Source organism: Flavobacterium psychrotolerans (genome assembly GCF_003097635.1).
Classification (GTDB): domain Bacteria; phylum Bacteroidota; class Bacteroidia; order Flavobacteriales; family Flavobacteriaceae; genus Flavobacterium; species Flavobacterium psychrotolerans.
The window spans coordinates 57672-173014 of the sequence record NZ_QCZI01000005.1 but is presented as its reverse complement, the minus strand read 5'-3'; the positions used below and the strand labels follow the sequence as shown (position 1 = coordinate 173014).

The 115343-nt window shown below is 34.3% G+C and carries 111 protein-coding genes, 1 tRNA gene, 1 other RNA gene and 1 pseudogene (1 of these 114 only partly in view); 75 read left to right on the top strand and 39 right to left on the bottom strand.

What is annotated here, in order from left to right; translation table 11 throughout:
* Window positions 1-599 precede the first annotated feature (599 nt).
* Window positions 600-2513 (top strand): DUF294 nucleotidyltransferase-like domain-containing protein, encoded by a 1914-nt coding sequence (locus DB895_RS05845; protein WP_116724426.1) that lies wholly within the window; start codon window positions 600-602, stop codon window positions 2511-2513.
* Window position 2514: 1 nt separating this feature from the next.
* Entirely contained in the window at window positions 2515-3111 is a 597-nt protein-coding gene (locus DB895_RS05840; RefSeq protein ID WP_116724425.1) for a 3'-5' exonuclease, read from the top strand.
* On the opposite strand, the gene DB895_RS05835 is transcribed toward DB895_RS05840, so the two are convergent.
* The 9 genes from DB895_RS05835 to DB895_RS05795 form a co-directional block, all read right to left on the bottom strand.
* Window positions 3108-3587 carry a 4'-phosphopantetheinyl transferase family protein gene (locus tag DB895_RS05835; protein WP_116724424.1) on the bottom strand — a complete coding sequence of 160 codons (480 nt, stop codon included), beginning with the start codon at window positions 3585-3587 and terminating at the stop codon, window positions 3108-3110. The genes DB895_RS05840 and DB895_RS05835 overlap by 4 nt on opposite strands.
* Window positions 3584-3841, bottom strand: coding sequence for a phosphopantetheine-binding protein (locus tag DB895_RS05830; protein WP_116724423.1), 258 nt, complete (start codon window positions 3839-3841; stop codon window positions 3584-3586). The genes DB895_RS05835 and DB895_RS05830 overlap by 4 nt, the downstream gene beginning before the upstream one ends.
* A 5-nt stretch (window positions 3842-3846) precedes the next feature.
* Window positions 3847-5118 (bottom strand): beta-ketoacyl-[acyl-carrier-protein] synthase family protein, encoded by a 1272-nt coding sequence (locus DB895_RS05825; RefSeq protein WP_116724422.1) that lies wholly within the window; start codon window positions 5116-5118, stop codon window positions 3847-3849.
* 34 nt (window positions 5119-5152) lie between these two features.
* Complete coding sequence (locus DB895_RS05820; protein WP_116724421.1) at window positions 5153-5581, bottom strand: 3-hydroxyacyl-ACP dehydratase FabZ family protein; 429 nt, start codon at window positions 5579-5581, stop codon at window positions 5153-5155.
* Window positions 5582-5583: 2 nt separating this feature from the next.
* Window positions 5584-6636: a type III polyketide synthase gene (locus DB895_RS05815; protein ID WP_116724463.1), complete on the bottom strand. Its 1053-nt coding sequence runs from the start codon at window positions 6634-6636 to the stop codon at window positions 5584-5586.
* The gene (locus tag DB895_RS05810) at window positions 6633-7346 is read right to left on the bottom strand and encodes a methyltransferase domain-containing protein (RefSeq protein ID WP_116724420.1); all 714 of its coding nucleotides are present in this window, start codon (window positions 7344-7346) and stop codon (window positions 6633-6635) included. The genes DB895_RS05815 and DB895_RS05810 overlap by 4 nt, the downstream gene beginning before the upstream one ends.
* A complete protein-coding gene (locus DB895_RS05805) occupies window positions 7347-8477 on the bottom strand; it encodes an NAD(P)/FAD-dependent oxidoreductase (protein WP_116724419.1) in 1131 nt (376 codons plus the stop codon).
* A 326-nt stretch (window positions 8478-8803) separates the two neighbouring features.
* On the bottom strand, window positions 8804-11584 hold the full coding sequence (locus tag DB895_RS05800) for an alpha-amylase family glycosyl hydrolase (protein WP_116724418.1): 2781 nt from the start codon (window positions 11582-11584) through the stop codon (window positions 8804-8806).
* A 256-nt stretch (window positions 11585-11840) separates the two neighbouring features.
* Window positions 11841-14474, bottom strand: a complete 2634-nt coding sequence (locus DB895_RS05795; RefSeq protein ID WP_116724462.1) for a valine--tRNA ligase — start codon at window positions 14472-14474, stop codon at window positions 11841-11843.
* 378 nt (window positions 14475-14852) lie between these two features.
* On the opposite strand from DB895_RS05795, the gene DB895_RS05790 reads away from it, so the two are divergent.
* Window positions 14853-15290: a DUF1573 domain-containing protein gene (locus DB895_RS05790; protein WP_116724417.1), complete on the top strand. Its 438-nt coding sequence runs from the start codon at window positions 14853-14855 to the stop codon at window positions 15288-15290.
* Between the two features lie 35 nt (window positions 15291-15325).
* On the opposite strand, the gene DB895_RS05785 is transcribed toward DB895_RS05790, so the two are convergent.
* Window positions 15326-16654 carry an aspartyl protease family protein gene (locus tag DB895_RS05785; protein WP_116724416.1) on the bottom strand — a complete coding sequence of 443 codons (1329 nt, stop codon included), beginning with the start codon at window positions 16652-16654 and terminating at the stop codon, window positions 15326-15328.
* Window positions 16655-16782: 128 nt separating this feature from the next.
* Here DB895_RS05785 and DB895_RS05780 point away from each other — a divergent pair, with 128 nt between their 5' ends.
* Window positions 16783-17976 carry a pyridoxal phosphate-dependent aminotransferase gene (locus DB895_RS05780; RefSeq protein WP_116724415.1) on the top strand — a complete coding sequence of 398 codons (1194 nt, stop codon included), beginning with the start codon at window positions 16783-16785 and terminating at the stop codon, window positions 17974-17976.
* A gap of 86 nt (window positions 17977-18062) precedes the next feature.
* Here the strand turns inward: DB895_RS05780 and DB895_RS05775 are convergent, their stop codons facing one another.
* From DB895_RS05775 to DB895_RS05755, 5 genes are all read right to left on the bottom strand, one after another.
* Window positions 18063-18953 carry a Ppx/GppA phosphatase family protein gene (locus tag DB895_RS05775; RefSeq protein ID WP_116724414.1) on the bottom strand — a complete coding sequence of 297 codons (891 nt, stop codon included), beginning with the start codon at window positions 18951-18953 and terminating at the stop codon, window positions 18063-18065.
* Window positions 18954-18968: 15 nt separating this feature from the next.
* Window positions 18969-21098: a polyphosphate kinase 1 gene (gene ppk1 / locus DB895_RS05770; protein ID WP_116724413.1), complete on the bottom strand. Its 2130-nt coding sequence runs from the start codon at window positions 21096-21098 to the stop codon at window positions 18969-18971.
* 4 nt (window positions 21099-21102) lie between these two features.
* Window positions 21103-21588 (bottom strand): SixA phosphatase family protein, encoded by a 486-nt coding sequence (locus DB895_RS05765; protein WP_116724412.1) that lies wholly within the window; start codon window positions 21586-21588, stop codon window positions 21103-21105.
* 530 nt (window positions 21589-22118) lie between these two features.
* The gene (locus DB895_RS05760; RefSeq protein WP_116724411.1) at window positions 22119-23024 is read right to left on the bottom strand and encodes a TIGR01777 family oxidoreductase; all 906 of its coding nucleotides are present in this window, start codon (window positions 23022-23024) and stop codon (window positions 22119-22121) included.
* A gap of 81 nt (window positions 23025-23105) precedes the next feature.
* A complete protein-coding gene (locus DB895_RS05755; RefSeq protein ID WP_116724410.1) occupies window positions 23106-23558 on the bottom strand; it encodes a DUF4442 domain-containing protein in 453 nt (150 codons plus the stop codon).
* Window positions 23559-23848: 290 nt separating this feature from the next.
* Here DB895_RS05755 and DB895_RS05750 point away from each other — a divergent pair, with 290 nt between their 5' ends.
* The 13 genes from DB895_RS05750 to DB895_RS05690 all read left to right on the top strand — a co-directional run bounded on the left by DB895_RS05750 (window position 23849) and on the right by DB895_RS05690 (window position 34432).
* Complete coding sequence (locus tag DB895_RS05750) at window positions 23849-24304, top strand: DUF4870 domain-containing protein (protein ID WP_116724409.1); 456 nt, start codon at window positions 23849-23851, stop codon at window positions 24302-24304.
* 49 nt (window positions 24305-24353) lie between these two features.
* The gene (locus DB895_RS05745) at window positions 24354-24683 is read left to right on the top strand and encodes a PadR family transcriptional regulator (protein ID WP_116724408.1); all 330 of its coding nucleotides are present in this window, start codon (window positions 24354-24356) and stop codon (window positions 24681-24683) included.
* A gap of 5 nt (window positions 24684-24688) precedes the next feature.
* Window positions 24689-26392, top strand: coding sequence for a PspC domain-containing protein (locus DB895_RS05740; protein WP_116724407.1), 1704 nt, complete (start codon window positions 24689-24691; stop codon window positions 26390-26392).
* A gap of 2 nt (window positions 26393-26394) precedes the next feature.
* Window positions 26395-27123, top strand: a complete 729-nt coding sequence (locus tag DB895_RS05735; protein WP_116724406.1) for a head GIN domain-containing protein — start codon at window positions 26395-26397, stop codon at window positions 27121-27123.
* Window positions 27124-27290: 167 nt separating this feature from the next.
* Window positions 27291-28973: a Na/Pi cotransporter family protein gene (locus tag DB895_RS05730; protein ID WP_116724405.1), complete on the top strand. Its 1683-nt coding sequence runs from the start codon at window positions 27291-27293 to the stop codon at window positions 28971-28973.
* Between the two features lie 151 nt (window positions 28974-29124).
* On the top strand, window positions 29125-30396 hold the full coding sequence (locus DB895_RS05725; protein ID WP_116724404.1) for an NRAMP family divalent metal transporter: 1272 nt from the start codon (window positions 29125-29127) through the stop codon (window positions 30394-30396).
* A gap of 115 nt (window positions 30397-30511) precedes the next feature.
* Entirely contained in the window at window positions 30512-31399 is an 888-nt protein-coding gene (locus tag DB895_RS05720; RefSeq protein ID WP_116724403.1) for a carbon-nitrogen hydrolase, read from the top strand.
* 2 nt (window positions 31400-31401) lie between these two features.
* Entirely contained in the window at window positions 31402-32442 is a 1041-nt protein-coding gene (locus DB895_RS05715) for an agmatine deiminase family protein (RefSeq protein ID WP_116724402.1), read from the top strand.
* Between the two features lie 94 nt (window positions 32443-32536).
* The gene (locus DB895_RS05710; protein ID WP_116724401.1) at window positions 32537-32758 is read left to right on the top strand and encodes a hypothetical protein; all 222 of its coding nucleotides are present in this window, start codon (window positions 32537-32539) and stop codon (window positions 32756-32758) included.
* 22 nt (window positions 32759-32780) lie between these two features.
* The gene (locus DB895_RS05705; protein ID WP_116724400.1) at window positions 32781-32924 is read left to right on the top strand and encodes an SsrA-binding protein; all 144 of its coding nucleotides are present in this window, start codon (window positions 32781-32783) and stop codon (window positions 32922-32924) included.
* Window positions 32925-33008: 84 nt separating this feature from the next.
* Window positions 33009-33082, top strand: a tRNA-Arg gene (locus DB895_RS05700).
* Between the two features lie 206 nt (window positions 33083-33288).
* On the top strand, window positions 33289-33858 hold the full coding sequence (locus DB895_RS05695) for a pentapeptide repeat-containing protein (protein WP_116724399.1): 570 nt from the start codon (window positions 33289-33291) through the stop codon (window positions 33856-33858).
* A 106-nt stretch (window positions 33859-33964) separates the two neighbouring features.
* The gene (locus tag DB895_RS05690) at window positions 33965-34432 is read left to right on the top strand and encodes a hypothetical protein (protein WP_116724398.1); all 468 of its coding nucleotides are present in this window, start codon (window positions 33965-33967) and stop codon (window positions 34430-34432) included.
* A 226-nt stretch (window positions 34433-34658) separates the two neighbouring features.
* Here the strand turns inward: DB895_RS05690 and DB895_RS05685 are convergent, their stop codons facing one another.
* The 6 genes from DB895_RS05685 to DB895_RS05660 all read right to left on the bottom strand — a co-directional run bounded on the left by DB895_RS05685 (window position 34659) and on the right by DB895_RS05660 (window position 42459).
* Complete coding sequence (locus DB895_RS05685) at window positions 34659-35837, bottom strand: L-lactate MFS transporter (RefSeq protein WP_116724397.1); 1179 nt, start codon at window positions 35835-35837, stop codon at window positions 34659-34661.
* Between the two features lie 23 nt (window positions 35838-35860).
* Entirely contained in the window at window positions 35861-36637 is a 777-nt protein-coding gene (gene pflA, locus DB895_RS05680) for a pyruvate formate-lyase-activating protein (RefSeq protein ID WP_116724396.1), read from the bottom strand.
* A 97-nt stretch (window positions 36638-36734) separates the two neighbouring features.
* A complete protein-coding gene (gene pflB / locus DB895_RS05675) occupies window positions 36735-38984 on the bottom strand; it encodes a formate C-acetyltransferase (RefSeq protein WP_116724395.1) in 2250 nt (749 codons plus the stop codon).
* Between the two features lie 447 nt (window positions 38985-39431).
* A complete protein-coding gene (locus DB895_RS05670; RefSeq protein WP_116724394.1) occupies window positions 39432-40106 on the bottom strand; it encodes an ABC transporter ATP-binding protein in 675 nt (224 codons plus the stop codon).
* 2 nt (window positions 40107-40108) lie between these two features.
* The gene (locus DB895_RS05665; RefSeq protein ID WP_116724461.1) at window positions 40109-41365 is read right to left on the bottom strand and encodes an ABC transporter permease; all 1257 of its coding nucleotides are present in this window, start codon (window positions 41363-41365) and stop codon (window positions 40109-40111) included.
* Window positions 41365-42459: an efflux RND transporter periplasmic adaptor subunit gene (locus tag DB895_RS05660; RefSeq protein ID WP_116724393.1), complete on the bottom strand. Its 1095-nt coding sequence runs from the start codon at window positions 42457-42459 to the stop codon at window positions 41365-41367. The genes DB895_RS05665 and DB895_RS05660 overlap by 1 nt, the downstream gene beginning before the upstream one ends.
* Before the next feature lie 627 nt (window positions 42460-43086).
* Here DB895_RS05660 and DB895_RS05655 point away from each other — a divergent pair.
* A complete protein-coding gene (locus tag DB895_RS05655; RefSeq protein ID WP_116724392.1) occupies window positions 43087-43428 on the top strand; it encodes a DUF4907 domain-containing protein in 342 nt (113 codons plus the stop codon).
* 12 nt (window positions 43429-43440) lie between these two features.
* A complete protein-coding gene (locus tag DB895_RS05650; RefSeq protein WP_116724391.1) occupies window positions 43441-45171 on the top strand; it encodes a T9SS type A sorting domain-containing protein in 1731 nt (576 codons plus the stop codon).
* A gap of 122 nt (window positions 45172-45293) precedes the next feature.
* Here DB895_RS05650 and DB895_RS05645 read toward each other — a convergent pair whose 3' ends face one another.
* The 3 genes from DB895_RS05645 to glyA all read right to left on the bottom strand — a co-directional run bounded on the left by DB895_RS05645 (window position 45294) and on the right by glyA (window position 47766).
* Window positions 45294-45791 (bottom strand): GNAT family N-acetyltransferase, encoded by a 498-nt coding sequence (locus DB895_RS05645; RefSeq protein WP_116724390.1) that lies wholly within the window; start codon window positions 45789-45791, stop codon window positions 45294-45296.
* Window positions 45792-45803: 12 nt separating this feature from the next.
* The gene (gene miaE / locus DB895_RS05640; RefSeq protein ID WP_116724389.1) at window positions 45804-46397 is read right to left on the bottom strand and encodes a tRNA-(ms[2]io[6]A)-hydroxylase; all 594 of its coding nucleotides are present in this window, start codon (window positions 46395-46397) and stop codon (window positions 45804-45806) included.
* Between the two features lie 94 nt (window positions 46398-46491).
* The gene (gene glyA, locus DB895_RS05635; RefSeq protein WP_116724388.1) at window positions 46492-47766 is read right to left on the bottom strand and encodes a serine hydroxymethyltransferase; all 1275 of its coding nucleotides are present in this window, start codon (window positions 47764-47766) and stop codon (window positions 46492-46494) included.
* A 1225-nt stretch (window positions 47767-48991) separates the two neighbouring features.
* Here glyA and DB895_RS05630 point away from each other — a divergent pair.
* The 6 genes from DB895_RS05630 (at window position 48992) to DB895_RS05605 (ending at window position 53815) form a co-directional block, all read left to right on the top strand.
* Complete coding sequence (locus DB895_RS05630) at window positions 48992-50857, top strand: T9SS type A sorting domain-containing protein (protein WP_133242646.1); 1866 nt, start codon at window positions 48992-48994, stop codon at window positions 50855-50857.
* Between the two features lie 206 nt (window positions 50858-51063).
* Entirely contained in the window at window positions 51064-51756 is a 693-nt protein-coding gene (locus DB895_RS05625) for a DUF6498-containing protein (RefSeq protein ID WP_116724386.1), read from the top strand.
* A gap of 44 nt (window positions 51757-51800) precedes the next feature.
* Window positions 51801-52352, top strand: a complete 552-nt coding sequence (locus tag DB895_RS05620; RefSeq protein ID WP_116724385.1) for a WG repeat-containing protein — start codon at window positions 51801-51803, stop codon at window positions 52350-52352.
* A complete protein-coding gene (locus DB895_RS05615; protein WP_116724384.1) occupies window positions 52330-52803 on the top strand; it encodes a DUF3592 domain-containing protein in 474 nt (157 codons plus the stop codon). Before DB895_RS05620 ends, DB895_RS05615 begins: the two co-directional genes overlap by 23 nt.
* 128 nt (window positions 52804-52931) lie before the next feature.
* Window positions 52932-53294: a hypothetical protein gene (locus DB895_RS05610; protein WP_116724383.1), complete on the top strand. Its 363-nt coding sequence runs from the start codon at window positions 52932-52934 to the stop codon at window positions 53292-53294.
* A 65-nt stretch (window positions 53295-53359) separates the two neighbouring features.
* Window positions 53360-53815: a hypothetical protein gene (locus DB895_RS05605; protein WP_116724382.1), complete on the top strand. Its 456-nt coding sequence runs from the start codon at window positions 53360-53362 to the stop codon at window positions 53813-53815.
* Window positions 53816-53846: 31 nt separating this feature from the next.
* Here DB895_RS05605 and DB895_RS05600 read toward each other — a convergent pair.
* Window positions 53847-53972 (bottom strand): annotated as a pseudogene (locus DB895_RS05600) (hypothetical protein); the annotation flags it as partial.
* 110 nt (window positions 53973-54082) lie between these two features.
* Here DB895_RS05600 and fahA point away from each other — a divergent pair.
* From fahA to DB895_RS14445, 26 genes are all read left to right on the top strand, one after another.
* Window positions 54083-55366 (top strand): fumarylacetoacetase, encoded by a 1284-nt coding sequence (gene fahA / locus DB895_RS05595; RefSeq protein WP_116724380.1) that lies wholly within the window; start codon window positions 54083-54085, stop codon window positions 55364-55366.
* Between the two features lie 238 nt (window positions 55367-55604).
* Window positions 55605-56786, top strand: coding sequence for a hypothetical protein (locus DB895_RS05590; RefSeq protein ID WP_116724379.1), 1182 nt, complete (start codon window positions 55605-55607; stop codon window positions 56784-56786).
* 453 nt (window positions 56787-57239) lie between these two features.
* A complete protein-coding gene (locus tag DB895_RS05585; RefSeq protein WP_116724378.1) occupies window positions 57240-57857 on the top strand; it encodes a GNAT family N-acetyltransferase in 618 nt (205 codons plus the stop codon).
* A 96-nt stretch (window positions 57858-57953) separates the two neighbouring features.
* Window positions 57954-59147, top strand: coding sequence for an argininosuccinate synthase (locus tag DB895_RS05580; protein WP_116724377.1), 1194 nt, complete (start codon window positions 57954-57956; stop codon window positions 59145-59147).
* Window positions 59140-60117 (top strand): N-acetyl-gamma-glutamyl-phosphate reductase, encoded by a 978-nt coding sequence (argC, locus tag DB895_RS05575; RefSeq protein WP_116724376.1) that lies wholly within the window; start codon window positions 59140-59142, stop codon window positions 60115-60117. The genes DB895_RS05580 and argC overlap by 8 nt, the downstream gene beginning before the upstream one ends.
* Before the next feature lie 122 nt (window positions 60118-60239).
* Window positions 60240-61376, top strand: coding sequence for an aspartate aminotransferase family protein (locus DB895_RS05570; RefSeq protein WP_116724375.1), 1137 nt, complete (start codon window positions 60240-60242; stop codon window positions 61374-61376).
* A gap of 31 nt (window positions 61377-61407) precedes the next feature.
* Window positions 61408-62604, top strand: a complete 1197-nt coding sequence (locus DB895_RS05565) for a glutamate-5-semialdehyde dehydrogenase (RefSeq protein WP_116724374.1) — start codon at window positions 61408-61410, stop codon at window positions 62602-62604.
* Window positions 62588-63358 carry a glutamate 5-kinase gene (gene proB, locus DB895_RS05560; RefSeq protein ID WP_116724373.1) on the top strand — a complete coding sequence of 257 codons (771 nt, stop codon included), beginning with the start codon at window positions 62588-62590 and terminating at the stop codon, window positions 63356-63358. The genes DB895_RS05565 and proB overlap by 17 nt, the downstream gene beginning before the upstream one ends.
* A 2-nt stretch (window positions 63359-63360) precedes the next feature.
* A complete protein-coding gene (locus DB895_RS05555; protein ID WP_116724460.1) occupies window positions 63361-64347 on the top strand; it encodes an N-acetylornithine carbamoyltransferase in 987 nt (328 codons plus the stop codon).
* A 5-nt stretch (window positions 64348-64352) separates the two neighbouring features.
* Window positions 64353-65156 (top strand): acetylglutamate kinase, encoded by an 804-nt coding sequence (argB, locus tag DB895_RS05550; RefSeq protein ID WP_116724372.1) that lies wholly within the window; start codon window positions 64353-64355, stop codon window positions 65154-65156.
* A gap of 99 nt (window positions 65157-65255) precedes the next feature.
* A complete protein-coding gene (locus tag DB895_RS05545; protein WP_116724371.1) occupies window positions 65256-66329 on the top strand; it encodes a M20 family metallo-hydrolase in 1074 nt (357 codons plus the stop codon).
* A 142-nt stretch (window positions 66330-66471) separates the two neighbouring features.
* Window positions 66472-67752 carry an argininosuccinate lyase gene (gene argH / locus DB895_RS05540; protein ID WP_116724370.1) on the top strand — a complete coding sequence of 427 codons (1281 nt, stop codon included), beginning with the start codon at window positions 66472-66474 and terminating at the stop codon, window positions 67750-67752.
* Between the two features lie 123 nt (window positions 67753-67875).
* A complete protein-coding gene (locus DB895_RS05535; RefSeq protein WP_116724369.1) occupies window positions 67876-68853 on the top strand; it encodes a DUF2157 domain-containing protein in 978 nt (325 codons plus the stop codon).
* The gene (locus DB895_RS05530; RefSeq protein ID WP_116724368.1) at window positions 68850-70019 is read left to right on the top strand and encodes a hypothetical protein; all 1170 of its coding nucleotides are present in this window, start codon (window positions 68850-68852) and stop codon (window positions 70017-70019) included. The genes DB895_RS05535 and DB895_RS05530 overlap by 4 nt, the downstream gene beginning before the upstream one ends.
* A gap of 222 nt (window positions 70020-70241) precedes the next feature.
* Complete coding sequence (gene folE / locus DB895_RS05525; RefSeq protein WP_116724367.1) at window positions 70242-70913, top strand: GTP cyclohydrolase I FolE; 672 nt, start codon at window positions 70242-70244, stop codon at window positions 70911-70913.
* Window positions 70914-70964: 51 nt separating this feature from the next.
* Complete coding sequence (gene cysS / locus DB895_RS05520) at window positions 70965-72443, top strand: cysteine--tRNA ligase (RefSeq protein ID WP_116724366.1); 1479 nt, start codon at window positions 70965-70967, stop codon at window positions 72441-72443.
* 2 nt (window positions 72444-72445) lie between these two features.
* Window positions 72446-72697, top strand: coding sequence for a membrane protein insertion efficiency factor YidD (yidD, locus tag DB895_RS05515; protein ID WP_116724365.1), 252 nt, complete (start codon window positions 72446-72448; stop codon window positions 72695-72697).
* A gap of 64 nt (window positions 72698-72761) precedes the next feature.
* Window positions 72762-73688, top strand: coding sequence for a prolipoprotein diacylglyceryl transferase (gene lgt / locus DB895_RS05510; protein ID WP_116724364.1), 927 nt, complete (start codon window positions 72762-72764; stop codon window positions 73686-73688).
* 372 nt (window positions 73689-74060) lie between these two features.
* Window positions 74061-76154 carry an LTA synthase family protein gene (locus tag DB895_RS05505; protein WP_116724363.1) on the top strand — a complete coding sequence of 698 codons (2094 nt, stop codon included), beginning with the start codon at window positions 74061-74063 and terminating at the stop codon, window positions 76152-76154.
* A gap of 5 nt (window positions 76155-76159) precedes the next feature.
* Window positions 76160-76891: a YoaK family protein gene (locus DB895_RS05500; RefSeq protein ID WP_116724362.1), complete on the top strand. Its 732-nt coding sequence runs from the start codon at window positions 76160-76162 to the stop codon at window positions 76889-76891.
* A gap of 183 nt (window positions 76892-77074) precedes the next feature.
* Complete coding sequence (locus DB895_RS05495) at window positions 77075-77983, top strand: pentapeptide repeat-containing protein (RefSeq protein ID WP_116724361.1); 909 nt, start codon at window positions 77075-77077, stop codon at window positions 77981-77983.
* A complete protein-coding gene (locus DB895_RS05490) occupies window positions 77980-78885 on the top strand; it encodes a hypothetical protein (RefSeq protein ID WP_116724360.1) in 906 nt (301 codons plus the stop codon). Before DB895_RS05495 ends, DB895_RS05490 begins: the two co-directional genes overlap by 4 nt.
* Before the next feature lie 207 nt (window positions 78886-79092).
* Window positions 79093-79653, top strand: coding sequence for a TetR/AcrR family transcriptional regulator (locus tag DB895_RS05485; RefSeq protein ID WP_116724359.1), 561 nt, complete (start codon window positions 79093-79095; stop codon window positions 79651-79653).
* A gap of 64 nt (window positions 79654-79717) precedes the next feature.
* The gene (locus DB895_RS05480) at window positions 79718-80638 is read left to right on the top strand and encodes an SDR family oxidoreductase (RefSeq protein ID WP_116724358.1); all 921 of its coding nucleotides are present in this window, start codon (window positions 79718-79720) and stop codon (window positions 80636-80638) included.
* Window positions 80639-80640: 2 nt separating this feature from the next.
* Window positions 80641-81150 carry a hypothetical protein gene (locus DB895_RS05475; RefSeq protein ID WP_116724357.1) on the top strand — a complete coding sequence of 170 codons (510 nt, stop codon included), beginning with the start codon at window positions 80641-80643 and terminating at the stop codon, window positions 81148-81150.
* Between the two features lie 35 nt (window positions 81151-81185).
* Window positions 81186-81629 carry a hypothetical protein gene (locus tag DB895_RS14445; RefSeq protein WP_243694633.1) on the top strand — a complete coding sequence of 148 codons (444 nt, stop codon included), beginning with the start codon at window positions 81186-81188 and terminating at the stop codon, window positions 81627-81629.
* Here DB895_RS14445 and DB895_RS05465 read toward each other — a convergent pair.
* Genes DB895_RS05465 through fabG form a run of 3 tightly spaced genes read right to left on the bottom strand, consistent with a single transcriptional unit; the run spans window position 81626 to window position 84627 of the window.
* On the bottom strand, window positions 81626-83653 hold the full coding sequence (locus tag DB895_RS05465) for a hypothetical protein (protein ID WP_116724355.1): 2028 nt from the start codon (window positions 83651-83653) through the stop codon (window positions 81626-81628). The two genes, DB895_RS14445 and DB895_RS05465, sit on opposite strands and share 4 nt — an antisense overlap.
* Before the next feature lie 9 nt (window positions 83654-83662).
* Window positions 83663-83872 (bottom strand): GldL-related protein, encoded by a 210-nt coding sequence (locus DB895_RS14365; protein WP_208012137.1) that lies wholly within the window; start codon window positions 83870-83872, stop codon window positions 83663-83665.
* 8 nt (window positions 83873-83880) lie between these two features.
* On the bottom strand, window positions 83881-84627 hold the full coding sequence (fabG, locus tag DB895_RS05455; RefSeq protein ID WP_116724354.1) for a 3-oxoacyl-[acyl-carrier-protein] reductase: 747 nt from the start codon (window positions 84625-84627) through the stop codon (window positions 83881-83883).
* Between the two features lie 144 nt (window positions 84628-84771).
* Here fabG and DB895_RS05450 point away from each other — a divergent pair, with 144 nt between their 5' ends.
* From DB895_RS05450 to DB895_RS05415, 8 genes are all read left to right on the top strand, one after another.
* A complete protein-coding gene (locus DB895_RS05450) occupies window positions 84772-85317 on the top strand; it encodes an RNA polymerase sigma factor (protein ID WP_116724353.1) in 546 nt (181 codons plus the stop codon).
* A gap of 20 nt (window positions 85318-85337) precedes the next feature.
* Window positions 85338-85604, top strand: a complete 267-nt coding sequence (locus DB895_RS05445; RefSeq protein WP_116724352.1) for a hypothetical protein — start codon at window positions 85338-85340, stop codon at window positions 85602-85604.
* Between the two features lie 3 nt (window positions 85605-85607).
* Window positions 85608-86075, top strand: coding sequence for a periplasmic heavy metal sensor (locus DB895_RS05440; RefSeq protein ID WP_116724351.1), 468 nt, complete (start codon window positions 85608-85610; stop codon window positions 86073-86075).
* The gene (locus tag DB895_RS05435) at window positions 86068-86772 is read left to right on the top strand and encodes an MbnP family protein (protein ID WP_116724350.1); all 705 of its coding nucleotides are present in this window, start codon (window positions 86068-86070) and stop codon (window positions 86770-86772) included. The genes DB895_RS05440 and DB895_RS05435 overlap by 8 nt, the downstream gene beginning before the upstream one ends.
* The gene (locus DB895_RS05430) at window positions 86769-87779 is read left to right on the top strand and encodes a cytochrome-c peroxidase (RefSeq protein WP_208012135.1); all 1011 of its coding nucleotides are present in this window, start codon (window positions 86769-86771) and stop codon (window positions 87777-87779) included. The genes DB895_RS05435 and DB895_RS05430 overlap by 4 nt, the downstream gene beginning before the upstream one ends.
* Before the next feature lie 73 nt (window positions 87780-87852).
* A complete protein-coding gene (locus tag DB895_RS05425) occupies window positions 87853-89208 on the top strand; it encodes a YHYH protein (protein ID WP_116724459.1) in 1356 nt (451 codons plus the stop codon).
* A gap of 392 nt (window positions 89209-89600) precedes the next feature.
* Window positions 89601-90269, top strand: a complete 669-nt coding sequence (locus tag DB895_RS05420; RefSeq protein ID WP_116724348.1) for a spermidine synthase — start codon at window positions 89601-89603, stop codon at window positions 90267-90269.
* An 83-nt stretch (window positions 90270-90352) separates the two neighbouring features.
* Window positions 90353-91084 (top strand): potassium channel family protein, encoded by a 732-nt coding sequence (locus DB895_RS05415; protein ID WP_243694632.1) that lies wholly within the window; start codon window positions 90353-90355, stop codon window positions 91082-91084.
* On the opposite strand, the gene kdsB is transcribed toward DB895_RS05415, so the two are convergent.
* The 6 genes from kdsB to DB895_RS05385 form a co-directional block, all read right to left on the bottom strand.
* Window positions 91076-91801, bottom strand: a complete 726-nt coding sequence (gene kdsB / locus DB895_RS05410; RefSeq protein ID WP_116724347.1) for a 3-deoxy-manno-octulosonate cytidylyltransferase — start codon at window positions 91799-91801, stop codon at window positions 91076-91078. The two genes, DB895_RS05415 and kdsB, sit on opposite strands and share 9 nt — an antisense overlap.
* A 43-nt stretch (window positions 91802-91844) precedes the next feature.
* Window positions 91845-92648, bottom strand: a complete 804-nt coding sequence (locus DB895_RS05405; RefSeq protein WP_116724346.1) for a KilA-N domain-containing protein — start codon at window positions 92646-92648, stop codon at window positions 91845-91847.
* A gap of 67 nt (window positions 92649-92715) precedes the next feature.
* The gene (locus DB895_RS14505) at window positions 92716-92847 is read right to left on the bottom strand and encodes a hypothetical protein (protein WP_262497399.1); all 132 of its coding nucleotides are present in this window, start codon (window positions 92845-92847) and stop codon (window positions 92716-92718) included.
* Between the two features lie 28 nt (window positions 92848-92875).
* The gene (locus DB895_RS05395) at window positions 92876-93814 is read right to left on the bottom strand and encodes a DUF5655 domain-containing protein (RefSeq protein ID WP_116724345.1); all 939 of its coding nucleotides are present in this window, start codon (window positions 93812-93814) and stop codon (window positions 92876-92878) included.
* Window positions 93815-93871: 57 nt separating this feature from the next.
* Window positions 93872-94702, bottom strand: a complete 831-nt coding sequence (ygiD, locus tag DB895_RS05390; RefSeq protein ID WP_116724344.1) for a 4,5-DOPA-extradiol-dioxygenase — start codon at window positions 94700-94702, stop codon at window positions 93872-93874.
* Window positions 94703-94820: 118 nt separating this feature from the next.
* Entirely contained in the window at window positions 94821-95699 is an 879-nt protein-coding gene (locus DB895_RS05385) for an SDR family oxidoreductase (protein ID WP_116724343.1), read from the bottom strand.
* Between the two features lie 118 nt (window positions 95700-95817).
* Between DB895_RS05385 and DB895_RS05380 the strand changes: the two genes are divergently transcribed.
* Window positions 95818-96180, top strand: coding sequence for a winged helix-turn-helix transcriptional regulator (locus tag DB895_RS05380; protein ID WP_116724342.1), 363 nt, complete (start codon window positions 95818-95820; stop codon window positions 96178-96180).
* Here DB895_RS05380 and DB895_RS05375 read toward each other — a convergent pair.
* Both DB895_RS05375 and DB895_RS05370 read right to left on the bottom strand, forming a co-directional pair.
* Window positions 96177-97601: an ATP-dependent DNA helicase gene (locus DB895_RS05375; RefSeq protein WP_116724341.1), complete on the bottom strand. Its 1425-nt coding sequence runs from the start codon at window positions 97599-97601 to the stop codon at window positions 96177-96179. The genes DB895_RS05380 and DB895_RS05375 overlap by 4 nt on opposite strands.
* A gap of 87 nt (window positions 97602-97688) precedes the next feature.
* A complete protein-coding gene (locus DB895_RS05370) occupies window positions 97689-99254 on the bottom strand; it encodes a T9SS type A sorting domain-containing protein (protein ID WP_116724340.1) in 1566 nt (521 codons plus the stop codon).
* Window positions 99255-99643: 389 nt separating this feature from the next.
* Between DB895_RS05370 and DB895_RS05365 the strand changes: the two genes are divergently transcribed.
* The 3 genes from DB895_RS05365 to DB895_RS05355 all read left to right on the top strand — a co-directional run bounded on the left by DB895_RS05365 (window position 99644) and on the right by DB895_RS05355 (window position 101925).
* A complete protein-coding gene (locus DB895_RS05365) occupies window positions 99644-100465 on the top strand; it encodes a DUF3822 family protein (RefSeq protein ID WP_116724339.1) in 822 nt (273 codons plus the stop codon).
* Entirely contained in the window at window positions 100462-101046 is a 585-nt protein-coding gene (locus DB895_RS05360; RefSeq protein WP_116724338.1) for an RsmD family RNA methyltransferase, read from the top strand. Before DB895_RS05365 ends, DB895_RS05360 begins: the two co-directional genes overlap by 4 nt.
* A gap of 72 nt (window positions 101047-101118) precedes the next feature.
* Window positions 101119-101925 (top strand): transglutaminase-like domain-containing protein, encoded by an 807-nt coding sequence (locus DB895_RS05355; RefSeq protein ID WP_116724337.1) that lies wholly within the window; start codon window positions 101119-101121, stop codon window positions 101923-101925.
* 114 nt (window positions 101926-102039) lie between these two features.
* On the opposite strand, the gene rnpB is transcribed toward DB895_RS05355, so the two are convergent.
* An RNA gene (gene rnpB / locus DB895_RS05350) (RNase P RNA component class A) lies at window positions 102040-102352 on the bottom strand.
* A 121-nt stretch (window positions 102353-102473) separates the two neighbouring features.
* Between rnpB and DB895_RS05345 the strand changes: the two genes are divergently transcribed.
* From DB895_RS05345 to DB895_RS14440, 4 genes are all read left to right on the top strand, one after another.
* Window positions 102474-102782: a hypothetical protein gene (locus DB895_RS05345; protein WP_116724336.1), complete on the top strand. Its 309-nt coding sequence runs from the start codon at window positions 102474-102476 to the stop codon at window positions 102780-102782.
* Window positions 102783-102861: 79 nt separating this feature from the next.
* A complete protein-coding gene (locus DB895_RS05340; RefSeq protein ID WP_116724335.1) occupies window positions 102862-103986 on the top strand; it encodes a class I SAM-dependent methyltransferase in 1125 nt (374 codons plus the stop codon).
* A 101-nt stretch (window positions 103987-104087) separates the two neighbouring features.
* Window positions 104088-105173, top strand: coding sequence for a DNA polymerase III subunit gamma/tau (gene dnaX, locus DB895_RS05335; protein ID WP_116724334.1), 1086 nt, complete (start codon window positions 104088-104090; stop codon window positions 105171-105173).
* A 35-nt stretch (window positions 105174-105208) separates the two neighbouring features.
* Window positions 105209-105793 (top strand): DNA polymerase III subunit gamma/tau, encoded by a 585-nt coding sequence (locus DB895_RS14440; protein WP_243694631.1) that lies wholly within the window; start codon window positions 105209-105211, stop codon window positions 105791-105793.
* A gap of 8 nt (window positions 105794-105801) precedes the next feature.
* Here DB895_RS14440 and DB895_RS05325 read toward each other — a convergent pair whose 3' ends face one another.
* Window positions 105802-106530 (bottom strand): biotin--[acetyl-CoA-carboxylase] ligase, encoded by a 729-nt coding sequence (locus DB895_RS05325; RefSeq protein WP_116724333.1) that lies wholly within the window; start codon window positions 106528-106530, stop codon window positions 105802-105804.
* A 95-nt stretch (window positions 106531-106625) separates the two neighbouring features.
* Here DB895_RS05325 and rsfS point away from each other — a divergent pair, with 95 nt between their 5' ends.
* The 8 genes from rsfS to DB895_RS05285 all read left to right on the top strand — a co-directional run bounded on the left by rsfS (window position 106626) and on the right by DB895_RS05285 (window position 113758).
* A complete protein-coding gene (gene rsfS, locus DB895_RS05320) occupies window positions 106626-106997 on the top strand; it encodes a ribosome silencing factor (RefSeq protein ID WP_116724332.1) in 372 nt (123 codons plus the stop codon).
* A gap of 14 nt (window positions 106998-107011) precedes the next feature.
* Window positions 107012-108946 carry an ATP-dependent zinc metalloprotease FtsH gene (gene ftsH, locus DB895_RS05315; RefSeq protein WP_116724331.1) on the top strand — a complete coding sequence of 645 codons (1935 nt, stop codon included), beginning with the start codon at window positions 107012-107014 and terminating at the stop codon, window positions 108944-108946.
* A 111-nt stretch (window positions 108947-109057) separates the two neighbouring features.
* Window positions 109058-109660, top strand: a complete 603-nt coding sequence (locus tag DB895_RS05310; RefSeq protein ID WP_116724330.1) for a lactate utilization protein B/C — start codon at window positions 109058-109060, stop codon at window positions 109658-109660.
* Window position 109661: 1 nt separating this feature from the next.
* Window positions 109662-110516 (top strand): phosphatidate cytidylyltransferase, encoded by an 855-nt coding sequence (locus tag DB895_RS05305; protein ID WP_116724329.1) that lies wholly within the window; start codon window positions 109662-109664, stop codon window positions 110514-110516.
* Window positions 110506-111159 carry a phosphatidylserine decarboxylase family protein gene (locus DB895_RS05300; protein WP_116724328.1) on the top strand — a complete coding sequence of 218 codons (654 nt, stop codon included), beginning with the start codon at window positions 110506-110508 and terminating at the stop codon, window positions 111157-111159. Before DB895_RS05305 ends, DB895_RS05300 begins: the two co-directional genes overlap by 11 nt.
* Window positions 111159-111428 carry an acyl-CoA-binding protein gene (locus DB895_RS05295; RefSeq protein ID WP_116724327.1) on the top strand — a complete coding sequence of 90 codons (270 nt, stop codon included), beginning with the start codon at window positions 111159-111161 and terminating at the stop codon, window positions 111426-111428. The genes DB895_RS05300 and DB895_RS05295 overlap by 1 nt, the downstream gene beginning before the upstream one ends.
* 296 nt (window positions 111429-111724) lie before the next feature.
* Window positions 111725-112900 (top strand): acetyl-CoA C-acyltransferase, encoded by a 1176-nt coding sequence (locus DB895_RS05290; protein WP_116724326.1) that lies wholly within the window; start codon window positions 111725-111727, stop codon window positions 112898-112900.
* A gap of 96 nt (window positions 112901-112996) precedes the next feature.
* A complete protein-coding gene (locus tag DB895_RS05285) occupies window positions 112997-113758 on the top strand; it encodes a C40 family peptidase (RefSeq protein WP_116724325.1) in 762 nt (253 codons plus the stop codon).
* Window positions 113759-113902: 144 nt separating this feature from the next.
* On the opposite strand, the gene DB895_RS05280 is transcribed toward DB895_RS05285, so the two are convergent.
* Window positions 113903-115343, bottom strand: the 3' portion of a protein-coding gene (locus tag DB895_RS05280) for a lipopolysaccharide biosynthesis protein (protein ID WP_116724324.1). Its footprint extends 29 nt past the window's final position; 1441 of the gene's 1470 nt are visible here — the last part of the coding sequence; its start codon lies beyond the right edge, outside the window; its stop codon occupies window positions 113903-113905.

Here is a 115343-nt window from a genome sequence, read left to right as displayed (position 1 = left end):
TTAACTAGCATTTTAATAGTTGGTTGTTGTTTTTTAATTTTTGCATTATTATTAATCTGTATTAACAAGAACACATTGCAAATTTAATTACTTAATAGTTATCGAACCTTATAAATAAACGTTAAAAAGTAACATTTTAACGATTAAGTGCATGATTTTCAATATTTTGTATGAAATCCCTGATTTTAAAAAAATGTATTGTAAGAATAATTCCAGTTAAATTATAGACATTATTTTAACATTATTAAGTATAATCATTTAATGCAGTAGTATTTATAAGAAAGTATTGACAAGACAAGAACTTGAAATTTTAAAATCTCGAATTAAAATGTATTTTGTTGATTTGCAGACGATTAATTTTGCGTGTTATTAGTATTTATATTGTTTGCGCAAAACTCTGTAAAACGGTTTATATTTGAACTATAATTTACATTATGTAAAATAGAATTTGTTTTTATTAATACTGGGAATTACATATATTTTCAAATAATATATCCTCAAACTTCAAATCATTTCCTATTTTTGCACCACTTATATAGTTTGGGTATTTTTAAAACCATTTTATTTCAGTAAATTTAAACTTTATCAATCATTGTGTTATGAATGCCATTGTAGAACGTATTGCTGATTTCTTAAAAAAATATCCACCATTTAATATTCTTTCATTTGAAGAATTAACAATTGTTGCTTTAAATATTAAGGTTATAAATTTGGAAAAAAACAAAACATTGTTTCAAATTGATGATGTTTTACACGATAGTTTTTATGTTGTTGCATCTGGAACCATCAATTTATCAGTGATTTCAGATGCCGAAGAAACTTTACTAAATAAGTGTGTTGAGGGTGATGTTTTTGGTTTACGTCCGTTTTTTGCCAAAAATAACTATATGATGACAGCCAAAGCTCGCGAAGAATGTATTGTATATACAATTCCTATAGCAACTTTCCGACCTTTTGTTGCTCAAAACGAGGAAGTATTAAATTTTCTTTTGGAAAGTTTTGCCAGCAATACCAGCAATCCAACCGATAGGGAAAATAAAGGAAAATTGCTTTCGGACAATGTGATTTTTTCTTCTCAACCATCAGAAATTCAGCATTTTCAGTCATTATCCTATAATAAAATGCCTTTAAAAGTGCCCCCTGCTTCAATAATAAAAGAAGTAGCGCAACTGATGACGGATAATCTTTTAGATAACGTTATTATTTTAGATCAAAATTTGCCTATAGGAATTGTTACTGATACTGACATGCGTTCTAAAATTGCAACGGGACGTTTTCCTATTACATCAACAATCGATACAATCATGTCCTCCCCTGTAATTACAGTGGTCGAAAATGTTTCATTAGCAGAAGCACAATTATTATTACTTAAGTATAATGTCAGCCATTTATGCGTTACACAGGACGGCTCAATCAAATCGGAAGTCAAAGGAATCATTACAGAGCATGATTTGGTTGTAGCACAAGCAAGTAATCCTGGTTTTTTGATAAAAGAAATCAAGCGTGCTCAAGATGCCAAAGAATTACAAAAAGTAAGAACAAAGTTATCTGACTTAATACAAACTTCAATTGCAAAAAACATCCCTCTTTTGCATATCATTAATATTGCAAGCGAAATTAATTTAGCCATTATAAAACGATCAGTAGAATTGGCCATTTTAGAATTAGGTTCACCTCCCGCAAGGTTTGCTTGGTTGAGCATTGGAAGTCAAGGAAGAAAAGAACAATTGTTGATTACTGACCAAGATAATATTTTAGTATTTGAGGATGTTGCCGCAGACAAATACCGTGATGTAAAAGATTATTTTATAAAACTAGCCAAAAAAACGGTTGGCACTTTACAAAAAGTAGGCTACGAACCATGTCCAAACGGCCACGTCGCCAGTAATTTACAATGGTGTAAATCATTGACAGAATGGACAAAACAATATACCAATTGGATTAATTCTCCAGGTGAAAACAGAAACGAAAATTGCAGTATATTCCTTGATTATGAAATTGCTTTCGGAGAACCAAAAATTGAAGAAATGCTAACGGATATCATTTTCAATAATGTAAAAAAGAATAAATTATTCTTTGATTATTTAGGAAATGATGCTTTGAGAAAACCTCCACCAATAAGTTTTTTCAAAAAGTTTAATGTTGAGGAAACCGGAATAAATAAAGATAAATTCGATATAAAAATTCGTGCCCTGATGCCGTTGATTGATGCCGCTCGATTATTCACATTGAGCCAAAACATACAAGGAATTAACAATACCTATATGCGATTCAAACAATTGGCTATGGTTGATTCGAAACATTCGGAGATTTATCTGAATTGTGCCGAAGCTTTCCTGACGTTATCTAAAATCAGAACTTTAGAAGGGTTAAAAAATGACAGTGATGGCCAGTATATAAACTTGGAAGATCTATCAAAAGTAGATAAAGAAAAACTTAAAAATGCATTGGCTCCCATGAAAGAATTGGAGGACCTAATTAAAGATACGTTTCAACTGACAAAATTTTCATAATATGTTAGAGTGGCTAAAAAATATCAATAAAGAACATCCCGAATTCTGGAAAAATTATCATTCCAAATTTGAAAAAAGATCCTCAAGGTATGTAATCTTAAGTACTCAAAACACGGGATTAAATCCTGATAAAGACGTGATATTATCGATTGGAGCAATTTCGGTAATCAACAACAGCATTATTGTTGGGGATAGTTTTGAAGTTATTCTTTTACAATATGTTTACTTACATGAAAATGGTCTTTCCAATGAATTTATTATTGAGAGTAAACAACCAAAATTAGGCGAGCGTGAAGCAATGCAGGCTTTTATTGATTTTATTGGGAATGCTGTTTTGGTGGGACATCGTATTAATTTAATTGTTGATTTCATTAATGTGGCATTGGAAAAAATGGATTGTGGAAAACTAAAAAATGAAGCTCTAGACATTGAAATTATGTACAGAAAACTAATGGATATCACCGATAAAGAATTCTCTATTGATGCTTTGTGTGATATTTTTAAAATTCGCAAAAGTGAGGAAAGCTCTTCTTCAGAAGATGCTTATAATACCGCATTGTTATTTTTAAAATTGAAATCAAGGTTGGGTTTGAATTAATTGTTTAGGGTTACAATTTGTTTATAAAGACCGTGATGGCTTATAGAAACTTGTTTTCCATTTGGAGCAATAAATGGAATTCCATTATATTTTTTTATTTTAGTATTATTATCCAATACCACCACCCTTTCAAAATCTTCCTCACAAACAAGAGCTATCGTTTGAATGTATTTTGAAGTAATTTTTGTTTTAGTAAAATAACAGTTCCCTTTGCAAATCACTTTCCCAATTTCATTTGTAATATCCTGACATTCTAGCTGCAAAGGAAAAAAGCCTCTGATTCCTGTTTGTCGATTGTAAATTTTATAGGCAGCTTCTTTTCTAGTCCATAAATTCCAAACCATAATTTCTGGATTTTCTGAATTTAAAATCAATACTTGCTCTTTTTCAGAGAATATTTTTTCAAAAAAACCTTTCCGTTTCCAGTTGCTTTCTTTTCTGGACAATGCCAAATCTACAATGTCATTTCCAATCATTCTTTTTCGGCTAGTTTGATTTCGATGATTTCCATAGCCGATTTTATATCCAACATTCGTTCCATAGATTGGTTGTCAATAACAAAATCAAACTTTTCTTCAATATCTAAAATAACATCAACCAAATTGGCCGAATTAATCCCTAAGTCATTGATGAAATCGGTGTTTTCAGTAAGATTATCAAATGCTTCTTGGTTTTTTACATATGGTTTTATGATATTTCTTAGTGTTTCAATTGATACTTCTTTTTTCATATTTTTTATTTGTATTTTTTAAAAATGACACATCCATTAACGTCCCCAAAACCAAAACTGGCTTTGGCAATAATATTTAATTCTTTTTCAATTCTTTGCCGCGGAATTCGGGATTCATCAATTTGATTCGTTATTTCGGAATGTATATCTTCACAATTAATATTTGGTGAGATAAATCCGTTATGCAATTGTAAAACTGAGGCTACACTTTCAATGCTACCGGCAGCTGTTAAACAATGTCCAACCATTGATTTTAAGGAATTTATATAAGGAAAATTAACTCCTTTTCTGCCTAAAGCTTCACTCCAATTTTGAATTTCCAAACCATCCTTAGAGGTTGCCGTCAAGTGGCCACTAATATAATCAATTTTATCTGATGATATCCCAGCATTTTTTATGGCACTTTTGATACATCTTTGAACAGCTATGGGATTTGGAGCCGTCATAGTCCCCACCCCCCTTTGACCTCCAGAATTCAAATTTCCACCTAAGACTTCGGCATATATTTTGGCACCACGAGCTAATGCCGTTTCTAAATTTTCTAATAATAATGCTCCTGCCCCACTTCCTGGAACAAATCCCGAAGCACTTGCAGACATTGGTCTTGATCCTTGTTCTGGAGCGTTATTGTGTTTAAATGTACAGACTCTCATAGCGTCAAATCCACCCCAAATATATGGGCCTGAATCGCTGGTACTTCCTGCCAAAATCCGTGTGGCTTGTCCGTTTTTTATTCTTTCATAAGCCATCAAAATACTTTCAGTTCCGGTTGTACAGGCAGATGAATTGGTCGTTACTTGGTTTCCCAATCCTAATTTCCCACCCAAGTATGCACTAACCCCACTATTCATAGTTTGGGCAACGGCGGTACTCCCTAATCTTCGAGTTTGAAAGGCATCAATTTTATAAATGCTTTCGCGAAATTTATCAATTCCAGATGTTCCTGTACCGAAAATTGTTCCGCTATTCCAATCTGGTTCTTCGCTTATTTCTATTGTTAATCCAGCATCTTTCCATGCATCCATTCCGGCAATTACACCATACAAAATACCTGATGAGTTAAAGTTTCGTAATTCAAGTTCGGAAAAATAATGTAAGGATAACTCCGTTGAAATTTCAGGTTTTCCGGCAATTTGACAGGAAAATTGTAATCGTTCTAATTCGGCATCGTGCTTAATCCCCGAAATGCCATTTTGGATTGCATTTGTAAATGCATCAAGCCCTACTCCATTCGGAGAGACAACGCCAAGACCGGTAATTACAACTCTTTTATTCATAGTGACTAAAATTAATCCTATTATTATAACTGTACTAACATATCATTCCCGAAATTATTCCGTTGCAAACTTCTTCTCCTTTTTCATTTGTCATAGTGACATTGCATTTCAATTTTCCAAATCGGAAATAGATTTTTTTTGAAATCACAGTCACTTTTTCATTTGGAAAAACCGGTTTTAAAAATTCTATTTCTATTGATGTTAAGGCCATTGAAGTACTTATAGTAAAAGTATCATTCATTAAAAATATCCCCAAACAAACAAGTCCAATTTGCGCCATAACTTCGGTTAAAATCACCCCGGGTGTAATAGGCATTGTTGTAAAATGTCCGTTGTAAAAATCCAATTTTTTGTCAAATGTAAACCTCCCTTCCACCCCATTTACATCTATATTGAGAATTTCATCCACAAATAGAAATGGTTTTGAATAAGGTAATTTTGATATGATTTCTTGGTGTGTCATTTTTAAAACTGTAATAGAACTCTTTGTGCCGAAAATCCAGGACCAAAACTTAACATCAATCCTATTTCCCCTTTTCGGGGCTGGTTGTCCATAATTCTCTCTAAAACATACAAGACTGTTACGCTTGACATGTTTCCATATAAACGCAATACTTCCCTTGTATCATCAATATTTTTTCCTAAATCAAAAAATAGATCTTCAACTGTTTGCACAATTTTTTTCCCTCCAGGATGAAAAATTAAATGGTCTATAGCTTCAATTTTTAGATTGTTTTTTTCTAAAAAAGGGTGTATAATTTTCGGAAAATGGGACGTAATTATATCAGGTACTTCAACATCCAAAATCATTTGCAATCCTGAGTTTGTGAGTTTAAAACCCATCATTTGAATTGCATCGTAAAAATGATACATCCCTTCATCTAAAATTTCTGGACCTTCATCCTCTTCATGCGAAGAAAGTAAAACACATGCAGCTCCATCACCAAATATAGCAGCACTTACGATATTCGCCATCGAAAAATCATCCAATTGAAACGTAGCCGTGGGGCTTTCTACGGCAATAACCGCAGCACGTTTCCCGGGATTGGCTAAAAGGAAATTTTTGGCATAAATAATTCCAGAAATCCCAGCCGCACACCCCATTTCAGTTACTGGCAGTCTAACGATATCCTTCCTCAACTTCAATTTATTTATCAAATACGCATCTAGTGACGGAATCATAATTCCGGTGCAACTTACGGTAATTATATAATCTAAATCTTTTGGGGTCCAATTGGCTTTCGTTAACGCTTTTTTAAGTACTTTTTCGCCCAAATCAATCACTTCTCGAATGTAAATATCGTTTCTTTCTTCAAATGAAGTTTTGGTAAAAACTTCAATCGGATCCATAATGGAATACCGTTTATCGACAATTGCCCCCTCAAAGATTTTCTTAACTTTTCGGATGAACCGCTCTTCTTGACCCAACAGCCAAGCATCCAAAAACGGAATAATTTCCGCTGTTATTTTCGAATATTTGGGTAGCTGTTTGGCTACTGTCTTTATTTTTACACTCATATATTTGAAATTATCCATTGGTAGCGAAATGCCCATTTCCATTGGATCTTATGTTTTACTAAATTCAATTTTTTTGAAAACAGCATCAACTCCCTTTTTTTGAAACCTCTTAAAATGGAAGTTAATCCATCTTTGCGAGACATCAAATTTAATTGAAAGACAAAACACAATGCCTGAAACAATCTATACGCAATTGCATTTCTATGCAAATCATTAATGACAATTCCTATGTTAGAATTTTTTTTAAAAATGGTCATTATAGTTACGATTTCATCGTCTTTAAAGTGATGTAAAGTCAACGTGCATAATGCAATATCATATTTTAATTTAGCAAAGGATTCATTAAAAATATTTTCACATCTATAACTAATATTTGGATATTGAAATGAAAGTTTACGGGCATAATTTATGGTGAAATTATTAGCGTCAATTCCAATTAATTCAAAAATTAAATTGTTTTTTTTGCTATATTCTGCTAATGACCGCAACATATCCCCATTACCACAACCGATATCAACAATCGTAAACGTTTTTAATGAGGGTTTATTTTTAATTAATTCTTGAACGCCGCGTAAAGTTAGTTGGTTTCCACCCAAAAGCTGATTGATTTTGGCAATTTTATCCAATGCATCGCGAAGGTTTTCCCCCTCAAGTGCAAAATCATCCATAATTTCAGGATTGCTCGTTCTATATTTTGTGTTAATGAACATTTATGTTTTAAGAATTATTGGTTTTCCGTGTGTTTGCTTAATGATAAATCGCATTAAAAGGGGGAATAGTATCAATATGCTCATAAATATTTCGGAAAGTTTGGACTTTTGTAGAATAGTGGATAAAAAGTTTCCTGTTTTTAGTCTTTTTCGGAAATTGAAATCCCATTCGTAAGTGTATTGATATTCTAATTCCTTTCTGGATTTTATTTCTTTATTGTAATACTTTTGCACTAATTCTGATACGATTTTCGCACTATGAATTGCCATAGCCATGCCATTTCCGCATAAAGGATGAATTAATCCAGCAGTATCGCCAATCATCAAGATATGATTTTCTACCGCTTGTTTTTTTTCGAATGAAATTTGGCTGATTGTCAATGGCTTTTCAAAAAACAAGGTGCAATTTTCAAATATGGATTTCAAAAAGGGATTTTGGAATACAACCTTATCTTGATAATCATCAATGGTTTTATATATCTGGAATGTTTTATAATCGGCTAAATAGCATATATTTATAATATCATTCTCCACTTTTGAAATACCGCAATAGCCACCAGTAAAATTATGTAATCCCACCATGTCATTGGGGAAATCCCCCAAATAATGGGCTTTAACGGCAAGCCAATGTGATTTTTTCAGGATGAATTTCCGATTCAATTTTAGGTCAATATTGGAACGTTTTCCGAAAGCTCCAACAACAATTTTAGATTTTAATATGGTATTCGAGGAGGTTCTAACGGTAAACTCATCATTTTCAAAAACGATATTTTCAACTGTTTCCTGAATGATTTCACAGCCGTTGGTAATGGCTTTTTTACACAAAAAATCATCTAATGCAAAACGACTAAGCCCAAAACCACCCAGAGGTAAAATGGTTTCGATTATTTTTCCCTTGGCCGTTGAGAATTGAAGTCGGGTAATTTTTGTAGGTTGCAAAGAAGTTATATTAATGTTTAGCCAATTGAGATAGGGCAACACTTCGTTAGAAATATATTCACCACAAACTTTGTGTTTTGGGAAACAATTTTTTTCTATGATTGTAACTGGAATTCCTATTTTTGATAAATGTATTGCGGCTGTCAAACCCGCCACACCCCCACCAATAATAATTACTTTGTCATTTCTCATAGTGTAGTAAATTTAAAGAAATGTTTCAATATTCTGTATATAATTAATTAATAATGTCGTAAAAAAATAATAGCTATTTTTTAATGGATGTTGAATCTATAAAGAAGTTTGACTCAAGCTAACCTAAAACAAAAATTTAAGTTTTTAAAAGTCGTACTGTAGTCCTCTTGTGTAAGTCTTTCCTAATTGATGTTGTTCGTTCGTAAAGATTTTGTTTTGGATATCTCTATTTCAGTATCGAAAAATAATCTAATAAAAAAGAGGTAGAATTTTAATCCTACCTCTTTTTTTATAAACAAGTTCTAAATAAATCAGAAATTTATATCTTAGTTTTTAAAGAATTTAACGGTCTTGGTTTTGTTGTTATTAAAAGTAACATGCAACAAGTAAAGTCCCGAAGATACCTTAGTTAAATCTATTTTATTGTGATTTAATGTTGGTGAAAAAGTACTTCCATTCATACCGATAATTTGTATGTTTCTAATTGCTTCTTTAGTATCAACAGTTATAAATTCATCGGCTAAAGTTGGATATACTTTACACAAAACAGTATCTTCTGTACTCAATTCATTTGTTCCTAAAGTAAAGTCCGTGTAGGAATTAGGCACATTAGGTAAAGTATAACGACTAGCAGTATAAATTTTTAATTCGCCAGGCTGTAATGTAATACTTGTTCCTTCGGTAATAGTACTGTTTCCGTCAGCTAAATAATCAAACCAATTATTTCCTGATGGCAAATTAATAGCTACTGTTCCTGTATAGGTTAGACCATCAGTAGGAGCGTTAAAATTACCTACAACAAAAACACGATCATTTCCTGATCCCCAGATGATGCTTCGTGCGGCTTTCCCGCTACCCAAGTCAGTACTCGAAGGATTACCTGAAAACACATTTGGTAAAATACGAGTTCGCAACTGAATTAATTGTCCGATTTTTTGGTATGAGTCCATACGAGTTGAAGTGGTGTACCAATTTAAACTTTCTGGAACAGGTTTTGGGTCTACTCTATTTCCTACTGCTCCGGTAGAATTGCTAAAAATACTATAATCATAAGCTAATTCTTGGAACATCCACATCATGTGAGCTCCATTTAGTAATACATTGAAAGCGGTGTTAAGAGGGGCTCGGTAACTGTGTCCACTAACTGATTGTACAGTAGTTCCATTACCAAAAGCTTTAGCTTTATACATGATTCTTTCCTCATCATGGCTCTCACAATACGATAAAAAACCATCTTGGTTTGAACCGTTTAAATCATCCCCATCTTTTAACCAGCCCATAGCTGTTTGTTGATAGCTGTTCGTATTATTAGTGTGGCACATCATTCCATTATTCACATAATTCTGACGCTCTCCAGGAGTTTCTTCCCAATGTTCTAAAATAAAATAAGCATTTTGGTTTCCTGCTTTCACCCCATTGTTATAGTAATCAAACATAATTTCGCTACGGTTACCACAATCTGAACCACAAAATCCGTGTGATAAATCCATACGGTATCCATCTACTTTGTATTCATCAATCCAATATTTAAGTGTGCGTTTAAACATTTCGCGTGTTTGTGGAAAATTATGATCATAATCCTGATTTACGCTTGAACCATGAGGCGCAATTTGATTAAACCATGGATTGTTAGTTGCAATCGAATTAGTACCCCAATACATTTTAGCCTGTGGTGCAGCTCCAGTTGCATGATTAAAAACCATGTCAAGAATAACGGCAATACCTCGTTTGTGACATTCGTCAATCAATTTTTTTAAGTCGTTTTCTGTTCCATATGACTTATCAACCGCAAAATAGTGTGTTGGGTTATATCCCCAGCTGATATTTCCTTCAAATTCAGTAATTGGCATTATTTGTATTGCATTCACTCCTAAATTTTGAAGATAACTCAGCCTATCAGTTATTGCGTTGAAACTGCGAATTGATGTGAAATCATGTACCCATAATTCATAGATAACTAAGTTATCTTTGTTCGGCTTTATGAAATTTAGTGTTTCAGCGCTCCAATTGTATTTGGTTTTATTGGTTTGCAATACAGATACATAACCATCACCTTGTACGGGATACGCTTTCAAATTTGGATACTGTTGTTTTGGCTCCCATTGATCATCTGTATGTAATACTTTCTCTGAATAAGGGTCGCTTATTTTAACGACTTTTGTACCTATTTTTACTGCATATTGAAAGGCATATTCTACACCTGGTTGTAAACCTGTAATTTCAATCCACCAATAGCCAGAATCCGCGTCTCTTTTCAATTGATATGCATTTGAAATAGCCCAATTGTTAAAATCACCCACTACAAAGACATTATCGGGCAAAACATTATTTCTGTCTTTGGCATACAAACACAAATGAGCCTTAGTGTTATCCGATGTATTATAGGTTATACCACCAACTAATCCCGAAGGTCGTGGTTGTGATTCCGAAGTTGAAATAATGGCCACACTTCTACTGTCGCTTGAGGTTTTAACTCCTGAAACGGCCTCAACAGTATATACATAATCCCCTACATTGTTTAAAACTTCACTGTAACTTATAGTAGTAACGTTAGTGGCAGTTTTAACAACAACTCCATTTTTTTTAATAGTTAGATCAGAGGCGCTGGTTGCATCAGCTGAAAAATTAACAGTACTGCCCGAGCTAATAGCTCCCGAAGAGGAAGTTGGAGAAAACTTAACACTGAGTTCTCCCGCTGGAGCAATACTAACAAAAAAATCGCCAGCAGCTGCTGTTTTACCTTCTTTGGTTCCGCCAACTCCATCATTGAAAACCATTGATAATTCTTGATAAAGTCCGGGGCAACTTGTAAAATAATTATACATGTTATCAATGGTTAATACCCATTTGGTTCCATTTTTAACTAATTTATGCTTTGCCAAACCACTGCGCCAAGCTGGTGCACATTGCCATTTTACACCTCCAATGGTAACACCAATATGAGCATAACAATTGGTTGCAGTTGCCATTGCCCCACCTGCTGGATCGTAAGTAATCGTTATTATTCCCGTGTAATCATCTGTTATAATAGCGGGAACGGTAGTTACTGTCTGGGCCGAGAGAATGAAACTAAAGGTAAAAGACAGGAAAAGAAAAATTTTTTTCATTAGTGGTAATTGTTTCGTTAAAAGTTGGTTTAAATAGTTATAATTCCGTAAATATATAAAATTATTAATAGTTTAAAAAAAAACATAAAAAAATACAATATTGTAAAGTGAAATAAACTAAAAATTATACGAAATTGATGTATTTTTTTACATCATCTTAAACATAAATTTATTCCTATTGCATACGAGTACTTGAATACCGAAAAAGTAAAGTATAAAAAAATCCCATTCGACTCAACGAATGGGATTTTCTTTTTTATTTCAAGCTCGCTAAACTTTGCTTTATGGTTGCGATTTTTGCTAAGGCATCGGCTTGTTTCTGTTTTTCGATATTGAGAACTTTCTCCGGTGCTCCAGCAACAAATTTTTCATTGGCTAGTTTGGCTTCTACAGATTTTAGGAATCCTTGCGTATATTTCAACTCTTCAGTCAGTTTGGCAATTTCTTCTTCCTTATTGATGGAACCTGATATTGGAATAAAATATTCATTTGATTTGATTCGGAAGGATAAGGCAGAATCTACTTTGTCAGAAACGTATCCTAATGAAGTGATGTTTCCCAACTTAGTTATCACTGAATCGAAATAAGTGGAAACTTTATCATTGTTAACCACTTTCAATTCAATTGTGTCCTTAAACGGAATATTTTTGTCTTTTCTAATCGTTCTGATTCCAGAAATTACTTCAATCGTGTTTTCAAAATCAGTAATTAAATTTTGATTAAACGGTTTTAATTCCGGCCATTTAGAAATGATTAATGCTTCTTCAGGTGTTCGCTCAGTTATGATGTGCCATATTTCCTCTGTCAAAAATGGCATAAACGGATGCAATAATTTTAAATTACTTTCCAGCATTTCAATCGCCTTGTCAAAAGTAATCTTGTCAATCGGTTGTTGATAGCCCGGTTTTATCATCTCAAGAAACCATGAACAAAAATCGTCCCAAACCAGTTTGTAAATACCCATTAACGCATCTGAGATTCGGTATTTTTCGAAATTGTCCTCGATTTCCAAAAGCGTTTGTTGCAATTTGGCTTCATACCATTCGATTGCCACTTTAGACGATTCCGGTTGTGGGATCGTACTTGAAACTTCCCAACCTTTTATTAATCGGAACGCATTCCATATTTTGTTAGAGAAGGCTTTTCCTTGGTTGCACAATTCTTCGTCGAACATAATGTCATTTCCGGCAGAAGCACTTAAAAGTAATCCCACACGAACACCATCGGCGCCAAATTTAGCAATCAAGTCTAAAGGATCGGGAGAATTTCCTAATGATTTGGACATTTTACGTCTTTGTTTGTCGCGAACCAAACCGGTTAGATACACATTCGTAAATGGTTTTTTACCTGTATATTCATAACCTGCAATAATCATTCTGGCCACCCAGAAAAACAAAATATCCGGACCGGTAACCAAATCATTCGTTGGATAATAATATTTAAAATCTTCGCTTTCTGGATCCATGATTCCTCCAAAAACCGCCATTGGCCAAAGCCAGGAAGAAAACCAAGTATCGAGTGCATCAACATCTTGAGTTAGGTCTTGATTTGTTAGGTTTTGGTTGTTGGTTTTATTTTGGGCTAAAACTAAAGCCTCATCAATGTTTTCGGCAACCACAAAATCCTCTTTTCCGTCTCCGAAGAAATAAGCCGGAATTTGTTGTCCCCACCATAATTGACGGGAAATATTCCAATCGCGAATGTTTTCTAGCCAGTGTCTATATGTGTTTTCAAATTTTTTCGGATATAATTTGATTTCATGATCTTCCAAAACGGCTTTGATAGCCGGTTTAACTAAATCTTCCATTTTTAAGAACCATTGATCTGACAAACGAGGCTCAATTACTGCTTTGGTTCTTTCAGAAGTTCCCACTTTATTCAAGTGAATTTCTGTTTTTACTAAAGCACCAATCGTTTCTAATTCTTTGGCAATTTCCTCACGAACTACAAAACGGTCTTTGCCTTGATAATGCAATCCAAAACTATTCAAGGTAGCATCTTCATTGAAAATATCAATAATTTCCAAATTATGCTTTTCTCCTAATGCTTTGTCATTCATATCATGGGCGGGAGTTACTTTTAAACAACCCGTTCCAAATTCGATATCAACATAGTCATCTTCGATAATTGGAATTACTCTTCCACAAATAGGCACAATCGCCTTTTTTCCTTTAAGATGGGTAAAGCGTTCATCATTTGGGTTGATGCAAATGGCCGTATCACCAAAAATAGTTTCCGGACGTGTTGTAGCAACTGTCAAGAAATCTTCACTTCCAACTATTTTATATTTTAGGAAATACAATTTTCCCTGTTGTTCTTCATAAATCACCTCTTCATCAGAAAGTGTCGTTTTTGCTTCCGGATCCCAGTTGACCATTCTATACCCACGATAAATAAGTCCTTTATTATATAAATCGACAAAAGAACGAATTACGGATGCTGACATATCAGGATCCATGGTGAATTTAGTTCTTTCCCAGTCACAAGAAGCTCCCAGTTTTTTTAGCTGGTCGAGGATTACCCCACCATATTTGTCTGTCCAATCCCAAGCATGGGCAAGAAACTCTTCGCGAGTTAAATCATTTTTATTGATTCCTTCGGCTTTTAATTTGGCAACTACTTTGGCTTCGGTAGCGATTGAGGCGTGATCGGTTCCCGGAACCCAACAGGCGTTGAATCCTTTTAGTCGTGCACGACGAATCAGAACATCCTGAATGGTGTTATTGAGCATATGTCCCATATGTAAAACTCCAGTCACATTTGGAGGTGGAATTACAATGGTATATGGCGTTCTATGGTCTGGTACCGAATGGAAATAATTATTCTTCATCCAGTAGTCATACCACTTGTCTTCTATATTTTTGGCGTCGAATTGTGCAGGAATTGTCATTTTATAATTGATTATTTCATCCGTTCGCTTCCGCTCGGGTCGGTTATTTTTTTTGATTCGTAATTTAAAAATTGCTTTATATACAAATGATTTAATAAATAGCCCTGATGGAAGTGGAAATCCTTTATTTTTAGGATTGCGAAGCAAATCCTAAAAATGAAGATTGGAACAAACAGCAGGAACAGAAATACTAAAAATGCCCAAACCATTTGCTACTGATTGTCACTTTCTTCTCAATTTCAAGAAAAAATGAATTTTGGTATGTTTTTTGTATTCCTTGCAAAAGTAAAGAAATAGTGCAGTATAAAAAATTAAGAATTAATAATTTGTATTATTAGTAAAAGAAAGTATTTTTACGAAACCTAAAATTAAACCTAAATGAAAAAAATATTATTTTTAATGGCCGTTGTTGTTTTTAACGTAGCAGCTTTTGCACAAGGGGCAAAAATTGAATTTAAAAATAGTGACAATACAATTGATTATGGAAGGGTTGAAAAAGGGAGTGATAATGGGATTCGCGTTTTTGAATTTACGAATACTGGAGATGCCCCTTTGATTATTACGAATGTGCAATCGACTTGTGGCTGTACGATTCCAACAAAACCTAAAGAGCCAATTATGCCTGGGAAAACTGGAAAAATTGAGGTGAAATACAATATGGGTCTTGGTCCTATTAGAAAAACAATTACGGTTGAATCTAATGCTACTAATTATGAAGGCGGAAGAGTTGCGTTGAAAATAAAGGGGGAAGTCTTTGAAAAAGAGATTGTAAATTTTATGGAAAAGAAAAAAGATTTGCCTGCAAACGGAAACTAGAAAAAAATTAAAGAGCCTCAATTGAAGCTCTTTTTTTATAGAATACTTTTAAGTTGAAATTTGAATTTTAGGATTCGGCCGTTTCTTTCGATTTCAAAATCCATCCATTTTCCTTCCTCAGATTTGAGAATTTCGTTGATTCCTTGTAACGAATATTTGTATCCCGGGGAATTGTTTATTTTGATTAGTATATCTCCTTTCTTAAGCCCGCATAGCTCTGCAGGCGAATCCTTTCTAATATTGGCAATGGTATAAACAGGTTTTAATGAAAATTTATACTTGAAATTAGAGTTGATTTTATTTCCGTTTTCATCAAAAGTATTGTCATTTATTGCAACGGTTTGAAGCGGTACTGTTTCTTGAACCCATTGCATTCCTTCGTTCTGCAATTCGATTCCACTCATGTTATATTGAAATGGAGCGTCAAAATGATTGCTTTTTCTTAAAAAGAGTTGGTTGTTTTTATAATTAAAAATAATTGAAAACCGTTTGAATATTTCGCCACCTATTGATCCAGCCCTATTTTTTACCATAGTTACACTTTTTATTGAATTCGAATCGGGCATGGCAATAATTGGATTTTGAAATTCAAATTTATCAATCTTGAATTTTGAAATTCTTGTTCTTTTTCCTAGAACATCCCCGCTGAATCCCTTTCCCAAAAAATCATCGAAACTCTTTTCTGGTATTTGAAATGCAGCATTTGTATCTTGAAACAACCAAAGCGCATCGCTGTTTCCTAAATCAAGAAGTAATTTTGCAGAAATTTCTTTTTCGGCTATGGTAACTAGGGCTTGCGTATAGGGTTTATTTCTTTCGATAGAAATGGGAATTTGGACATATTTTTTATTGATTTTTTTTAGGATTTTATCATTTTCATTGTAAATGATTATCTTCTTTCTGTCATAATCAATTTCTATCAAATTATTTTTAAAAAAAGAATATCCAATAATTCCGTTAACTGGAATGCCAATATGAGTGGAGAAATTGAAACTTTGGTCTAAAACGATATACAAATCATGATGCCTATCGGTAAAACCGTTACTGGACAAAATATTATTTTTGGATTTTAGTCCTTCAACTGATTCCTCGTTGCCCAGGCCTCGCAATTTTATTTTCTCTACATTGTTTAAATTTAATCCTTCCTTATCATCAAGACTCAATAGAATGGTTTCTTCTACGCCAGTATCTAACAGGAAATTTAATTCAACTCCGTTTACATTTATGGGAATAAAAATTAAATTATTAATGAGTTGAAAAGGAATCTGTATCTTTTTTTTATTAGTATCCAACTGGAATCCCTGTTGCGAAAATGCAAATTGCCAAAAAGTGAAAACAATAAAAAAAATGAATCTAATTTTCATGATGGATTTAATCTTTTATAAAATTAAAAAAAATAATTACGATAAAGCCTTCTTTAAGTAATATATAAAGCAAAACAATTGGTACGCTATAAAAAAAATTGCAAATTTGCACCACAAAAAAAATCATTATGCCTAAAATTTCGAACAAAGGGAAACAAATGCCAGAATCACCAATTAGAAAATTGGCTCCCTTTGCGGAAATAGCTAAGAAAAAAGGCCATAAAGTATATCATTTAAACATTGGACAACCTGATATAAAAACGCCCGAAATAGCTATTAATGCTATAAAAAATATCAATTTAAGTATTTTAGAATACAGCCATTCTGCCGGTAATGAAAGCTACAGAAGAAAATTATCCGAATTTTACAAAAAACAGCATGTAGCGGTAGATTTTGAAGACATGATAATTACAACTGGAGGCTCTGAAGCCTTGTTATTTGCATTGGGCACCATCATGGATCAAGGGGACGAAATCATCATTCCGGAACCTTTTTATGCTAATTATAGTGCTTTTTCAACAGCATCGGGCGGTAGTGTAATTCCCGTGATTTCTACCATTGAAACCGGTTTTGCACTTCCTGCAATTTCAGAATTCGAAAAATTAATAACACCAAAAACGAAGGCCATATTGATTTGCAATCCAGGAAATCCCACGGGATATTTGTATTCTAAGGATGAAATGATGCAATTGGCAGCACTTGTTAAAAAATACGATATCTTCTTGATTGCTGACGAAGTCTATCGTGAATTTATTTATGATGGTGATACTCATTATTCTGTTATGAATATTCCGGGACTGGAAGAACATGTTATCATGGTGGATTCCGTTTCAAAACGGTATAGCATGTGTGGAGCCAGGATAGGATGTTTGGTTTCAAAAAACAAAGAAGTAATGGCAACGGCCATGAAATTTGCACAAGCTAGATTGAGCCCGCCAACAGTGGAACAAATTGCCTGTGAAGCTGCTATTGATACCCCTGATAGTTATTTTGAAGAAGTAATCTCAGAATATAAAGGTCGCAGAGATACCTTAATCGCCGAATTAAATAAAATTGAAGGAGTAATTGTTATCAAACCTAAAGCGGCATTTTATTGTATTGCACAACTTCCAGTTGATAATACGGATAAATTTGCACAATGGCTTTTAGAAAGCTACGATTTTAATGGTGAAACCGTAATGGTAGCACCAGCTGCAGGATTCTATTCGACACCGGGAATGGGGTTAAACCAGGTGAGAATTGCCTATGTCTTGAATAAAGAAGATTTAATTCGTTCTGTTCAAATTTTGAAAGAAGCCATTAAAGTTTATAATTCTATATAGTTTTAAAATAAATATTTAATTTCAATACGTTTTAAAAAAGAGGTTTCTCCATAATGTGAGAAACCTTTTTTTTTGAATATCCCATACTAAATTTGACCTGAATACATCGCTTTTATTATTCCGTCTGACAATCCTATTTTTGGTACATAGATATTTTTTGCACTACTCCATTTCATGGCATTGAGATATATTTTTGTTGCTAAAACGATAACGTCCGCTCGGTCTGGATTTAACCCTAATTCAGAGATGCGCTGTTCATAAGTTAATGAGTTGAGAAAGGCATATCTTTTTTGAATATAAAAATAAGATAACGGTTTGTCTTGTTGTTTTCCAGACATTTTAAATAATTTATTGATGTTCCCTCCAGATCCAATAAGGGAAACATTTTCAAATTTTTCGGTATGAGTTTTAATCCATTTTTCAATTTCATGCCAAACCAACTCATTGACCATATTGTTTAAAAGACGTACCGTACCAATTTTAAATGATTTTGAAACAATCATCTTTTTATTAGAAAACAAGGAAAACTCGGTGCTTCCACCACCAACATCCACAAATAAATAGGTATTCTCCGTTTTTAAAAGATAATGTAAATCGGTTGAAGCAATAATAGCCGCTTCCGTTTTGCCATCGATAATTTTAATTTCGAGATCAGCTTTTTTATTGATGATTTCCAGAACTTCATTTCCGTTAATGGCTTCTCGCATGGCTGATGTGGCCAATGCAACATACCTTTCTACTTTGTGTACTTTCATCAACAACTTAAAGGCTTTCATGGCATCAACCATACGGTCAATATTTTCTTCAGAAATTTCGCCAACGGTAAAAGCGTCTTGACCTAAACGAATAGGAAGACGAACTAAGGCATTTTTACTGAAATGGGTTTCTTTTCCGTGTTCTTCAACAATATTTGCCACCAACAATCTCATGGCATTGGAGCCAATGTCTATTGCGGCATATTTTTTTATGTTAATCATGTTTAATTTTAAGATTTACGATTGGGTGCCTGTTATTTGGACGTTATCTACAACATGCTCCATTCGATTTTTATAGTAGTTATACATTTCCAATTGAGCCCTAAAAATGGGATTTTGTCCACGAACTCGATATTTATTGTCTAGTTTTTCTGAATGATAGCGCGCTTTTACGTTTCCTTTCCAGCCTATATCAAAAATATCAATCAATTCCTTTTTAATGTTTTCGTCATAAATTGGACAGGTTACTTCTACCCTGCCGTCCAGATTTCGAGTCATAAAATCGGCGGAAGAAATAAATACTTCAGGTTCTCCACTATTTGCAAAAATATAAACCCGAGAATGTTCTAAATAATTATCGACAATACTTATGGCTTCTATGTTTTCGCTCATGCCCTTAACTCCTGGAATTAAGGAACATATACCTCTTATTTGTAGTTGAATTTTAACTCCAACTCTACTTGCTTTGTACAATCGGTCTATCATGTGATAATCCGATAAGCTATTCATCTTTAATTTTATATACGCTTCGTTTCCTAATAATGCATTATCTATTTCACGATCAATTAATTTATAAAATCGAGTTCTAGTATAATGAGGGGAAACGATTAAATGTTTGTAACGATACACTCTGAAATTTACATCGAAAAAATCAAATACTTTATCTATGTCTTTTAAAATTTGCTCATGACTAGTAAAAAGAGTAACATCCGTATAGACTTTTGCAGTAGATTCATTAAAATTTCCAGTCGAAATTAATCCGTATAATTTTAATTTATCCGATTCTACTCTTTCAATTACGCATATTTTACTGTGTACTTTTAAGCCCTTTATTCCGAAAATAAGATTGATTCCTTCAGTTTGCATTTGCTCTGCATAGTAAATATTACTAGCCTCATCGAATCGTGCTTGGAGTTCGATTTGTACCGTAACTTTTTTTCCGTTTTTAGCGGCATTAATAAGTGAACTTACAATTTGAGAATTTTTTGCAAGACGATACAATGTAATTTTGATAGTGGTTACTTTTGGGTCTAAAGCAGCCTCTCTTAAAAATTTAATTAAATAGGAAAAGGATTGATAAGGAGCGTGAATCAAGTAATCTTTCTTACTGATTTTATCTAAAATGCTCCCTTCTAAACCCAATCCACAGACTGGTAAAGGCTCATTGGTTTTATATAATAAATCAAACCGACCGAGGTTAGGAAAATCCATATAATCCCTTCTATTGTGGTATTTTCCTCCAGGAATTACGCTATCGGTTGCGTCAATATGTATTTTGGAAATGAAAAATTTAAGAGTATCTTTTTCTATCTGTTGGTCATAAATAAAGCGAACAGGTTCTCCAATTCTTCTGTCTTTTACACTTGTTGCAATTTTTTCGAGCATACTTTTACTTAAATCACTGTCAATTTCCAATTGGGCATCACGTGTAATTTTTATCATGTGTGCAGAAATACTTTCATAATCAAAAATATTGAAAATTTTGCCCAAGTTATGACGAATCACATCATCCAAAAATATGATATGCTTTTTTTCATTACAAGAGGGTAAAACCACAAATCGGTTAATGGTTTTAGGTATTTCAATAATGGCATACCGGATTTCCTGTCTTGATTTTTTTGGATTTAAAAATGATCTTGACTGTTTGGATGGCTTCATGACCAACTTAATGGCGAGATATCCTACGCTGTCTTTAAGCACCGGGAATTCGGCCAAATCATTTAAAATAATTGTGACTAAAGCCGGACTGACTTTTTGGATAAAAAAATCTTTAATGAAAATTTCTTGTTCTTCAGAAATTTCATTTTCATTTATCATAAAAATGTTTTCATCCTGTAGTTTTTTGTCTATGATACTTAATATTCTCAAACTTTCCGATTGCTGTTCAATAACAATTTCCGTAATGTCATTAAGCAATTGTTTAGCACTAATTCCGCCTAAAACACTTTCTCCAGAAACTCCTGACAGGCTTAATCTTCTGACTGCGGCAAAACGAACCCTAAAAAATTCATCCAAATTATTAGAGAAAATTCCTAAAAAACGTAACCGATCAAGTAAAGGAACTGTTTCATCTCCAGCTTCCTGTAATACTCTTGCGTTAAAAGCCAACCAGCTTTTTTCCCTATCTATATATTTGTTATTCGTCATATATTTATTTTAAATCTTTTGGAAATATTATTTTGTTGATTTTGCCTTTGCCTATAGATTGCCAATTTTCGGAATGAAATTGCATGGATACAAACCCCGATGTAGGAATATTTTCTATAAAAACATCCCCAAATTTATTAACAAAATTTGTAATAGCCTCATTATGCCCAAAAAGAATAACATTATCATAATCATTATTGCAAGATTTGATGATTTTTTCTAATTTTTTTTCGTCAAAAGTATAGAGGTCTTCCCTAAAAGTGATATTTTCTATGGGATAAGAAATGTTTTGGGCAAAAATAATGGCGGTCTCCGAGGCTCTCTTTGCCGTGCTACTCCACATCAAAAACGTTTTGGGTAAATATGGTATACACTTTGAGGCCACCAAATGTGCATCAGTAACTCCTCTAATATTTAAAGGTCTATCAATATCCTGAAGGGGAACATCCCAACTTGATTTGGCATGTCTTATAATGATTAGATTTTTCATATATAGATACTATTTGTTTTTTATTGGATGTGATATCGCCATTGTTCATCAATGTTTGTGATTTCGAATCATGCCGATTTTATATACAGAAATTTTTTATTATTTCCAATTGGTATTCTTAGCGCCATCAATCGCCTCTGATTTATGATTTGGATGATTGTCAAATTTAGATGTAAATTATATTTAGTATTAACGAAGCATAATTTTTTTAATAATGTTTGACAATAATAAGCCTTTCATACAAAAATATATTGTTGATTAATGACGATATCAGAATTCAATTATCAGGTTACAATTTACAAAATAAATAATTAAGGGAATGTTTAATTCGATAATAATTGAAGGTTATTTTTGGCTTATTCCTAATAAATACGACAAAAATAAACGCTTCGATTTCAGAATTAAGTAATAGGATTTAATAATCAAAACAATATGTTTTTTTGGGGTAAACATGTAACTAAAAAGGCTTTGCCTTTTTAACTGAGGATCATTTTAGCGATTAATGCAGTAAATAAAAAACATCACTACTTTCATACTAATATGTTTTCTAAAGCATTTTCTACTCTGGGATATTGAAACGTGAATCCGGTACCAAGGGCTTTTTGGGCACTTATGTTTTTATCGGTAAACAAAAGTTCGTGCATTTCCCCTAACAATAGACTCATTACAAATTCTGGCATATTAGGCATAAATAATGGTTTGTTTAGTAAGTTAGCGATTGTCTTAGTGAGCATTTCATTTGTTACAGGATTTGGAGCCACGGCATTATAAATACCTTCCCAAGAGTTTTGTATGGCAAAAAAGTACATGGCAGCTAAATCGTGTAAATGAATCCAAGACTGCATTTGTTTTCCATCGCCAAATGGCGAGCCAAGTCCTAATTTTATGGGCTTAATCATTTCTACTAAGGCGCCGCCTTTATTAGATAAAACAATTCCGGTTCTCAATTTACAGACTTTAATATTCAGTAGTTGGAACTTATCGACACTTTCTTCCCATTTAAGAACTACATTTCCTAGAAAATCATTCTCAATAGCTTTTGATTCTTCGGTATAAATTTCGGTGGAACTATTCGGGTAAATTGCTGTTCCTGAAGCTGACACAATTTGTTTGACTTGGTTGGGATTCTCTTTTAGGGCTTTGAAAAGTGCATTTGAAGAAAATATTCTACTTTCTATGATTTCTTGTTTGTATGCTTTTGTCCATCTTCTTGAGATGGATGCTCCCGCTAAATGAATGATTGCATCCACTCCCATCAAACAATTTTCATCTATGATTCCTTGCTCTGGATTCCAAAAAAAACCTTTGTAATTAAGTTGGTTTTCAATTTTTCTTTTAGAGGTGGTAAGATAATGAACGCTAACCCCATTTTGCAATAACAGGGAAACAATTTCGGTACCGATAAGTCCCGTTGCTCCAGTAATTAGAATTCTCATTTTTATTTCAAAGTTAATTATCTATATTTGATATCAGTACAATATTAGGTTCGAATTAACGATTGTGTACTTCTCAAAAAATTATTTTGCCCTTACACTCCATTCGAAATCCATTTCAGAAACCTGTTCCCCTTTTTCGTTAATTCCAATAGATTTCATCCAGAAGGTTTGTCCTTCGCCAGTAGCTAGGGTTTGACGGATGGCATTTTCAATCAAATGCCCATCTTTGCAAATAAAATCAATCCGACCAGTCGCTTTTTTTGAAAAGTTACTTTTGTTATTTGCTACTAACATAGATATGGATTTTCCACTTTTCGCCACTTGATTCATGACCATGGCGCCTGTAGAAAGCTCTGCAGCCATTGCCTGCACTGCAAAATAAATGGAATTGAACGGATTTTGATTGATCCATCGGTGCTTGACGGAAACGGTACATTGCATTTCATTTATATTTTTTACTCTTACACCACAAAAAAAAGCCGAAGGCAATTTGAATAATAGAAAAATATTGATTTTCCGAACTGTAGAATTCATTGCTTTTATATTTTCCGAAATGTAATGTATTTTTTTAGGGTAGCATTTAACAATCTGTTATTTCTTTCTATAATACATTCCAATACCTTATAAATACTAGAAGTACAAGTTATAATGTTTTTTTTTAATTTTTCATAGATGTTAATTTTTTGTTAACATACACTACTATGCGAAACAAGATACTGTCTTTTAGATATATATTTGCATAAGAAATTACTATATGATTTTAAAACAGTGTGTCAACATGATTTCAAAATATAATTTACACTTAACAAATATATTTTACAAATATGAAAACAAATAGCAATAATAATACAGCAACATTGATTCACTTAAGTGCATTGTCTCAATATTTTATTCCGTTTGGGAATTTTATATTTCCCTTACTTATTTGGAGTTCGACTAAGGACAAATCCGAAAATCTTGACGCTCAAGGAAAACAAGTTTTGAATTTTCAGTTGAGTTTGTTTATGTATTCTTTAGCATTAGGATTAATCGCAATTCCAATATTTATTGTAACGGTTTTGAAAAACATTTCCATTATTGAAATTTCTAATAATGATGCGTTTCCCATTAAAAATTTCAATATAGAGCACATCAACGGAATTGTAATTGTTGCCATAATTGCAGTAGTCCTTTTGCTTGCTATAAAAATTGCCGAGTTTTTCTTAATCCTATTGGCATCTGTAAAAGCATCAAACGGAGAAATATATAAATATCCATTTACAATTCCGTTTTTAAAATAAATCATCAATCAAAAAATGAATAGTTTAACAAAAAAATCAAAAATGAATCATGAACATTGAAAACACAAAAGCCCAGATGCGAAAAGGTGTTCTCGAATTTTGTATCTTATCTGTATTAAAGGAAAAAGATGCCTACACATCCGAGATACTTGACACTTTGAAAAACGCAAAATTACTTGTGGTGGAAGGAACCATTTATCCGCTACTAACAAGATTAAAAAATGACGGATTGCTCAATTACCGTTGGGAAGAATCTACCTCGGGACCACCAAGAAAATATTATGGACTGACCGAAATAGGACAAACTTTTTTAAATGAATTAAATAGCACTTGGACTGAATTGTCTGATGCAGTAAATATAATCACAAACCAAAAATAATAGTCATGAACAAAACTGTAAACATAAATTTAGGCGGAATGTTCTTTCACATTGACGAAGATGCTTACCAAAAACTATCTCGTTATTTTGATGCCATAAAGCGTTCCTTATCCAACTCAAATGGTCAAGATGAAATCATTAAAGACATTGAATTGCGCATTGCCGAATTGATAACCGAAAAACACACTAGCGACAAACAGGTTATTAATTTGAAAGAACTAGACGAAATTATTGCCGTAATGGGTCAACCAGAAGATTATAGAATTGATTCTGATGGGGACGAATCTCAAAAAAATAATTTCAATGATACAAATAGAGTTCATAAAAAATTATATCGAGATAAAGAAAAAGGTTCAATCGCAGGAGTTTGTACGGGTTTAGGTCACTATTTTGGAATTGATTCTGTTTGGATTAAAATTTTATTCTTGGTATTAGCATCGACTAGTTTTGGAATTATTGCTTATATAATTCTATGGATTGTAATGCCGGAGGCTGTTACCACGTCTGAAAAACTGGAAATGACAGGTGAGCCAATAACCATTTCTAATATTGAGAAAAAAGTTAGAGAAGAGTTTGAGACTGTTTCAGAAAAATTCAAAAATGCTAATTATGACAAAATGGGAAACCAAGTTAAAACTGGTTTCGGAAAATTTATAGGAGAAATCGGCGACGTATTTGCAAGTATTTTCAAAATTTTTGCAAAAATTCTAGGCGTGATTTTGATAATGACAAGTTTGGTAACACTAGTTATTTTGTTTATTGGAGTGTTTACTCTAGGCTCTACCGCTTTTATCGATTTTCCTTGGCAAGACTTCGTGAATGCTGGTAATTTTTCAGATTATCCTATTTGGGCTTTTGGAGTATTGATGTTTTTAGCCATTGGAATTCCGTTCTTTTTCTTGTTACTTTTGGGATTCAAATTATTGTCTCCAAGCATCAAATCGATTGGGAATATTGCAAAATACACCTTATTGGCACTTTGGCTCATTGCGATTGGGATTTTAATCAGTATTGGCATTAAACAAGCGACAGAATTTGCTGCTAATGGAAGAATCGTTAAAAAGGAAACCATTCAATTGAAAGATAAAGATACACTTTTCATCAAATTCACGCACAATGATTTTTTTGCCAAGGATGTCAACGAGCACAATAACTTTATGATAACCCGGGATTCTTCAAATGTTCACGTGATTTATTCAAATAAAGTAAGCATTCACATTTTGAAAACCGATGAAAAACTGCCTTACCTTCAAATTGAAAAAGAAGCCAAAGGAAAATCATTGGCGGAAGCAAGAAAAACGGCTGAAAAAATTAGATATGGCTATAAAATTATTGGGAATCAATTGATTTTGGATAATTATTTATTGACCGATTTTAAAAATAAATACCGAGACCAAGAAGTAGAACTCTTTTTGTACGTACCGGAAGGAACCCTTTTAAAACCAGACAGTAGTGTTCAAGACTATGATGATTCTGATGATTCCTTCTTTAATTTACATTTCACTTCAGACAATTATGTCTATAAAGCGGAAAGTTCACAAGTAAAATGTTTGAATTGCCCTCCAGAAGAAAATGAGTGGAATGATATTGAAAATGATACTATAAATGATATTGAATTGAAAATTAATGGAAAAGACATCATAAATAAAGAAAATAAAACAAGTACCATAAAAATTGACAAAAACGGAATTCTAATTAAAACAAAGTAGCCATGTTAAAATTTTTTATTCTACTAACTAAAATCGTGGTTATGACCGCGATGGGGTTACTTTTCGCCTCTTGCCAATTTCAGGGCATAAAAGGAAGTGGAAATGTAACTTCTGAAAACAGATTAATCGAAGGGACTTTTAAAAGTATTGAAGTAGAAAACGGACTCGATGTTGTACTGGAACAATCCGATAAATTGGAAGTGATGGTTGTTGCAGATGATAATTTGCAAAAACACATCCTTACTAAAGTAAAGAATGGGGTTTTAATTATTACTTCAGATTACAAAAATTATATCAATGTGAAATCCAAAAAGGTAATCGTAAAAATACCTGTAATTGAATCAGTTGAAGTGAGCAGCGCAGCAAATTTAAGTTCAAGAAACACCCTTAAAAGCGAAAATATTTCCATAAAATCAAGTAGTGGTGCATCCGTTAAAATTACAATAGAAGCTGAAAAAGCATCTTGTGAATCGTCAAGCGGAAGCCAAATAACCCTAGATGGGAAAGCGATTAACCTGGAAATATCTTCCTCAAGCGGTAGTACCATTGATGCTGAAAAATTACTCTCGAATGATATTATCGCCAATGCCTCCAGCGGAAGTTCGATTGATGTTTACCCTTTAGTAAGCTTAAATGCAGAAGCCTCTAGTGGTGCAAACGTAAATTACCATAATCTCGCAAAAAACATAAATAAAAAATCCAGTTCTGGTGGAAGCGTAAATAAAGAATAAGAAAATGTAATTCCAAAAATTTATTTCAAAAGAATAGGGTTTAACTTTTTAATTAGGGTTAGGCCCTATTTCTTTTAGGGATATTCAAGCTCGTAAGCCATAGTGACGAAATTTTAAAATTTGATATTGGACGATTTTATCATTAACTTTAATAGAATTTATGGCTTATGGAAATTCTTAATTCAATCCTGAAATTGGCTGCTGGTATAGGTTTATTCCTTTATTCCATGTACTTGCTCGAAGAGTCATTAAAAAATCTTTCGGGGAGGAATTTCAAACTCTTTTTGCAACGCAGCACAAAAAACAAAATCGCCGCTGTGGCGAGTGGTACATTGGTAACGGGCATTCTTCAGAGTAGCTCTATGGTTTCGTTGATGGTTTTGGCTTTTGTAGGTGCGGGAGTATTTACCATGAAGAATGCTTTGGCAATTATTCTGGGAGCAAATCTGGGAACCACACTCGCAAGCTGGTTAGTTGCGACACTTGGTTTTAAATTGAATTTAGAGATAGTTGCCTACCCCGCTTTATGTATTGGGGGGGTATTGTTAATATTGTTCCGGAATCGAAAAATAGCTAAATATAGCTCCTATTTTCTTTTCGGATTTGGTCTATTGTTCATTAGCATTTCCTTTATGAAAGCAGCGATGGAAGCACAGGTTAAGAACTTTGATTTTTCAGAATATGCATACATGCCACAGATTATTTTTTTGCTCATTGGATTTATTATTACCCTAATTATTCAATCAAGTTCTGTTACTATGGCTCTTACGTTGAGTGCACTTCACGCCGGAGTGATTGGTTTTCCTATGGCTGCGGTTATTGTCCTTGGTTCAGAAACGGGTACCACAATTAAAATAGTTGTGGGAGCCATTGGTGGCAATGCTTCAAAAAAGCGGGTGGCTCTTGGGAATCTCCTTTTCAATCTCTTGCTTACGGCAATTGTTTTCATGATGCTAAAACCCATTTTGGTACTGATTACCGATATTTTAAGCATTAGGGATCCGCTCATTAGCTTGGTTGCTTTTTCAAGTCTGATTAATTTTATGTCCATTGTACTTTTTCTTCCTTTTTTGGAGCGGTTTGCTAAATTTCTGGAACGATTTTTTAAGGATACCGATGCTTCAGCTGCAGCTTTTATAGGGCATGCCACAATTGCCGAACCTGAGACGGCTTTGGATTTATTCCGAAGGGAAACGGAATATTTTATCCACAATTCCATGTATTTTAATCTGGAACTATTTGGCATTAAAACCAAATCATTTCAGGAACATTCCGATTTCAGAAAAATTAATGAGAAAAGAAATTTCCATTCAAAAATTCCAGAGGAAAAATATGAATTTCTCAAACAATTGCAAGGCGAATTACAAGCATTTTATTTAGCGTTTCGGGTAAAATTAGAGGGCGAGCAAAATTCTGAACTCAACCAATTGATTTCTGCCGTTCGCAGTTCCATGCACTCCGTTAAAAGCATGAAGGACATTGGAACCAACATCATCAACCTCAAACAATCATCAAAAAACATTAAATACAATTTTTTTATACACCATAAAAAAGAAACAGAAAAGCTATACCATCAATTCAACACACTCCTCTTTCATGATGAAAAAACACGTTTTGAAGTGCTTCGACAAATCTTTGATTCCATCCAAAATAACTATAGTTCAGCTCTAAATGGTTTTTACATTGAGGCACAACATGCTCCTATTGAAGATATAGACATCACTACAATTATTAATTTTAACCGAGAACTTTTTACTTCCAATAAAGCTATGCTGATGGCCATAAAAGATTTTCTATTGGAAGAAAAACTGGCGGAGGATTTTAATGAATTGCCCGTATATAAAACATAAGATGTTTCAGGGAAAAAACAAGCCCTGAAACAGTAAAAATTTAAGTTTTTTCCGTACTTTTATTGCAATATTTCTATTCAGAATCTTAAAAATAATTCAATTGATGTATTTTTAGGTATACAGTTGTAATTAATTCAACATCCACTATAAAATGAATACCAGAATACCAATTTCAAAAAAGCTTCTTCATTTCTGGAAATTACTGGGTCCTGGGCTTATAACTGGTGCGAGTGACGATGACCCTTCCGGTATTGCAACCTATTCGCAGGCGGGTGCAGCTTACGGGCTTTCAACGTTATGGACAGCGCTTATCGCTTTTCCGCTGATGGCCTCCATTCAGCAAATGTGTGCTAAAATTGGTTTGGTAACTTCACAAGGCTTAACTGGAGCACTCAAAAAAAATTACCCAAAACCTGTTTTGTATCTCATGCTGTTGTTTAGTTTTCCTGCTATTGTGATGAATATTGGCGCCGATATTGCAGGAATGGGTGCCGTGGGAAATTTACTGTTCCCTAAAATTGAGGCTACTTTTTTTAGTGTTTTTTTTACGGTAATTCTATTGTTGTTAATTGTTTATTTGCCCTATCAAAAAATTGCGGCAATTCTAAAATATCTGTGTATCGTACTTTTAGTGTATCTGGTTGTCCCTTTTTTGTACTCACAAGATTGGATCCGGATTATTAAGGCTACGGTAATTCCAACCATAAAATTCAACAAGGATTATATTAGTATTCTTGTGGGAATTCTTGGCACCACCATTTCTCCTTATCTTTTCTTTTGGCAGGCCTCTATGGAAGTCGAAGAAATGAAACACAAAAATAAACACCTCATGGTGGACAAAAAGGTCATTTACGAAATGGAAGAAGATGTAGATTTCGGTATGTCTTTTTCAGGTTTGGTCATGTATTTTATCATTCTTACCACGGGCACCGTTTTGTATAATGGAGGCATTCACCAAATAGATACCGTTGAGCAGGCCGCTCTGGCCTTAAAACCATTGGCAGGTAATTCCGCCTATTTACTCTTTGCCATTGGGGTTATTGGCACAGGCCTTTTAGCCATTCCTGTATTGAGCGGTTCTCTTTCCTACATCATTGCAGAAACCTTTGGTTGGGAAGAGGGACTTGACAAAAAATTTCATGAGGCAAAAGCATTCTATATTGTGATTGCAATTTCACTTCTGTTGGGATTATCGTTGAATTACATTGGGATCTCTCCTATTAAAGCGTTGATTTATACCGCCATTCTTTACGGATTAACCGCTCCAGTTTTGATTGCCATTATTCTCCATATTTGCAACAACAAAAAAGTGATGGGCATCTATACCAATGATAGAAAAGCAAATGCACTGGGGTTTATAGCACTAATTATTATGAGCGTTGCCGCCATGACTTTAATTTACTTTCAATTTACGGATAATTGAGTATGATTGTTAGAATTTCATCCAATAAAAAACTTCATTATTTCCTGTTTTTTCCAAATTCCTTTACCGCTTCTCTTTATAAAAATAACTATTTTTGCAATCTAAATTTTTATCCATGCCAAAGAGTACATATAAAATAGCCGTCATTCAATTGAATCTAAATGACGTTGCCGAAAACAACCTGAAAAAATGTTTAAGTTGGGTTCGGGATGCTGCCAGCCAAGGTGCCGAGGTTATTTCGCTACCCGAATTATACAGCAGCCATTATTTTTGTCAAAGTGAAGATGTTGCTAATTTTGCCTTTGCAGAACCACTTTATAGTACCTCGTTTACGGCTTTTAGCGCCTTGTCGAAAGAACTGGGAGTGGTTATTATTGTTCCTTTCTTCGAAAAAAGAATGGCAGGAATTTATCATAATAGCGCTTATATCATTGATGCCGACGGTTCGGAAGCGGGATTGTACCGCAAAATGCACATTCCCGACGACCCACATTTTTATGAGAAATTCTATTTCACACCGGGTGATTTAGGATTCAAGGCCTTCCCTACTCAAAAAGGAAAGATAGGAACCTTAATTTGCTGGGATCAATGGTATCCTGAGGCAGCGAGACTAACCGCTTTGCAAGGTGCGGAAGTCTTATTTTATCCAACGGCAATTGGCTGGCATCCTCTAGAAAAAGAAGAGTATGGCGAAAACCAGCATGGTGCATGGATGAACGTCATGAAAGGTCATGCGGTGGCCAATGGCATTTATGTTGCCGCTGCAAACAGAATTGGATTAGAACAGTATTTACCGGATACAGCCGGAATTCAATTTTGGGGTTCTTCGTTTATTGCGGGACCACAAGGCGAAATTTTGGCGCAAGCCTCACACGACAAAGAAGAAATTCTTATTGCCGAAGTTGACTTGGAGATACAAGAAAATGTGCGTCAGAATTGGCCCTTCTTCAGAGATCGAAGAATTGATGCTTTTGGAGATATCACAAAAAGAGCAATCGACTAATCATGAGTACAACCAACCGAAGATTTCCTGCTGAATGGGAAAAACAACAAGTCATTTTACTCTGTTTTCCACATAATGGCAAAGATTGGCCGGGAAAATACGAAGCCATACAATGGGCTTTTATCGAATTCATAAAAAAAGTGGCCACTTTTGAGCAAGTAATATTGGTTGTTGCCGATGAAAAACTGAAAGAAAAAGTAGCCGGAATGCTTGAAACGGCCCATGTAAATGTGACAAATGTTTCCTTTATTATTCAAAAAACCAATAGAAGTTGGATGCGCGATTCAGGTCCGATTATCGTAAAAAATGGAGATCAAAGAGAAGCCTTGAATTTCAATTTTAACGGCTGGGCAAAATACAAAAATTTCCAATTGGATAAACTCGTTCCTTCTAAAGTTAGCGAATTTCTGAACATTCCGTTGACCCAAGTCATGTACAAAGGAAAACCAGTTATTGTAGAAGGTGGCGCGATAGACACCAACGGAAAAGGGACTTTGCTGACTTCAGAAGAGTGCTTGTTGCATCCCGATATTCAGGTTCGAAATCCCAATTTCACTAAGGCAGATTACGAGGTGGTATTTAAAGAGTATTTGGGAATTACCAATGTGATTTGGTTGGGAGACGGCATTGAAGGAGACGATACCCACGGACATATTGATGATTTATGCCGATTTGTGAACGAAGACACTATTGTTACCATTGTAGAGACAGATCCTAATGACAGCAATTATGCGCCTTTGCAAGACAATTTAAAACGACTGCAAAATGCCAAACTGGAAAACGGAAAATCCCCTATAATTGTAGCGTTACCCATGCCCAAACGGCTCAATTTTGATGGACTGCGTTTGCCGGCCAGTTATGCCAATTTTCTGATTTTAAATAATTGTGTGTTGGTGCCCACTTTTAACGATAGCAAGGATCGTGTGGCTTTAAACATCCTTTCCGAATGTTTTCCTGATAGAGAAATTATAGGTATTAGCGCCATCGATTTGATTTGGGGATTTGGTACGATGCATTGCCTGAGCCAGCAAATCCCAATGTAAAAAGATAAATCGAAACATGTAATCAGAACCAAGACGAATTAATACCTGCTAACGGGAAATTGATTAGTTTTGCACCATTAAAAAATAAAATAAAATGTCAAAAGGAATATATACTGGAATTATTGAAAAAGACGCGAACGGAAACTATTTCTGCGGCGAATTTCTGTTAGATTATCAAATGGTTTCCAAAGGATTTAATCTGGGAGACAAAATTACAATCAAAACGTCAATTGTGAATCCTAGTGATAAATCGTATGCCGATTATCCAAAGAAAACGAGAAATTTTGCTCTTGCAAATGACAAGCCGGAATACTAAATTTCAGATAAAATCATCTTGTATGTTCAAAATATTAGCCCAAATAAACAAACTATTTTTGCCGAGTTTTACCAAGCAACGATTGGATTTAACCAAAGCCAAGAAATGGCAAATGGCAATTATAGGCTGGCGTTATTATGTAACTGCAAGAGCATTAGATTGTTGATTTTTTATTCGAAAAATATTTCATATAATTTCATATTTAGGTTTGCAAGATTAACAAAATTACCTATATTTGCACCCGAATTAAGGCCTTGTGGCGCAACTGAATAGCGCACTTGATTACGGCTCAAGAGGTTACTGGTTTGAATCCAGTCAAGGTCACGAATAAAAAAAAGTCTAAAAATAATCAAGATTACTTGAAATTATTTTTGGGCTTTTTATTTTTTCAAAGCGAAGCTTTGTGGATGTTGTGAAGCAAAATCTAAAAAAAAATAGATTGAAATCTCCAATTGAAAAAGACTTTCCGTTTCCAATCTGGAGTCGATCGAGTGCAATTCGGTCAAATTTATAACCCCACAACTAAAGCAATGGCGGACTATTTCCTAGATATTCAATACAACAATCTCGTTTATGGTAAGCAGGAAGTTAATTTCAAGGAATTCGAATGCTGTACTTTTAACCATTGCGATTTCTCCCAATGCGTATTTCTGTCCGTTACTTTTATCGATTGCATTTTTAATGATTGTAATTTCAATACCGCCAAAATCAATTATGTGGCGCTAAGAACGGTAACCTTCAACCATTGTATGATGAAAGAAGTCAATTTTGCCATGTGCGACAAACTTATTTTTGAAATTGCCTTTAACCATTGCATACTCGATTTCTCGAAATTTTATACGTTAAAGCTAAAAGGAACATCATTCGTGGATTGCAGCCTGATAGCCGTAGATTTTATGAGTACCGATTTGACCGAAGCCATTTTTGATACCTGTGATTTGTACCGTTCCGAATTTGCGAAAGCCATTGCCAACAAGGCCAATTTTAAAACCAGTTCCAACTACACGATTGACCCAACAAAAACCAAAATCAAGAAAGCCGTTTTCTCTTTAAAAGGCTTAAGAGGGCTTTTGGTGAAGTATGATGTTGTGGTGGAGTGATTATTTGATATATTTACGAATGCTTATTAATGATTGTATTTTCTGTATTTGAATATGGGACACGTGCTAATTTAGACATTACCCGCAATTTTAAAACACTAATCTGATGAAAACACTCTTATTCTTCCTTGTAATTCTTTCTCAATATTGTATTGCGCAAAGCCCAAAACCTTTTGAAACTTGTCGTAAAACTATTACTTACACTGTTGATGATTGGGTATTACGAAAAAAAGTAGGAATGGACTTAACCATTCCGTTTTCTAATCCAAAATTTGGAGGTGGGGTCGAAGAATTAAAAAAATATTTCAAAGCAAATTCACTTTCTAATTCTAATACTTTTAGAATTTTAATTGGTTTCATAGTAAATTGTAAAGGTCAGATTGGCGACTTTCAAATTGTGAGCGATGAGATAGGAGATTTGGTAATTTTATCTGAGCAAGTTTTAGAAATAGTAAAAAAAATGCCGCGAAAATGGAAACCAGCGACTTCAAAAGAAGGAAAACCTGTTGATTCATACCAAGTTATTCAATTCACTATAATAAAAGGTAAATTTAGAGATGTTGAATACAAATAAAAACTGCTGGTAACAGTTAGAGTTTCGTTGCGTGGCTCGTTTGCAAAGAGTTCCCTACTCCAACAAAGCGTTTCCAATGAGGGATATTACCCTAATTTAATAAAAAAATATTGAATGGAATTCCAACTACACGATTGACCCAACAAAAACCAAATTAAAAAAAGCAATTTTTTCGTTGAAGGAAGTAAAAGGACTCTTGTTCAAACACGAACTCGTCATTGAATAATTATGCTGGAATCAACGTTTTTGCAAGTAATCCTTTTAGCCAAAATCCTACAGTCAAGGCAACAATCAACAATATGGAAAAGAGATAGAAAATGGTAATTTCCGTACTTAGTCCCAACAATAATGGTCCAACAAATGCTGCTGCGGACCAAGCCGTCAAGATATAACCGAATACTTGTCCGTAATTTTCAGTTCCAAAAATGCTTTTCACGAAGGATGGCATTGTGGCAAAACCAGCGCCGTAACCTGCAATAATGATATAAGTCAAGATTTGAAAAGAGATAGAATTGGTCGAAAAACTGGGAATTAAAGCAAAACAAATTCCGTTTATTCCCATAAAAAGCATAAAAGTGGTCCAACAGCCAATTTTATCCGAAATACTGGACCAGAACAAACGCCCAATACCATTAAATAAACCAACAATGGCCACAAACATCGTCGCTTGTGTTGCAGACATTCCAACTACTTCTACCCCAAGAATAGCCGCTTTCGAGATGATTGCGATCCCGCCACATACGTTCAGGAACAACAACAACCAAAGCGCCATAAAACGTTTGTCGGTTATAATTTCTTTTGGAGTCAAATCTACATGTGTGAGCTGAGTAGTAACAACATTTACAGGATTTGCCAAATACAAAGCACTTAACAGCATACAAATTCCATAGCCAATTCCCAGTGTGGCAAAGGCTCCGGACAATCCCATGGAAGCAATTAATGGACTAATCAAAAAAGAAGCCAACAAGGAGCCCAAGGCAAAAGACATAATAATAATCCCGGATGCCAATCCTGGTTTATCTGGAAACCATTTTACGACCGTATAAACCGGAACCACATACCCAAATCCTAAACCAATGCCTTGCAAAACACCAAAAGTCAAGTAAAACAGGTAGATGGAGCCTATATTTACAGCCAATGCACTTCCCAACAATCCTATGGTTAAAAACAGGGTTGCCAATAATCCCGCTTTGGTTGGCCCCACTTTTTGGGCAAATTTACCCATAAAAGCTGCCGTTAATCCTAAAAAGCAAATGGCTAAACTAAACCCTATTTTGGTATCATGTGCATCCCAATTCAATACTTTTGATAAAGGTTCGATCCATTTGCTGTACGCATAAATAGACCCGATTGACAGCTGCATAATCATTCCAGCCAAGACAATCAAATATTTATTCTTTTTCATTTCTTAAATACTTTTTATTGAATTTATTTTACTTTCACGTTATCCAAATACAGACTAAAAATGGCTTTTACTTTTTCCAAAGTTTCAGCTGTTGGAGATGCGGTATCTGCAAGCGCATATTCCATATTCAACAATTCCCATTTGTGTTTTCCCAATTGGTGAAAAGGAATAATCTCCACCCTTTCAACTGTTTTATAACCTGAAAAATGTTTCGCCCATTCATGCAAATATTCCTCTTGATCCGTCCATCCCGGAACCAAAACATAGCGTAACCACATTGGTTTACCTGTGCTTTCGCGGTATTCTGCCACTTTCAAGGTGATGGAATTGTTCAAACCGGTCAATTTTTTGTGCCATTCTTCGTTGATGTGTTTTACATCCAACAGCAGCAAATCGGTTCTGTAGAGAACTTCCTTTGTTTGTGCATCCAAAACGCGTCCATTCGAATCCAGGCAGGTATTGATACCTTGTTCGTGCAATCGATCAAAAAAAGTAATCAATTTGGATCTTTGCAGCAAAGGTTCTCCGCCTGAAACGGTGACTCCGCCTTGCTTTCCAAAATAAGATTTTTGTTTCAATGCTTTAGTAACGAGTTCATCGATGGTGACCAATGAACCTCCGTGAACATCTATTGAATCGGGATTTTGACAATACAAGCATCGAAATTGGCATCCTTGAACAAATACGACCATCCGTATTCCGGGACCATCATGAGTTCCAAAGGTTTCCAACGAATGTATTCTCAAGGAATCAAAGTCGGTATCGTTTAATAGATGGTTGGGTTGTTCTGGGAAATACATATTTTATTTTTTAATTGATTTGATGCTATTCCTTTAAAAAATAATTTAAGGAATAGCATCAAATAAAGCCTACGTTTTTTTGAAGTTTTTCAATCAATTACATCGTGTCATGGAAAGTTCTACTGATTACTTCCAGTTGGTGCGCTTTTGACAAACGTACAAAATTAACAGCATAACCAGAAACACGGATGGTTAATTGAGGATAATTTTCAGGATGATTGTAAGCATCTAACAAGGTTTCTTTGTTTAGAATATTCACATTCAAGTGATGGGCATTTCTTCCAAAATAAGCATCCAATGTGGTGGTTAAATTGCCAACTTGTTCTTCTAAATTATTTCCTAATGATTTGGGAACCATAGTGAAAGTATAAGAAATTCCGTCTTGGGCATCATTATAATTCAATTTACTTACTGAATTTAAAGAAGCTATCGCTCCGTTTTCATCTCTTCCGTGCATTGGATTGGCTCCTGGAGCAAAAGCCTCGCCAGCTTTACGCCCATCTGGAGTTGCACCAGTATTAGAACCGTACATCACATTTGAAGTAATGGTCAACAATGAAAGTGTAGGTGTTGAATTTTTATACGTTTTATGTTTTCTCAACTCGTCGATAAAGATTTTGGTCACTTCCTGTGCAATGCTATCCACTCTATCATCGTCATTACCAAATTTTGGAAAATCTCCTTCAATATTAAAATCTTCGGTTAATCCGTATTCGTTTCTGATTGGAGTTACTTTGGCATATTTAATGGCTGACAACGAATCGGCAATAATTGAAATTCCGGCAGCACCATAAGCAATGTCAATATTTGGATTAGAGTCAATCAAGGCCATTTGAGCTCTTTCGTAATAATATTTGTCGTGCATGTAATGAATGATGTACATGGATTTTGCATAGACACGAGCTACTTCTGCCAATGTTTTTTTAAAAGATTTCATTACAGTGTCGTAGTCTAAAACTTCATCATCCATTTCCGAAATGTTGTTCACTACTTGCACTCCTTGAGCTTCTTCCCTCCCACCATTCAAGGACATTAAAAGTGCTTTAGGCAAATTGGCACGAGCCCCAAAGTGTTGAATTGTTTTACCAATTTGTTGGTACGAAACGCAACAAGCAATACCATAATCGTCTGAACCACGATTACCTCTCATCAAATCGTCATTTTCGTATTGAAGAGATGAAGTGTCGATGGAAACTTGAGCACAAAAATCTTTGAATCCTTGTGGCAATTTTTCAGACCAAAGAATAGTCAAGTTTGGTTCTGGAGACGCTCCTAAGTTATAAAGTGTTTGCAAGAATCGGAAAGAAGTTTTGGTAACTTTGGTTCTTCCATCATACAATTGACCACCAATGGCTTCGGTAACCCAAGTTGGATCTCCACCAAAAATAGCATCATAAGCACTTGGACGTAGGTGACGCACCACGCGCAATTTCATTACAAATTGGTCAATGTATTCTTGGGCTAGAACTTCATCAATGATTCCAGCTTCGAGATCATTTTGTATATATACATCTAAGAATGAAGAAACATTACCCAAAGACATTGCAGCTCCATCTTGTTCTTTAACCGCACTTAAATATCCTAAATAAGTAAACTGAACCGCTTCATGCGCATTTACTGCCGGTTTTGAAATGTCAATTCCATAAGTCAGCGCCATTTTTTTCATATCAAGCAAGGCATTGATTTGATCGGCAATTTCTTCGCGCAAACGTACTTTGGCATCGTCCATATTGCCAGTTACATTTACTTTATCTGTTTTCTTTTCGGCAATCAATCTATCAATTCCGTAAAGAGCCACTCGTCTAAAATCGCCAATGATTCTTCCTCTGGCATAGTTGTCAGGCAAACCAGTCAATACGTGTTTCGAACGGTAGGTTTTAATTTCACTGTCATAAGCGTCAAATACGGCTTGATTATGGTTTCTGGCGTAATTAAAAATATCAACTACTCTATCCGAAACTTTTAATCCTCTTTCTGCAACAGCAGATTGCACCAATTGGATTCCTCCAAAAGGTTTCATTGCTCTTTTTAAAAGTTCGTCTGTTTGAAGTCCTACAATAGTTTCGTTTTCTTTTTGAATATATCCAGGTCCAAAAGAAGTAAGGTTGGAAATCACTTCGGTATCAATGGCCAAACAACCATCATTTTCTCTTTCTTTTAAAAGCGATTTTTTACAAACATCCCAAAGTTTAGTGGTTCTGTCTGACGGGCCTACAAGAAAACTAGCATCCCCTTCATACGATTTGATGTTTTGGACAATGAAATCGTGTACATTAATTGTATTGTTCCAAACTCCTTTATTCAAGACCCCTTTATTAAGCGATTCTCTTTCTACTAAATTTTCCATTTTTTGATGTATTAATTATCTATTCTTTTTGGATATATTTTATCTTACTTTTCTATATACTAAATTTACGAAATATGTAAATAGACTACATATTCTATGAGTTATTTAGCAAAACAGCAGTTCTTATCTAAAATAAATGTGTATTCCTTTTTTTTTATATCGTACTTAATCACTTATGAATCTTTTTTAGCTTTTTTTGAATACAAAAAGCAAAATAGCTCTAACGATGTAGTTTTTTAATTTTCTATTTATGGGTCATTTTCTTCTGGAAAACTGGAAATCGGCACTTTTTTTCTTTAAATAATATAGAGAAATATTATAAGAAGCATACAACAGTATAGCTCATTATGTATGCATTACAAACAATAAAATTCCTGTTGAAGTCATCAATAAACTCAGATTGAACTCACTAATGAATTAACTGCGTCTCTTCATCTAAATTGCCCTTCAAACAATCCTCCCGTCTTCCATCGTAATGATTCTGCTGGTTCTTTGGGCAAAATCAGTATCGTGGGTAACAATAAGTAACGTTTGGTTTCTTTCTTGGGTCAGTTTGTTGAAAATATCAAAAACGAGGTCACTGTTCTTCTGGTCTAGATTTCCCGTAGGCTCATCCCCCATAATAATTAAAGGATCATTTATCAAGGCTCGGGCAATGGCTACACGTTGTTTTTGTCCACCACTCAACTGATTGGGCATTTTCAGGGCCTGGTCTTCCATGTCTAGGGTTTTTAAATGCTCCATGGCGCGGTGTTCTACTTCCTGCTGAGAATGTTTCCCTAACTTCATACCAGGAAGCATGACGTTTTTTAAAACGTTATATTCCGCAAGCAAATAATGAAACTGAAACACAAACCCAATATTCTCATTTCGGATTTTAGCCAATTCGTTGTCCCGTTTTCCGGTAATCTGTTGCTCATTGATGAATAATTGGCCTTCATAATCGGTATCCATAGTAGAGAGCAAGTACAGCAGAGTCGATTTTCCACAACCCGATTTTCCCACAATCGAAACAAATTCACCGTGGTCAACACTCATGCTGATTTCCTTGAGCACCTGAAATTTCACGGGCTCATAAAAATATTTGGATAAACCAATGGCCTCGAGCACTTTATTTCCCATGATTATTTTCCTCTAATAATTTCTACTGGATCCACCTTACTGGCTTTTAAGGCGGGGAAAAGTCCGGCAATTGTGGTGGTGAATAACGCAAAGACAATCCCAATTACATAATGGGTAGTGCTATAATTGATGGGATAGGTTTTTATGGTTGGCAATGCGGCGGTATGAAACGGAATTACATCAATTATGGAAGAAAAAATATAACCAAACAACAGCCCAAACAATGCTCCTGTAAGCCCAATAATTATGGAAAGCGATACGAAAATCCATTTGACGTCAGTGCCTGAAAAACCAGTTGCTTTCAGGATGGCAATACTGTCCATTTTTTCATAAATCATCATATTCAAAATGTTATAAATTCCGAATCCGGCCACAATTAGCAACACCACCCCTACCGAGTAGGAAATTGTGGTTCTTATCGTTCTGCCGGTTTCAAATTGTGCATTGGCCGTTTTAAAATCTATCGTATCCAAATTGAATCGATTATGAAATTCCGTTGCAACCGTTGCCGCCGAAGCCATATCATACAATTTTATTTGAATGTCCGTGATATAACCAGTAGGTTCCCCCAATAATTTTTGGGCGGTAGCCAAAGACGTATAACTGGAAGTATCGTCAATGGCAGCAATACCCATTTCAGAAATTCCAACGATTTTTAAAGAAGCCAAACCTCCTTTGGCAGTCGTGACCTTTATGATATCCCCCTTGGAAAGCAACATTTTGTCTGCCAATCCTTTTCCGATAATGATACTGTTGTATTCAGCCAAATCCCCAACCTTGCCCACTATAATATTATCGCTGACTTTGAATAGTTTTTCTTCGGATGTCACATCGATACCGTTTACCACTCCCGATATTTCGATGGTTCCCGAATTAAATAAAACTGGAGAAGTCACTTTGGGCGCCACATCAATAATTCGAGGATCTTCTTTTAAAACTCTAATGATGGTTTTACTGTTATAAATGGATTTCCCTCTGTCTTTTGGTTTTATAGAATTGATGAAATTTGTGCTTTTTTTATACTCTTTCGATAACGAAATAGGCTGATCTTCTAGTGGCTTCACTTCATTGTACAAAAGTATATGTGGCGTTCTGTTAAGCATTAAACTATCCAACATATCATTTAGTCCAGTCATAAAACTCACCAAAGATATGAACATTGCAATTCCAAAAGTAACTCCAACAGCAGCGACAACGGTCTGTTTGAGCCGGGCTTGAAGCAAATGCAACGCAATATTCAGGATTAGTTTAAAGTTCATCATTCAGGTTTATAAATGGTTTCTTCTGCTTTTAAACCTTCCAGAATTTCTACTTTTTGATAATCGTTCAAGCCTATTTTAACTTTGCGTTTTTCGTCTTTATCAACCAAAACATATTGACCCTGAATTAAATAATTTTTCGGAATCGTAATGACATTCTTTTTTGTTTGGATAACAATATTGGCTTCGGCGGTTAAATTGGGATAGAGCTTATGTGGTGGTTTTACAAAATGGGCTTCTATTTTAAAAGTACGGGAACGTTCATCCATTATGGGATAAATTTTATCTACAACGGCATCAAAAACCTGACCTTTATAACTGTCCATGGTCACTAAAACCTTCTGACCCAATGTAACGAGAACCATATCGTTTTCATCAACTTCCAGCTCCAACAAAAAGGAATTGGATTTTCCTATAATGGCCAAAGGTGTTTGGGGAGTAACTAAGATTCCCTCTTTGACAGATATATCAAACAATTGTCCCGAAAAGGCGCTCTTAACACCAAAATCACTTTGCGTTTTTTGACTGATTTTCAGGTTGATATTGTTGCGATTTTGGTCATTTTGTAACTGGGCTTTAAGCTGTACCAATTGCTTTTGGGCCGATTCATAATTAATTTTGGAACTTTTATAAGCCAATTCCACTCTTTCAAAATCGACCTCAGAAATGGTTTGGTATTGTTGGATACGTTTGTTTCTGGTGTAAATGGATTCGTCTAAATCCAATTTGTCTTTAGATGCTAGTACTTTCATTTCCATTTCCGAAATTTTATCCTGAATATAACGGTTGCTTTCTTGACTCAGCTGATAGGCCAATTTTGCATTTTCGGTGTTTAACGCTGCTTTGTCGCTCTCCAACTCAAACAACAATTGACCTTCTTTAATTTCCTGTCCTACAGTAACTTTAGTGTTTTTTAAAATCCCATTGACTGTGGCATAAACAGTGTATTGTCCAACCGCCTTTACCACGCCCGAAGCATAAACGCTTTCGGTCACATCGCTCAGAGTTGGTTTTGTTTCCTCGGTCTCTTTTCTAGAACAGGAAATAATACTGAGAAAAAATATACCAAAAAATGATACTAGTGAAGCTCTCATTATAAATTGTATTAAAAACTAGTGACAAAAGGGAAGAATAATACTTTCAAATATACAACAAAACGGAGTGATTTTGGACATTAATTGCTATATAATTATAAGGAAAAACACCATTTATAAGGAAATTGTACTGCATAAATTACAATTAATTTCCCCTAAGAAATCTGTTATAAATGTGTAAACGTCAAATTTGAGGCTGTTGACGTCAAACTTGGGGTTAGAGAGATAACAGACAATATTTTGTAAAAACGCCAAAAAAGGAAAAACTAAAAACAGAAATAAACGGGTTATGTTGCTGTTTTTTAGTAACTTTATGTAAACATGATACCTAATGGCATTAGTGTCACTTTTAATGACATTTCTTAACAAGACTAAGAAATTCGTTTTTTCAAAAAATGAGCGCCCCTCGCTACTGTATTTTTAATTATGGCTGCTATGCTGTATTTAATCTAATATCAGGACGTCTATGAAAAACGAAACTAAAGAAATAAAATCTGTTTAAATCCTGTAAAGGATTTTACCCCCTAAATCTTTTTAAATAAGCAAGGAATACATTCTGAGGGATGTGCCTGCCGATCATCAAAACCTAACAACTGTTTTTGTAAATAATCACTAAAAAGAAATCCGATGAAAAAACAATTCATTACAGTTCTATTGCTTTGCTCTTTGACTTTTCTAAATGCCCAAACGGCGGAAAAGGCGGCTTTCCCTATAATAGGAATAGCTCAAAACAACAGCATTAATGCAAAGACCATTCCCAGTATCAATGCTACTTGGGGGTACGAAATTACGGTTGGTAATAAAATAATTATTCATCAGCCGAATATTCCAGGAATGCCCGGAAATGAGGGTTTTAAAACTGAAAAAGCCGCAAAAAAAACTGCAGAATTTATTATTGGTAAAATGAATAAGGGTGAAATGCCACCTAGCATAACCCTAGAAGAATTAAAAAAAATAAAAACACTTTAATACCAAATTATCATGAAAAAAATAGTTATTTTACTCATCAGTGCTATTGGGAATTCTTTTGATGGAATAAAACCCTTTGCCCTCTACTCTATCTTACTATCAATAGTATTTCAGGGTTTTGCCCAAGATACATGGACAGCCAAAGCTGACTTTTTTAGTATCCGAAATTACGCCGTGGGATTCAGTATTGGTGATAAAGGCTATATCGGAACAGGAATAAATCCAGACGAGGGGTTTAAGAAAGATTTTTGGGAATACAATCCAACCACAGACTCTTGGACTCAAAAGGCCGATTTTGGTGGGCTGGCAAGAGACAATGCTGTAGGTTTTTTTATCAATAACAAAGGGTATATAGGTTTAGGGAATACCACTTTTGGATCAACAAATGATTTTTGGGAATATGATCCATTGAGCAATAACTGGGTACAGAAAGCAAATTTTGGTGGCTCATCAAGAACATATGCAGTGGGATTCTCGATAGGGACCAAAGGCTACATTGGAACTGGCTGGGATGGTTTACTAAAAAAAGACTTTTGGGAATATGATCCAAGTTCTGATTCTTGGGAGCAAAAAGCCGATTTTGGAGGAATAGAAAGATTTTTCGCTGTAGGTTTTTCAATTGGTTCCAAAGGCTATATCGGAACTGGATGGAACAATATATACAAGAAAGACTTTTGGGAATACGACCCCTCCACAAATTCTTGGATTCAGAAGGCAGATTTCGAAGGAACTGCCCGATATTCTGCATCGGGATTTTCAATAAATACCAATGGCTATATTGGTATAGGTTATGATGGTACCGATTTAAAGAATGACTTTTGGGAATATGACCAAAGTTCCAATTCATGGGAGAAAATCGCCGACTTTGCAGGAACTTTAAGAAGCAATGCTGTAGGATTTTCTATAGGCACTAAAGGCTACATAGGAACAGGTTCGCTAAATGGACAATACAAAAAAGATTTTTGGGAATATGATGCAGGAATTTTTGTCAATGCGGGACCAGATAAAACAGTCTATTATGGCTATCCGCCAAGCGAATGCGTTACCCTCACTGGTTTTGCAACTGGAGGAACCGAACCATATCACTATTACTGGGATAGCGAGTCCGTAAAAAAAGAAGACAACTCTTCAAAAACCAAACATTCACATCATCATCATAATCACCATTCAAATGGAAATGGGGTTTCAAATCCAAGCATTACCGTTTGCCCTACAAAAACAACAACATACATATTAACAGTTGTAGATGCCAAAGGAAATTCGGAAACAGATGATGTTACAGTCACTGTGATTGATGTGCGTTGCGACAAAAACAAAGTAAAGGTATGCCATGCCAATAAAACAATTTGCATATCCAGCGCTGCTGTTCAGGCCCATCTTGCACATGGTGATTATTTGGGAAATTGTGCCAACAAAAAAGATTGCAAGGATGACAAGAATAACAGGTTATCAGTAAACATAGATCCTTCAGTCACAGATAATGAAAATTCTTTGGTGTTGTTCCCAAATCCCACAACAGGTTCATTCACAGTTGAAATGAACAATGAGAATGCAGAAGAAAACGTATTGATACAAATTGAAGATACTAATGGTAGACTTATTTATTCTAAAACACCAATTAGAACAGACGGTCAAATCAAAGAAACAATTGAGTTTAATTCGGCGATATCTGGGGGAATGTATTTTCTTAAGGTAATAACCAGAGAAAAAACGATAACCAGGAAATTGATTTTTAATAAATAACTGAAGGCATTTTCAATAACGAAGGATGTATCGGGGTATTTTTTAAAAGAATTACATCTCGATACATTCTTTTTTTATAAAAGTTTAGAAGGGATTAAGTCCAAAATGAATTCAATACCTCTTTACAATTGTTTTTCCATTTTATAATCATCCATGACATACCCTTGACCAATTTCCAGACATACTTCAGACACAATTTTGAAGTCGTTTTTTTGATAAAAAGCGATTGCTTTGTTGAATTTATTTACAAACAATGAAATAAATATCGAATGATTTTCTTTGGCGCTATTTTCGACAGCATCCATCAAGAGCTTCCCTACTCCCAGTCCTTGTGCTTCAGGAAGAACATACAGTTTATGTAAATGTGTCCCCTTTTCATTATTATAATTATGTTCAAAGGAAGCAAAACCCAAACAATCCGAATTTTCTGTGGCCAATAAAAAACGATGTTTTTTTTGATTTAGGTTTTCGCTTAATGCTCCTTCAGAATACATCAAATCCAGCATATACGCTATTTGTGCATCCGAAATAATTCCGCCATAAGTATGTGGCCACGTTATATGGACGATTTCTTGAATGGTCTTGAAATCTCGTGCTGTAGCTTCGGAAATAGTTATCATTTAGGATTCAGTTTATCCGTGAATGGTTTCCCTTTTGCCGTAATTAGCAATTACCGATGCTTCAAATTCAATCCATTCTCTCCAACGTTTTTCAACGTCAATTCCATGACCGTATTTTCTGGCATAAGTAATAAAAGTAGTGTAATGTGCCGCTTCACTTTCCATTAAATCCCTGTAGAAAGAAGCCAATTCAGGATCTTCCATATTTTCAGAAAGCACTTTAAAACGTTCGCAGCTTCTAGCTTCTATCATGGCCGAAAACAACAATCTTTCTACAAAACCGGAAACTCGGCTGCCGTTGTTGCTTTTTTTCATGTACTGCGCCAATTCGCCCACATATTCGTCTTTGCGTTCTCGCCCTAAAGTTAATCCGCGTTTTTTAATGATGTCGTGCACCATCTGAAAATGCTCGATTTCCTCTTTAGCCAAAGCCAACATATCCGAAACTAAATCAGGATATTCTGAATTGATGGTAATGATAGTAATCGCATTCGATGCCGCTTTTTGTTCACACCAGGCGTGATCGGTAAGGATTTCTTCAATATTTTTATCTACAATATTAACCCATCTCGGATCGGTTGGTAACTTTAATCTTAAAACGGACATAAATTTGGCATTAAAATTAAAAGACAAATTCCACTAATTAACACGTTATGAGAAGTGAAAAGAAGTGAAATTTGTCTTTGAAATAAATTGTTTTTTAGAAAACGAACATGGCTCGTTCGCCCATCATTTCGTTTACTTCATCGGCAACTTCTTCAATGATGGCTTCATCTGTATGGTTCATCAAAACTTTATCGATAAGGGCAACAATCGTTTCCATGTCTGCTTCTACCAAACCTCGAGTCGTGATTGCTGGAGTTCCTACACGAATACCTGATGTCACAAATGGCGATTTGTCATCAAAAGGAACCATATTTTTATTTACTGTGATTTCCGCTTTAACTAAAGCATTTTCAGCTTCTTTACCCGTAATGTTTTTATTTCTTAAATCAATCAACATCATGTGGTTGTCAGTTCCTCCAGAAATTAAATCGTACCCTCTTTTCATAAAAGCTTCTGCCATGGCTTTAGCATTTTTTTGTACTTGCATGGAATAGTGGAAAAACTCATCTGTCAAAGCCTCACCAAAAGCAACTGCTTTAGCGGCAATGATGTGCATTAACGGGCCTCCTTGGTTTCCAGGGAAAACGGCTAAATCCAATAAGTTAGACATCATTCGCAACTCCCCTTTTGGTGTTGTTAGGCCAAATGGATTTTCAAAATCTTTACCCATCAAAATCAATCCACCTCTTGGCCCGCGTAATGTTTTATGAGTTGTGGTGGTTACAATATGACAATGTGGAATTGGATCATTCATCAAACCTTTAGCGATTAATCCGGAAGGATGTGAAATATCTGCCAATAAAATAGCACCTACACTATCGGCAATTTTTCTGAAACGCTCAAAATCCATATCACGGCAATAAGCGGATGCTCCAGCAATGATTAATTTTGGCTGCTCTTTAGTAGCTATTTCCTGAATTTTGTCATAATCGAATCTTCCGGTTTCTTTTTCTACTCCGTAAAAAACGGGGCTATACAATCTTCCTGAAAAATTTACTGGAGAACCATGAGTTAAATGTCCTCCGTGTGACAAATCAAAACCAAGAATCTTATCCCCCGGTTTTAAACAGGCGTGGTAAACAGCTGTGTTAGCCTGTGAACCAGAGTGTGGTTGTACGTTAGCATATTCAGCCCCAAATAATTCTTTGGCTCTGTCAATGGCAATTTGCTCCACAACATCCACTACTTCACAACCACCATAATATCTCTTGCCTGGGTAACCCTCAGCATATTTATTAGTTAGGCATGAACCTGCTGCTTCCATTACTTGGTCGCTCACAAAGTTCTCCGAAGCAATAAGTTCTATTCCGTGAATTTGTCTGTCTTGTTCCTCAAGAATTAAATCAAAAATTTGTTGGTCGTGTTGCATTTTATTATTTTTCGTTAAAAACTATGCAAAATTACGAAAAACAGTTTGTTAAATTGACATATAATAAAATTTTTGATGAACACATTGAGTTTTATTTACTTTGAAAATAATTTTATAAAAAAGAATGAAATAAAAATAATTATTTTCTTATCAGTATGCTTTTTTTTTTATATTTGGAATTATTTTAATGTTTGTTCAGTAAAACAATTAAGTTAAAAAATACTATTTTAACCCGTTGGGTGTAATTGATGAAAATTTAAATTATAGAATAAATAAAAAATTGAACCACATAGAAACATAGAAAAAAAGAGTTGGATAGCCCAATACTTGGGTTCACATGGCTATGTTTTTCTCAAATAAAGTGAAACGCCTTTCAAAATTCATAAAATCTATGTTTCTATGTGGCTAAAAATTAAACAATTTTGAATTATACCCAACGGGTTATTTTAACAAAGTTACACCCATGTAGTTGACTAGTTTGTAAACTACCCTATTTTAATAGCATTCGCATACCGGTTCGGATCCCAAGTCCAAAATAGCGTTATTGAAAGAGTCCTACATACCTAATATAGGACAAAACCGTACAACAAGCATACTATTCTATAATTATAAACAAATTTTAAAACTCAAACAAAATGAAAAAAATTCTACTTCTTTTATTGCTTATTGGCGGGGTTGCGAATGCGACGAATGTTCCCATTACTAATGCTGTTTTTTTGGCAAAGTTAATTGCTCTTGGTTATGATACACTGGTCCTTCCTCCATTCCTGATGGTCTAATAGATACTAATGAAGCATTGGCGGTTACAACTTTGGACATTTCCAATTTAGGTATTACTGATGTAGCTGGCATTGAATATTTCACAAATCTTACTTGGTTAGATTGTTCTTTTAATAATCTTACTTTTTTGGGTGTGGACAATTTAACAAATTTGACTTATCTGAAATGCAACAGTAATAAAATTGCAGTCTTAAACGTATATAGTTTGATAAATTTGACCTCTCTAGATTGCAACTACAACAAAATTAAAGTTTTAGATGTAACAAATTTAACAAAACTTGTTGGTTTAAGATGCGATTATAATCTTATAGATGTTCTTGAGGTTTCTAACCTAACTTTATTAACAGACTTGATCTGTAGTTATAATAACATTCAAGTATTAAATTTACTTCCATTAACACACTTAAGTACATTGAGTTGTACTAATTGTACTCAAATATCTTTTTTGGATTTCACCAATACTATAAATCTTACTGTATTATTATGTTCTGGCACTGCTATAACAGCTTTAGACGTTACTAAATTAACTAATCTAACCGATTTATCTTGCGGGGGAGATGGTCAGGGACTATTTACATCTATTGACGTGAGTGGTATGACTAATCTTAATTCCCTAGCTGTTTATGGATATAATTTGACAAATCTCATTCTAGGTACTTTGCCAAATCTTTCTGGTATAACTCTGGCGGGTACTGGCCTAACTACATTAGATTTAACGAGTTGTACTAATCCTTTAAATCAACTTCAAGTATTCTTGTACACGAATGGATCTTTAACTTCTGTAAATCTTAAAAATGGAAATACTCTTATTAATTTTGATGCAACTAATAACCCAGTCTTGAGTTATATATGTGCTGACGACAGTAACCTTCCTTATATAAAGAGTGTTTTAAGTACCGCTGTAGGCAACAATTCTAACATTAATATCAATTCTTATTGTTCATTTACACCAGGTGGTGTATCTTATCCCATTACTGGTGTAACACGTTTTGACCCAAGCACAGGATGTGGCCCAACCATCAATAACGTAAAAATCAATATTACTGATGGCAACCCCATAAGCGGGGCAACTTTTACAAATACTCTGGGTGATTACAATTTTAATGTCGCTCAATCAGGTGCGTCTAGTGTAACAATAACACCTTATTTTGACAATCCTGCAATTTTTGCAGTTACACCACCCTCTGCAACCTTTACCAGTATTACAAGTGCACAAACTCAGGATTTTTGTATATCTGCAGTAGGCGTTAATCCTGATCTTGAAATTATATTGATGCCAATAGGTCAGGCACGCCCGGGTTTTGATGCCACATACAAATTAATTTATAAAAATAAAGGGAATCAAATAATAGTGTCTGACTTCATAAATCTTGTTTACGATGATCTAAGAACACATTTTATTTCAGCAACGCCACCTATCTATTCTTTACCTAATAACCCTTTAGTTTGGCAGTATACTAATTTATTACCACTTGAAACACGGGTAATTACATTTACTTTAAATATCAATACTCCAACGGATCCTTTATATCCTGTAATTGGAGGCGATATTTTAACTTATACCGCTACTATTGATCCCATAGCAACTGATATTACCCCGCCGGATAATAATTTTATCTTTCACCAAACCGTGGTAAATTCATATGATCCTAACGACAAAACGTGTCTAGAGGGCGATGTAATCGAGCCTTCTAATATTGGAGAATATTTGCATTACAACATCAATTTCGAAAATACGGGTACTGCTGATGCTATAAATATTGTAGTAAAAGATGTCATAGATGATACTAAATTTGACATCAGTACGCTTCAATTGATGGATTCCTCACATCCTGTAAGTACAAAAATTACTGGAAATGTAGTTGAATTTATCTTTGAAGCCATCAACTTACCTCCTACCGTTTCAGCTCCAACTTTAAGCCACGGGAATGTTATGTTCAAAATAAAAACCTTACCTACATTAATAACAGGAGCTGTTGTTGAAAATACTGCGAACATTTATTTTGACTTTAATTTTCCTATCACCACTAATACAGCGTCTTCTACCTTTGCAACACTAAATAGCGCAAGCTTTGTTAGAGATAACACGATAAGAGTGTACCCAAATCCGACTAGAAATAATATTAACGTAAGTTCAAAAACTGATATAAAATCAATACAGATTTTTGATATTCAGGGAAGGTTGTTGCAGATTATAATTGAAAATAAACCTTCAGCTTTACTTGATATTTCTAATAAGCAAAACGGCGTTTACTTCCTGAAAGTAACAACGAGCGATGGAAGCAGTATTGAGAAAATAATTAAGGAATAAAGAAGAAAAATGGATTAATTAGATAGCGCAAATCAAAAAAGGTTTGCGCTTTTTTTTCACCAAGTCATTGCAGCAAAAAAGAGCCTTTACTTCCACTGCAAATAAGGAAATGACAAATAACAAACAAGGGGAGAAATAAGAGAAGTTTCTGATTTTAGTTATTAATAATCATAGCTTATAAATTACAATAGTGTATTACAGTATCAATGAAAACTGCCGATAAAACAATAAAGCCCGACAGTAAATGGGATCAAAATAAATTTTCATCACTTCCCAAGCCCAAATTGGATAAGGCCTCAATTCCAATTATTCTCTGGAATCTCTTCCCTGTTATGGGCGTGGTGTTTTTGGGATGGGAGCCAGAGAGTGTTTTTATTTGTTATGCCTTGGAAACTATTATCGTAGGCTTATTTAATGTATTTCGGATGCTTGTAATTCATTGCTATGGCACTCGAGATATAAAACTCCATGATCCAGCAGGTCTTTGGCTGATTCCGTTTTTTCTTGTTCATTTTTACGGATTTGTGTTGATACAATTAGGGATATTCTTCGATAATGACTTATTTCAAACCGTGAGCGGTATTATAAATCAGCGCTCTTATCTTATTGCTCTTGCCGCTTTCCTGCTTAAGAATACACTAGACTTTACAATGGGGTTTATTTATAACGGAATTTATAGTAAGCGTACCATGAGGCATCAAATGTTTGAGCCCTACCCGCGCGTTATTTTGCAGCAGATCGTGGTTATGTTTGGCGGGTTTATCTTTGACATAACCGGCAATGGCTATCCTGTGCTGATTGTTTTTGTAGGCATTAAGATGTATGTAGACCTTATGTATCCTCAAATAATTGCTCTTTTTTTAGCCAAACTGAAACCAGGAAAAATGGGCTTGCATTAATCCCATGATTTTGATACCTATGTGAAATTAAACCAAATAACATTATGAGAGCATTTGCGATTCTATTTTTGATACTAATACTGTCCTGTTGCCAGCACACGGTAAAGAAAGACGATTACCTAATATCTTTTCAAGACAGTACATCCGGTGCCTGCGGATTTAAAAACCAAAAAGGCGAGATTGTAATTCCCGAGGGGAAATATCAAATGTGTTTTACCGATACTTTTAAATCGTATGCAATCGTTGCTATTACAAAATCAGGAATGGTCGCGATAGATCGAAATCAAAATGTACTATATGATGTATTTATATTCGACAATAGACCTGATGAACCTTCAGAAGGGCTGTTCAGGATTGAATCCAATAAGAAGATAGGCTATGCCGACGCTGCAACTGGTGCGGTGGTGATTCGTCCGCAATTTGACTGCGCTTTCCCTTTTGAAAAGGGTAATGCAAAAGTAAGCACCGATTGCAAAACGCAATCAGACGGCGAACATCAAACTTGGTTGAGTGACCATTGGTATTACATTGACAAAAAGGGACAGAAAATGGAGAAACCGAAAAAAAAGCGGAATGACAAAATCAAAATCGGTTAAAAGCACTCAAAATCTAAAATCTAAAATTATGTATACAAGCGCAATGGCATGGGTATTTAGCTTTTTTGAGTTATTATTTATTGTGCTAACGTTCCTTATTTTATTGAGTCCTGTTAAACTCCTTATTACAGGACACAGAACGGAAGGTACTGTCATTGGTATGACTCCAGTAACGGCATTGAGCAACAATCGTTATTCCGAAGAAGCAAATCCGTTGCTTACACCTCAGATTGAATTTTACACTTTAACAGGAGAAAAAATAACCGTTGATGGCAGATCGGCTGTCACATTGCCATCAATACATGTAGGAGATTCTGTGAAACTGGTTTATGATATGTCAAACCCAAAAGACACCCAAATCTTGTCTTGGGAAGAACTGCCATTAATTCCAGCAGGGGTTGTATTTGGATTTGCTTACATTAATAATCTGGATTTCCTTTATTCTTATTAATGGCAATACCTATGATGACCCATTACATTTACTACCCAAACTGATTTCTCATTTTAATTTGAACCCGGTTCGTTTTCCTATGCTTTGCATTTTATCATTGGCCATTCCTGGCTGTATTATGGCTACCTATGTCCTTACTTAAGGAAGGACTAGATTTGTGTGCGCATGGCATTAAGGTTATTGGTCATGTCGATGAGGAGGACGATACCTTCGGAGCTTTAGAAGTTTATAATAAAAAAGGAAATCATGTATATGTTACCTTTGAAGATAAGACAGGAGCTACTATAAGTATTAAAAGAGCACTAACTCGACCATACACAAGCCTAAAACCGGGTGAAGCAGTCGAGGTTATTTATCCGTTAAACAAACCTCACAGTGCTGTGGTAAATGTATGGGATGAGATATTTCTAGTTCCAGCATTTTTTGGTTTTTTTACATTGATGATGTTTATTGTATTGTGGTGGATTTTAAAGAATTGGTCAAGCCTTTGACTTTCTAGATGAGTTTATATATGTACTAAACAACGTTTTATTAATTAATTATCCGTTTAAAAAACATGACAAAAGCCGTAAAAATAACTCAAGTTTGTATCACAATAAATCTATTGATTGCTGCCTTAATTATTATAAAGATGTATGGATTCAGGGATTTAAAAGGCCTGATTACTGATTTCCCACTGAATTTCGCGCTCGGAATAGTGGGTCTATATTTTACAGGCAATTTCATCGCCAAGAAAATGGACTATCTAATAAATGTCCGTCAAACTAATGCTGTTATAACAGGTGCTATTGGGCTGTTTTTAATTTTGTTTTTTGGAATTTTTATAGGTTCAACTGTTGGCTTTTTGCAAAAATGCATTGATGGTTTAGGTCAAGATAATGTCGAAGAAGCTGCAATTGATTATTATGTAAAACCTTTTTTCTGGATAGTGTTGTTTGGATTTTTACCCACCCTTGTTACAGGAAGTATTTTAGGAATCTGCATTAGAAAAATGAACACCGCCACTAATTAATCTAGGTTGAGTAAACATTCAAACGAATGCAGACTTTTCCTGTAGCTTCCATTACTTGGTCGCTCACAAAGTTCTCCGAAGCAATAAGTTCTATTCCGTGAATTTGTCTGTCTTGTTCCTCAAGAATTAAATCAAAAATTTGTTGGTCGTGTTGCATTTTATTATTTTTCGTTAAAAACTATGCAAAATTACGAAAAACAGTTTGTTAAATTGACATATAATGATATATTTGGTAAATGAATTTTCAACATAATATCAACATATAAAATGCCGATAACAGCCAATAACCCCAAAAGAATGTCTTGGTTAGACGTGCCACAAGACAGTGATTTTCCTATACAAAACATTCCGTTTGGAGTATTTATAACAAAAGAGGATGTCATTGCCATTGGAACCCGCATTGGTGATTATGCCATTGATTTAGGGGCTCTACAGCAGTTGAACTATTTTAAAGGCATCGAATTGACAGATGACATGTTCATGCAAGACACCTTGAATGATTTCATTTCAGATGGCAAAAAAACATGGCGATTGGTTCGGAATAGGATTGCCACTATTTTTGACAGCAACAATTCGGAGTTGCGAGACAATAAAGAACACCGCGCTATTGTGATCTGTAAAATGGAAGATGTAGAAATGCAATTACCGGTTCAGATAGGCGATTATACTGACTTTTATTCCAGCAAAGAACATGCTACAAATGTGGGTATGTTATTTCGTGATCCAGAACATGCGTTGTTGCCCAATTGGTTGCATATTCCCGTAGGATATCATGGCAGAAGTTCTACAATAGTCCCATCCGGAATTCCTATACACAGACCCATGGGACAAACATTACCCAATGGAGAAGAGTCACCCGTTTTTGGCCCGTCAAGATCGATTGATTTTGAATTGGAAATGGCTTTTATTACTACCGATGCCAATGTTATGGGAGAAAACATCCCCGTATATGAGGCCGAGGATTATATTTTTGGAATGGTCTTATTAAATGATTGGAGTGCTCGGGACATTCAAAAATGGGAATATATACCCCTTGGTCCGTTTTTGTCCAAAAACTTTGCCACCTCAATATCGCCTTGGATTGTTACCATGGATGCCTTAGAGCCCTTTAGGACCAAAGGACCAAAACAAGATCCAAATCCACTGCCCTATTTACAACAAAAAGGACGACATGCCTTTGACATTAATCTTGAAGTGGCTATTGAACCTGAAAATGGTGAGCCCACTGTAGTTTCTAATTCCAATTATAAATACATGTATTGGTCAATGAGCCAGCAATTGGCACATCATACATCCAATGGTTGTCGCGTGAATTCCGGAGACATGATGGGTTCAGGAACTATATCTGGTCCTACTCCCAATAGTTTTGGTTCCATGCTTGAATTAACTTGGGCAGGGAAAAAACCAATTACACTTAACGACGGAACAGAACGTAAATTTATAAATGACGGCGATACCGTAATCATTAAAGGTTTTTGTAAAACTAACGGAGTTCGATTGGGTTTCGGAGAAGTTTCCAGCAAATTGCTTCCTCCGTTTGTGAGGAAATAGACCTTATTTTAATTCTTAATCCGACATTTTTTTGTTGGATTTTTTTTTGCTTCCGAAAAATAGCTATAGTCTAATAAACTAATTCCCAATTTTAAAAATTATATAGTACGTTTGTAAAATATTTTTAGTGTGAAATCACCATGATTCAAAATCACAAACCCTCATGAAGATTGGAGACCCGAGCTTGCGAAAAGGCGAAGCATAACACATTTCTTTAAAAAATAAATATTATCTACATATGAAAAAAATCTCCTTTATTTTTGTTTTTCTATTGATGGCCTCCTGCGGAGTGAAACAAACTCAAAATTTATTGAGTTCTGGAAATTATGATGAGGCCATTACCAATGCAATTTCAAATTTGCGTTCCAATAAAGATAAAAAAGGAAACCAAGATTATGTCTATTTACTCGAAGAGGCATTTGCAAAAGCAAAAGAACGCGATTTGAACACTCTAAATTTATTAGGTAAAGACAAGAATCCTGCAAACCTTGAAAAAAATTACAATATCTACTTGCAATTAAACGACCGTCAGGAAAAGATAAAACCGTTGCTTCCATTAAAGTTATTGAAAGACAACAGAAATGCACAATTCCCATTTGAAAATTACAATTCTCAAATTGTTGACAGCAAAAATGCGTTATCTAATTATTTACTGTTAAATGCCAAGTCATTGATGTTGTCTTCTGATAAAATAAATATTCGAAAAGCCTATGACGATTTGATGTATTTAAACCAGATAAATCCCAATTATAAAAACGTTTTAAAACTAATAGACGAGGCACATTATAAAGGCACTGATTATGTTAGTGTTTATACAAAAAACGAGACCAACATGGTAATCCCTACTCGTCTGCTTAACGATTTATTAGATTTCAATACTTATGAATTAAATAATAAATGGACTGTTTATCACGGCAGCAAACAAAAAGGAGTAAATTACGATTACGGAATGATGGTTAGTTTTCGAGAAATAAATGTTTCTCCGGAACAAATCAAAGAAAAAGAATTTGTCAAAGAACGGCAAATAAAAGATGGACAAAAAAAGCTATTGGATGCTAATGGAAAAGAGGTCGTTGATAATTCTGGTAAAGTTGTCATGGTTGATAACCTTAGAAATGTAACTGTACGGATTTATGAATTTAAGCAATTTAAAACCAGTCAAATTGGAGCAAAAGTAGATTATATCGATTTCAGAAGCAATCAATTGATTCAGACTTTCCCCTTGACTAGTGAGTTTGTTTTTGAAAATGGGTACGCAACTTATGACGGAGATAAACGTGCTTTGGATGACATTTACCGTCCCTTTTTCGATAAAAAAGCGGTGCCATTTCCCTCTAATGAGCAAATGATTTACAACACAGGGGAAAATTTAAAAACCAAACTTAAAGATCTCATAGGTAAAAATTCCATTAGAAACTGATTATCAACATTGAACCCCATTAAACCCTATTTAATTTTAAGGAATTCAATAAAAAAACCTAACATTTCATTAAAATTTTGTTACATAACATAAAACACGTGTTGTTTTAATTTAATAATTGTAATTTTGCGCCGATGAATATAACAAGTTTACATATAACTTCTATCTCGAGGATTAATAAACCTACCGCTTCTCCCGAAGTACGGATGCTATAATAGTTTCCAAAAAGTGTTTGTTTATTTTTATTCATTTTCATTCTTACCATTTTGAAATCATCACTGTTTACGATTCGGTTACTAGACACTAAAAATCTTATTATTTTCGAATTATTCGCTTACTCTTTAATTTTTTCGAGAATAATCTGTTGTGATTTTGGCACAATTGACTTGCGTAAAATCAATCTATTACAACCAATAAATATTTTATTTTTTAACTTTAACTTCAACTCTTGAAATGAATATCTCTATTGTTATAACTCAGGAAGAGCATTATAAATATTCGCAGGAAATTTGCGATACTATTGAAACATCTGCCTTATTGAGGGGAACAGGAATAGCTAAAAGAACTCCTGAATATATTCAAAAAAAGATGGAAAGCAAAGATGCTGTCATTGCTTTAATCGATGGTAAATTTGCTGGTTTTTGCTACATTGAAAGTTGGCAACATGGCAAATTTGTGGCGCATTCTGGGTTAATAGTGCATCCCGATTACAGAAACTTGGGCTTAGCCAAAAAAATAAAATCATTCGTTTTTGATTACTCCTTAAAAAAGTATCCAGAAGCCAAAGTATTTGGAATCACGACTGGTTTAGCGGTAATGAAAATCAATTCCGATTTAGGATACAAACCCGTTCCGTTCTCTGAATTAACGACCGACCCAAGTTTTTGGGCAGGTTGTAAAACCTGTACGAATTTTGAAATATTGCAAAGCAAAGACAATAAAATGTGCTTATGTACCGGAATGCTTTATGATCCAAAAGAAAAACCAAAAAACCCGCCAAAACATCCTTTCAACGTCCGGATTTGGAACAGACTAAAAGAAATAAAACAAGCACTTTTCTTAAAAAAATAATTACATCATTGGCTTTTGGCATTTAGCCATTAGCCTCTAAAAACTAAATAACAACAAAGCGATTAGCCAAAAGCGATTAGCCAAAAACTTAAAAAAATGAAAAAAGTAGTTTTAGCATACAGCGGAGGATTAGACACCTCATATTGTCTTAAATATTTAAAAAACGAAAAAGGATATGAAGTTCATACCGTATTAATAAATACCGGTGGATTTGATGAAGCCGAATTAACTGCAATCGAAGAAAGAGCGTACGAATTGGGTAGTGCAAAACACGCTAATTTGACTATCGTTGACAAATATTATGATAAAGCTATTAAGTATTTAATTTATGGTAATGTATTGAAAAACAACACTTACCCATTGTCTGTAAGTGCGGAGCGTGTTTTTCAAGCTATGGAAGCCATAAAATATGCAAAATCTGTTGGGGCTAATGCAATTGCTCACGGAAGTACTGGAGCTGGAAACGACCAAATTCGTTTTGATTTGATTTTCCAAACCATTGCTCCCGAAATTGAAATCATCACTCCTATTCGTGACTTGAAATTGTCAAGACAAGAAGAGGTGGCCTATTTACAAGCCAATGGCGTAGAATATTCTTGGGAAAAAGCACAATATTCCATTAATAAAGGATTGTGGGGAACCAGTGTTGGAGGAAAAGAAACATTAACTTCAAACCTTCCACTTCCTAGCGAAGCCTATCCTTCGCAATTGCAAAAAGAAGACGAAGAAAAAGTAACTTTAGAATTCGTAAAAGGACAATTAGTTGCCGTAAATGGTAAAAAAGACAAACCATCCAACAATATTGTGGCTCTAGAAAAACTAGCTACTGCTTATGCCATTGGTAGAGACATTCACGTTGGCGATACCATAATCGGAATCAAAGGAAGAGTTGGTTTTGAAGCTGCTGCTCCTTTAATTATCATCAAAGCACACCATTTATTAGAGAAACACACGCTTGGTAAATGGCAACAATACTGGAAAGAACAACTGGGAAATTGGTACGGAATGCTGTTTCACGAAGGACAATTCCTTGATCCTGTGATGAGAAATATTGAAACTTTCCTTGAATCGACTCAAGAAACGGTAAACGGAACCGTAACCGTATCCTTGAAACCATATCATTTTTCGCTTGACGGAATCGAATCGAAAAATGATTTGATGAATACTGGTTTTGGTCAATACGGAGAAATGAACAACGCTTGGACATCAGATGATGCAAAAGGATTTATCAAGATTTTAGGGAATGCACAAAACATATTTTCATCAGTAAATGATTTAAGCTATGATTAATATTGGAATAATTGGCGGTTCAGGTTACACGGCTGGCGAACTCATCAGAATATTGATGTTTCATCCCAATGCCAAAATCGATTTTGTATATAGCACGACAAATGCTGGAAAACCACTTTCGATAGCACATCACGATTTGCTTGGCGATATCGAAATGAATTTTACCAACACCGTGAATCCCAATGTAAATGTTGTTTTCTTGTGTTTAGGTCACGGAAAATCAAAAGCATTTTTAGAACAAAATCAATTTGCAAGCCATACCAAAATCATCGATTTAGGAAATGATTTTCGTTTAACAAAAGACAAAGATTTCGACGGAAAATCTTTTGTTTATGGTTTGCCCGAATTGAATAAAAAATCGATAAAAAAAGCGAATTATATTGCCAATCCAGGTTGTTTTGCAACTGCTATTCAGTTGGCTTTATTGCCTTTGGCGAAAGCCAATTTATTGACAACCGACGTACACATCAATGCCACGACAGGAAGTACTGGTGCAGGAGTTACGCCTTCTGAAACGACACATTTTAGTTGGAGATCGAATAATATGTCGCATTATAAAGCTTTTGATCATCAACATTTGGGCGAAATAAACCAAAGTGTGAATCAATTGCAAGCAACATATAAAAACGAATTAATTTTTGTTCCGAACAGAGGCGATTTTGCCAGAGGAATTTTCGCCACTTTATATACAACTATCGAAGAAAGTTTAGAAGATATAGTGAAAAAATACGAAGTTTTTTACAAAGATCAACCCTTCGTAACCGTTACCACCACAGCCATTAATATGAAACAAGTGGTGCAAACGAACAAATGTATTATCAGTTTAATGAAAAAAGGAAACCGATTATTGATAACTTCTATTATTGATAATTTAGTAAAAGGAGCTTCGGGACAAGCCATTCAGAATATGAATTTGATGTTTGGATTGGAAGAAAATACAGGATTGCATTTGAAACCAAGCGGATTTTAATCCCCTCCCCAAAGGGGAGGGAGTTGAGCAACTAATAAATAATTATAAACATATAAAAGCAATTCCCCTCGTTGTACGTTTTTATCCCCCCTCCTTCGGAGGGGGTTAGGGGGAGGAATACTATGAACTTATTCAACGTTTATCCATTATACAACATCACGCCTGTAAAAGCATTAAATTGCAAAATTATAGACAAAAACGGCGTGGAATATTTAGATTTATACGGCGGTCACGGTGTGATTTCCATTGGTCATACGCATCCAGAATATGTTTCCAAATTAAAAAATCAATTGGATAATATTGGGTTTTATTCCAATGCTATCCAAAATCCTTTACAAGTGGAACTAGCCGAAAAACTAGGAAAATTGTCAGGACTGAAAGATTACTCTTTATTCTTGTGTAGTTCTGGTGCCGAAGCCAATGAAAATGCGCTGAAATTAGCCTCTTTTCACAACGGAAAATCGCGTGTCATTGCTTTTGATAATTCCTTTCACGGACGAACTTCGGCGGCGGTTGCGGCAACGGATAACAAAAAAATTGTGGCACCAATCAACGCCCAACAAGTCGTTACTTTCTTGCCTTTAAATAATATCGAATTGGTAGAAGCCGAACTCAAAAAAGGAGATGTTACCTGTGTAATTATCGAAGGAATTCAGGGTGTGGGCGGGTTAGATGAAGGAACAACTGAATTTTTTCAAGCTTTGGAAAAAGTTTGTGCCAAATACGATGTCGTTCTAATTTTAGACGAAGTACAATCAGGATACGGAAGAAGCGGAAAGTTTTTCGCCCATCAACATCATAATATAAAGGCCGATATTATCTCGCTTGCCAAAGGAATGGGGAACGGTTTCCCGATTGGAGGAATCCTGATTTCTCCAAAATTCACTGCCAGTTACGGATTATTGGGCACCACTTTTGGCGGAAGCCATTTGGCTTGTGCAGCGGGAATTGCCGTTTTGGAAGTAATTGATAAAGAAAAATTGATGGCAAATGTAAACGAGGTTTACACCTATTTTTTGAAAGCCATTAAAGCAGTCCCAGAAGTTGTCAAAGTGAAAGGAAAAGGATTGATGTTGGGAGCTGAATTCGCTTTTGACGTTTCTGAATTACGTAAAAAACTGATTATCGAAAAGCATATTTTTACAGGAAATGCCAATAACAAAAACTTATTGCGAATTTTGCCGCCGTTAACAATTAAGAAAACGGATATTGATACCTTTATCGTCGCTTTGAAAGAAACTTTGGCTGAATTAAAATAATACGCTCCGCAAAAGAAAATAAACAAGAAAAATGAACACATTATTATCCATAGAAAAAAGAAATGCGGTTTTAAGCCGAATGGCGGAACTTTTAGAACAAGAAAGGGACAACATTAAAACCGTAAACCAACAGGATTTGAATAATTATTCTGGCGAAGATTTGGCTATGGAAAAACGTTTGCTCGTTGATGATGCCAAAATTGACGGGATGATTTTGTCCATGCAACAATTGGCTAGCCAAGAAGATCCTGTTGGAGTGGAAAGATTCAATTTCGACCACGAAAACGGTTTGAAAATCATCAATAAAACAGCAGCTTTTGGAACGATAATGATTATTTACGAATCCAGACCTGACGTGACTGTTGAAGCTGGCGGAATCGCTTTCAAATCTGGAAATAAGATTTTGCTGAAAGGCGGAAAAGAATCTTTATTGTCCAATTTGAAAATTGTTTCTCTTTGGCACCAAGCTTTAGAAGAAAACAATATTGCTAAAGATTGGGTGGAATATTTGAATTATAATCGGGAAGAAACACAAGCATTTTTAGAGAAACCAACACAAAAAATAGATTTAATCGTTCCCCGTGGCGGCGAGCAATTAATTGCTTTTACCAAGAGACACGCAACTTGCCCGGTAATTGTCAGCGGTCGGGGAAATAATTTTGTTTATGTAAATAAGGAAGCCGATTTACAAAAAGCATTGGACATCATCATCAACGGAAAAACAACGAATATTGGAGTTTGCAATGCTTTGGATAAAGTTTTAATTGATTCCAATTTAGAAAACTGGCAGGAGTTCGCAACTAATTTGGTTGCTGAATTACAGAAATATAAGGTTGAAGTTTTGGGAGACGAAAATATTTCAAAAGCAACAAATGTTCCTCAAATTGAATCGGATTTGATTTGGTACGAAGAGTTTTTAAATTATAAAATTGTCATTGGAATTGTGGATTCTAACGAGGAAGCCATTGCAAAAATCAACCAATATTGCGGCGGACACTCGGCTTCGATTATTACGGAAAACAACGCAATTGCACTACAATTTATGGAGCAAGTAGATTGTGCGGCAGTTTATCAAAATGCTTCCACCCGATTCACAGATGGAGGTCAATTTGGTCTTGGCGGAGAATTGGCGATAAGCACGGACAAATTGCACCAACGCGGCCCAATAGGATTGCAACATTTAGTGACTAATAAATGGTATATTTACGGAAATGGACAAATCAGGTAAAAAAAGAATCTTATTGAAGTTAGGCAGTAACACACTAACCAAGGAAACCAATCATATTTCGAGAGGAAAGATTGAAGATATTGGTATGCAAATTGCCGCTTTACAAGACGAATATGAGTTTATAATCGTGAGTTCCGGTGCCATTGCTGCTGCAAAACAGTTTGTAAAACTGGACAATCACGACAAAGATGTTTTTGTAAAACAAGCCTTGGCTTCTATTGGTCAGCCCCATTTAATGCGAATTTATCACGAAAATTTCAGCGATTTGGGTTTGCATACTTCACAATGTTTACTTTCTTATTCTGATTTTGAAAAAAAACAAACCAAACTCAATATCGTAAATACGATAAATGTATTGGTAAAAAACAGTTATATTCCAATTATTAATGAAAATGATACTGTTGCGACGGATGAAATTCAGTTTGGCGATAACGATAAATTAGCGGCTTTAACGGCAGTTTTGTTAAACGTTGACATTCTGATTATTGCCACAAATACCAACGGAATTTACACCAAAGCAACTTTCAACGATGAAGTTCCTGAAACCATTGAATTAGTAACAGATTTACAGCTTTTACAAAAAGAAATCGGAGATTCGAAATCTTCCCACGGAACCGGCGGAATGCAATCGAAAATTGATTCGGCGGCTATTGCCAAAGCAGCAAACATCGAAACCTGGATTATCAACGGTTTGGAAGACAACTTTATTTTGAAAGCACTGAATAATGAAATTTCCTTCACAAAAATCATATAATGATGAACTACACCTCAATAAAAGATATAGATTCGCTCTCCGAATGGGTAAAAGAAGCACTAAAAATTAAAAAAAATCCACTCAAACACAAAAAACTAGGAAAAAACAAAACCTTAGGAATGTTGTTTTTTAATCCGAGTCTAAGAACCCGTTTGAGTACGCAAAAAGCAGCCTTGAATTTGGGAATGAACGTGATGGTCATGAATTTTACCAATGAAGGTTGGACACTAGAATTTGAAGACGGTGCGATTATGAATTCTGGAGCTTCGGAACATATCAAAGAAGCGGCGGCGGTGGTTTCGCAATATTGTGACATCATTGCCATCAGAGCTTTTGCTGGATTAGTTGACAAAGAAAAAGATAATGCAGAAACTGTTTTGGCTGGTTTTATGAAATATGCTACCGTTCCTATCGTCAATATGGAAGGTTGCACCGGTCATCCATTGCAATCCCTTGCTGACGCCATTACAATGGAAGAACACAAAACCAAACACAGACCAAAAGTGGTTTTGACCTGGGCGCCACATCCAAGAGCGTTGCCACAGGCAGTTCCCAATTCTTTTGTGGAAATGATGCAAAAACAAGAAAATATGGACTTTGTGATTACGCATCCTGAAGGTTACGAATTGAATCCCGAAATTACCAAAGATTCCAAAATTGAATACGACCAAAATAAAGCATTCGAAAATGCCGATTTTATCTATGCCAAAAACTGGAGCAATTATAACGACTACGGAAAAATAACGAATTCCGACCCGAATTGGACGGTTTCTGCCGACAAAATGAAACTAACCAACAATGCCAAATTTATGCACTGTTTGCCGGTAAGAAGAAACGTAATTGTGACTGACGAGGTGATTGACAGCGAAAATTCAATTGTTATCGAACAAGCTAACAACAGAACGTATTCAGCCCAATTAGTATTGCAAAAGATTTTGAAGAAAATAGAAAATAGAGAAAAGAAAAAAGAAAAAAGACTTTTAAAATAGTAGAAATGAGTCCAAAACCCAAAACCCAGAACCCAAATCCTCTTTCAATCATAAAAATTGGTGGAAACATCATCGATAATCCAACAGAATTATCGCAGTTTTTATCGAATTTTTCAAAGATAGATGGAAATAAAATTCTCGTTCACGGTGGCGGAAAATCGGCCACTAAAATGGCGCAAAGCATCGGTTTGACTCCTCAAATGATTGACGGGCGACGCATTACCGATGCTGCCATGCTTGATGTTGTCGTGATGATTTATGCAGGACAAATCAACAAAAATATCGTGGCTCAATTACAAGCTACTACTACCAATGCAATGGGTTTTTCGGGTGCCGATGGAAATTTGATTCAATCCACCAAAAGAAACCATCCAACAATTGATTATGGATTTGTTGGTGATGTGCAAAAAGTAAATACCACATTATTAGACACTTTAATTGCTAATGGAATTGTTCCTGTATTTTGTGCCATAACGCACGATAAAAAAGGACAATTGCTAAACACTAATGCTGATACGATTGCCAGCGAATTGGCCATTGCCTTATCACAAGTATTTGAAGTAACCTTAAACTATTGCTTCGAAAAACCAGGTGTTTTATACGATGCCGAGGATGATTCTTCCGTAATTGAAAACATAAATCAGGAGTTGTATTCCAAATTAAAAGCAGAAAAAGCGATACATTCCGGTATGATTCCTAAACTGGACAACTGTTTCAACAGTTTATCCAAAGGAGTTCAAAAAATAAAAATTGGGCATCATAGAATGTTGAAAGACTCGAAGTCTATTTGTACAAGCATCGAATTATAAAAAAGTTAAACACAGATTTCACAGATTTACACGAATTTTATATTTCAATTTAATTTTAAAAAAAATTCGTGACTTTGTGCCTTTGTGGCAAATTAAAATATGAAAAACATAGCAACCCTCACCCAAGATGCCATTGCGCTATTAAAAGCACTGATTGAAACGCCTTCCTTTTCAAGTGAAGAAGATCAAACGGCACTTTTAATCGAAAATTGGTTTACCCAGAACAACATTCCTTTCGAAAGAGAAAACAACAATATTTGGGCTTTCAACAAAAATTTTGACAAAGCTAAACCAACACTTTTACTCAATTCGCATCACGATACCGTGAAACCAAATCAAGGTTACACGAAAGATCCGTTTGAAGCCGCTGTAGAAGACGGCAAATTATTTGGCCTCGGAAGCAATGATGCCGGCGGTTGTTTGGTTTCGCTTATAGCCACTTTCACTCATTTTTATACTGCCGAAAATCTGCCTTACAATATCGTAATGGTAGCTTCCGCGGAAGAAGAAAGCAGCGGAAAAAATGGATTAAACAGCGTTTTGAAACATTTACCTGAATTGGATTGTGCCATCATTGGTGAACCCACATTAATGCAATTGGCCGTTGCCGAAAAAGGATTATTAGTTCTCGATGTTGTCGTAAAAGGTACTGCCAGTCATGCCGCACACCACAATCCGGACAATCCAATTTACAATGCAATGCCCGTAATCGAATGGTTTAAAACTTTTGAATTCGAAAAAATTTCCGATGTTTTAGGTCCCGTAAAAATGACCGTAACCCAAATTTCTGCCGGGAAACAGCACAACGTTGTTCCTGCCGAATGCCATTTGGTTGTCGATATTCGGGTGAATGACCGGTACAACAATCAGGAAATTTTAGCAACCGTAAAAGCAAATGTAGCTGCCGAAGTTACGCCAAGATCGATGCATCTAAACGCTTCATCTATTCCTGTTGCGCATGGATTAGTACAAGCCGGAATCGCCTTAGGAAGAACAACTTACGGCTCACCTACCCTTTCGGATCAATCGGTAATCAGTTGCCAATCGTTGAAGTTAGGTCCTGGAGAAAGCTTGCGTTCGCACTCGGCAAACGAATTTATATTCATCAACGAAATTGAAGAAGGAGTCGATTTATATATTAAAATACTGACCGATTTTTTTAATAATAATTAGGAGCTAATCCCGCTATACATTACAATCTTTATATTTTTAAAGAAAAAATATAAAGGATTTCCACTGCTATCGGGGCTAAAAATGCACAACAATAAAGGATAGATCTAAAAATCTAACATTCTAAAAATCTAATAATCCAATTATGAAACTTTGGGAAAAAGGAATACCAACAGATAAACAAATAGAACATTTCACCGTTGGAAACGACCGTGAATTGGATTTAGTTCTTGCCAAATATGACGCTCTAGGATCTATCGCTCACGCAAAAATGTTGAGACAAATAGGCCTTATGACAGCCTCCGAAACAGATTCTTTAGTCCTAGCTTTGGAAGATATTATTGTTGATGTCGAAAAAGGAGATTTCGAAATCGAAGATAGTTTTGAAGACGTGCATTCCAAAATTGAATATCTGCTAACGATAAAGTTAGGCGATCCCGGAAAAAAAATTCACACCGCTCGTTCTCGTAATGACCAAGTTTTGGTTGACGTGAATTTGTATCTAAAAGACGTGGTAACCGAATTCAAATCACAAGTAAAAACCTTGTTCGATTTGTTGATGGAATCTGCCGAAAAACACCAAAACGTGTTGTTGCCAGGATATACACATTTGCAAATTGCGATGCCGTCATCCTTCGGAATGTGGTTTTCCGCTTACGCCGAAACCTTGATTGACGATATTACGATGTTGAATGCTGCCTTGAAAATCGTGGATCAAAATCCATTGGGTTCTGCTGCGGGTTACGGAAGTTCATTTCCCATCAACAGAACATTCACCACACAAGAATTGGGATTTGAAACCTTAAAATTCAATTCGGTTGCCGCACAAATGAGCCGTGGAAAATCAGAAAAAACAGTAGCGTATGCAATGAGTAGCGTGGCTTCTACCCTATCTAAATTTTCTATGGATGTGTGTTTGTATATGAGTCAAAATTTTGATTTTATCAGTTTACCCGCTCATCTTACAACGGGATCTAGCATTATGCCACACAAGAAAAATCCGGATGTTTTTGAATTGATTCGCGGTAAATGCAACAAAATACAGGCCTTGCCTTATGAAATTACTTTGATTACTAATAATCTTCCAAGTGGTTACCACAGGGATTTTCAATTGCTTAAAGAAGGTTTGTTTCCAGCCATTCAAAACCTGAAAGCCTGTTTGGATATTGCGATTTTTTCAATAAAAGACATTAAGGTAAAAGACAATATTCTTGCCGATAAAAAATACGATTACTTGTTTACAGTCGATACTTTAAACGAAATGGTAGTAGCTGGAATGCCATTTAGAGATGCCTACAAAGCTGTTGCAGAACAACTGGAAAATGGCACTTTTCAATCACCAAAAGAAACCAAACACACCCATGAAGGAAGCATCAACAACCTTTGTTTGAAGGAAATCAAAGAGAAAATGAAAAGTTCCTATTAATTCAAAAAAATGCGCTGTCCAACCAAGCGCATTTTTTTTGCAACAGATTATTTTTAAAACTAAAACCATAAATACGAATACAAAAACCATACATTTGAGATTTACTTATCTAGAAACAATAGAATGGAAAAATTTGAATTAGAAGCTACACAAACCCTTTTGAAAAAAAACTTTATTTCCGAAGAGCAATTTAAGCAAATTACTGCTTATCGGAATTTGAATATCTTTTCACTTTACTCGGAATTGCGTTTTTTGCTGTACCTTTCAATACTATCATTTACAACTGGAATTGGGATTTTAATTTATCAAAATATTGACAGTATTGGACATATGGCAATTCTTTCCTTGTTGCTGACTGTCACATTAATTTGCTTTTATTTTTGTTTCAAAAAATCCAATGGATTCAAAAAAGAAGAAACCACTTTTGCTACCCTCCTATTCGATTATCTACTCTTAACTGCCAACATTCTAAGCTGTACTTTTATTGGTTATTTGCAATACCAGTACCATCCTTTCGGGGCGGATTATGGTTTAGCGACCTTAATACCAACGCTAATTGGCTTTTTTTGCGCCTATTATTTTGACAATAAAAGTGTCTTATCGATAGCCATTACCGGATTAGCGGCATTTGTAGGATTATCGGTAAGTCCGCAAGCACTCCTAAACAATGAAACTTATGCGACAACTTCACTAAGTTATTCCGGTATTCTTCTAGGTATTGCACTTGTAATTTGGACAATATACAGTGCTAAAATCAATCTGAAAAAACATTTCAATTTAATCTTTTTTACTTTTTCGTTACATCTAATTTCTATTGCTTGCATAACTAATTTGTTTGATGATTATTGGTTTGTATTTGCAATCCTTTTGGTGTTTTCAGCCTTTTACTTTTACAAAATAAGCTATAAAATTCCATCGGTCTCCGTATTTGTATTTAATGCTATTTACGCTTTTATTGGATTTACCATATTGATTTTTAAGACTATTGCCTTTTTAGATCTATTTTCCTTCATTACAATATTGCCCCCCGTATATTTTGGACTTTCTATTGTATTATTTATAAAACTGATTAAAAATTTCAACCACAATACAGCAGGATGATAGCCTACGATAAAACCTTATTAGACAATACATATTTAGTAGAAGAAGCCAATAACTTAAAGAAATCGGGTTTCATTGACTCCGCTCAATGCAAAACCATAACAGACAATTTGCCTACTCTCAATAGTCAAAACAATTTATTAATTCGGTTTGGACTCTTCTTACTCGGATGCTTACTATATTCCTCCATCTGTGGTATGATATCATTATTTGCGATTAGTTTCGGCCAAGACACTTATAAAATTTTAATCTACTGCTTTTCCTTCATTGGAATAGCCGGATTAGAATTTATGTCACGACAAAACAAACAATTAGGCTATGGTTTAGACGATGCTTTTTTGTTAGGAGCACAAATGCTATTTTTTGTAGCAATTGGGATTTCAACAAACGAAAATTATTTAGCGGTATTCATCACAATTGCAATAGTCTCAACAATCAGTTACTTGAGGTATCTTCATTTATCATCGGCATTGCTGGCTTGCATTGGTATTACAGGCAGTGTGGCATATTTGATGTTTGAATTGGGAACCCTCGGAAAATCAATCTTGCCATTTGTGATGATAGTGTTTTCAGTATTGCTGTATTTCCTTTCCGAAAAAGCCCTTCCAAGACTAAAGTTTCCTTATTATTCAAAGGGAATACAATTGGCAAATGGTTTTAGCCTGATTTTATTTTATCTCTCGGGAAATTATTTGGTGGTGAGAGAACTCTCGATTTTGCTTTTAAATAATTCCATTCCAGCAACACAAGAAATTCCTTTTGCCTATTTTTTCTACACATTCTCCTTTATAATTCCAGTTTTCTACTTGATTTATTCATTATACATAAAAGAGAAACAAATGCTTTGGATTGGTTTTCTGGCACTTGGATTTTCCATTTATACCATCAGGTATTACTATCATATTCTACCTGTTGAAGTGGCACTTACAGTTGGAGGATTAATTCTCTTTGCGTTTGCATATTTTTCAATACAAAGAATAAAACACAAAGAAAATGAAATAACATTTCTTCCTGACCGTTTCTCCAATTCGAATTCACTTTTTAATACAGAATTGCTAATGGTAACGGCTCAATTTGGAATTAAACCAGAAGTAGAAACAGAAACATCTCCAATGGAATTTGGTGGTGGAGGTTATAGTGGCGGTGGCTCTGAAGGGACTTTTTAAGATTATTTGAACTTTTTAAATAACTATGTCTATGAGTCTTTTGGAACAATTTTCCAAGGCGAAAATGTTAGGAAATGTTAGATATTAAAAATTAGATATTATTTCAATTCCAATAAATGCGGGGCATTTGGTGTGAATATATTGAAACATTATATTGAACTGGTATAGAAATTCTTTGATTTTAATTAATTATCTTTGTCTCCTTAAAAAAATACAGAATTAATGACAAATAACGAAGATTTTCAAGACGAAATTGGAGACAATCATATAACAACATCTGCAAATAATCCTATAAGAAACGATGCCTTTGACTTGACGGATGATCAAAAAATTGAGCTGATAAAAAAAGACGTCGAAAATATCCTAAAAACTCTAGGGATGGATTTGACTGACGATAGCATGAAAGGAACTCCAAATCGAGTAGCTAAAATGTTTGTAAATGAGCTTTTTGGAGGTTTGAATCCGGCAAAAAAACCGAAGTCTTCTACTTTTGAAAACAATTACAAATATGGAGAAATGCTAGTGGAAAAAAACATCACGCTTTATTCTACTTGTGAACATCATCTTCTGCCAATCATCGGGCGTGCCCATGTGGCTTATATTTCAAGTGGTAAAGTTATTGGCCTTTCTAAAATGAATCGAATTGTAGATTATTTTTCTAAAAGACCTCAAGTTCAAGAACGCTTAACCATGCAAATTGTTCAGGAATTACAAAAAGCATTAAATACCCAAGATGTTGCTTGTGTAATCGATGCGAAACATTTATGCGTGAATTCCAGAGGAATTTGTGATATAGAAAGCAGTACGGTTACATCAGAGTTTGGTGGAAAATTCAAGGAAGAACAAACCCGTAGGGAATTTTTGGACTATTTAAAGCTTGAAACAAAATTTTAATACCGTTTATCGCTCCAACGATATACCAAATTAACAAATCCACAAAATAGAATGCCTCTATATAAAAATAATACGCTCAAAATATACAATTCCCTTTCTGGAGATAAAGAAGTATTTGTACCCATTCACGAAGGAAATGTGGGAATGTATGTATGCGGACCAACCGTTTATAGCAATGTCCATTTGGGTAACGTGAGAACTTTTATGTCATTTGACATGATTTTCAGATATTTATTGCATTTGGGCTATAAAGTGCGCTATGTGCGAAATATTACTGATGTGGGTCATATCGTGGATGATGTAGATGAGGGTGAAGATAAAATTGCCAAAAAAGCACGCTTGGAACAATTGGAACCTATGGAAGTTGTACAGCGTTACACCGTCGATTTTCATGACATTCTGAATGAATTTAATTTTTTGCCTCCAAGTATAGAGCCTACAGCGACGGGACATATCATCGAGCAAATTGAAATCATCAAGAAAATTATTGCGACCGGAATTGGGTATGAAGCCAATGGATCGGTTTATTTTGATGTCGTAAAATTCAATGAGACCAATCATTACGGGAAATTAAGCGGTAGAAATATCGAAGATATGCTCACCAACACGCGTGACCTAGATGGACAATCGGATAAAAGAAACCCACAGGATTTTGCACTTTGGAAAAAAGCCGAACCCCAGCATATTATGCGTTGGCCTTCGCCTTGGAGCGATGGATTCCCAGGATGGCATCTTGAATGTACAGCCATGAGTACCAAATATTTAGGTAATCATTTTGATATTCACGGTGGTGGAATGGATTTAAAATTCCCGCATCATGAATGTGAAATTGCCCAAAACGAAGCATGTACAGGTCAAACGCCGGTTAATTACTGGATGCATGCCAATATGCTAACGCTAAACGGCAAAAAAATGGCTAAATCTACTGGAAATAACATCTTACCGAGAGAAATTATTACTGGCGGAAGTGACTTTTTGAGCAAAGCATTTTCTCCTAGTGTAGCCCGGTTCTTTATGATGCAGGCACATTACAGAAGCATTCTCGATTTTTCGGACGATGCCATTGTTGCCGCTGAAAAAGGATACAATCGATTGATGGAAGCCATGCAAAACCTGAAGGAACTAACAGCAAGCTCCACCTCTACTTTAGACATTATTTCATGGAAAAAAGAGTGTTATGAAGCTATGAATGACGACTTTAATTCTCCTATTCTAATTGCCCAATTGTTTGAAGGCGTCCGTTTTGTTAACCTATTGAAAGACAATTCCGCGACTTTAACAGCAACGGATTTAGCTGAACTTGCAAAAACGATGCAAGCGTTTGTATTTGATGTTTTGGCTCTTGAAGATGGAAAAACGTCAAATGATTCCAATGTAAAATTGGAAGGTGTTGTCGAAATGCTTATTGAAATGCGCAAACAAGCCCGGTCAAATAAAGATTTTGCAATGTCCGATCAAATTCGCGACCAATTAGTCAACTTAGGAATTCAGTTGAAAGATGGAAAAGACGGAACTACTTTTACTTTATAAAATTGAGTCTAAAAAAAATACTCATATTACCCTTTCTATTTTTAGTACGATTGTATCAGGTCGCCATATCTCCATTCACTCCGGCAGCATGTCGGTTTGAACCAACCTGTTCCAATTATGCCATTGAATCACTCAAAACTCACGGATTATTTTACGGGAGTTTTTTAGCGGCAAGAAGGATTTTGAGCTGCCATCCTTGGGGAAAAAGTGGATACGATCCCGTTCCTGAAAAAAAATGCTTTCATAAACATTAACGAATAGTAGGTTTAAATTTATTTTAAATCTTTATTTTTACCATTAACAATTAAGACAAAATAAATGACACCAGAATTAAGTATCGTTTGGAATCCTTCGGAAGGAATTGATTTAGGTTTTTTCATAATTCGATATTACAGTTTAATGTTTGTAATCGCCTTTGGTTTGGGTTGGTACATCATGAAAAAAATATTTGAAAATGAAAATGAATCCTTAGAAAAACTGGATTCCTTATTCATCTGGACTGTATTAGCTACATTACTTGGTGCTCGATTGGGTCATGTTTTCTTTTACGATTGGGAATATTACCGAAATCATCTAGCCGAAATTTTATTACCTTTTAGATTTGACCCTACTTTTGAATTTACTGGATTTCAAGGATTGGCAAGTCATGGAGCAGCCATTGCTATCATTATTACCATGTATTATTTTAGCAAAAAGATAATGAAAAGACCCTTGCTTTGGGTATTAGATCGGGTGGTGATTTCCGTAGCAAGTGGTGCCATTTTCGTTCGAATTGGTAATTTTTTCAACTCCGAAATCGTGGGTATAGAAACAAAATCTGCTTTTGGGATTAAATTTATTCGAGACCATTTTAGTGCCCGAGAAGCTGTTGAAAAAACCCAAATAGCAAATCCCAAAGAAGCATATCAAGCCATTGCAACGAATCCTCAATTTTCAGAACTTTTGCAACAGGTTCCTACGAAACATCCCGCACAGTTGTATGAATCCTTTTGCTACATTTTTGTGTTTGCCATTTTGTTTTTCTTATACTGGAAAACAAATGTAAAAGAAAAATTAGGATTCCTTTTTGGTTTGTTTCTGGTGCTTTTATGGTCCGTTCGTTTTGTGGTAGAAAATATAAAAGAAAGTCAAGGCGGTTTTGGAGATACTTTAGGGCTATTTTCTACAGGACAATGGTTGAGTATTCCTTTTATTCTTGTTGGCTTCTATTTTATGTTTAAAGCAAAAAAAACAATTGAAGTTTAAGAATAAAATTTCACTGAATTTCATAAAATAAATCAGACCCCAAATTGTCCATAATTGAAGACAATTTGGGGGCTAACTCATTAAATGTTAATAATAAACTATTACTTATTCCGGTCAATGTGGTTTTATATTGTGACAAATTGCTCGATGCAAGATCACGTGTTACAATGCCCGTTCTGTTACAATGAGCACCGTGATTTGGACAAATAAATCATTTCTGTGACATCATTCTGGGTCATAATACTCAAAAAACTCTTCATTAAAATTAATCTTGTTTTCAATTGAATAATTTGTGAATAAATTAGGAATGTAATCCTGTAGCCAGTTCATAAGATGTTAATGGCAAATTACTTATTTTTGTAAAAAAAATCTATGTCCTTTTTAAAGAAAATATCTCCATTTTATAATTTTACTCTTTTTTACATCCTTACAAGTTTTATTTTACGACTCGTCTTGCTTTTCCATCCCATTACGCAAACTTCGTTTATTTGGACAGATACCGTGAAAATTTTCGCGATAGGATTACTCTCTGATTTTTTTGTTTTCATTGTGGCCAGCAGTTTTCTATGGCTTTATCTTATCTTCATATCCAATTCAAAGTTCTTAAAACCTTACGGTTATATTATTTTCGGTTTACTATTGGCTTTATTGATTTATGTCTCTTTTTTCAATACGATTCTTAACGAATATGGTGGTGTTTTACCTGAAATCGGCATGGGATTTATCGGCATAAAAACCCTTTTATTTGGATTATTGCTTTTTTTGCCAAAATACAGAAGTAAAATTCGGTTTTGGCTTTTCACTTCGGTCATCTTCTTGTATGTTATTCTTATTTTACAAAATGCGATTAGCGAATACTTTTTCTGGAATGAATTTGGTGTAAAATACAATTTTATAGCTGTTGATTATCTCGTTTATACCAATGAGGTAATCGGAAATATCATGCAGTCCTATCCTGTCATTCCATTGTTTTCCGGATTATTTCTTGCCGCTGGTTTGATAACCTTTTTAATTGTAAAAAGGTCTAAAAACTATATCGAAAATATCCCTACCCTGGCTGAAAAAATAAAAATATCCGGAATATTTTTAAGTTTGTTATTTCTTTCCTTTTTTGCCATTCCGCTATTATCAACCAAAGAAAATTCCCAAAATATTTTTGCCAATGAATTGCAATCCAACGGCATTTATAAATTCTATTTGGCATTTATGAATAGCGAACTGGATTATTTCAAATTTTACAAAACACTACCGGAAAAAGAAGCTTATGCGCTATTGAAACAGCAAATCCCTACTCTTTCTGGAGAAACTACGCTTCGCCAAATAAAAAGTGATGCCGCAGAGAACCATAAAAATGTAGTTTTAATTACCATTGAAAGTTACAGCGCCGAGTTCCTGAAAATGTACGGAAATGAGCAAAATCTAACTCCTTTCCTAGACAGTTTGGCTACTAAAAGTTTGTTGTTTACCAATCTTTATGCCGTCGGAAACCGTACGGTTCGGGGTTTAGAAGCCGTAACGCTATGTTTGCCGCCAACCGCAGGAGAAAGTGTGGTGAAAAGAAAGGACAATAAAAATAAATTTTCTACAGGAAACCTATTCCTTAATAAAGGATACAATGTAAAATACATGTACGGTGGCGATGCTTTTTTTGACAACATGCAAGATTTTTTCACCGGAAACGGATATGCCATTGTGGATAAAAAATCATTCCAACCCAATGAAATTACCTTTCAAAATATTTGGGGAGTTTGTGACGAGGATATGTACAACAAAGCCTTATCGGTAATGGGTAATGAGGCCAAGGAAAACAAACCGTTTTTCAATCATATCATGACGGTAAGCAACCACCGCCCATTTACTTTTCCAAATAATAAAATTGACATTTCCGGCGACGCTAAGTCCCGTGAAGGCGGAATAAAATATACCGATTTTGCCATGAAGCAATTCTTCGACAAAGCAAGTAAACAGCCTTGGTTTAAAAATACCGTTTTTGTGATTCTTGCCGATCATTGTGCCTCAAGTGCAGGAAAGACAGAACTTCCATTAGATAAATACAGAATCCCCGCAATGATATACAGTCCTGGATTTATTGAACCCAAAAGATACACCAACTTAATGTCACAAATTGATGTCATGCCTACTTTATTCGGATTGTTAAATTTCAATTATCAAAGTAAATTCTTTGGGCAGGATGTTTTTAAAGCCGATTATAAACCTAGGGCGTTAATTGCAACCTATCAAAATTTGGGATTAATAAAAGACAATGTATTGACCATCATTTCGCCTAAGCAACAAGCCAAACAATTTCAATTGACGTTACTTCCTAATCCAAAATTAGAAGCCGATTTTCAACTATTCTACGAAGAAAAACCCTTGCTTAAGGAACGAACGGATTTAATCAATGAAACAATTTCATATTATCAAACGGCTTCGGATATTTTGAAAAAGAAACAGTATCAAAAATAAACCTCATGTTTCGTCATCAAGGAAAAAATAGGACATTCATTCATAATTTGCGGCTGGCAACCATGCTATCATTGGTTGCAGGTATAGTAAATGTTACCGGTGTTTTAGCCATAAAGACTTTAACAACCAATGTTACGGGGCACTTCGCCTATTTTGCCGAAGAAGTGATGAAACATGACTATGCAGCAGCAGTAACTTTTTTAATCTTTACCGTTTTCTTTTTATTGGGCTCGTTTACTTCCAATTTTTTGGCCGAATTACTCACAAAAAAGAATCCTCAACTGTATCACGTCATTCCGACTTCATTAGAAATATTTATTTTAGTGGGGGTTGGGATTTTCGGATCACAGTCAGATTTGTCGCTGTTAGAAGGAAAATTAATTGCCTTTTTTTTACTTTTTGCCATGGGAATCCAAAACTCTTTGGTAACAAAAATATCACAATCTACCGTTAGGACAACCCATCTTACGGGGCTTTTTACCGATCTGGGAATAGAATTATCCCAACTGTTTTTCTATAAAAAACCAGAGGAAGTCCAAAAATTAAAAGCCAATATCTATTTGCGGTTTTCCATCATCACCTTCTTCTTTATTGGTTGTGTCGGTGGCGGATATATTTACAGGGAAATTGAAATGAAAACACTTTTTGTGGCCGCTTTTTTCCTTTTAATCGCGCTTTTGTATGATTTTATCCGACTAAAAATTCAAGTGTTTAAAAGAAGGGCTTTTCATCAATAATGTACTTCCTTTTTAAAAACGCGGTTTTATAAAAGTTTTAATCTATATTTAGCAAAAGAAATAAGGATGACTTAGTCAGATAAAGCCAACCAAAATGGGTGGATATGTATAACTAAGTCGCACATATTTAGGAGTTGTGTGGCATTTTAGAAAACCGAGGAGAATAATTAACATTTATAAAATATGCTCAATAATTTTTTTAGTTTAAATGGAACACCGAATGAGATCAGTAGTAAAACTGATTTGATGAATATCATTTTGGCTGAAGATGAAATTAAAGATATTTTATTTCGTCCTGACATATTAAAACCTAAAAAAGACCATCCAAGAATTAAGATAGAGAGAAAGTCATTTAATAATGTCAGCTTTTCAAAAACAATTTTAAAAAATATTGATTTTACTTCTTGCCATTTTGAAGATTGTCTATTTATCGGAACAACATTAGAGAATTGTAAATTTAGACAATGTACTTTTCAAAATGTTAATACACACGAAATCAATATTAAAAAAACATACATTAATCCTGAAAGTTTTATAAATAATTTTGATAAATCAGATGTAAAAAAATCAAATATTGCCGTACATCTATTTCAACAATTACTAAATAATTCTAGAGATGAAGAACAATCAGATTTTGCAAGAATTTCAAATTATAATTTTAAAACTTGGCAAGGAAGACTATCAAGAAGCAAGTATTATTACAAAAAACCTTACCCAATAACTACTGCAGAATTTTATATTGAATTTATTCCTAATTATATTAATAGAAAAGTTTTTGGTTATGGATTAAGATTAAGAAATTTCTGTTACACTTTTGTTGCTTTTTTCTGTATAAGCTACATAACAAATTGGATTCATTGGAAAGATTATGGAATGCACGAAAAGGATTTTCCAATATATTCATTTTGTCCCAAAACATTTGATTTTACAGCCAACTTCTATTATACTGTTGATGTAATGACTCAATTGGTTGATTCACAATTTCAACCAAGTTCTGATTATGGAATGACAATGTTAACTATGCAAGGAGTAACAGGTTTTGTTTTATTCAGTTTTTTAATAACCGTTTTAATAAATCGATTTGTAAAATGAAAAATTATAGTGTAGCAATTTACGGCTCATCAACAAGGGAAAATTTCGACCAATACAGCGATAAGGATATACTTATAGTTGCTGATTTTTATAAAGAACTAAAAGATTTAAAAATAGAATATCAAAATCAAGGATTTTCAGTTTCGACTTATACGTATTCTAAACTAAAATTTATGTCTGAAAATGGTAGTTTATTCATCGACCATTTAGTTAAAGAATCAAAAACATTAATTGATTGTGACAAAAAGTTAACTTCTATACTTGAAAATCATATTTCAAAAAAACCAGATATTAAACAATTTCAAGACAACAAAAATTATTTTAAAATTTTAGAATTTGTTCCAAACTCTAAAAAAGGTTTTGGTTGGTTTTGTGATTGCCTGTATATTGGTTTTAGAAATTATTTAATTTTAAAAAGTGCAGAAAAAGAAAATTTTAATTTTTCCTACTTAATACTTCTAGAAGAACTTAAAAATGAAAATCTAATAACTGATGAAGAATTAGAAATTTTATGTGAATTAAGAGTTATAAAAAGAAATTACAGAGAAAAAATTAATGATGAATTACCACCTAAAGATTATATCTACAAGGTTGTCAATATAATTAACAAATTAGATTTATTAAAAAGCATCAAAATATTAAGCAAAAATGAATTCCAAAATTATGTGAAAATTTCGGTAATTAATGATGAATTTGGTCATTATCAAAAAATGCGGTTAATTGAAATGTATTATTATCTAAACGGAAATGAGAATAAAGAAATTGAACGCATTATTTGTAATCCTCAATTTTATGCATCATTTTTCAAAAAGGAAAAATACATTCAGAATATAATAGAAAAAATAACTTCCGAAAGAAAAACGTCACACAACAAGCGTTTGGCAAGATTGCGAATTTTGTAGTAAATTCACGTTTACGTTTCGCAAGAAATTTTAACTTTAACAGAAAATAATTAGTTCCGAAGTTCGCAACCTCGCCAAGCGCCGGGACGTTAGCTGTAATGGCACGAAACCCTACACCAACAGACATTCCGAAAAAAACTGAACTTTTAATTAGACATTTCAAAAATTTCATTACCTTTGCGACTGATTAGTCAATCATAAAACAATATGACAAAAAAAGAACTCATATTTAACGCAGCACTCAAACTTTTTGTGGACAAGGGATTTCACGGAACAGCAACAAGTAAAATTGCACAAGAAGCTAGTGTTGCAAATGGAACTCTTTTTCAATATTTTAAGACAAAAGACGATTTGGTTATTGCTTTGTACATTTCTGTAAAAGACGAATTGAACGAATACATTTCGATAAACACATCAAGAAAAGACGATATAAAAGAAACTATAAAATCACAAGTTTTTTCTTCTTTGGTTTGGGGATTAGACAACCAAACCAAAATTCAGTACATCCAACAATTTCAAACTTCGCCTTACATTGGACAAATTGAAAAAGAAATTATTGCCAAACAAGCCGAACCTCATTTAACACTGCTAAAAAAAGGAATTGAAGAAGGAATCATTAAAAATTTACCAATTGAATTGCTTAATTCTTTAATGACGAGTCAATTTTTTGGACTATACCAGTTTTTAATAGCTAACAAACTTTCAAAATCTAAACAACAGGAAATAATCCAAACAACATTTGAGATGTTGTGGGATATGATTACGTAATTTTTTTTAACAATATTCGTGACTGATTAGTCAATCTTTAATAACAAATTAAAAAACAAAAAAAATGAGCAAAACAATTTTCATTACAGGAACAAATTCAGGCTTTGGAAAAGCGATGGTAGAACTTTTCGCCAGCAATGGTTGGAATGTTGCGGCAACAGTTAGAAATAAATCACAACACCCTGATTTGTTTAAAGAATTAGCAAACGTAAAATTGTACGATTTGGAAGTTACCAACTACCAACAAGTAGAAGATGTAGCAAAAACCGTTATCAGCGACTTTAAAAAAATTGATGCCGTAGTAAACAACGCAGGATATTGTTTAATGGGTCCAACAGAAACCACAACAATGGAACAAATTGAAGACCAATATAAAACAAACGTATTTGGTTTAATGGCGGTAACAAAAGCTTTCATTCCTCATTTCAGAGAAAATAAAAATGGAATATTTATCAATTTTGCTTCTGCAAGTGCAAAATTTAATTATCCTTTTATTGCTACTTATGGTTCAAGCAAATGGGCAGTTCGTGGAATTTCTGAAAGTTTGGGCATTGAATTAAGCCCTTTTGGAATTGAAGTAAAGACCATTTACCCAGGTGCACACGCTACAAAAATATTTACAAAATTAGACCAAGGCACAAGTGCAGACAATCCTATTTATACCAAAAATTATAAAGAATATTACACTAATTTTTTGCTTGGGTTTACTGCAGTTCAAAATGTAACTTCACCAAACAGTATAGCACAAGAAGTATACAAGGCAGTTACAAATCCAAAAGGTGGAAAACTGCATATTGTATCGGGTAGAGACGCTAAATTTTTAGACTTCCTAAAAAAAATGTTATCACAAAGAGCATTTCAAAAACAACAAGCAAATGCAATTCTAAAACCAATGAGTGCAAGTAGTGCAAGATTTTTTCAATGGATTTTTGGTAGTAACGTTGAAAAATTACACACCGATGTTCCACAAAACTTAACGAAATAATTATGGATTTTTTACAATACACAACTAATTGGATAAAAGGCGAAATATTTGAAGCTACACTATTTGGCTCATTTGGTTTGCTAACAATAATCAGTAGTTTAATACTTTGGAAATTTGGAGAAACGCCAAATTCCAAAGCATTAATTATTCCTTTAATCGTTGTAGGACTTTTATTTTTGGGTACAGCCATTACAAGCATTAACACAAACCAAAAGAAATTGCCACAATATACAGAAGCGTACAAACAAGAACCATCTGCATTTGTAAAAAGCGAAAAAGCAAGGGTTGAAGGTTTTCAATATCTATATACAGTGACAATTATTATTGCAAGTGTTTGTTTTGTTTTAGCAATTTGTGCATTTGTATTTACCCATAATCCAACAGTGAGAGCAATTGGAATTGCATTGGCTATTTTGGGAATTACAGGTCTTGTAATTGACTACTTTTCAAAAGAACGAGCCGACCATTATTACAAAGAAATAACAACCGAAATGAAAAGCCACTACAGCTAACAGCTAAGGGTTTCGTTGCGTGCGCAGCACGAACAATGAAACCCCTGCTATTCGAAGTGTGTAGCTTGCTCTGCGATGGTCCCGACCTCGAAGCAATAAAACAAAAGAGGTTAAATCAAAAAAAGAATATTGCTCCCGCATTTAGAATTAGAGCACCCGCATTTAGAATTAGAGCTACTGCGTTTAGAATTAAAGCTACTGCATTTAGAATTAGAGCACCTGCACTTAGAATTAGAGCTCCTGCATTTAGAATTAGAGCTCCCGCACTTAGATTTAGAGCTCCTGCGCTTAGAATTAGAGCTCCTGCACTTAGAATTAGAGCTCCTGCATTTAGAATTAGAGCTACTGCGTTTAGAATTAGAGCTACTGCGCTTAGAATTAGAGCTACTGCGTTTAGAATTAGAGCTACTGCACTTAGAATTAGGGCTCCTGCGTTTAGATTTCTCGTTACTGCAATCTGCAATCTGCTGTCTCCCTAAAGCATCCCATTATATTTTCTAATAAACCATTCTGAAGCCAATGCAATAGCGATTAGAATAAGCAACCAAACCCAATCAATCAAAGGAGTTTTCTTTACAATCGCCTTCTCAATGGCTTTATAGCTTTCATTTTCCAAAAGTGTTTTGATCAATTCGTCCACTTGATTCGGATAATGCACTTTCCCTTGTGTTTGCGTTGCTAGTTGGGTTAGTTTGGCCACATCCGGATTCACGAATTGCTTCTCAATGTCAAAATCCAATATTTCAAAATAACCATTGTACGCCGTATTCGAATTCAATTCTTTCACAGAAAAAGTGTATTGCCCAGCAGGAAGTCCGTCCAGGTTTACCTTAAAGGCGTTATTGGTTTTCAGTAAATCGTACCTTTTGGTTTGCTTGGTATTTTTATTGGAAACTGAAATCGTCAGACGGGCTTTTTCATCAAATTCATAATTCTTATTAAAATATTGCGCCGTAATTTCTAAAGCATCACCCGAATTATAAAAGCTTTCGTGATTTACAACCAATGATTTCTTGGAACTATTGGTAGCCAAAAATTGAATGGTTTTATCAATAAAAACGTCGAATTTCTCAAACGATTTGGTGTCAACATGACTTAGCACACGCCATTTCCAACTATTTTCCCCCAATAAAAAAGCGGAACGTTTGCCCTGGTTTTCGGCAAAAGCCAATAAAGGCGCATTGGTATCAATATTTCTGATTTTTGAAGAAAGCAAAACTGACACATTCCCATTTGTTGTAACAGTTCCAAAAGCATTTTGCAAAGGCGGAAACTGTTCAAAACCGATATCATCTAATGCAAACAAATTGAATTGTGAATTGAAACTGGCCAAATAATCCTCTTTTTGATTGCTCATTTTAAAAAGTAAACTACTTTGTTCTTGGTTTAAAAAAGCATAATCGGTGTTGGTTCCCGTAATGATAAAAGTGTTGATTCCTGCCAATTTATTATTCTCAAAAAACGATTTGAATTCGGCAGTTGGTTGATATAAAATAAATACATTGTATTCACGTAATGATTTGATTTCTGAAGGTTTAACCACTGTTACTTTTCGTTGTGCATTAGATTCTATTGCTCGTTTCATTGCTCCAATATCGGGATGATTTATAGCCGAGACTATGGCAATATTTGTTCTCTGATCCATAACTTCTACAGCAAAATTCTTTGTGTTGTTATAGGTGTTTTTCTCTTGTTCTTTGGATGAAAGAGTCGCTTTAAAAATCTGTAATCCTATTTTATCTGCAGGGAGCAAAACGTTTACAATTGCCGATTTTTTTGAAGGTGAAAAAGAAACCGTTTGCCTGCTCAAAATTGAATTTCCCTGTGAAAGACTAAAATCAGCATTCACGGTTTTGTTTCCCGAGTATTGCAAAAACACTTCTACCGGAAATTTATTCTTGTGAAAGGCATATTTATTTACGTTCAACTGACCGACTTTCAGGTCTAAAAAAGTCGTTGTATCACCCACAATAAGAGGATACACTTTGTTGTTTGAATCAAAACTATATAGGTAATCATTACCTGAAGTTTGGTTTCCGTCCGTGATTAAAACTGTTGGAAACGTGGCATTTTTATGAATGCTTTTTAGGTTTTTAGCAACTTCATCAAGATTGGTCTGCTTTCCTTTAAAATCGAATGCTGTGGCAATTTGAAATTCACTATCAAAACCGTAGGATTGCACATCAAATTTGTCCTGCAGCTCCTTGTTTTCGGATAGTTTTTTATACAATTCAAGCGAAGTAGCAGCGGCTTTTAAATCTACAATAGAGCTCGAATTATCTACCACAATGGGCAAAGGCGTTTTGATAGTTTCAAAGGTTTTTCTCGAAATTATGGGATTGATTAACAACAACAAAATCCCGAAAATGGATATAAAACGCAACAAAGCCAAAAGCAGAGTAATTTTAGACTTGCTTTTGGCATTATAAAAGTATTGATAAAACGACAAACCACTTGCTATAATTAGTGAAAGTAGTAGTAATAGTAAAGTGTTTGTTGTCATTTCTAAATTTTATTTATTTAGAAATTCATTTACTTTTTTACTTGAAATCAATTTTATAATAATCATAAATAAACTAATTGCTTCTAGCAACATTCCTATTGTTAAAACTAAATTTCCTGTGATTCCTCCAAATTCAAAATGCATAATTTTCAATAAAGCCCCAAAAAATGTTAAAATCATACTGAAAATAAAAATTGCAATAAGATATTTATTTTTCATAATTAATTTTAAGTCAACATTCCACCATCAACATTCATAACTTGACCCGTAACATACGCGCTCATATCTGATGCAAAAAACAAACAGGCATTAGCAACATCTTCGGTAGTTCCTCCACGTTTTAACGGAATAGAATCTCTCCATCCTTGTACCACGTCATCATTTAGTTTTGCAGTCATTTCTGTTTCAATAAATCCCGGCGCAATAGCATTACAACGAATATTTCTAGAGCCTAATTCTAAAGCAACTGATTTTGTAAACCCAATAACTCCTGCCTTAGACGCAGCATAATTGGTTTGTCCTGCATTTCCCTTCACTCCTACTACGCTACTCATATTGATGATAGAACCCGCACGTTTTTTCAAAAATGTTTTCTGAATGGCCTTTGTCATATTAAATACCGATTTCAAATTCACATCAATCACTTTGTCAAAATCCTCTTCAGACATTCGCATTAACAGATTGTCTTTTGTGATTCCGGCGTTATTAATTAGTATATCTACAGTGCCAAATTCAGCCAAAACTGCTTCCACAAAAGTTTGTGCTTCATTATAATCGGCAGCATTGCTTTGGTATCCTTTTGCTTTAATTCCTAAAGCGTTCAATTCGTTTTCAAGAGCCAAGGCAGATTCTACAGATGAACTGTAAGTAAAAGCGATATTTGCTCCGTTTTTTGCAAAAACTTCTGCAACTCCCTTACCTATTCCGCGACTCGCGCCAGTAATTATTGCTACTTTTCCTTCTAGTAATTTCATATATGTATCATTTATTTTTTTGAGGCTAATATTACTTTTTTAAAGCACGCCAAATATATAATAAATACGGTTTTAAAAAAAATTTGAAATTCAATTAAACCCTACAAAAGTTGTTAAGTCTAAAATTTATCTTAATTTCCCAAAATGATAAATAAAAGCGATTTTAAAGCCGTTTACAACCAATATAAAATATTGGTCTACAACGTTTCGCTTCATTATTTACAAAACATAGAAGATGCTGAAGAAATCACTCAAGATGTATTTGTTCAACTCCATGAATCTTTAGATAAATTCAACAGCAAATCCTCTTTAAAAACCTGGATTTATAGAATCACAATTAATAAATGTTTAGACTCCATAAAACATAAAAATAGCCAAAAACGTTTTTTCGTTTTTGGGAAAAAGTCAAAATCTGATTTTGAAATTCTAAATATTTCCTCTTTTGAACATCCCGGAATCATATTAGAAAACAAAGAAAAATCCAAAATTCTGTTTGGTGTTATCAATGAGTTAACCGAAAATCAAAAAACAGCATTTATCCTTTCTAAAATTGACGGGTTAAGCAATACCGAAATATCAGAAATTATGCAACTGAGTATATCATCAATAGAATCACTGATTTTCAGGGCAAAAACTACCCTTAAAGAAAAATTAGCAGTTAAATTTGAGGAATGCCGCAAGAAAAAATAATTAATCTCGTCTAAACTAATATGGAAACCGAAAACTGGATAAACGAAGTTTTAAATAGCGCTAACGGAATGATGAAAGTGGTTCCCGATGACTCGTTGTTTTCTAAAATTGAAAATAGAATTAATAGGAAAACCATCATTTCGAGTCAATGGATTTGGGTTACGGCAGCATCATTTATTATTTTACTTTCATTGAATATAAAATTAATATTGGTAAAATCAAATAAATCTAGTGAACAAACCGAACTACTTGCATCTTTTATGTCTAAAACCAATCAACTTTATTAAATTATGGACAAGATTAAACTATTAACATTTGCCGTCATTGGGCTTTTGTTGCTCAACTTGACCACGCTGAGCCTTTTATTTATTAATCCTCCTAAAGGTAATGAGCAAAACCATAAGAGACCACAGGAGATTATTGTTGAAAAATTGCATTTTGATAAAAAACAACAAGAACAATACGGACAGATCATTCATTGGCATCGAGGACGAATTACTGATTTAGAAGCTCAAATTAGGGAAACCAAACAGGATTTATACACTTTATTACAAAAAGAAGCCGTTGATGAGACCGAAAAAAACAATTTGATTACCATTTTAGCAAACTATCAAAAAGAGATTGAAGCTACTCATTTTAAGCATTTTGAAGACATAAAAAAAATATGTAGAAGGGATCAAATAAAAGATTACAATACTTTGACAATGGAACTTTCTAAAATATTTTCACAAAAACAAAGACCTCCCAAACGTGATTAAAAAAATATCGATTTGTTTTATTTTTAGTATCCTTTTCTTTCAAGTAACTGTTGCCCAAAAAGAAAAGGATTCTTTAATTATTGACCTTCATCTAAAATTTGGAAAACAGGATTTAAAACTAGATGAAAAATATGTCTCTGAAAGGAAAGACACTTTACAAATCGAAGTATTTAAATTTTATCTCTCCAATATTTCGATTCAATATGTAGATAAATCAATATACAATCAACGTGATAGCTACCATTTAATCGATATAGAAAACCAAAACTCTTTGCAAATTCCTATAAATAAAATGAACAAACGTGCCATTGAAAAAATTTCTTTTACAATAGGCATTGATAGTTTAACGAGTGTTTCCGGGGCTTTACAGGGTGATTTGGATCCAACTAAAGGAATGTATTGGGCATGGCAAAGTGGTTATATCAATATGAAGATAGAAGGAAAAAGTTCCAGTTGTAATACTCGAGAAAACGAATTTCAATTTCATATTGGAGGGTATTTAAAACCCCATTATTCGATGCGAACAGTCATTTTAGAACCACGAGCAATAACATCAAATATTGCAATTGATGTTGATATCGCAACCCTGTTTTCTGAACTCGCTCTATCTAAAACGAACAGTATTATGATTCCAGGAAAGCAAGCCATGGAAATTGCCGATTTTAGTGTAAAAATGTTCCAAATAGAATCAAAATGAAATCAAAATATATTGTTCTTTTCGGAATTTTAGTCTCTTTGGCATTCGCTATAAAAGAAACGAATCCCATCTACTTTAAAAGGCCTAAAAGTTGGCCAAAACCCCATTATGATTTTTCTAAAAACCCTTTAACAGAAGAGGGATTTCAATTGGGCCGGAATTTGTTTTACGACCCCATCTTATCCAGAGACAATACCATTTCATGTGCAAGTTGCCATTTACAAGCTACAGGATTTACTCATGTTGACCACAGTTTAAGCCATGGAATTGACGGGAAAATTGGCACAAGAAATTCGATGGCTTTGATGAATTTGGCTTGGAGCAAAAGCTTTATGTGGGACGGTGGCATCAATCATTTAGAGGTTCAACCCCTAAACCCCATTACAAATCCGGTAGAAATGGATGAAACGCTAGAACATGTGGTCAAAAAACTGCAAAAAAGTGACAAATACCAACGGTTATTTGAAAATGCTTACGGCGATTCTAAAATAACGGGGCAACGCATATTAAAAGCTTTAACGCAATTTGAATTGCTACTCATTTCTTCTAATTCGAAATACGATAAAGTGATTCGAAAAGAAGCCATATTTACCGATCAAGAACAAAAAGGGTATCATTTATTTAAAACCAATTGCGTTTCTTGCCACAATGAGCCCCTTTTTACCAGTGAAAAATTTGAGAATAACGGATTGGCAACCGACACCACAATAAATGATTTGGGAAGAATGAAAATTACCGATAAAAAAGAGGATTATTTACGATTTAAGGTTCCCACATTGAGAAACATCCAATTTACGTTCCCTTACATGCATGACGGAAGATTTAAAACATTGACCGAAGTAATAAAGCACTACAATTCAACTGAAAATGTTAGAAACCTACCCAAGGAATTAGCAAAACCAATGAATTTATCCGACAATGACCGAGTCGATTTAGTTGCCTTTTTAAAGACTTTAACCGATAATGAATTCCTTTTCGATAAACGATTTTCATTTCCAAAAGAATAATTTTAAAATCAAACGCAAGAAAAAACTTTGTTTTTCGTCTAATCAAATAATACAACCTATAAACCCTAAATCTATGAAAAAAACATTGTTCTTCTTAGGAATAATTTCACTGTGGAATTCCTCAATGGCACAAACCAACCCAGCAATAACTTCTTGGTTAAGAAACACTACTTCAATAACAGGGAGGCATTACGTTTCTGGAAATTCAACCCCAATTGCTGACGCCACTTTGGCCAATGTCCAAAAAGTTCAATATTCAGCCCAATATGTGTATGTGAGTACAAATGGCATTCCATCCTATGTTACGGGGCCTTTTCTAGATGGGAATCCTAATCTTGCCGGAACACAAAATGCGATTTTCAAGTTTCCATTAACACCCACACCCAATACGGGAACATCAACACCGACTACGGGGGGGAATATTGGAGTCTTTATAAATGGCGTGGCTTTATTTGACTATCGCGATGGCGTTTCTTACAAGTCATCAACAGGATTAAATGCCGGTGGTCCTTCGGGAGGGACTGGAGATGGGGTTTGGAATCGGGATGCTGTTCTTTATGAAAAAACGGGATTTGACTGTGCAAAGGGACATCCCGCGGGAACAAATTACCACCACCATCAAAACCCAAGTGCTTTTAATTTAGATTTGAAAGTAATTTCTAATATATGTAATTTATATTTAGCCGATGGTTTGTATGTAATTAATCCTGCACAACATTCTCCCCTTTTAGGTTTTGCTTATGATGGCTACCCTATTTACGGAGCTTTTGGCTACAAAAATGTGGATGGCACCGGAGGAATAACCCGAATCAAATCAGGTTTTAGTTTGAGAAACATCGCTACTAGAACTACTTATTATACGGGAATAGCAGTTGCATCCGGACCAACAGTAAGCATCAATTTTCCCCTTGGAATGTATAAAGAAGATTATCAATTTACTGCAAATGCCGCTTCTGATTATTTGGATATTCACAATGGTCGTTTTTGTGTCACTCCTGAATATCCAAATGGCACTTATGCCTATTTTTGTACTGTTGATTCCAATTATAATTCTACATATCCTTATGTAGTGGGACCTACATTTTACGGAACAAAAGTAGCTTCAAAATTAACAAGCGCTGTAACAGAAACAACCACGACATATAGTCCCGTTTTGAGTACCTCTAATTTTGACTTTGATAATTTAGAATTCAAAATCTATCCCAACCCTGCATCCGATTTGATTGCGATTCAATCCAGTGAAATGATTATGAATAACTTAAACGCAGAATTAATAGACGAGCGAGGCCGAATTGTTGCCACGAAATCTTTCTTGCAAGGAAGCACTATTTGCCATTTTGAAACCGACACTTTATACAATGGAATTTACTTCCTAAAAATTTCAAATAATACTATGGTAAAAACTTATAAAATTTTTATACAGAAATAAACCGCATCCACAATCCACTTATGATTTTATCATGTTTAATGCAGAGCAAATTAGCCTTACCATTGGATGTGGAATAAAAACTTGAATTTATCAAATAATCACTATACAGATCCGCAAAGTTTATCATCTGGTTTAAGAAAATCCGAATGTATTTATAACGTCAGATTTTACAATTCCGGTTTCAATTTATGCCAACGGAATTTATTTTTTTAAAATTTAAGATTCCCAACACTCAAAGACTTTTAAAATCATTATTAATCGATTTTATTTAATTCCCAATGGGCATGTTTTTGAAGAAATTGTAACTTTAATTTTATTCCTAATTTTGTATTTTTGCCATTATGATGCCAATATAATAAGTAACAAACTTACATTGCCTTAAAAAAACCAAAATGTTCAAAAAACTGTTTAGTTACCTTATTCCCATGAATATTTTTAAACAAAAATCCAGAATTAGCCAATCGTTAGAAATTACATGGGCCAATGGAGAATTGGTATTAGACAGTAAAAACACAAACTATTCTTACGGAAGTTTACAACGTATATTGAGAAAAGGCTTACAGAATATTGGTTTTGACAAAATCGTTTCCATGGAACACATTTTAGTTCTTGGGGTAGCTGGCGGGAGCGTTATAAAAACTCTGGTCGATGAGATTCGTTATCAAGGAAAAATTACAGGGGTAGAAATTGATCCCGAAATCATCACTATTGCCAATGACTATTTTAATCTCAATGCAATTCCCAATCTGGAAATTAAGATTGATGATGCTTTTGAATTTGTATTTAAAACCAAAGACAGCTATGACCTAATTATCATTGATGTTTTTCAAGATACGGTGATGCCTAACTTTCTGTTTGAATCGTATTTTATTGACCGTGTCGGTTTTTTAATGCAAAAGAATGGATTTATGCTTTTTAATACCATGATTTTGAATGAAAGCCATAATGAACGAAACCAAAATTATTGCTCTCAATTCAATACCAAACACTACTTGGTAAAAAAAATTCCGAGGATTGAACAGCACAATGAATTGATTGTTGTTGAAAAATTGGGAAAATAAAATTCAGTCCATTATTATTCCCTGAAGTAAGAAAAATAGGTGTTTTTTTTCGTAAATTAGCTTTGGTATAAAATTCTTTTCTCATGCTGAAAAAACTGAAATATATCATCGCCAAGCTATTGTTGGGAAACGTTTCTACAGTTGAAGACCCAAAGTTCAACCCCCTGCAAAAACGAATTCAAAACATCAAATCAATATGGAATAACGACCATCAGGATGATAACGGTTTAGAAAAAATTACCCGATTGTTTCTTTCGTCCTCACAATTGTTTTTCCCGGGTATTTATATTAAATATCTAGCAAATCTAAAAGGAAGTGAATACCAAGATTTAGCTTTGGATCTATATATTTTGCTCAAAGTTTCTTTCCCATTATTGATTTTAATAAATAATTGGGAGCAAAACAGTTTCGTGATTTTGCTTATGATTTACTTACTACTAGAAACGGTCTTATATATTCCAACATTAATTTTCGCTTCTGATTTATTCACAAAACCACGTTCCTATAAAAGGTCAATCTTATTGCTTTTCTATAATTATATCGAAATCGTTTTTGCTTTTGCCGTTTTATATTCTTGCGACAATTATTTAAACAAACCTTTTGGTAATTGGTTTGATGCTGTGTATTTCAGCATCATTACCTCTTCTTCCATCGGATATGGTGATTTTTACCCCATCACAACCATCGGGAAAATTTTAGTCAGTACACAAGCTTTACTGTTTTTGTTTTTTGTGGTGGTGTTTTTGAATTTTTTCTCCAACAAAATAAAAGGCAAAGGTTATTTTGAAAAAGAAAATAAAAAAAATCTACAATAACTTCCTCGCCTTTTCTAAATCTTCTGGGGTGTCAATCCCAATTCCAACATGCGTTGTTTCTACCATCTTGATTCGTTTTCCATATTCCAGATAACGCAATTGTTCCAGTTTTTCGGATGCTTCCAATGATTTCATAGGCAAACTGTAAAAATCCAGCAAAGCTTGTTTCCTGAAAGCATAAATCCCAATATGCTGAAAATAGCGAACACCTACGTTTTTATCTCTTGGATACGGAATTACAGAACGAGAAAAATACAACGCAAATCCGTTTTGGTCTACCACCACTTTGACATTATTGGGGTTATTTATTTCGTTTTCGTCTTTTATTTCGCGCATCAAAGAAGCTAAATCAACTTGTTTTGCAGCATCGTTTCTAAAAACCTCAATGACTTTTGCCAGAGGTTCCGCATCGATAAATGGTTCGTCTCCCTGCACATTAATCACGATATCCACATCCAAGTGTTCTATGGCTTCGGCAATTCTGTCGCTCCCTGATTCGTGTTCCTTGATGCTTCTGATGGCTTTACCTCCATGGGAAACGATTTCATCATAAATCAAATCAGAATCGGTTACCACAAAAACATCATCAAACAATTGCGTTTTTATGGCGGCTTCGTAGGTTCTTAAAATTATCGTTTTGCCTCCCAAATCCTGCATGAGTTTTGCAGGAAATCGTGTGGAAGCGTATCGGGCGGGAATGACTGCTATTATTTTCATTTTGTATGTTTGTTTTGCCACAAAGGTGCTAAGTCGCAAAGTTTTATGTTAATTTTTTATTTTCTACCTCTTTCAATATACCCATCTGTTGTATAGCTATTTGATTGAGTTTTACTAATCGTTCTTTTTGTGGTAAATTTTCGTTGATAAAAAGAGCATTTAAGTTTTCAAGATTTGACAAACAGATGAGTTCATTTATTGAGGCATAATCTCTAATATTCCCTTTCAAATCAGGATTTTGTTCTCGCCATTGTTTAGCAATTATCCCAAACAAAGCCATATTCAACACATCGGCTTCATTAGCATAAACCATCGAAATTTGAAAAGCAGTAAGAGCTTTGGGTATCAAATTATGTTTTATTGCATCAGTATGTATGTGATAATTTATTTTTGTTAATTCCCTGTGCGCCGACCAGCCTATATGTTTTTGTTCTTCTTCTTTTAAACGCTGGAATTCTTTAAGTATGTAGAGTTCAAACTCAACCGAAATCCAACTGGCAAATTTAAAGGCAATATCCTTATGAGCAAATGTCCCACCGTATCTACCTGATTTTGAAATAAAACCAATGGAGTCGGTTGTATTTATCCATTTTTGTGGAGACATTGTAAAGGCATTCAAACCAGCTTCTTTTTTAAACCCCTCGAATTCGAGGGGTTTAAAACTTGGATTATATAATGTTTCCCAAAGTCCTAAAAACTCTAATGTATTTCTATTTCGCATCCAATTTCCAATGGTCGCACTCGTATCATCAGTTTTGTGTTTTGCAATGTCTGTAATAGAAATATAATCATTGTCATTGATTAATACTATGGTAACCTCGGTATCTATAACTTTAATTTTAGCCATAATTAGTTATTTGTAATCCTTATAATAATAGCCAGTATGTGCAATTATTACACATACTGAATTCTCTTTAACTTTCTTCGCCAATAGCTTTTTGGGTTAACCAAACCGTTTCATCATTTACAAAAACATCAACTCGAACCTCTCCATTTTGGGAAGTATAAAGAATGAAATCTGAATTATTGGAATGGATTTGTTTCATAAATGTTAATTAGGAAAAGAGAATAATCTCACCCGCCAATATTCTTGTAAGCTTCATTTATCAAGAACTTTGTTTCTTCTAAATCTAGTAAGTCTTTAATAATCAATTCAAATTCTCCTGTTCCATAATGTCCAATATTTCTAACATCTCTACATTGTGTTGGCATAGGTTTCACTTCATCTGGATTCAGTTTCAAATAAAGAGTTAGTTTTTTCTTGTAAGTTTGAAGACAAACAAAGTTCTGACTAGTCTTATATGCAATGTAATTTTTCTTTGGTAGTTCTTCTATTGAACTATCTAATGAAGTAATATAGTCTCGAACAGTATTAAATAAATCTACTAAACTTTTGTCAAGATTATCAAAATGTTCTTCAATTGTATAAACTGCATTTTTTCGTGTAATAGCAGCTTTTTTTCCTGCTTCAACCATTACAGGATTTTTTTCATTATAATCATCTAATTCTCTTGAAGTTGTATTTGTTCGTTTGTAAATTTCTTCAATATTTAGAATATCATTTTCATATAATTTATATTGCCAAAGTTCAATATTTGCTCCCATTACCTGAACTGCGTGTAAGTCATATTTTTTATATTCTGGAGCAATGCAAATTACGCGAATATCAGACCAATCCACTTCAATATTTTGTCCTAAAACTTTATTTGCTGCAACCTGAAAATCTCCTTTGTGGTCTCTAATCCAATGCAAATAATATAGACTTTGATTAATTAAATCGGATGATGCTACTTTTTTGTATTCTATAATTACAGGATTAAAATCTTCCGAAATTGCTAAGGAATCAATACGCCCAGAGTGAATGTTTCCTGTAGAAAATTCAGTTGCAATTAATCGACAATTAAATATGATTTCCATATTTTCTTCAATTAATCGCTGAAGGTCTTTTTCAAGTTTAAATTCACTTAATCGAACTCGTTTTGCTTTTCCTTTTTCTATCTCAAATATTGCCATTTATTTTGACTTTTTTTTTAATCCCTCAAATATAACCATTATTCCCACAAAACCAACCTACACTATCCTCACCGAGGTCATACTCAACGACCCCGCCAATAATTTGTCATTAAACAAACTCAGTTCTTCGGTTTTTCCTTTGAGTCCCAAGGTATAAATTAAAGGTAAATAATGCTCTGGCGTAGGGATTGCCAATTGAAATGCCTTGCTTTGTTTTTCGTAGTCTATAAGCGGTTGGAAATTGCCGTCAACTAAATTTTTGTTTACGGTTTCCTTAACTTCAATCGCCCAATCGTACCCATAATTGTCCTTGTCGAAATTACGGAAATCTACCAATCCCAAATTGTGCACGATATTCCCGCTGCCAATAATCAGGATCCCTTTATGGCGCAATGCACTTAGTTTTTGGGCTAATTCAAAATGATATTGCCCAGATTTGGTGTAATCAATACTCATTTGTATTACTGGGACATTGGCCTCGGGATATAAATGTTTAATGACACTCCAAGCACCGTGGTCCAACCCCCATTTTTCGTCTAGCTCTACTTCTACTGGCTGTAATAATTCTTTGGTTTCTATGGCTAGTTGCAGACTTCCTTTGGCTGGATATTGCACGTCAAACAAAGCTTGAGGAAAACCTCCAAAATCATGGATTGTCCGAGGCATTTCCATTGCCGTTACCTTGGTTCCCCTAGTAAACCAGTGTGCCGAAATACATAAAATAGCATTCGGCTGCGGCAAGGTTTTGGCTAAGTTTCTGAAACCTGTCACAAACTGATTTTCCTCAATGGCGTTCATCGGGCTACCGTGTCCCAGAAATAAAACAGGCATTTTTTCGGTGTTCAAAAAAGTGCCTGAAATTTTATGTAAATCGTTTAAAGTATTCATAAAATGTAAATGTCTAAATAATTCTTAAATGTAAAAAATCTTTTCCGTTCAGGTCTTCAATTAATAAAAAAACGAACAAATAAAATTGTCCGTTTTTCTAATCTTGATTGTATTGCTTTTATTTTGTGTACACTTGATTCAAGAAATCTTCCAATGAAACTGGTTTTCTGCCCAATAAATTTTCTAAATCAGTTGAATTCGCATAAAATTCACCTTGTTGTATTGCTGCTGCAAAACCGACAAACATTCCAACATATTCTCCCGGAACACCTGCTTTTGTTAAGACATCCGAATAAACTTCAGGACTAGGACTTGTGTAATTTACCGCGGTATTGGTTATTTTACTCAAAATATCCGCACTATTTTTCATCGAATAATTTTCAACATTATTCATCGCATATTCTTTACTTTCATTATTTTCAGAAACCAATACATTGGCTACCGCTTCTGCTAAATCATTTCGTGAAACATAAGCCGCAGCGGTATCCCCTGCCGGGAAAAAGATTCCAGTTTCTAATACTTGTTCTCCAAAAAACATTGGCAACACCTCCAAATATAAATTATTTCTGAAAATGGTAAAAGTCATTCCACTTGCTTTGATAGCATTGTCGGTATCAATATGTGATTTTGCCAAAAATGCTATGGGCGAAGTTTCAGATTCATTTTTGCGTTCAAAACTGGTATATAAAATATGTTTTACTCCTGCTTCTTTAGCCGCTTTAACTGCATTCAATTGTTGTTTGCCTCGATTTACTAAATCTGTTCCCGAAACCAGCAATAATTTATCAACACCCTGAAAGGCAGCTAGCAAAGAATCATAATTATCATAATCACCTACTTTTATTGTAATGCCTTTTACTTTTAAATCTTCTGCTTTTGATTCATCTCTAACTAAAGCTGAAATATTTGTTGCTGCGATTCCTTTTTTCAATAAAAAATCGATTGTAGTTTTTCCAAAATTCCCTGTTGCACCAGTAACTAAAATTTTTGTATCCATTATTTTAAATTTAATATTATTAATAGTTCAAAGTTAACTATATTTGCTACTTAAAATATAGTAGTATACTAAAGTATATCGATATCCTTTAGTATAGTAACAATGAAATCAAATATCAATGGACGATAAAATTAGTTTTAAGGAAATAAAAGCCTGCCCTATTCAGTTTGTATTGGCAGTAAATGACACTTTGAATGTTATTAACGGAAAATGGAAATTACCAATTATCGGTTCTTTACTGTTCAAAAAAAGACGCTTTACAGAAATACAACGCAACATTCCGAAAATCACACCTCGAATGTTATCAAAAGAATTGAAAGATTTAGAAATGAATGGAATGGTTAAACGCACGGTTTATGATACTATTCCTATTTCAGTAGAATATGAATTAACAGATTCAGCAAAATCCTTGAGTGATGTTTTAGATAAAATGTTAGAATGGGGTTTACAACATAGAGAAGCTGTTCTTTCAGGAAGTTAGTCCACAAAATTCTCATCTTTGAATCCTATCAAATACAATTTATCTTTTGCACGTGTGATTGCCGTGTACAACCACCGCACATAATCTTTATCAATTCCGTTAGGCAAATACGGCTGTTCTATAAAAACCGTATTCCATTGTCCTCCCTGCGATTTGTGACACGTTATGGCATACGAAAATTTGACCTGCAAGCCGTTGAAATACTCGTTTTCTTTTACTTTTTGGAACTTCTTGTATTTTGTGGTTTCGCTTTCATAATCTTTCATCACCTCCTCATACAATCGATTGGATTCCTCATAAGATAAAGATGGAGATTCGCTGGTGATGGTGTCTAACAGCAATACGGTTTCAAACGGTTTCTGGGTAGGATAATCCACCATTCGTATTTTTACATTGGCAAATTTAAAACCATATAATTCCTTTATATTGAATATTTCCAACACTTCTATAATATCGCCATTGGCAATAAAACCAGCTTCATCCGAATCTTTCAACCAGAAATAATTGTTTTTTACGACCATCAAATAATCGCCTGTGGAAAGTTCACTCTCTTTATCTAATATTTTAGACCGAATTTGCTGATTGTACTGATTCGCCCTTTTGTTGGAACGCACGATAAACGCCGTGTCCTCAATGCTATAATTACTGTAGGCCGAATTAATGGCATCCTGAATATCGTAGCCATCTGTAAGCCGAACAATATCTTTAAAACCTCTTAAACTAAATTGAAACGTATCGATAAAATGTTCCTTTAGTATTTCCCGAAGTTCGGTGGCATTAAATAAAATCCCCGAATTTTCTTCCTGACGCATGACCTCATCCAATTCGATGTGTTTGACTTCCTTGTCATAATTCATCCCCAAAGTATCAATATTCAAGGCTGGTGAAATATCCAAATTTACGGGGGGCAATTGAGCGGTATCGCCTAGTAAAATCATTTTACAATTGGTTCCCGAATAGATATAAGAAATCAAATCATCGAGCAAAGAACCATTTTCATATAGTTTGCTCTCAGAATTTGTATCAGAAATCATTGATGCTTCATCAACAATGAAAAACGTATTTTTATGTTTGTTTTGCTGCAAAGTAAAACTCACGCCACCTCCCGAGTTTTTCTTGGGAAAATAAATCTTTTTATGAATGGTAAATGCAGGTTTATGGGAATAATTAGCAATCACTTTTGCCGCACGTCCAGTAGGCGCCAGCAACACATACTTTTTGTTAATTTCAGCCAGATTGTTAACAATCGTAGAAATCACGGTCGTTTTTCCGGTTCCCGCATAGCCTTTTAACACAAAAATCTCGTTGTTATCCTCATTGGTAATGAATTCCGCTATTTGCTGAAAAAAAACATCCTGTTTATAGGTAGGTTGAAACGGGAAATTTCTAGTTAATATTCTATAAAACAGACTGGAATTCATTTGGGCTTATTTTACTGCAAAGTACGGAAAGTTTTTTAGTATTATTTTACCTGACGGAGTTTTAAAACCTGTCAGGATAAAATGCGTTCACTCCTTTATAAACTTTGCATTCGCGCTTCCTTTATCGGAGTTGACTTTTATAAAATAATTTCCGGTTTTTAAACCCGAAATATCCACAGTAGTAACTTTTTGTAAATTAGGATTCACTAATACCAACTGTCCTAAAATGGTATAAATTGCGATGGACGTTACTTCTGTTTGTTCTTCAACGCCAATGTTCAAGGTGTTTCTTGCTGGATTTGGATATAAATTTATGTAATTTTCAAATTTGAAATTTTGATTATTTAAGGAACAAGAAGAATTCACGATACAATTTGTATAACCATACTTCTTAATTAAATATTGAACATCGGTAATCTCCATTTCATCGCAGCATATATGGCGTAAATTTGGATTATTAGAAAAATCTAAATTTTCAGTTGCAGACTCATTTATACTATTTTTAATAAATAAATTATTTAATTGGTTATTTTCACATTCTAATATAGAAAGATGAGGTGAAGCGCTTACATCTAAAATGGTAAGTAAATTATTTCTACAAACCAAATTCTCAAGACTTACCAAATCACTTAAATCTAATGAAGAAAGTTGATTTTCATAACAAAATATGCTTTTTAGATTAGATAATCCTGAAACATTCAATGAAGTAAGTTCATTGTTATTACAACCTAACTCAATTAGATTCGTCAAACCTTTTAAATTTAATACTGTAATTTTATTTTGAGCACAAACTAAATATTTAAGATTAACTAAGCCATTCATATTTAATGATTTAAGTTGATTAGATTCACATTCTAAAAACGAAAGTTTGGTTAGCCCGTCCATATTTAATGACTGTAGTTGATTATCATAACAATCTAACCTACTAAGATTTGTCAAACCATCTAAATTTAATATAGATAGTTGATTACTATTACAATGTAACTCAATAAGATTCGTCAAACCATCTAAATTTAATTTGGATAATTGATTATTAGCACACAATAAAAAATTAAGATTTTGTAAACCAGTAATATCTAATGACGTCATAGAATTAAATTGGCAGTCTAACTCTCTAAAATTTATTAATCCCTTTAAATCTAAGTTAGAAATTTGATTATGACTACATTTAAGGGTTTGTAAATAAGAAAATCCACTTAAATCTAAAGTAGAAATTTGATTATAACTACATTTAAGAGAACTTAAATAAGATAATCCGCCTAGATCCAATAACGAGAGTTGATTTTTTTCACAATTGATGACACTTAGATATTTCAATCCCTTTAAATCTATCGAGGTAAGTTTATTATCGCCACAAGACAATTGCCTAAGATTTGTGAAACTCAAAATTCCTTCTAAGGAAGTTATTAAATTTGAACTCCCATTACCGTCCACATATAAAAAATCAACATTCAAAGCCTCAACAATTTGAATCTCGCCATCATTATTAGCATCAATTTTAAAATAATTTCCTAATAAATTCGTAGCAATTTGATTACTAGAACTTGCTTGCAACAACCTAGTTTTAAAATTTGCATCAGGAATATTAATAATCTGTGTATGAACAACACTACACAAAAACAAACCCAAGAATAAAAAGTAAAACTTTTTCATAAAAAAGTATTTTAGATTGTAAATGTATTAAAAATGGCTGTTCAACAAGGACTTTTCTGATTAATGTTTGTTGAAATAGCTTTGTAAATTTTAATCCATAACAAATGTCACGTTTCCCTGTGTTGCGCTCGTAATGATCTCTAAAATGAGTTTAGACAAAATTAAAATTACTCACAGTTCATTTTTTTACGCAATCAGGTGCTAAATATCAAATTTGACCCCATATGACAACAACTTTTACGTCCTTACATATCAAACTTGATGTTGTTGTGTTATTTGTGAGTTCGGACAGTGAAGTTTTTCCTCCTAAAAATTATACTCCTTTAAAAAATTTGTAAGTTTGTCGCAATCCCTTTTTTATTAGTTTTTATGAATGAGCAAAATACCCTATGTTAGTTAATATTGCCAACATTACCGAAAAAAAATACAAAAAACTGACGGTTCAAGTCTCATTGGTTGGATTTTCTTTTTGTTGTTTTGACACCTTGAATCACAGTATCCTGTGCTTCAGAGACATTCGTTTTGACACTTCCAATAAGCTAGTTTCAATTGAAGATTTATTTACAAAAGCCATCAATGAAAATCCAGAATTAAGTGATTCATACGACGAAATTCTAATTCTACACGACAATACCCTTTCTACATTTGTGCCTTCCGCCCTCTTTGATGAGCAGTATCTAGGCAGTTATTTGCAATTCAACACCAAGGTCTTCGAAACCGATTTTTTTGCCTATAATGAAATCCCTTCCTATCAAATGAATGCCGTTTACATTCCATATGTGAACATCAATAATTTTTTTGTAGACGAGTTCGGATCTTTTACCTACAAGCACGCCAATACCATTTTAGTCACTAAACTTTTAGATGTATCAAAAAATGTAGATGCTAAAAAGATGTTTGTTCACATGAATTCCGATCATTTTGAGGTTGTGGTGGTCCAAAATCAACGTTTACTCTTATTCAATTCTTTTGATTATAAAACTCCCGAAGATTTAATTTACTACTTGCTTTTTACGGCAGAACAATTGAATATGAATCCTGAGAATTTTAATCTAGAATTCCTAGGTACTATTGCTGAAGACGACGCATTTTTTAAAATTGCCTACAAATATATCCGGAACGTGTCCTTGTTTGATGTCACTGATTTACAAAAAAACAATTCCTTTTCTAAAGAAGAGAACTTAAAGCATTTTACACTTTTTCAATCATGAGAATCATATCCGGAAAATTCAAAGGAAGACGCATTTCACCACCCAGAAATCTCCCTGTTCGGCCAACAACCGATATGAGTAAGGAAGCCTTATTTAATGTATTGAATAATCATTTTGATTTCAATGGGTTAAAAGTGCTGGATTTGTTTTCGGGAACGGGAAATATCAGTTATGAATTTGCATCCCGCGGAAGCGATAACATCACTAGCATAGATGGCGATTTTGGCTGCGTGAAATTCATCAAGCAAACTGCATCAGAATATGATTTTAATATTGCTGCCATTAAAAGTGATGTCTTGAAATATATCGAAAAATGCAAAGCCAAATACAACATTATTTTTGCCGATCCTCCTTATGCATTCGAGCAAAAAATATTTGATGCGATTGTCTTGTCCGTCTTTGAAAATGATTTACTGGAAGAAGATGGCATGATGATTATTGAACATTCTAAATATACCAAGCTCGACCATTTGATTCATTTTTCGTTCAAGAAGAGTTACGGCGGTTCAATTTTCTCTTTTTTTGAAATCAATAAAAATCAAGAGGATGAAATTATTGAAGATGATGGAGAAGAAGAGTAAGCATCCTTAAATTCAACTTTAGAATATAGAATAACAAACTTCCGGATTAACTAATAAATGTTTACATATCAGATGAAATTTAAAGTATTCGGTCAATTATCCTACGAGGTTTTTTCTGAAACCACTTTTATTTTTAATATACAGGCAGCAAAATCCGCTAGCCAAACAATTATTCAAGAATCATTGACCATAATTCCTGAAATTAAGTTTGAGGAATTCCTATTAAAAAATAATAGTACACGATTCCTAAAGTTGGTAGCAAAAGCCGAAACTTCATTTACAATAACCTATCAAGCCGAGGTAGCTGTTATTCAAAAAATCAGGAACAAAGAAACGCTTCGACAATCTACTCCAATAATTGATCTTGATCCAGAGGTACTTCCCTTTATTTCGCCCAGCAGATATTGTGAGTCAGATAAATTATCGGATTTTTCAAATGATAAATTCGGGCATTTGACCAACAATTACGATAAAGTACTTGCCATAAACAACTGGATATTTAGTACCATACAATATAAAATAGGCTCCACAGATTCAAGCATTTCTGCTTATGACATTTTGAATCTAAAACACGGTGTTTGCAAAGATTTTTCACATTTGGGCATTGCCTTGTGCAGGTCATTAGACATTCCAGCACGCTATTTTACAGGATATGCCTATAATTTAAACCCACCTGATTTTCACGCATGTTTTGAAGCCTATATCTCCGGAAATTGGATTCTTTTTGATCCAACCCAACTATCTACCAATAATCTATTAGTAAAAATTGCCGAAGGAAAAGATGCTTCAGAGGTTGCGGTTGCCAGTTATTTTGGAAATACAATTTGCACCAACATGAACATACAGTGCGCTATTATTGATTCCCATTTGAATGAATAGTGACATTCTTAAATTGTTGACGGTCTGAAGAAATTTCAATAAAACCTGCTTAACCTCAAATTGCTATAGAAAGCATTCGAATATAGTTGGATTAATATAAAATTTTTGAATTTTAAAAAAAGCAGACCTATAAGCCGGATTCTGTCCACGCTTGAGCGTGGCCTTATCATTTATCTAGGCACGCAATTACTCACGTACTCCATCTTTCTACCCTTCGACAACGGACGAGAAGCCCTTAAATGCCGATATACTTGAAATTTCACCGCATAGAGTTTACCTGGTTTCACTACAGCATTACCTGTACATACTTTCTGTTGCACTTGTCCTCTCCTGATTGCTCGGGATGACGGGCATTACCCGCTATGCTTCTCTATGGTGTCCGGACTTTCCTCCCCAACTGAAGCGGGACGATAAGGCGGTCTGCGGCGCGAAATTACAACATTAATCACCCGTTGTCAACATTAGTTCATTTACTTTAACAAGATTTTTATAATAACTTAAAAATAAAATAGTTAACTTTATTATAAGCAACTTATCTTCAAATAATCATGAAACCAATATATCATTACACAACCGTTTCGGAAGCCTTAGATGAATTAAAGAAAAAAGGCTTTTCTTATGATTTTAATCTTCATGAAGAAGATATTAAATCAAACCCTCATAAATACGAAGTAGAACACATCTATCGCTATGAAGGAGATTCAGATCCTGGTGATGAAGCCGTGGTTTATGGCATAACTTCCAATTCCGGTGAAAAAGGAGTTTTTGTAGCTGGCTTCTCGGCAAATTCAGATAGTGGTGCTGCACGCGTTTTGGCAAAATTATGTAATGAAGGTAGTGATAGATGTGAAATCTAGCCTATTGTTTGAACAATTCCTTCCCTTTTTTGTTACAACCAAGAAATAAACGGCTACCTTGATTTAATTCATAAATCTAATGTTGCTTTCCGAAATAGTAATAGAGCGAATCAGAACAGAAGGCCCTTTATCTTTTCATGATTTTATGGAAATGGTTTTGTATTATCCCGAATTAGGATATTATAATTCTTTGCAAAACAAGATTGGAGCGAATGGCGATTTTTATACCAGTGCCTATCTTTCTGCTTCTTTCGGAGCCATGATTGGACGCCAAATCGAGGAAATGTGGCAGCTTTTAGACAAAAAACCATTTAAAATTATTGAATATGGTGCAGGAACAGGTTTGTTATGTCACGATATTTTAGATTATCTAAAAAATAATACTCCGTCACTATATGATAACCTAACCTATTGTATTATTGAAAAGAGCACCAGCATGCTGGAAATGCAAAAGAAACATTTATCAGAAAAAGTAAGTTGGTATGCTACAATTCATGACATTCCTGAAATTGACGGTTGTATCATATCAAATGAGTTAGTCGATAATTTTTCGGTTCATCAGGTAATTATGGAAGACCAATTAATGGAAGTTTTTGTGGATTACAAAGACAGTTTTGTTGAAGTTTTGAAACCTGCAAAAAAGGAACTCGTGGATTATTTTGACACATTGCATGTTCAGTTACCCAAGGGATTTCGAACCGAAGTAAATCTGGAAGCCGTTTCATGGATAAGAGATGTTGCGAAATCCTTACACAAAGGCTACGTAATTACCATAGACTATGGTGGTTTATCATCCGATTTATACAAAAATCACAGGAGTTCCGGAACACTCTTGTGCTACAACAAACATCACAAAAACAGCAATCCGTATCAATTTATTGGGGAACAAGACATCACGACACACACCAATTTTTCCGCTCTATCTTACTGGGGTTTACAATCCGGAATGGAATGCTGCGGAATGGTGGAACAAGCTAATTTCTTATTGGCTCTTGGTATTAAAGAATATCAAGAATTGGCCTTAAAAAATAATCGGGGAAATTTACAAATGGCAATGCATGAATCACTTATGAATTACAGACTATTGATAGATATGGGAATGAAATTTAAAGTATTGATACAACAAAAAGGAATTCCAAAACATTCCCTTTTGGGATTGAAATTTTTGAATACATCCGGAACTGGTTCATTTCTAAAAAATTAAGTGCTCTTTTACTTATCAATATCATAAATACTCAGAATTAAACAAAGTATCGTTTTCATAATATAATCCCATTACCTATATTTGTCATCCAATAAAATTTCATGGAACAATTTGTAGTATCGGCTCGTAAATATCGTCCGCAAACATTTAAAGATGTTGTGGGGCAACAAGCCATTACCAATACGTTGCTGAATGCCATAGAAACCAATCATTTGGCTTCTGCCCTATTATTTACAGGGCCTCGTGGTGTTGGAAAAACAACTTGTGCCAGAATTCTAGCCCGAAAAATTAACCAACCCGGTTATGACGACCCTAATGAAGATTTTGCTTTCAATGTTTTTGAATTGGATGCCGCTTCAAACAATTCGGTTGATGATATTCGGAATTTGATTGATCAGGTTCGTATCCCGCCACAAACCGGACAATTTAAGGTTTATATTATAGATGAGGTTCACATGTTGTCTTCGGCTGCTTTTAATGCTTTCCTAAAAACGTTGGAAGAACCGCCAAAACACGCCATTTTTATATTGGCTACGACCGAAAAACACAAGATTATTCCAACGATACTTTCTCGTTGCCAAATATTTGACTTCAAGAGAATTACCGTAAAAGATGCTAAAGAACATCTTGCCGAAGTTGCCACAAGCCAAGGGGTAAATTTTGAAGATGATGCTTTACACATTATTGCCCAAAAGGCTGATGGGGCCATGCGTGATGCGCTGTCTATTTTTGACAGGGTCGTTTCCTATTGTGGAAAAGATTTGACACGTCAGGCTGTTACCGAAAATCTAAATGTGCTGGATTATGAAACTTATATTAATGTAACGGATTTGATTCTGGAAAATAAAATTCCGGAATTATTAATGGCTTACAATGATATTCTTTCTAAAGGTTTTGATGGTCATCATTTTGTTTCCGGATTAGCTTCTCATTTCAGGGATTTATTAGTAAGTAAAACGCCTTCTACCTTATCCTTATTAGAAGCGGGCGAACAAGCACAAAAATTATACGGATTGCAAGCACAAAAAGCATCCCAAGATTTTCTGTTGAAAGGAATTGAAATTGCAAATGATTGCGATTTGAAATATAAAGTTTCCCAAAACCAACGATTACTAGTGGAACTTTGCTTGATGCAATTGGCCTCTATCACTTTTGATGGAGAAAAAAAAAAGTTGACGGCTATATAATTCCAGCCAAAAATTTCTACGGTCGCGTTCTGGAAATGGCAGTAACTTCACCTGAAATAGTTGATATTCCAGCCCTTGCCTTATTAAAAAACACTGTTGATTATGTTGCAGAGCAAGAAGTAGCTATAACTCCAATTGCACCAGTCTCCACTTCTACCGAAACAAAAGTTTCCGCTCTTTCGCTAGCCAGTATTCGTGCAAAAAGAGAATTACAAGAATCCAACAAAACTTTTGTGAAAGAAACGGTTCATTTACCTACCGAACCTTTTAATGAAACTGATATGCTATTGCATTGGAATAAATATGCTCAAAAACTGGGAGACAAAGGGTTTAAAATTATGGAATCGTTACTATCGATTAACGACCCAACTTTAAACGGAACAGCCATCACTCTTGAATTGCCAAATGAAGGTTCAAAGATTGATTTTGAAACCGAGATGAACGGACTGCTAGGACATTTAAAAGGCCATTTACACAATCATGACATCACTATAAAAGTGATTGTCAATGAAACATTGGTGATACGTAAATCTAATAATCCTACAGACGTTTACAACCGACTTTACGAAATAAATCCAAACATTGAACTTTTGAAAACCACTTTTGGCTTGGAATTTTAATTAAGCAATTAATACAACATTTCCATTTCCTTTATTTCAAATTCTGAAACCGTATCATCTTCCAAAAGAATTTGTAGTCTGCCAATGGGCGAAACTCCTTGAATAATTCCCATAAATTTTTGTTCGTTTTTATCTTGAAATGGCATTGGAATCCCCCTCTTAAAAAGCATGTCAGTATAATTTAACCACATTAAATCGGCTTGATTGTCCCATAATTGGACATTTTTTATTATTTTTTCTACAATCGAAGAAAGTAATTCTTCTTTTTCAAAATAGATGTTGCAAACAACTGCTAGAGAAGATGCTTTTGGTAAGTTTTCAAAATTAGTTTGATTGACATTTAGTCCTAAACCCACGACAGAAATAATGGTTCCATCACTTTTGATGCTGTTTTCTATCAAAATTCCACCTATTTTTTTTTGGTCTGACATAATGTCGTTGGGCCATTTGATACTTAATTTAGGAATATTCCATTCGTCTAAGGCCTGAATTACCGCCAGAGATACCACAATGTTAAGATTAAAAAGCGCACTAACATCCAAGAGAAAATCCTTAATTAAAATACTCATTATTAGATTTTTACCAATTTCAGAACTCCATACAGAACCCATCTGTCCCTTACCCTGCGTTTGATTTTCTGCGGTTACCACCGTATAATTTCCCACTGTTTGTGAGTTCAATAAACCCTTCAGGAATTTATTTGTAGAATCTATGGCATCGAGTTTGATAACTTTCATGGGAAATAATTTGTGAAACAGAATTTAATGTTATGTTAAGGTTCAAAAATAATCACAAAAAATGGTAACTTTGCAAACTTACACTAAAAAAATAAATGGCAAAAAAGGCAATAAATAATGATGTTTTACTAGCTAACATTATTAAGGGGATTGAAGAAGTAAAAGGAAATGATATTGATATTTTAGATTTACGCGAAATAGATAATGCATCTTGCGACTATTTCATCATCTGTAACGGGAATTCAAATACACAAGTTAACGCTATTGTTAACTCCGTTCAAAAAACAGTTTCAAAAGCAATCAAAGATAAACCATGGCATGTAGAAGGATCCGATAATGCGGAATGGGTTCTTATGGACTATGTAAATATTGTAGTACATGTTTTTCAGAAACACATTCGTGAGTACTATAACATCGAAAGTCTTTGGGGTGATGCTAAAATCACAACTATTGAAAATAAATACTAAAGAAATACAAAATAATGGCCAACGATAATAAACCGAATTCAAATAAATTAAAAGTGAGTCCATGGGTTATCTATGGAGCAATAATTCTTATTTTCATTTTCATCAGTGTTTTTACTGGTGGCTCCAATTTTCAGGAAGCGGCAAATATAGAAACTTCTAAATTTAATATCTTTTTAGAAAAAGGGGACGTACAAAAAGTTATTGTTTACAACAGTAAAGAAGCAGAAGTCTATTTGACAGCCGCTGCCCTAAAAGAACCCTACCACAAAGCGGTTGCTAAAGATTTATTGAATCGCCCTAACACTAAAGGGCCTCATTATATTTTTAAAGTAGGTAGCGTCGATGTTTTTCAAAAGAAACTGGAAACTGCAGTTGCTGAGGGAAAATTAAAGGATTACAATTTTTCGGAAAAAAACAATTGGACGGATATTCTAATCAGCCTTTTGCCAATATTAATCATTGTGGGGATTTGGATTTTCATCATGAGAAGAATGGGTGGCGGTGCTGGAGGTGGCGGAGGCGGTCAGATCTTTAATATCGGGAAATCAAAAGCCAAACTTTTTGATGAAAAAACAGATATTAAAACTACTTTTAAAGATGTTGCCGGATTGGAAGGCGCAAAAGAGGAAATACAAGAAATTGTAGAATTCTTGAAAAATCCCGAAAAATATACCAACTTAGGAGGTAAAATCCCAAAAGGAGCTCTATTAGTAGGCCCTCCTGGAACTGGAAAAACTTTATTAGCTAAAGCTGTTGCTGGTGAAGCACAAGTTCCATTTTTTTCCTTATCTGGATCAGATTTTGTGGAAATGTTTGTAGGTGTTGGTGCTTCTCGTGTGAGAGATTTATTCAAACAGGCTAAAGAAAAATCTCCTGCTATTATCTTTATTGATGAGATTGATGCTGTAGGTAGAGCGAGAGGAAAAAGCAACATGTCTGGCGGAAATGATGAACGTGAAAATACGTTGAATCAATTGCTAACAGAAATGGATGGCTTCGGAACCAATTCAAATGTAATTGTCCTTGCCGCAACCAACCGTGCCGACGTTTTAGACAAAGCCTTGATGCGTGCCGGCCGTTTTGACAGACAAATTTTTGTTGACTTACCGGATATTCGTGAACGAAAAGAAATTTTTGAAGTGCATTTAGCTCCTTTAAAAAAAGTGGAAGGATTGGATACCGATTTTTTAGCCAAACAAACACCCGGTTTTTCAGGTGCTGACATAGCTAATGTTTGTAATGAAGCTGCGTTAATTGCCGCCAGACACAATAAAACAGCCGTGGATAAACAAGATTTCCTTGATGCAGTTGACCGAATTGTAGGGGGATTAGAAAAGAAAAATAAAATCGTAACACCAGACGAAAAGAAAGCAATCGCGATTCATGAGGCAGGACACGCCACAGTAAGTTGGATGTTGGAACATGCCGCACCTTTAGTAAAAGTTACTATTGTGCCTAGAGGACAAAGTCTTGGTGCTGCATGGTATTTGCCTGAAGAACGACTCATTGTTCGTCCTGACCAAATGTTGGACGAAATGTGTGCCACCATGGGAGGAAGAGCTGCAGAGAAAGTAACTTTCAATCGAATTTCTACCGGTGCTTTGAGTGACTTAGAAAAAGTGACCAAACAAGCCCGTGCTATGGTTACCATTTATGGCTTAAATGAAAAAATAGGAAATGTTACCTATTATGATTCTACAGGACAAAGCGAATACAGTTTTTCTAAACCGTATTCAGAAAATACTGCAATGGTTATTGACAAAGAAATTTCGTCATTAATAGAAAGCCAATATGAAAGAGCAATTCAAATTCTAGAAGAAAATAAAGACAAGTTAAATCAACTGGCCAATATTCTGATAGAAAAAGAAGTAATTTTTAAGGATGACTTGGAAGCTATTTTTGGCAAACGTAAATTTGACTCTAATTTGCAAGAGGAAACTTCACTTTAAATACAAAAATAACAATTTTATAAAAATCTTAATTCAAAAAATGCTTTTGAATTAAGATTTTTTTACCTTTGGATGTTTTCAAAAAACATTTTAATCGATTGAATATACATTATGAGTCTTTTTAGGAAATTTTTTGGTTCTGGTAACGAATCCTCTGAAGAGGAAAAGGAAAGTGATTTAAATAGTGTACAAGCGAATCATTCTGCGCCAGCCGATGAAAAATTCACTTTTAATTTTAAAAGAAATGGTGGTAAATTTCTTTATTGTGAAAATTTGAATGAAGTAAAAGATCATTTTGAACATATATTAGAAGAAAATGATTGGTTTGAGAGCGAAGTTTTATGCTATGAACCAAAGTTGTTTAGCATGCTGGATGAAAACAAGCTTTCTTATAATGATCCTAAAAACCCCAAATTTCTACTGGCAAGTTGCGAAAATCTAATTGCAGATGAAGGTTCGATTTTGTTTTCATCAAATCAAATCAAACAAAATAAGCCTAATGAAATGCCTGTTAACATTGTTGTCTTAGCGACAACAAGCCAAATAATAGAAAGTAAAAGTGATGGACTTCGAAAAATTAAAATGAAGTACAATAAAGATTATCCTACCAACATAACCACTATAAAATATTTTGAAAAAGCGAAAGAAGAAGACTTTTTACAGTACGGAAGCGTCGCAAAAAATCTTTACTTATTGCTTCTAGAAGATCTTTAAAATGAATGAAACCATCAAGAGATCTTTGTCTGGGGCTATTTATGTGGTCTTATTACTAGCTTCAATCCTATTTTCTACTGAGAGTTTTTTTATTCTTTTTGGAATATTTCTCCTTATTGCAGTTTATGAATTTTGTCAATTACTGAATATTAATAAAATTATTCCACTTATTTTTTCAGGGATACTCTATTTTTTATTTTATAGAATAACTGTATCAAAAAGTGAAATTGATGGTTTTTTTTACCTCTTGCATATTAATAAAACGTTTGATTTAACTATTCTTTTTTTTACTCTATTTGTTTCAACAAAATGCATCACATTTTTATATGATGATAAAAACACAAAAATTGATTCCTTTTCTAAATATGTTTACCTGATTGGCTATATTATTCTGCCTTTTATCATTATGACAAAAATCCCGTTTGGAAAATTTGGTTATAATCCGAAAATTTTTATCGGGATATTTATCTTAATTTGGACAAATGACTCTTTTGCCTATATCGTTGGAAAATCAATTGGCAAACACAAATTATTTGAGCGCATATCTCCTAAAAAAACAATTGAGGGATTTATTGGTGGGATGTTTTTTGCTTTCATTGCGAGTTATTTAATTTCAAAATATTACATTCAGGGTTCAGATATAAATCTATATATTTGGCTGGGTTTTGCATTCATTATTTCTGTTTTTGGCACCATTGGAGATTTAATTGAATCCAAATTCAAACGAGTGGCTGGCGTAAAAGACAGCGGAAAAATAATGCCGGGACACGGTGGGGTTTTAGATCGACTAGATAGTGTTATATTTGTGGCACCATTTGTATTTTTATTTTATCAAATTTTATATTATGTTTCATAAAGAAGGCGGAAAAATTATTTTAATTGCAACTACACTAACTGTTGCATTTTTACTATTAGCAAATCAATTTATTTCTATATTTTGGCTTCAAAAAGCGGTTGAAATTTTAGTTTTATCATTTTTAATACTGATTTTACAGTTTTTTAGAAATCCTAAAAGAGACGTTATCATCAATGACAATCATATTATTGCTCCAGTTGATGGAAAAGTAGTGGTGATTGAAGAAGTTTTTGAAAGTGAATATTTTAAAGACAAGCGTTTGCAAGTTTCCATTTTCATGTCGCCAATAAATGTGCATGTAACTCGTTATCCAGTAAATGGAAAAGTAAAATTCAGTAAATACCATCCCGGAAAGTATCTGGTAGCATGGCATCCAAAAGCCAGTACCGAAAATGAAAGAACCACTGTTGTTATAGAAAACCGGATTTTTGGTGAAATTTTATACCGACAAATTGCAGGTGCCTTAGCCAGACGGATTGTAAATTATGCCGAAGAAGAAATGCAGGTCGTTCAAGGTACAGATGCTGGTTTCATAAAATTTGGTTCAAGAGTAGATTTATTTTTACCTTTGGGTACAAAAATCAATGTAAAACTTAACGATAAAGCAATTGGTGGTAAAACCATTATTGCCGTTAAATCCTAATGAAAAAAAAAGATTTAAATATCCGTTTTGAAGAAGCTGTCGCAATTGCTGACGAAATGACTCAAGCGTCTTTGCCGCAAGATGTCCAATTGCGATTGTATGCCTTTTATAAGCAGTCCACTTACGGAACATTAGAACCTAAACAAACTTCGAATTATCATATAAGAGATGCGTTCAAGACAAATGCATGGATGCAAATTAGCCACTTAACTTCCGATGAAGCCAAAGAATCATATATAGAAATTATCAATACATTGGTCAAAAAATAGTATCTTTATAAGATAGTTTTGGATTCTTTTTATATATTCTAAACATCATTTTTAGTATAGTAAAGTGTTTTTTAATTAGCTATACTAAAAACGGCAATTATAAAAAATGTACAATTCATAAAGTAATATTAGGATGCGTAAATGTTCCTAAAAATGTCATTTTATCTCAAAACACAGAAAAAACACAGAAAAAAAACATATAAAATCGCTACAAACAAATACCAATAAACCTGCTTGTCGGTAGACAGGTAAAAGGAAATACCATATATGACCACTGACAAATAAATTATTTATATATGAAAAAAATTGTTATCGTTTCCGCTGTTAGAACTCCAATTGGCAGTTTCATGGGAGCACTATCTTCCGTTACTGCTCCACAATTAGGAGCTGTTGCCATTAGAGGTGCTTTAGCAAAAATAAATTTGGAAGCTAATTTAGTCGATGAAGTTTTCATGGGAAATGTAGTTCAAGCTGGAGTTGGTCAAGCACCTGCTAGACAAGCGGCACTATTGGCTGGCTTACCAAACAGCGTTATTGCAACAACAATTAATAAAGTTTGTGCCTCCGGTATGAAAGCAGTAATGCATGGTGCACAGGCAATTATGGCAGGAGATGCTGAAATTGTAGTAGCTGGAGGAATGGAAAACATGAGTTTGATTCCTCATTATCTTCATTTAAGGAATGGGTATAAATTTGGACCAGCTTCAATGATGGATGGCATGCAAAAAGACGGTTTGTCTGACGCTTATGATAATAGTGCCATGGGCGTTTCTGCGGACTTATGTGCTGTAGAATACACAATTTCAAGAGAGGCACAAGATGCTTTTGCGATTCAATCCTATGAGCGTTCGGCAAAAGCTTGGGAAAACGGAAAATTTGACAATGAAATAGTTCCCGTTTCTGTTCCTCAAAGACGAGGCGAGCCTATTCTAGTTACTAAAGACGAAGAATTCACGAATGTGAAATTAGATAAAATCCCTTCATTAAGTCCTGCTTTTACCAAAGATGGTACAGTTACTGCCGCCAATGCGTCCACAATAAATGACGGTGCTGCTGCGGTGGTTTTGATGAGTGAAGAAAAAGCTATGGCATTAGGATTAAAACCTTTGGCTTACATAAAAAGTTATGCCGATGCGGCTCAAGAACCAAAATGGTTTACCACTACTCCATCTAAAGCTTTACCAAAAGCCTTAGCAAAAGTTGGGCTATCTGTTAAAGACGTTGATTACTTTGAATTTAATGAAGCTTTTGCCGTTGTTGGTTTGGCCAATGCTAAAATTTTAGATCTAGACAATGCTAAAATCAATGTAAATGGAGGAGCTGTTTCATTAGGTCACCCCCTAGGATGTTCGGGCGTTAGAATCATTGTAACTCTAATCAATGTTTTAGAACAAAACAATGCAAGAATTGGAGCTGCAGCCATTTGTAATGGAGGAGGTGGCGCTTCTGCAATTGTTTTAGAAAGAACCTAATTTATTTTATAAATGATGAATTTTGAATTATAAATGATTTTTTATATCATTGTATTTAATTCAAAGTTCATCATTCAAAATTAAAAAAAAACCTAAATGTTTGGGATTTGTAATTTATCCATTATTCCTTTACGTATTGAACCTAACGATAGAAGCGAAATTGTCTCGCAAGTATTATTTGGGGAACATTTTGAGATTTTAGAACAGACAAAAAATTGGGCTAAAATTAAACTAAAGTATGATGATTATGAAGGTTGGATTGATGTAAAGCAGTACCAAACTATTTCAGAAACCAGTTTTTTACAATTGTCGAAAGATACAATTGTGTTGAATTCGGATTTGATAGAATACATCATGGGGCCTAAAAATTTACTGCTGCCTATTCCGCTTGGTTCCTCACTTTCATTTTTAAATCATCGTGACATAAACGTCAATAATTTTGATTTTGAAGGCATGAAAATCAGTGGCATGAAACCCAAATCAAATATAATTAATACAGCTTTCCTGTATTTGAATGCTCCTTATCTTTGGGGAGGAAAAACACCATTTGGTATTGATTGTTCCGGTTTTACACAAATGGTTTACAAATTGAACGGCTACCGTTTGTTACGGGATGCATCACAACAGGCCACGCAAGGTGAAGCGTTGAGTTTTATTGAAGAAAGCGAGCCCGGTGATTTAGCATTTTTTGATAATGAAGAAGGCAAAATTATTCATGTGGGAATCATCATGGAAGACAATTATATTATTCATGCCAGCGGAAAAGTGAGAATTGACAGACTGGATCATCTTGGAATTTATAATCCAGAAGCCAATAAGCACACACATAAATTAAGGGTTATAAAAAAAATAATATAAAAAACCGTCAAGTTTAATAACAATACGGTTTTATAATTAATTTTGTATAGCTTACACGAGCTATTACTTCGACAGTTCGCTACGCTCATATTCTGCCTATATGTTTCAATCTTTTCTTAAAAAAGAAAAGAATTTCCGCTTTTATCAAGGCAAACGTTTTAACTTACCCAATAGTTTATCAATCACTTGATTAATTTCAACAGAAATAACCCATTTATAGTTAACAAATACATAAACAAGAGCAATCAATACCGATTTCAAACTAATATTTAATATCGGGTGAAAAGGAAAATCCCAAAAATAAAAGAGTAGAAAAATAAGACCAATAATTCCGAAAGATTTCAACGTATTTAACGTAAACGGATACAAATTCATTTTCTTAACCACAAATACTAATTTAATGGTATTATAAACTATAACCGAAATTAACGTAGCCCAAGCTGAACCAATAATTCCGTAGGGTGGTATTAAAATCATATTCAGCCCAATCATCATAAAAACCAATAGCAACCCAAAAAACAATACGGATTTGTAATATTTTGTGTTTAAAATAATCGCATTGTTGTTTCCCAAAATTACGTCGTAAAATTTGGTCAACCCAATGATAAAGACAACAGCAGTTCCTCCGGCATATTCTCCGGGGATTAATTTATAGAGCTCCTTGATATTCAAAAAAATACCCAATAGCACCAATCCTCCAAAGACTTGTAAATTTATAGCGCTTTTTTTGTACAACTCATTAAGTTCTTCATGCTTGTTTTCATTCATCAAACGAGCCGTAATGGGGTAAATAATTTGAAGCATTGCGCGACTGGGAACGGCAATCACTGTTGCTATAAAAATGGCTACAGAATACAGTGCATTATCACTGATATTTCGGTATGAAGGAATCATCACTTTGTCAAAATCCATCAACAAAACTGCCACGCTTCCTGATAAAATAATAAAAAAGGAATATCCAAAAATCTCCTTTACATTATGTGGTAACTTGAAAGTTAAAACTGGCATTTTTACATACATCGCATAGCCTTTCATTGCCAACAATTGGAGCAAATAGGCTCCGAGAAGCGTATAAATAAATTCGTCTTTGGTAATCCAGTTCCAATACACGGCAAACAACAAAAACAGAATGACAACTCGCACCAAAACTTCGCTGATAAAATTTCCTATAACCGATTGCATGTGCACTTTTACCCAGGCATAATAGACCTCAAAATACCCCATACAAATTCCGATTATGGGAATTAGCCAAAGAAACGGTTTTATTTCAGGGTTTTTCTGTAGAATAAAAAAAGCGATTTGGTCGTAAAAAAAATAGGTAATTGTTGTTATTGGAACAATCAAAAACAATGGCATAAATAGCATGAAACTCAAAAACTTCTCCTTCTCTGCTTCGGTTGGGTATTTAGAATAAAAACGAATTAGAGTACTTTGCACCCCAAAAGCCATCAAAGGCATCATGATATTTGATGCCGAAAGCAAGAAAGCTACCATGCCATAATGCGTTTTTCCTAAAAAATTAGTGTATAAAAAAAGGGCGTTGATTGCCCCTATCCCAAAACCAAAATAGGTAATAACGGTATTT

Bases quoted from the DNA above. Each gene is read 5' to 3' on its own strand.
- DB895_RS05585 (WP_116724378.1), top strand. From the start codon at position 57,240: ATGAATATCTCTATTGTTATAACTCAGGAAGAGCATTATAAATATTCG.
- DB895_RS05620 (WP_116724385.1), top strand. From the start codon at position 51,801: ATGAGAGCATTTGCGATTCTATTTTTGATACTAATACTGTCCTGTTGC.
- DB895_RS14440 (WP_243694631.1), top strand. From the start codon at position 105,209: ATGGCAGTAACTTCACCTGAAATAGTTGATATTCCAGCCCTTGCCTTA.
- DB895_RS05420 (WP_116724348.1), top strand. From the start codon at position 89,601: ATGTTCAAAAAACTGTTTAGTTACCTTATTCCCATGAATATTTTTAAA.
- DB895_RS05800 (WP_116724418.1), bottom strand. From the start codon at position 11,584: ATGAAAAAAATTTTTCTTTTCCTGTCTTTTACCTTTAGTTTCATTCTC.
- kdsB (WP_116724347.1), bottom strand. From the start codon at position 91,801: ATGAAAATAATAGCAGTCATTCCCGCCCGATACGCTTCCACACGATTT.
- DB895_RS14505 (WP_262497399.1), bottom strand. From the start codon at position 92,847: ATGAAACAAATCCATTCCAATAATTCAGATTTCATTCTTTATACTTCC.
- DB895_RS05605 (WP_116724382.1), top strand. From the start codon at position 53,360: ATGACAAAAGCCGTAAAAATAACTCAAGTTTGTATCACAATAAATCTA.
- ygiD (WP_116724344.1), bottom strand. From the start codon at position 94,702: ATGAATACTTTAAACGATTTACATAAAATTTCAGGCACTTTTTTGAAC.
- proB (WP_116724373.1), top strand. From the start codon at position 62,588: ATGGACAAATCAGGTAAAAAAAGAATCTTATTGAAGTTAGGCAGTAAC.
- DB895_RS05395 (WP_116724345.1), bottom strand. From the start codon at position 93,814: ATGGCAATATTTGAGATAGAAAAAGGAAAAGCAAAACGAGTTCGATTA.
- DB895_RS05370 (WP_116724340.1), bottom strand. From the start codon at position 99,254: ATGAAAAAGTTTTACTTTTTATTCTTGGGTTTGTTTTTGTGTAGTGTT.
- DB895_RS05750 (WP_116724409.1), top strand. From the start codon at position 23,849: ATGAAAACAAATAGCAATAATAATACAGCAACATTGATTCACTTAAGT.
- DB895_RS05655 (WP_116724392.1), top strand. From the start codon at position 43,087: ATGAAAAAACAATTCATTACAGTTCTATTGCTTTGCTCTTTGACTTTT.
- DB895_RS05705 (WP_116724400.1), top strand. From the start codon at position 32,781: ATGTTCAAAATATTAGCCCAAATAAACAAACTATTTTTGCCGAGTTTT.
- DB895_RS05570 (WP_116724375.1), top strand. From the start codon at position 60,240: ATGAACTTATTCAACGTTTATCCATTATACAACATCACGCCTGTAAAA.
- cysS (WP_116724366.1), top strand. From the start codon at position 70,965: ATGCCTCTATATAAAAATAATACGCTCAAAATATACAATTCCCTTTCT.
- DB895_RS05615 (WP_116724384.1), top strand. From the start codon at position 52,330: ATGACAAAATCAAAATCGGTTAAAAGCACTCAAAATCTAAAATCTAAA.
- DB895_RS05710 (WP_116724401.1), top strand. From the start codon at position 32,537: ATGTCAAAAGGAATATATACTGGAATTATTGAAAAAGACGCGAACGGA.
- argB (WP_116724372.1), top strand. From the start codon at position 64,353: ATGAGTCCAAAACCCAAAACCCAGAACCCAAATCCTCTTTCAATCATA.
- DB895_RS05665 (WP_116724461.1), bottom strand. From the start codon at position 41,365: ATGAACTTTAAACTAATCCTGAATATTGCGTTGCATTTGCTTCAAGCC.
- DB895_RS05790 (WP_116724417.1), top strand. From the start codon at position 14,853: ATGAAAAAAATATTATTTTTAATGGCCGTTGTTGTTTTTAACGTAGCA.
- DB895_RS05545 (WP_116724371.1), top strand. From the start codon at position 65,256: ATGAAAAACATAGCAACCCTCACCCAAGATGCCATTGCGCTATTAAAA.
- DB895_RS05530 (WP_116724368.1), top strand. From the start codon at position 68,850: ATGATAGCCTACGATAAAACCTTATTAGACAATACATATTTAGTAGAA.
- DB895_RS05300 (WP_116724328.1), top strand. From the start codon at position 110,506: ATGTTTCATAAAGAAGGCGGAAAAATTATTTTAATTGCAACTACACTA.
- DB895_RS05450 (WP_116724353.1), top strand. From the start codon at position 84,772: ATGATAAATAAAAGCGATTTTAAAGCCGTTTACAACCAATATAAAATA.
- DB895_RS05775 (WP_116724414.1), bottom strand. From the start codon at position 18,953: ATGATTAACATAAAAAAATATGCCGCAATAGACATTGGCTCCAATGCC.
- DB895_RS05405 (WP_116724346.1), bottom strand. From the start codon at position 92,648: ATGGCTAAAATTAAAGTTATAGATACCGAGGTTACCATAGTATTAATC.
- DB895_RS05785 (WP_116724416.1), bottom strand. From the start codon at position 16,654: ATGAAAATTAGATTCATTTTTTTTATTGTTTTCACTTTTTGGCAATTT.
- DB895_RS05340 (WP_116724335.1), top strand. From the start codon at position 102,862: ATGTTGCTTTCCGAAATAGTAATAGAGCGAATCAGAACAGAAGGCCCT.
- DB895_RS05365 (WP_116724339.1), top strand. From the start codon at position 99,644: ATGTTAGTTAATATTGCCAACATTACCGAAAAAAAATACAAAAAACTG.
- DB895_RS05535 (WP_116724369.1), top strand. From the start codon at position 67,876: ATGGAAAAATTTGAATTAGAAGCTACACAAACCCTTTTGAAAAAAAAC.
- DB895_RS05500 (WP_116724362.1), top strand. From the start codon at position 76,160: ATGTTTCGTCATCAAGGAAAAAATAGGACATTCATTCATAATTTGCGG.
- DB895_RS05415 (WP_243694632.1), top strand. From the start codon at position 90,353: ATGCTGAAAAAACTGAAATATATCATCGCCAAGCTATTGTTGGGAAAC.
- DB895_RS05355 (WP_116724337.1), top strand. From the start codon at position 101,119: ATGAAATTTAAAGTATTCGGTCAATTATCCTACGAGGTTTTTTCTGAA.
- DB895_RS05695 (WP_116724399.1), top strand. From the start codon at position 33,289: ATGGCGGACTATTTCCTAGATATTCAATACAACAATCTCGTTTATGGT.
- DB895_RS05580 (WP_116724377.1), top strand. From the start codon at position 57,954: ATGAAAAAAGTAGTTTTAGCATACAGCGGAGGATTAGACACCTCATAT.
- DB895_RS05285 (WP_116724325.1), top strand. From the start codon at position 112,997: ATGTTTGGGATTTGTAATTTATCCATTATTCCTTTACGTATTGAACCT.
- DB895_RS05480 (WP_116724358.1), top strand. From the start codon at position 79,718: ATGAGCAAAACAATTTTCATTACAGGAACAAATTCAGGCTTTGGAAAA.
- DB895_RS05745 (WP_116724408.1), top strand. From the start codon at position 24,354: ATGAACATTGAAAACACAAAAGCCCAGATGCGAAAAGGTGTTCTCGAA.
- DB895_RS05440 (WP_116724351.1), top strand. From the start codon at position 85,608: ATGGACAAGATTAAACTATTAACATTTGCCGTCATTGGGCTTTTGTTG.
- DB895_RS05305 (WP_116724329.1), top strand. From the start codon at position 109,662: ATGAATGAAACCATCAAGAGATCTTTGTCTGGGGCTATTTATGTGGTC.
- DB895_RS05590 (WP_116724379.1), top strand. From the start codon at position 55,605: ATGAAAAAAATCTCCTTTATTTTTGTTTTTCTATTGATGGCCTCCTGC.
- DB895_RS05835 (WP_116724424.1), bottom strand. From the start codon at position 3,587: ATGATTGGAAATGACATTGTAGATTTGGCATTGTCCAGAAAAGAAAGC.
- DB895_RS05625 (WP_116724386.1), top strand. From the start codon at position 51,064: ATGAAAACTGCCGATAAAACAATAAAGCCCGACAGTAAATGGGATCAA.
- DB895_RS05720 (WP_116724403.1), top strand. From the start codon at position 30,512: ATGCCAAAGAGTACATATAAAATAGCCGTCATTCAATTGAATCTAAAT.
- DB895_RS05820 (WP_116724421.1), bottom strand. From the start codon at position 5,581: ATGACACACCAAGAAATCATATCAAAATTACCTTATTCAAAACCATTT.
- DB895_RS05660 (WP_116724393.1), bottom strand. From the start codon at position 42,459: ATGAGAGCTTCACTAGTATCATTTTTTGGTATATTTTTTCTCAGTATT.
- DB895_RS14445 (WP_243694633.1), top strand. From the start codon at position 81,186: ATGAAACCCCTGCTATTCGAAGTGTGTAGCTTGCTCTGCGATGGTCCC.
- DB895_RS05505 (WP_116724363.1), top strand. From the start codon at position 74,061: ATGTCCTTTTTAAAGAAAATATCTCCATTTTATAATTTTACTCTTTTT.
- ftsH (WP_116724331.1), top strand. From the start codon at position 107,012: ATGGCCAACGATAATAAACCGAATTCAAATAAATTAAAAGTGAGTCCA.
- DB895_RS05760 (WP_116724411.1), bottom strand. From the start codon at position 23,024: ATGAGAATTCTAATTACTGGAGCAACGGGACTTATCGGTACCGAAATT.
- DB895_RS05755 (WP_116724410.1), bottom strand. From the start codon at position 23,558: ATGAATTCTACAGTTCGGAAAATCAATATTTTTCTATTATTCAAATTG.
- DB895_RS14365 (WP_208012137.1), bottom strand. From the start codon at position 83,872: ATGAAAAATAAATATCTTATTGCAATTTTTATTTTCAGTATGATTTTA.
- argC (WP_116724376.1), top strand. From the start codon at position 59,140: ATGATTAATATTGGAATAATTGGCGGTTCAGGTTACACGGCTGGCGAA.
- rsfS (WP_116724332.1), top strand. From the start codon at position 106,626: ATGGCAAAAAAGGCAATAAATAATGATGTTTTACTAGCTAACATTATT.
- DB895_RS05490 (WP_116724360.1), top strand. From the start codon at position 77,980: ATGAAAAATTATAGTGTAGCAATTTACGGCTCATCAACAAGGGAAAAT.
- DB895_RS05375 (WP_116724341.1), bottom strand. From the start codon at position 97,601: ATGAATTCCAGTCTGTTTTATAGAATATTAACTAGAAATTTCCCGTTT.
- DB895_RS05805 (WP_116724419.1), bottom strand. From the start codon at position 8,477: ATGAGAAATGACAAAGTAATTATTATTGGTGGGGGTGTGGCGGGTTTG.
- DB895_RS05845 (WP_116724426.1), top strand. From the start codon at position 600: ATGAATGCCATTGTAGAACGTATTGCTGATTTCTTAAAAAAATATCCA.
- DB895_RS05495 (WP_116724361.1), top strand. From the start codon at position 77,075: ATGCTCAATAATTTTTTTAGTTTAAATGGAACACCGAATGAGATCAGT.
- DB895_RS05815 (WP_116724463.1), bottom strand. From the start codon at position 6,636: ATGAGTGTAAAAATAAAGACAGTAGCCAAACAGCTACCCAAATATTCG.
- fahA (WP_116724380.1), top strand. From the start codon at position 54,083: ATGCCGATAACAGCCAATAACCCCAAAAGAATGTCTTGGTTAGACGTG.
- dnaX (WP_116724334.1), top strand. From the start codon at position 104,088: ATGGAACAATTTGTAGTATCGGCTCGTAAATATCGTCCGCAAACATTT.
- DB895_RS05465 (WP_116724355.1), bottom strand. From the start codon at position 83,653: ATGACAACAAACACTTTACTATTACTACTACTTTCACTAATTATAGCA.
- DB895_RS05780 (WP_116724415.1), top strand. From the start codon at position 16,783: ATGCCTAAAATTTCGAACAAAGGGAAACAAATGCCAGAATCACCAATT.
- DB895_RS05690 (WP_116724398.1), top strand. From the start codon at position 33,965: ATGAAAACACTCTTATTCTTCCTTGTAATTCTTTCTCAATATTGTATT.
- DB895_RS05345 (WP_116724336.1), top strand. From the start codon at position 102,474: ATGAAACCAATATATCATTACACAACCGTTTCGGAAGCCTTAGATGAA.
- DB895_RS05810 (WP_116724420.1), bottom strand. From the start codon at position 7,346: ATGTTCATTAACACAAAATATAGAACGAGCAATCCTGAAATTATGGAT.
- folE (WP_116724367.1), top strand. From the start codon at position 70,242: ATGACAAATAACGAAGATTTTCAAGACGAAATTGGAGACAATCATATA.
- DB895_RS05670 (WP_116724394.1), bottom strand. From the start codon at position 40,106: ATGGGAAATAAAGTGCTCGAGGCCATTGGTTTATCCAAATATTTTTAT.
- DB895_RS05830 (WP_116724423.1), bottom strand. From the start codon at position 3,841: ATGAAAAAAGAAGTATCAATTGAAACACTAAGAAATATCATAAAACCA.
- DB895_RS05795 (WP_116724462.1), bottom strand. From the start codon at position 14,474: ATGACAATTCCTGCACAATTCGACGCCAAAAATATAGAAGACAAGTGG.
- DB895_RS05290 (WP_116724326.1), top strand. From the start codon at position 111,725: ATGAAAAAAATTGTTATCGTTTCCGCTGTTAGAACTCCAATTGGCAGT.
- DB895_RS05765 (WP_116724412.1), bottom strand. From the start codon at position 21,588: ATGAAAAATCTAATCATTATAAGACATGCCAAATCAAGTTGGGATGTT.
- ppk1 (WP_116724413.1), bottom strand. From the start codon at position 21,098: ATGACGAATAACAAATATATAGATAGGGAAAAAAGCTGGTTGGCTTTT.
- DB895_RS05295 (WP_116724327.1), top strand. From the start codon at position 111,159: ATGAAAAAAAAAGATTTAAATATCCGTTTTGAAGAAGCTGTCGCAATT.
- DB895_RS05730 (WP_116724405.1), top strand. From the start codon at position 27,291: ATGGAAATTCTTAATTCAATCCTGAAATTGGCTGCTGGTATAGGTTTA.
- DB895_RS05385 (WP_116724343.1), bottom strand. From the start codon at position 95,699: ATGGATACAAAAATTTTAGTTACTGGTGCAACAGGGAATTTTGGAAAA.
- fabG (WP_116724354.1), bottom strand. From the start codon at position 84,627: ATGAAATTACTAGAAGGAAAAGTAGCAATAATTACTGGCGCGAGTCGC.
- DB895_RS05430 (WP_208012135.1), top strand. From the start codon at position 86,769: ATGAAATCAAAATATATTGTTCTTTTCGGAATTTTAGTCTCTTTGGCA.
- lgt (WP_116724364.1), top strand. From the start codon at position 72,762: ATGACACCAGAATTAAGTATCGTTTGGAATCCTTCGGAAGGAATTGAT.
- DB895_RS05740 (WP_116724407.1), top strand. From the start codon at position 24,689: ATGAACAAAACTGTAAACATAAATTTAGGCGGAATGTTCTTTCACATT.
- pflA (WP_116724396.1), bottom strand. From the start codon at position 36,637: ATGTATTTCCCAGAACAACCCAACCATCTATTAAACGATACCGACTTT.
- DB895_RS05475 (WP_116724357.1), top strand. From the start codon at position 80,641: ATGGATTTTTTACAATACACAACTAATTGGATAAAAGGCGAAATATTT.
- DB895_RS05610 (WP_116724383.1), top strand. From the start codon at position 52,932: ATGTCCTTACTTAAGGAAGGACTAGATTTGTGTGCGCATGGCATTAAG.
- miaE (WP_116724389.1), bottom strand. From the start codon at position 46,397: ATGTCCGTTTTAAGATTAAAGTTACCAACCGATCCGAGATGGGTTAAT.
- DB895_RS05325 (WP_116724333.1), bottom strand. From the start codon at position 106,530: ATGAAAGTTATCAAACTCGATGCCATAGATTCTACAAATAAATTCCTG.
- DB895_RS05565 (WP_116724374.1), top strand. From the start codon at position 61,408: ATGAACACATTATTATCCATAGAAAAAAGAAATGCGGTTTTAAGCCGA.
- DB895_RS05555 (WP_116724460.1), top strand. From the start codon at position 63,361: ATGAACTACACCTCAATAAAAGATATAGATTCGCTCTCCGAATGGGTA.
- DB895_RS05310 (WP_116724330.1), top strand. From the start codon at position 109,058: ATGAGTCTTTTTAGGAAATTTTTTGGTTCTGGTAACGAATCCTCTGAA.
- DB895_RS05485 (WP_116724359.1), top strand. From the start codon at position 79,093: ATGACAAAAAAAGAACTCATATTTAACGCAGCACTCAAACTTTTTGTG.
- argH (WP_116724370.1), top strand. From the start codon at position 66,472: ATGAAACTTTGGGAAAAAGGAATACCAACAGATAAACAAATAGAACAT.
- DB895_RS05715 (WP_116724402.1), top strand. From the start codon at position 31,402: ATGAGTACAACCAACCGAAGATTTCCTGCTGAATGGGAAAAACAACAA.
- DB895_RS05445 (WP_116724352.1), top strand. From the start codon at position 85,338: ATGGAAACCGAAAACTGGATAAACGAAGTTTTAAATAGCGCTAACGGA.
- DB895_RS05650 (WP_116724391.1), top strand. From the start codon at position 43,441: ATGAAAAAAATAGTTATTTTACTCATCAGTGCTATTGGGAATTCTTTT.
- DB895_RS05645 (WP_116724390.1), bottom strand. From the start codon at position 45,791: ATGATAACTATTTCCGAAGCTACAGCACGAGATTTCAAGACCATTCAA.
- DB895_RS05685 (WP_116724397.1), bottom strand. From the start codon at position 35,837: ATGAAAAAGAATAAATATTTGATTGTCTTGGCTGGAATGATTATGCAG.
- DB895_RS05840 (WP_116724425.1), top strand. From the start codon at position 2,515: ATGTTAGAGTGGCTAAAAAATATCAATAAAGAACATCCCGAATTCTGG.
- DB895_RS05360 (WP_116724338.1), top strand. From the start codon at position 100,462: ATGAGAATCATATCCGGAAAATTCAAAGGAAGACGCATTTCACCACCC.
- DB895_RS05825 (WP_116724422.1), bottom strand. From the start codon at position 5,118: ATGAATAAAAGAGTTGTAATTACCGGTCTTGGCGTTGTCTCTCCGAAT.
- pflB (WP_116724395.1), bottom strand. From the start codon at position 38,984: ATGGAAAATTTAGTAGAAAGAGAATCGCTTAATAAAGGGGTCTTGAAT.
- DB895_RS05380 (WP_116724342.1), top strand. From the start codon at position 95,818: ATGGACGATAAAATTAGTTTTAAGGAAATAAAAGCCTGCCCTATTCAG.
- glyA (WP_116724388.1), bottom strand. From the start codon at position 47,766: ATGCAACACGACCAACAAATTTTTGATTTAATTCTTGAGGAACAAGAC.
- DB895_RS05725 (WP_116724404.1), top strand. From the start codon at position 29,125: ATGAATACCAGAATACCAATTTCAAAAAAGCTTCTTCATTTCTGGAAA.
- DB895_RS05735 (WP_116724406.1), top strand. From the start codon at position 26,395: ATGTTAAAATTTTTTATTCTACTAACTAAAATCGTGGTTATGACCGCG.
- DB895_RS05425 (WP_116724459.1), top strand. From the start codon at position 87,853: ATGAAAAAAACATTGTTCTTCTTAGGAATAATTTCACTGTGGAATTCC.